The sequence below is a fragment of the Amycolatopsis sp. cmx-4-61 genome (assembly GCF_046548775.1).
In the GTDB taxonomy this organism is placed as follows: Bacteria; Actinomycetota; Actinomycetes; order Mycobacteriales; family Pseudonocardiaceae; genus Amycolatopsis.
Window position 1 is genome coordinate 1,565,311 of record NZ_JAEBEI010000001.1, and the last position, 111,643, is coordinate 1,676,953.

A 111,643-nucleotide genomic window follows, 5' to 3' on the forward strand; every position below is an offset into this window, starting at 1 on the left:
GGCTGACCAGGTCGAGGTGCTCGCCGCCCAGGCCCGGCCGGTCGGCGGGGACGACGAACGCGCTCACCCCGCGCGAGCCCGCCCCCGGCGTCGTCCGGGCGAACACCGTGTAGAAGTCCGCTTCCGGCGCGTTCGAGATCCACATCTTCGACCCCGTCAGGCGCCAGCCGTCGCCGTCGGGCTCCGCCGCCAGGGACAGCGCCGCGGCGTCCGAGCCCGCGTCCGGTTCCGTGAGCGCGAACGCCGCCACCGCGTCGCCCGCGGCCACCGCCGGCAGCCAGCGGGCCACCTGTTCGTCCCGTCCGGACTGCAGCACCGGGTAGCTGCCCAGACCCTGCAAGGCCAGCGCCGTCTCGGCTTCCGTGCTGACGGTCGCCAGGTTCTCGCGCAGAATGCACAGGTCCGTCGCGGCCGCCTGCCGCGACGGCGTGCCCGAGTCGACGCCGGGGAAGAGCCGCGCGAGCAGGCCGAGCGCACCCATCGCCTTCAGCAGCGGACGGTTCACCGCACCCTCCACACCGGACTCGGCGAGGGGGAGCAGCTGCTCGGCTGCCATCCGGCGGACGTCGGCGGCGAAGGTCTGCTGAGCGGGATCCAGTGCGAAGGTCATGACGAAGCTCCCGGTCGCCAGCGGGCGTGGGCGGTGCCGGCCGGACCGGACCGGACGAGGTCGAGGCGCGGCTCCGGCCCGTCGGAGCGGCCCGTCTGCGGCTTGCGGCTGCCCGCGGCGAACGGCTTGGGCCACGGCATCGGGTAACCCTGCTCGGCCGCCGCGTGCAGTGTCCACTGTGGATCGTAGAGGTGCGTCCGGCCCAGTGCGCAGAGGTCCGCGCGCCCGGCCAGGATCAGCGAGTTGACGTCGTCGTAGGACGAGATCGCGCCGACCGCGATCACCGCGATCCCGTACTCCTCGCCGATTTCGTTGCGGATCCGGTCGGCGTACGGCGTCTGGTAGCTGCGGCCGTACTGCGGGCGCTCCTCGCTGACGACCTGCCCGGTCGACACGTCGATGCCCGCGGCGCCGTGGGCGGCGAACGCGCGCGCGATCTCGACGGCGTCGTCCGCGTCGATGCCGCCCTCGCACCAGTCGGTCGCCGAGATCCGGACCGTCATGGGCCGGTCGGCCGGCCAGGCGGCCCGTACCGCGTCGAAGACCTCGAGGGGGAACCGCAGCCGGTTCTCCAGCGAGCCGCCGTAGGCGTCCGTGCGGTGGTTGGTCAGCGGCGAGAGGAACGACGACAGCAGGTACCCGTGCGCGCAGTGGAGCTCGAGGACGTCGAACCCGGCACGAGCGGCCGCGCGAGCGCACTCGGCGAACTGGCCTCGGATCTCCGCGAGTTCTGCTGTGGACAGTTCACGCGGCACCTGGTTCCGTTCCGAGTAAGGCAAGGCGGAAGGGGCGCAGACTTCCCAGTTTCCGGCGGGGAGCGGCTCGTCGATGCCGTCCCACATGAGCTTCGTCGAGCCCTTGCGTCCGGAGTGTCCCAATTGGACACCGATCCGCGCGGGCGTCTGTGCGTGCACGAAGTCGACGATCCGCTTCCACGCCGCTTCCTGTTCCGGCGTGTACAGCCCACCGCAGCCGGGGGTGATCCGGCCTTCGGGGGAGACGCAGACCATCTCGGTCATCACCAGCCCGGCGCCGCCGAGGGCCTTGCTGCCCAGGTGCACCAGGTGGAAGTCGCCCGGCACGCCGTCTTCCGCGGAGTACATGTCCATCGGGGACACGATGATCCGGTTCGGCAGCTCCAGTTCACCGAGCCGGAACGGCTGGAACATCGGCGGCCGCGACGTCGTCCCGAGCGACCGGGCGAACCAGTGGTCGAGCTCGGCGGCGAACTCGGGGTCGCGCAGGCGGAGGTTGTCGTAGGTGACGCGGCGGCTGCGCGTGAGGATGTTGAACGCGAACTGCGGCGGCTCCTGGTGGGCGTACTGCGCGATGTTCTCGAACCACTCCAGGCTGGCCTGGGCGGCCCGCTGCGTCGACGTGACGACCGGCCGCCGTTCCAGCTCGTACGCCTTGAGCGCCTCGGTGACGCCGTCGTTCTCGTGCAGGCACGCGGCCAGCGCGAGCGCGTCCTCCATCGCGAGCTTCGTGCCGGAGCCGATCGAGAAGTGCGCGGTGTGCGCGGCGTCGCCGAGGAGGACGACGTTCTCGTGGACCCACGTCTCGCAGCGGACCGTCCCGAACGAGACCCACTTCGAGTTGTTCGCCATGACCTGGTGACCGGCCAGTACGTCGGCGCAGAGTTCGCGAATCAGTGCGATCGACTTCTCGTCGCTCTGCCCCGGCGGCAGCGACGTCGCCGCGACGGGACCGAACGTTTGCTGCCAGACGTCTTCCTGCACCTCGAGGATGAACGTGCTGCCCTCGCGGCCGTACGGGTAGCCGTGGATCTGCATGATCCCGGCGGGCGTATCGAGGACGTAGAACTTGAAGGCGTCGAACACGAGGTCCGTGCCCAGCCAGATGTACCGGCACCGGCGCGTCTCGATACTCGGCCGGAACGTTTCGGCGTACCGCGCGCGCATCGCCGAGTTGACGCCGTCGGCCGCGACGACGAGGTCGTACCCCGCCAGGTCCGCGGGCGCCTCTTCCCGGAAGTGCAGGCCGACGCCGAGCTCGGCGCAGCGGCTCTGGAGGATGCCGAGCAGGCGCTTGCGGCTCATCGCGGCGAAGCCGTGGCCGCCCGAGGTGGTGACCGTGCCGCGGTAGTGGACGTCGATGTCGTCCCACCGCGCGAACTCGGCCTTCATGGCTTCGTGCACCGCCGCGTCGGCGTGCTCGATGCCGCCGAGCGTCTCGTCGGAGAACACGACGCCGAAACCGAAGGTGTCGTCCGGCGCGTTGCGCTCCCAGACGGTGATTTCGTGGCCGGGCCCGAGCTGCTTCGCGAGCGCGGCGAAGTACAGACCCGCCGGGCCGCCACCGATGACCGCGATTCGCACGCCGTCCAGGGTATGTCGTGATGACTACGACCGTCAATGATGCGATAGATGGCGTACCGTGTCCGGCATGGAACGCATCAACCCGCCGGAGCTGGGCCGGCCGTCCGGGTTCTCGCACGCGGTGGTGGCCGAGGGCCGGGTCGTCTTCCTCGCCGGGCAGACCGCGCTCGACGCGTCGAACCGGATCGTCGGCGACGGCGTCGTCGAGCAGTTCGAACGCGCGCTGGGCAACCTGCTGGCGTCGCTGCGCGCGGCCGGTGGGACGCCGGCGGACCTCTGCAGCGTGACGATCTACATCGTCGACATGGCCGACTACCGCGCCCACGCGCGCGAGATCGGCCGGGTCTGGAAGCGGCTCGCGGGCACGGAGTACCCGGCGATGGCGGGCATCGGCGTGTCCCGGCTGTGGGACGAAGAGGCCCTGGTCGAAGTGCAGGGCTTCGCGGTGCTCAGCCGAGGTTGATCGCCTTGGCGACGTACGCGCGGGCCGGCGTCTCCAGCTTCGCGTGCAGCGCGAAGAACAGCTCGGCCGCGCGGATCCCCGACCAGCCGCGGGGCAGGAACTCCGCCGGCAGGCCCGGGTCGAGGTAGGGCATCCGCCGCCAGCCGGTCAGCACGCGGACGTAGTCGGCGAAGGACTGCTCCTCGGTCACGGACCTGCGGCGCAGCGCCGGGCCGTGCTCGTCGAGGAACGTCGTGTACAGCTCGTCCAGCCGGTCGAGGTCCCACCAGTCGCGGACCTTCGCCGCGACGTCGCCGAAGGCCAGGTGGTCGGCGCGGAACAGGTCGGCGTACCCGGCCAGGCCCAGCCGGGTGAGCGCTTCCTCGGTCGCCGCGTGCAGGTGGGCCGGGGCGATCCAGACGCCGGAGGCGGCGGTGCCGAACCCCATCCGCGCCAGCTGGGTGCGCAGGAGGTGGCGCTTGTGGCGCTCGGTCTCGGGCACCGAGAACACCGCGAGCAGCCAGCCGTCGCCCGCGGTCGCGCGCTCGCGGCGGAAGATCCGCTCGTCGCCCTCGCGCAGGATCTCCCGGGCTTCGTCGGACAGCTCGTACCCCGCCGTCGCGTCGCGGCGGACCGCCTCGAGGATCCCGCGCCGCTTCAGCCGGGAGATCGACGAGCGCACGGCGGGCTCGTCGACGCCGACGGCGGCCAGCAGGTCGATCAGCGAGGCGACCGAGAGCCAGCCGCCTTCGGTGCGCGAGTAGAGGCCGTACACCGTCACGATGAGCTGGCGAGGCTGGGCGGACCGGCCGGAGCCGTCCAGTTCGGTTGCCTCGGGTACGGCCGTCATCGCGCCACGATAGCAACAACCGCCCGGATCGCTCCGCTACGATTTCGCCGCGATGCTGCCAGCCACCAAGGGGATCTTCGACCGGCTCACCCGCCGCGGCCGCCTGATGACCAAGCGGGCCTGCGACCGGCAGGGCCACGTGCTGCGCAGCGGCCGGTTCCTGTTCCGCACCCCGACCGCGTGGGAGTACGCCGCCGCCGTCGCCGGCGGCAGTGATCCGGCCGCGCAGCGGTGGCTGGGCTGGCAGCGCGACTCGATCGTCGCCGAGCCGGCGCGGGCCGACGCGCTGCGGGTGGTGCCCGGCACCGGCCCGGACTGGGCCGCCCCGGATCCGCAGTCGATCGACCTGGTGATGATCGACGTCGAGGTCAACCGCTGCGTCGGCCTGGTGAGCGTGCACACCGGCGAGGACGGCGGCCCGGAGACCGGCGGCTACCTCGCCCCGGCGTACCGCGGCCACGGCCACGGACGGGTGCTGTTCGCGGCGGGCCTGACCCTGGCGCACGAGCACCTCGGCCTGGCGCGGGTGCGCGCCGGCGCGGAGGTCGGCAACATCGCCAGCGCCCGGTCGCTGCAGGCCGCCGGGCTGGCCCGGGTGGCCGGCCCGCCGACGTACCGGCTGCCGGACGGCCGGGTCACCGAGGCGTGGTGGTTCCAGCACGACGTCCCCCGCGCGACGCGGTGCGGCGGCCCGCAGGCGACGTGGTTCCCGGCGACACCGGTGCTCTAAAACTTCGGTCTTCGCCGACGTTTCCGCGGCTAACTTTCCCGGATGACTTCGCTTTCCGCTCCGGTTCCGCCCGTGCCCCACGACGTCCCGCGGGGCAGCATCGCCTGGCTGCGCGCGTCCGTGGCGCGCTTCAGCAACGGCCCCGACCACGTCCGGCGGCGGGCGCTCGCCGTGGACCTGCTGGCGCCGGTCGACCCCGATTCGTTGCGGGAAAAGGCTTTCCGCCGAACCCACCGGATCGTGTCCGGTCTCGACGTCGTCGACGTGATGGTCGAGCTCGCGCGGCCGGTGCCGGTCGGGGTGCTCGCCGAAGCGCTGGGCCTGCCGGACGTTTCGGCCGACGTCGTCCCGGTGGCGGCGGCCTACCACCCGCACGTCGAGCCGGATCCGGCCGCCGAAGCGGCGTTGACGCGGCTGATCGCGGTGTGCGGCGGCCCGACGGAACTCGCGGCGGCGCGGATCGGCCTGCTCGTCCAGGCCTGCGACGCCACGGCGGGCCTCATCGGCAACGAGCTTTTCGCGGCCCTGACCGGAAAACCGGCCGGTCAGCCGGTACTCGCCACGCGTCGCCGGATCGACGGCGAAGACGTCACGGTGTCCCTCGCCGGGACGCCGTTCGGCGCCGGGCCGCGCGCGTGCCCGGGGTCGCGGCACGCGCGCGCCCTCGCCGCCGGAGTTCTGGAGGCGCTGCACGGCTTTCGCCTGACGGAAACGGAACCGAGCTGGGTTTCGTCGCCGAATCTCCGGATGCCCTCGGTGCTGCCGGTGACCCGCGGCCGAACGGCCCCGGCGGTCTGCTAAGACTTACCGCGTCATTTCTTGGGGGAAGGCGGGGAGTTGCTCTACTTCGATGGTCTGCTCGGCGTCGTCACGCTCGGACTGTGGATCTTCTGCCTGGTCGACGTGATCACGACGGACGAATCGTCCTGCCGCAACCTGCCGAAGGGGCTGTGGCTGCTGCTCGTGCTGGTGGTGCCGCTGGTCGGTTCGATCATCTGGCTGGTGGCGGGCCGGCCGCAGCAGGTGGCGCGGGCACGCGGCCCGTACGAGCGCCACGCGCCGGCGTTCCCGGAGTACGACCGGCCGGGCCGGTTCGCGGCGACGAGCCCGGAAGACGACGAGGAATTCCTCCGCAAGTGCCGGCAACGCGCGGAGGCCCAGCGCAAGCTGGCCCGCGAAAAGCGCGGCGACGCCTAGCAGGCCGGCCCGTCGCAGGTGCCGCGTTCGTAGGCCTCCAGCGTCGTGATCACGAGCTGACGTTCGGCGGGGGACAACGGCGTCAAGGCGTCGCTCCACGCCTTCGCGCCGCGGGCGAGCCAGGCGTCGACGGCCGGGCGCTTGTCCTCGGTGATGCTGACGATCGTGCGGCGGCGGTCGGCCGGGTCCTCGGCGCGGTTCAGCACGCCCTGGCGGCTGAGGTCGCCGACCATCAGGCTCGCCGTCGTCGGCGCGACCTGCAGGCGGGTGGCGAGCTCGGTGACCGTCATCGGGCCGTCGAAGAGCAGGTAGGACAGCAGCGAGAGGTGCCTCGGCGCGAGCGCGCAGCCGTTGAGCTCCGCCGGCACCGGCGTGCGCTTCGCGCGGCCGACCAGGCGTGGCATGAGCAGCAGCAGCTGCCGCACGCCGTCCTCGACACTCGGTCCGGCCTCCGTTGACACCACTCACCTCCCGTCGGTAGCTTTGTTTGCAAAGCAAACACTTACGAGCGTACTCGCGCTCGGTTGAGCCTACCGGCCAGAAACAAGGGGATCCCATGACGACACCAGCCGACATGAACGACTTCAACCAGCAGGTCGTCGACGAGTTCCGGGCCAACGGGGGCAAGGTCGGCGGCATGTTCGAGGGCAAGAACGTGCTGCTCCTCACCACGATCGGCGCGAAGAGCGGCCAGGAGCGCCTGTCCCCGCTGGTCTACACGAAGCACGGCGACCGCTACGTCATCGCCGCGTCCATGGGCGGCGCCCCGAAGAACCCGGCCTGGTACCACAACCTCGTCGCGAACCCGAAGGTCACGGTCGAGGTCGGCACGGAGAAGTTCGAGGCGACGGCCACGGTGATCGCGGACCGCGCCGAGCGCGACCGCCTGTACGCGGGCATGGTGGCGCACGCCGAGGGCTTCGCGGACTACGAGAAGAAGACCGACCGGGTCATCCCGATCGTGGTCCTGGAGCGCTGAGCCGCTAGGACGCGATGGGCGCGGGCTCGGGCTCGGCGCGCGATTCGGCGGGGCGGTCCGCTTCCCGCCGTTCCTCGCGCCGGGCCTCCTTGCGGGCGATGACCCGCTTGCCCACGTCGATCAGCGGCTTCTCGACCCAGCGGTGGATCAGGTCCGCGATCGCCAGGCCGACGATGAACACCGTCACCGCCGAGACCGTCCGGTGCGGGCCGAGGCCCGGGACCGCCTGGACGACGACGAAGTGCACCGGCCCCTGCAGCAGGTACAGCGAGTACGACCGCTCGCCGACGAACCGCAGCGGGGCCGTCCCGAGCAGCCAGCGCAGCGGGCCCGGGCTCACCAGCACGATCAGCAGCAGCATCGTCAGCGCCGCGTACGCCACCAGCAGCCACAGGTTGTTGCGGGTCTCGTGCCAGAGGTCGTCGAAGTTCGTGTGCAGCACCGCGAACGCCGCGACGATCGGGATCGCCGCCAGCGGGTGCGTCAACGGCTTCAGCAGCGCGTACCCGCGGCGGTAGTGCAGCAGGATCGCCAGCAGGCAGCCGCCCGCCAGGATGAAGTAGTGGATCGTCGAGCGGTAGATCGCCGTCTGCGAGTACTCGAGGACCCAGCCGCCGGTCGTCAGGGGGACCAGCGCCAGCAACGCGATCATCGCCACGCCGACCAGCAGGAACTTGCGCTTCGCCGCGCCGATCCCGATCGCGACCAGCAGGAACGGCCAGACCAGGTAGAACTTCTCCTCGATCCCGAGCGTCCACGAGCCGCTGAAGAAGTTGTCCGCGCCGTGCGTGGCCGCCGGCAGGAACTCGTTCGAAAACGTCAGGTAGTACTTCAGCGCCTGCGGGAAGTCGCGCGAGTAGAACTCGCCGCGCAGGATGACGAACGCGACGATCCCGCCGAGGATCACCAGGTACGGCGGCAGGATGCGGAACACGCGCCGGATGTAGAAGTTCGACAGCGAGATCCCGCCGGTCCGGTCCTGCTCGCGCAGCAGCAGCGTCGTGATCAGGAACCCGGACAGCACGAAGAAGAGGTAGACGCCGACCCAGCCCGAAAGCCACGTCCAGTTCGGTCCGCCGAAGTGGAAGAAGATGACCATCGTCGCGGCGAGCGCGCGCAGGCCGTCGAGACCGGGGAACCGCCGCATGCCGAGGTAGTCCTCGTGGCTCATCGTGCGCAAGACGGTCCCCAATCGGTGTGATCGACGGCCGAGTATATGGCCCGCGTTTTGGGCCATTCCGCTGCCTCACCCCGCGCGGAAGACGTTCCCGGCGTCGTAGCGGCGCTTCAGCTCCTGAATCCGCCGCAGGTCGGCGGCCGGAAACACGCTCTGGGCGACCTCCTCCGGCGAGTGCTCGCCGTAGACGAACGGCAGCAGCCGGCCGGTCGTCCACGGCGCCAGCGCGTCGAACAGCTTCGCGTGCGCGCGCCGGATCGCCGCCACTCCGTCGTCGCCCACCATCGACAGCGCCCGGACGACGAACTCGGCCGAGCGGTCCCAGCCCACGCCCGGGAGCTCGGGTGTCCGGGCGAGCGCGCCGCCCAGCCGGTCGATGATGAGCACCGGCGGCGTGGCCGCCCCCGGGCCGGCGTGCTCGACGACCGCTTCGAGCACGGCGTCGTTCAGCTGGGACACCGTCGCGTTGGTGCCGTGGTAGCCGTGCGGCTGCCGCGGCTCGGCCGCGATCGACCCCGACTCGGTGAACGGCAGCACCCGCAGGGTGTCCGCCAGTGCGGGGGCGACGGCCCGCAGTGGCGCCACGAGGTCGTCGCCGTCCTCGCCGAGGTAGGCGATCCGGACCTGGGCGACGTGCTTCCCGCGCACCGGCTCCGGGACCATCGGCAGGTCGGGGTACGGGATCATCGCCACCGACGTCGTGAGCGTGTCCGGTGCGGCCGCCGACCACGTCCGCCAGGCCCGCAGCACCGACGGCACGTCCGCGCTGTCGAAGGTGAGGCTGCCGCCGTAGAGCTCGGCGACCGGGACCAGGCCGAACTCGATCGCCGTCACGACGCCGAAGGCGGCCCGGCCGCCGCGCAGCGCCCAGAACAGGTCCGAGCCGGGTTCGGCGCGCCGGAGCTCACCGTCGGCGGTCACGACGTCGAGGGCGGTGACGTGGTCTGCGGCGCGGCCGTACCGGCGGGCCAGCAGCCCGAACCCGCCGCTGAGCGTGTAGCCGACGACGCCGACGTCCGGCGACGAGCCGCTGAGCGGTGCGAGGCCGTGCCGGCCGGCGGCTTCGATCACCGCCGCCCAGCGGGCCCCCGCTTCGACGCGGGCCGTGCGGGCTTCGGCGTCGATCTCGACGCCGGTCATCCGGCGGGTGCTGATCAGCACCCCGTCGGTGCCCGCGGTCAGGCCGTGCCCGGTGGCCTGCACCGCGACGGGCAGCCGGTGCTCGGCCGCGTACCGGACGGCGGCGACGACGTCTTCGGCCGTTTCGGCGGCGACGACCACCGCGGGCGAGGTGGGCACCGCCGTCTGGAACCCGGCGACTTCTTCGGGGTAACCGTCCTGACCTGGGACGAGGGTGTTCATCTCGGCTCCTTTCGTTCGCTGTGTCCAGCTTCGGACGAACGTGATCAGAAGTCCAAGATCTGGTTTGTCTACTGAGTAGAATCAATGCTTATGGAACTGCACCAGCTCGCCTACTTCGTCGCCGTCGCCGAAGAGGGCAACTTCACGCGCGCGGCGGAGCGGTTGCACGTTGCTCAGCCCGGGGTGAGCGCGCAGGTCAAGCGCCTGGAGCGGGAGCTGGGGCAGGAACTGCTGGACCGCTCCGGCCGCACGGTCCGGCTCACCGACGTCGGCGCCGCGGCCCTGCCGCACGCCCGTGCCGCGCTCGCGGCGGTGCGGGGAGTGCGCGAAGCCGTCGAGGAGCTCGCCGGGCTGGTCCGCGGGCAGGTGGCGATCGGCATGGTGACGTCGGTGGGGCCGGTCGGGCTGCCGGACCTGCTGGCCGGCTTCCACGAGCGGTACCCCGCGGTCGAGATCACGCTCTCGGAGGCCGACTCCGACACGATGCTCGCGGCGCTGCGCGAGGGGCGGCTGGACCTCGCCGTCGTCGGCATCTCGACGGCCCCGCCGCCCGGCATCGCGACGCAGGTGCTGCTCGAGGAGCCGTTCCTGGCCGTCACCGCGCCTTCGGGTCCCCTCGCCGGCCGGGACGAGGTCGACATCCCCGAGCTCGACGGCCTGCCGCTGATGGCGCTGCCGAAGGGGACGGGCCTGCGCACGGCGTTGGACGCGGCCTTCGCGCGGGCGGGGCTGACGCCGCGGATCGCGTTCGAGGCGGCCGACCCGAACGTCCTGGTGCAGCTGGCGACGCGCGGGCTCGGGGTGGCGATCGTGCCGGAGTCGCTGGCCCGGTACCACCAGGCGGAACTGCGGATCATCGGGCTCCGCGGGCCGGGACTGCGCGGCATGCTCGCCCTGGCCTGGCGGACGGAGGGGCCGCTGAGCCCGGCCGCGCGAGCGCTGATCGCCTTCGCCCGGGCGGCCTACCGTTCGTGACGGGCGTCAAAAGTCGGCTCGTTCGGAGTTGACCCCTCCGCGCGGGGGCGCGAGGGTGGGCCGATGAGCGGTGATGAAATCCGGCACGGCGTGAAGCTGAGCAGTCTCGACCAGGAGGTCTTCCCCGACGCCGGGGTCACCAAGCGGGAGATGCTCGACTACCTCGAAGCGGTGTCCGGCCGGATGCTGCCGGAGCTGCACGACCGGCTGCTGAGCGTCGTGCGGGTGCTGCGCGGCCAGGGGCCGTTCATGCAGAAGAACCTGCCGAAGTACACGCCGGAGTGGGTGGAACGCCGGTCGCTGTGGGCCGACCGCTCGCGGCGCGAAGTCGTCTACGCGCTCTGCAACGACCTGCGCACGCTTCTGTGGTTCGGCAACCAGCGCGCGATCGAGTACCACACGACGTTGTTCCGGGGCGAGCCCGCGAACGGGCCGACGCACCTGATCCTCGACCTCGACCCGCCCGCGGACGCCCCGTTCTCGCTGGCCGTGGGGGCCGCGAAGCTGGTGCGGGAGGCGTTGCGCAACGACGGCCTCGACGGCGCGGTCAAGACCAGCGGCTCCAAGGGCGTCCACGTCTTCGTGCCGCTCGCGCCGGGGCAATCCACCGAGGACATCGCGGCCGCGACCCGCGCGGTCGCCGCCCGGGCGGAGCGGATCGACCCGGCGCTGGGCACGACGGAGTTCGTGCTCGAACGCCGCGAAGGCAAGGTGTTCCTGGATTCGACGCGGGCCGGCGGCGGGACGGTCGTCTCGGTCTACAGCCCCCGCCACCGGCCGGGCGCGCCGGTGTCGTACCCGGTCCGCTGGGCCGACGTGGACAGCGTCAAGCCGGGCGACTTCACCGTCCACACGGTCCCGGACCTGCTGGCCGGGGGTGACCCCTGGACCGAGGAGATGCCGGAGCCGTTCGTGCTGCCCGCGGACCTGGTCGAGGAGGGCCACACGATCCCGATCGCCCGGGTGGCGGCGATGCACGAGGGCAAGCGCCGGGCCCGCGCGGCCCGCGAGTCCGGGTAGCGAAGCGCCTCAAGGCGGCCTTGGGTGCGTCAGACGCACCCGAAGTGGCCTTGGGGGGTGCTCGGGTCAGGCGGCCTGGTTGTGGCCGTAGCCGAGGGGACGGCGCAGGGACGCGCGGGTGAGCGTGATGATCCGGGCCGGTGCGACGCGGTGGCGGGCCAGCCAGGCGACGTCCCGCCCGAACGACCACACCAGCGAGGCCAGGGCGAGCGCGACCGCGGCGAAAGCCAGTGCGAACGGCAGCAGGTCCGAGACCGCCACCACCAGCACGACCCCCTGCACGGCCGCGACCGTCTTGCGCGCCATGCTCGGGTACAGCGGCGCGGTCAGCCACGGCATGGGCCAGGAGGCGGCGACGAACGCGTACCGCATCAGGCCGATCGCCAGCACCCACAGCCCCAGTGCGTGGGACACCTGGATGCACAGCAGCAGGATCAGGAACGCGTCGACTTCCATGTCGAACCGCGCCCCGAACTCCGACGCCGTCCCCGTGCGCCGCGCCACCTGGCCGTCGAGACCGTCCAGCAGCAACGCCACGCCGACCAGGGCGACCAGCCAGCCGAGGGAGAACCCACCCGCCGCGACCAGCGCCGCGGCGCAGCCGACCAGGACCGCGCGGGCGAAGGTGATCCAGTCCGCCGGCCCGAAGGCGCCGCGGCCGCTGCGGCGCAGCCCCCACTCGGTGAGCAGCACCAGCGCCAGCCCGTAGACGACTCCGGTCGCCCAGGCGAGCGGCGAGAAGCCGCCCGCGAAGACCCCCGCGGCGAGCACCGGCGCCGGCACCACCGCGCGCAGGAGAAGGTCCTGTTTGATCATCGTCGACTCCGCGAATTGCTCATAGGGTGGCAACACAGCCTCCGGTCGCCCGCTCGAGGAGAAACACGTGGAACAGGCTTTCTGGGTTCAACGCCCCGGCACGGGACAGCTGCGCGAAGAGCGGCTGCCCGTGCCCGGACCGGACGACGTGCTCGTGCGCACGCTGTGTTCCGGGGTGAGCCGCGGCACCGAGACCCTCGTCTTCCGCGGCGGGGTCCCGGCGAGCCAGCACGACGTCATGCGCGCCCCCTTCCAGGAGGGCGAGTTCCCCGGACCGGTCAAGTACGGCTACCTCAACGTCGGCGTCGTCGAACAGGGACCCGCGCACCTGGAGGGCAGGACCGTCTTCTGCCTCTACCCGCACCAGACCGCCTACGTCGTCCCGGCGACCGCGGTGACGCCGGTGCCGGACGCCGTCCCGCCCGGGCGCGCGATCCTCGCCGGCACGGTCGAGACCGCGGTGAACGCCGTCTGGGACGCGCGCCCGCGGCTCGGCGACCGGATCGCCGTCATCGGCGCCGGGATGGTCGGCGCGAGCGTCGCGAAAATCCTCAGTGGCTTCCCGGCCGCCAGGGTCCAGCTGGTCGACGTCGACCCGGCCAAGGGGGACATCGCCGCCGCCTTGGGAGTCGATTTCTCCACACCGGACCGGGCGCTCGGCGACTGCGACCTCGTCGTGCACGCGAGTGCGTCCGAAGATGGCCTGGCCAAAGCCCTGGAGCTGCTCGCGCCGGAAGGGGAGGTCGTGGAGATGTCGTGGTACGGCGACCGCCGGGTCAGCGTCCCGCTCGGCGAGAACTTCCATTCGCGACGCCTGGTGATCCGCAGCAGCCAGGTCGGGACGGTCGCCCGGCCGGACCGCAGCTACGCCCAGCGGCTCGCGGTCGCCCTGGACCTGCTGGCCGATCCCGCGTTCGACGCGCTGGTCAGCGGGGAATGCAGGTTTGAAGATCTCCCGTCCGTGTTACCCCGGTTGGCGGCAAATGAACTTTCCGCCTCCTGCCTGCGTGTCATGTATCAGCCAGTCATGAATCAGCCGTGACCACGTCCACCCGAACCGCATCGGAGGTCTTGGTGTTCAGCATCACCGTCCGTGACCACGTGATGGTCGCCCACAGCTTCCGCGGAGAGGTCTTCGGACCCGCGCAACGCCTGCACGGCGCGACCTTCGTGGTGGACGCGACCTTCCGCCGGGCCGAACTCGACGAGGACAACATCGTCGTCGACATCGGCAAGGCCACGGAAGAGCTCAAGGCGGTGCTGAGCGACCTCAACTACCGCAACCTCGACGACGAGCCGGAGTTCAAGGGCATCAACACCTCGACCGAGTTCCTCGCGAAGGTCATCGCCGACCGGCTGGCCGACGCCGTCCACGCCGGACGCCTCGGCGAAGGCGCGCGCGGCCTCGAAGGGATCACCGTGTCACTGCACGAATCGCACGTCGCCTGGGCGAGCTACGAGCGTGCACTGTGAACACGCTGTACGTGGTCCTCCCCGGAGACGTCGACGACTCGTCCGTGCCCAGCGGCGGCAACACCTACGACCGCCGGATGTGCGACCGGCTCGCCGCCGCCGGCTTCGACGTGCGCGAGATCGCCGTCGCCGGCAGCTGGCCGCGGCCGGACACCGAGACCCGCGCGGTCCTGGGCCACCTGCTGTCCGCGCTGCCCACCGGCTCGGCCGTGCTGCTCGACGGCCTGGTCGCCTGCGGTGTCCCGGAGGTCGTGGTCCCGCAGGCGCGGCGGCTCTCGGTGTCGGTGCTGGTGCACCTGCCGCTGGCCGACGAGACCGGCCTGCCGCCGGCGCTCGCCGCCGAACTCGACGCTCTCGAACGCGAGACGCTGCGGGCCGCCGGCTCGGTCGTCGCGACCAGCGAGTGGGCCGCGCGCCGGCTGATCGGCCACCACGGCCTGGCCCCGCACCGCGTGCACGCGGTGACGCCGGGCGTCGACCGGGCACCCCTGGCCGTCGGCACCGACGGCGTCTCCCGCCTGGTCTGCGTGGCCAACGTGACCCCCCGCAAGGGGCAGGGCGTGCTTGCCCAGGCCCTCGAGACCGTCGCCGACCTACGCTGGACTTGCGAATGCGTCGGCGGGATCCGCCGCGAGACCAAGTACGTCGAGCGGCTGCGCGAGCACCGGCTCGGCGCCCGGTTCACCCTCACCGGCCCCCGCACCGGCGCGGCGCTCGAGGCGACGTACCACACCGCCGACCTGCTCGTGCTGCCTTCGCGCGCCGAGACCTTCGGCATGGTCGTGACCGAGGCCCTCGCCCGCGGCGTGCCGGTGCTGACCACCGACGTCGACGCGCTGCCCGACACGGTCGGCGTCGCGCCGGACGGCTCGGTGCCCGGGATGCTCGTGCCCGGCGACGACGTCGAAGCGCTCGGCGCCGCCCTGCGCCGCTGGCTCACCGAGCCCGCGCTGCGGGCGCGGCTGCGCGCGTCGGCGAAGCTGCGCCGCGAGACCCTGACCGGCTGGGACGACACCGCCCGCCGGATCGCCGACATCCTCCTCCGGCAGGAGGCGGCGGCATGACCGCGTTCGCGCCGGACTGGCTCTACCTGCGCGAACCCGCCGACGCCGCGACCCGCGCCACCGAGCTGCTCGACCCGCTCCGCAGGCACCTGCCCGGGGACTTCGTCGTCCGGGACCTGGGCTGCGGCACCGGCTCGCTCGGCCGCTGGCTGGCCGGCCGCCTGCCCGGCACCCAGCACTGGATCCTGCACGACCACGACACTCACCTGCTCGACCACGCGAAGGAGAGCCTCCCGGGCACCGCGCTCGACGGCAGCCCGGTCGACGCCGTCGCCGAGCAACGGGACATCACCGCGCTGCGGGCCGCCGACCTCGCCGGGACATCGCTGGTCACCGCGTCCGCGCTGCTCGACCTGCTGACCCGCGAGGAGATCACGGCCCTGGCCACGGCGGTCGTCGAAGCCGGCTGCGCGGCGCTGCTGATGCTGTCGGTCACCGGCGAGGTGGCGCTCTCGCCCACCGACCCGCTCGACCCGGCCGTCTCCGCCGCGTTCAACGCCCACCAGCGCCGGGTCGCCGACGACGGCCGCCGGCTGCTCGGCCCGGACGCCGTCGACGTCGCCGCGGCCGAGTTCCGCAGGCTCGGGGCGACGGTCGTCCGCGCCGACAGCGCTTGGCGGCTCGGTCCGGACCAGGCCGAACTGCAGCGGCAGTGGCTCGACGGCTGGCTCGGCGCCGCCGTCGAACAGCTGCCCCGGCTGGCTCCGGCCGCCGACGGCTACCGGCAGCGGCGGCTCGAGCAGGCGGCGGCCGGCGAGCTGCACGCGGTGATCCACCACGGCGACCTGCTGGCCCTGCCGCCGGGCGCGGAGGTGGCGGCGTGAAGCGCGCACTGGCCTGGCTGCGCATCCTCGGCGCGGTCGGCATCCTCGCGGTCCTCGTCTGGCAGCTCGGCAGCGCCGCCTTCCTCGACGGCCTCGGCCGGATCAGCGTCCCCGGGGTGCTGGCCGCGCTCGCCATCGGCTTCGCGACGACGCTGTTCAGCGCGGGCCGCTGGCAGATCGTCGCCACCCGGCTCGGCCTGCGGCTTTCCCTGCGCACCGCCGTCGGCGACTACTACCGCGCGCTGTTCCTCAACGGCGTGCTGCCCGCCGGGGTCCTCGGCGACGTCCACCGCGCGGTCCAGCACGGCCGCGACAGCGGGGACGTGCCGCGTGGCGTGCGGGCCGTCGTCCTGGAACGCACCGCGGGCCAGGTCGTGCTGATCGCGTCCGCGGTCGCCGTCGTGCTCGCGTCGCCGGACGTCGTGCCCGGCGCGTTCCGCCAGGTCGTCGTGGTGGCCGGGGTGGTCGTCGTGCTGGCCGCCGTCGCGGCGCTGGTCGTGGGCCGCCTGCTCGGCGGGCGCTGGATCCACAGCTCGTCGAAGGCCCGCCGCGGCTTCGCCGCCACCCTCGCCGACGTCCGGCTCGGCCTGCTGACCCGCGAGACGTGGCCCAGCGTGGGCTTCCTGTCCGTCGCGACCCTGGCCGGGCACCTGGCGCTGTTCGTCGTCGCGGCCCGCGTCGCCGGGGTCGGTGCGCCGGTGGGGCAGCTCGTGCCCCTGATGGTCCTAGCTCTGCTGGCGATGGGCCTCCCGCTCAACGTCGGCGGGTTCGGCCCGCGCGAAGGCGTCTGCGCCCTGCTCTTCGGCGCGGCCGGCCTGGGAGCCGCCCAAGGTGTCACCGTCGCCGTCGTCTACGGCGTGCTCACGCTGGTCGCGAGCCTGCCCGGCGCCGGTGTCCTGCTCGTCCGGAGCGTCGCCGGGTTCCGCGTGACCCGCGCTCCGCACACCGGTGTCGTGCCCGCTCCGCGCGTCGCGGCCGACACGGGAACGGAAACGGAAGTGGGGTTGAAGTCATGACCGCAAGTGAGGTCGTCGGGGATCTGCCGCACCGGGCCGTGGTCGAGCGGGTGGTCGAAACCCGGCTGCCGACCCGGCACGGGACGTTCCGGGCGGTCGGTTACCTCGACCGCGCCGGCACCGAGCAGGTCGCGCTGGTCTACGGCGAGATCTCCCCGCTCGGCACCCTGACGCGGGTGCACAGCGAGTGCCTGACCGGCGACGTCTTCGGGTCGACGCACTGCGAGTGCGGCGACCAGCTGGCGGTGGCCCTGGACCGGATCGTCGAAGAGGGCTCGGGCGTGCTCGTCTACGTCCAGGGCCACGAAGGCCGCGGGATCGGCCTGCTGGCGAAGCTCGAGGCGATGCGGCTGCAGCAGGACGAGGGCCTGGACACGGTCGACGCGAACGTGGCGCAGGGCCTTCCGGTGGACGCCCGCGACTACCAAGCGGCGGCGGGCATCCTGACCGACCTCGGCGTCCGCTCGGTGCGGCTGCTGTCGAACAACCCGCAGAAGGTCGAGCAGCTCACCCGCTACGGAATCCGGATCAGTGAGCAGGTGCCGCTGCTGGTTCCGCCGAATCCGGAGAACCTGCGCTACCTGCGGACGAAGGCCGAGCGGATGGCCCACGTGCTGCCGCACCTGAACCAGGCGTTCTCAGGCGCCTAGCACCTCGAGGACGCCGGCGAAGCGCTGGACCAGCGTGTCCAGCAGGACGTGCCCCTTCGCCGCGCTCGCCAGCGAGGGACGGCCGACCACCCCCGACTCCGTGTACGCCCGCAGGCCCAGCGTCAGCAGGTGCTCCCGGTCGGTGACGTGGTCGGCCGTTTCGTACTCCGGGCGGACCAGGTGCGGGTGGGCGTGCAGCAGGATCGACGTCTCCAGCTCGCCCGCGTGCATGTCGTCGTCCAGCGACGTCCGCAGGCCGGCCGCGGTGTGGGCCGCCTGCCAGTCCGCGACGCCGGGGAACAGCGCCATCGCGCCCGCCGCCTCCTGGACCACATTGGACAGTACGTAGTTGCCGCCGTGCCCGTTGACCAGCACGAGCCGGTCGACGCCCGACGCACTGAGCGACGCGGCGACGTCGGTGACCACGGCGTGCAGCGTGCGCGCCGAGATGCTCACCGTGCCGGCCCACCCCGCGTGCTCGTGCGAGCACGAGATCGTGATCGGCGGCAGGTGGCGGACGGGGTACGCGTCGGCCACCGCGCGGGCCAGCGTCGCCGCGATCACCGTGTCGGTGGCCAGCGGCAGGTGGGCGCCGTGCTGCTCGAAGCTGCCGATCGGCAGCACCGCGACCGACGCCCGCCGCTCCTGCTCGTCGACGGTGGTGGCGAGCGGGAACAGATCGGTCATGGGCCCGGCCCTTCTCCTATGTTGGTGAGCATGACCGAGCATGCCGCACTACTGGACGTCGCGCGCGAGGCCGTGGCGAGGGCGACGGAGATCGTCAGGTCGCGCCCGAGTTTTTCGGTTTCCGCGAAAGGCGATCGCGACCTGGTGACCGACGTCGACACCGCGGTCGAGGACGCGCTGCGGGAGTTCCTCGCCGCCGAGACGCCGGAGATCGGGATCCTCGGCGAAGAGCGCGGCCGCAGCGGGGAGCGCGGTGGCCGCTGGTGGGCGCTCGACCCCATCGACGGGACCGCCAACTTCGCCCGCGGAATTCCGCTCTGCGGGATTTCCCTGGCGCTGGTGGACGGCGAACACAGCACGGTCGCCGCGATCACGCTGCCGTACCTCGGCGTCACGTACACCGCGGCCCGCGGCGAAGGTGCCTTCGCGAACGGAGAGCGCGTCAGCGCGTCCACCGCGACGGAGCTGCCCGACGCGATGATCGCCGTCGGCGACTTCGCGATCGGCGAGCTCGCCGAGGAGAAGAACCGCGCCCGGCTGACCCTGCTGGCGGACCTCGGCGCGCGGGCGCAGAAGATCCGGATGCTCGGCACGGCGGCCATCGACCTCGCCTGGGTGGCGGACGGAAAGCTCGACGCCGCACTGATCTTGTCCAACAACCCCTGGGACACCATGGCCGGCGTGCTGCTCGTGCGGGAGGCCGGCGGCGCCGTCGTCGACCGCGACGGCAGCGAGCACACGGTGGGTTCCGCGGCGACGATCGCCGTCGGCGCCGGGCTGCGCAAGGAGATCGTGGACGCACTTGATCGCGCGTACGGGGTTGTTCGTTAGGATTCCGGGGTACACGTAAGCGGCGCCACAGCGTGGGTTTGCGCTGTCCGCGCAAGGTTTTCGGTTAGGTTGTACCGGTCGGCCGCCGCGGCTGGCATGCTGACCGGATCTCGTCGGCCACTTCGGAGAATGGTGGATGCTCGTGGAAAGTCGCCGGATCCGCGATCGGTACCGGCTGCTCGAGCCGATCGGCGGCGGCGCGATGGGCACGGTGTGGCGGGCCCAGGACGAAAAGCTCGACCGCACCGTGGCGATCAAGGAACTCCTGCTGCCGCACGACCACGACGAGCAACGCACCGAAGAGGCGAAGAACCGCGCGATGCGCGAGGCGCGGATCGCCGCGCGGCTGCAGCATTCCCACGCGATCACCGTGTTCGCCGTCCTCGAGGAGGAGGACCGGCCGTGGCTGGTGATGGAGTACCTGCCGTCGAAGAGCCTCGCCCTCGTGCTCGGCGAGGAGCCGGCCACGGTGGACGACGCCATCCGCATCGGCGCGCAGATCAGCTCGGCGCTGGCCGGCGCGCACCGCGCCGGGGTCGTGCACCGCGACGTGAAGCCGGCCAACATCCTGGTCTCCGAGGACGGCACGGCGAAGATCACCGACTTCGGCATCTCGCGCGCGATCGGTGACGTCAAGCTGACGGCCACCGGCGAGATCGCCGGCACGCCCGCCTACCTCGCGCCCGAAGTGGCCCGCGGCGAGGACGCGGATTTCGCCGCCGACGTCTTCTCGCTCGGCGCCACCCTGTACGCCGCGGTCGAGGGGCAGTCGCCGTACGGGACGGCCGACAACCCGATCGCGTTGCTCTACAAGGCCTCCAGCGGCGAGATCGAGCCGCCGGAGAAGGCGGGCCGGCTGACGCCGCTGCTGCTGCGGATGCTCGCCACCGAGCCGGCCGAGCGCCCGTCGATGGACGAGGTCGAGCAGGAGCTGCTGGCGCTGCTGCAGGACGCGGAGCCGGGTGACTCGGTGCTCGCGGCGACCATCCCCGAGACCGAGGTCCCGGCGGTGGCGGCCGCGCCGGCCGCGGCCGCCGCGACCGCCGTGCCCAAGGGCGAGGTCACCGCGGTGTCGCCGGGCGCGCGCAAGGGCCTGATCGCCGTGGGCGCGGGCGCGACGCTGCTGTGCATCGCGGTCGTCGTGGCGATCCTGCTGGTCGTGCGGCAGAAGCCGCCGGAGGGCAACGTCGCCGCCCCGCCGCCGCCGCAGCCGTCGTCCACCTCGGCGTCCGCGCCGTCCTCGACCTCGACGTCGAGTACGCCGTCTTCCCCTTCGCCGACGCCGTCGACCTCGGCGCCGTCGACTTCGCCGACCGTCTCGACGGTGGCCTCGTCGAAGACCGCGGGCGAGGCACTGACCGCCTACTACTCGATGCTCCCGAGCAACCTTTCGCAGACGTGGAACCTGCTGACCGACCACTTCAAGGCGACCAAGCACCAGACCCCGGCGACCTACGAGAACTTCTGGGGCGCGTACAGCCGGGTCAGCGCCTCGATCGTCTCGCAGGACGGCAACCGGGTGACCGCCCGGATCTCCTACGTGTCGAAGAACGGCGGCACCAAGACCGAGACGAACACCTTCACCCTCGTCCAAGAGGGCGGCGTCTGGAAGATTGACTCGCAGAGCTGAACCTCCGCGGCTCGGGGTGCGTGTGACGTATGAGCCGTCACCGCCGTCGACCCACGCTGGAGGTAGCTGTGCCCGTTCCCACCGCCTTGCTCCGGCGCGCGCGATGAGGCCCGCCGACCCGATGGTGTTCATCCTCCCGGCGGCACCGCCGGGCAGCGACACCTACGACAAGCGGATGTGCCGGACCCTGCCCGCCGTCGGCCAGCCGGTGCTGGAGCTGCCGATCGCCGGTGACTGGCCGGAGCCGGACCCGGCGTCGAGACGCCGGCTGGCGCGGTCGCTGGCCGCGCTGCCGGACCGGACGGTCGTGCTGCTCGACGGCATGATCGCGTCCGGCGTCCCCGAGATCGTCGTGCCGCACGCGCGGCGGCTGCGCCTGGCCGTGCTGGTCCACCAGGCCCTGGCCGACGAGCCGGGGCTCGCCCCGGCGCACGCCGCGGAGCTGGACGCCTGTGAGCGCGAGACGCTGCGGATGGCGGGGATAATCGTGGCGACCAGCCCGTGGCTGGCCCGGCTGCTGATCGACCGCCACGACCTGGACCCGGGCCGCGTCTACGTGGCCAAGCCGGGCACGGACGCGGCCCCGCTCGCGGCGGGCGCGGACGGCGTGTCCCGGCTGCTCTGCGTCGGCGACGTGACCCGCCGCAACGGCCACGACGTGCTGGTCCAGGCCCTGGGCGAGGTCGACCACCTGGCGCTGTCGTGCGTGTTCGCGGGCTCGCTGGCGGCGGATCGCGCGTACGTCGACGAGCTCGGCTGGTCGATCGAGCGCCTGGGCCTCGGCAACCGCATCACGCTGGCGGGCGACGCGGTCGACCTGGGCGCGGCCTACAACGCGGCGGACCTGCTGGTGGTCCCGGCCCGCGCGGCGACGTCCGGCATGTTCGTCGCGCAGGCGCTGGCCCGCGGCATCCCGGTCCTGGCCACGGAGGTGGGCGGGGTGTACGACGCACTGGGCGTCGACGCGGACGGCGAGATGCCGGGCCTGCTGGTCACCCCGGACGACCCGTTCGCCCTGGCGGACGCCCTGCACAGGTGGTATGCCGACCCGGAGCTACGGCGCTCGTTGCGCACGGCGGCCCTGGGGAGGGGCAGCGCGCTGGAGGAGTGGGACGTGGCGGCCCGCCGGCTGACGCACGTACTGTCGCGGCTGGCTTCGGAGCCGCGGATCGTCGCCTGACGGCCTTGCCGGAGTGCGGAGATTCCACGACCCTGGCCCGATGCGTGTCAACCGGTCGGGGACCGACAACCGAATCGATTTCGATCGAGGCTTGCTCGAGATCGCGGGTCGTGAGGCGGACCGGCCGCTACGGGAGTCGCTGCTCGGGTTCCGTGGCCTCGTCGTGAACGCGATGGACTGGTGCAACACCCGCAAGAAGCGGTTTCGCCGCCGTGCGTCCATCGTCCGGGTAGCGGCTCTTGTGCTCACCGCGGCCTCCACCGTGGTGCTCGGGATTCAGAATATTCCTGCCCGCGCGTCGATCGCTCTGCCGATGGTCGCTCTGGTCACAGTGCTCGGCGGACTGGAGACTTTCTTCAACTGGCGATCGCGGTGGGTACTGATGGAAGAAACGCGGTACCGGCTGAACCAGCTGCGTGACGAGGTGGATTACTACATCGTGACGACACCGACGACCGAGTTGAGCCGCGAGCGACTCGATGAGTTCTTCCGCCAACACCAGGTCATCTGGGATGACTCGAGCCGTAGATGGCTCGAGTTCCGCAAGCACGACCGGCCGCCGCAGCCGGGGGTCCGGCCCTCGCCCTGACCTGGCGGAACGGTTCGCCGGGAAGCAACCCCGGCGAACCGAACCGTCACGCCAGGGTGAGCGCGTAGATCTCCACCCGCGGGTCGTTCGGCAGGCTCACCGACTGCACGGTCTTCCCGCCGTCCAACTCGCCCGAGATCCCGAACAGCCGCACCGGCGGCCCGTCGACCCCGCTCCCGGCCTTGATCCGGTGCGGCATCTCCAGCACCACCGGGCTCCCGGAGCCCGCCCAGTCACCGAACGTCAGCGCCAGGTCCGCGCTCGTCCCGTCCGTGTAGTGCGCGGTCAGCGTCGTCGACACCGGGCCGTTGTGTGACGCCCCCACGATGCGAAGCGCCGTGTGCCGGCCCGCCGGGAGCAGCAGCGACTGCCCGCGGGCCTCCACGAAGTTCGCCGCCGTCCCCGACGCGTCCGGGGCCGCGTACGTGACGCCGTCCCAGGTCACCGGGCCCGCCGGCGGGAGCAACGCCGCGTCGTAGCTCCAGCCGCTGCCGTCGAAGTTGCCTTCCGAAGACGCCGCCACGGTCGCCGTGCCGTCGTGGTTGCGGTCGTGGCCCAGGTCGACCGCGCACTGCGAGCCGGACGTCACGCACGCCGACGGCGTCCGGACCTCGATCGTCGCCGAGCGCGTCACCTTGTTCGCGCCCAGGCCCGACACCGTGACCTGCACCGGGTACGTCCCCACGGCCGCTCCGGCCGGCACGTCCACCGTGATCGGCACCGACTGCTGCACCGGCAGCCGTCCGGACCACACCAAGAGCAGCGGCTGGACCCGCGACTTCCACGAACCGGCGGTCACCGAGACCGTCACCGGTTGCAGGCCCGGGTTCTGCGCCAGGACGTCGAGGTCGAGGTGGACCTGCTGCGCCGTCCCCGAAGGGAGCACCACCGACGTCTGCCGCAGGGACGCGTCGACGTGCCGCCGCAGGTCGCCCACCGCGTTGTTCACCGACGGCGGAGCCGCGGCCACCGACGTCCCCCACGAAGACGGGCGCGACCCGAGCTTGTGCGAGAGCGTCCCGCCGTGGGCCACCGAGGACCAGTCGAGCGACGTCTGCCGGACGTCCCGGCCGTTGAGCGACACGCTCTGGATGTACCGGTTCGTGTCGCTCGCACCCGGCGCCGACACCGTGAGCGTCCCGCCCTGCGACCGGCCGTACTGTCCGATGCGGACGGTCGCCGACTCGAACTGCGGGCTCGACAGCGCCAGGAAGTTCGCCCCGCTCATCGTCGGGTACAGCCCCAGCGACGAGAAGACGTACCAGGCCGACATCGTGCCGAGGTCGTCGTTGCCGGTCATGCCGTCGGGGCCGGTGGTGAACAGCGTCATCGCCGCGCGGACCACGGTCGCCGTCTTGGCCGGCGCGCCGACCCAGTTGTACATGTACGGCGCGAGCAGGTCCGGCTCGTTGTTCGGGTTGTACGTCGCCTTGCCGTAGTAGTCGTACGGGCTGGCGATCCAGTCCTTCCGCGCGGTCCCGGCCGGGTCCTTCAGCAGATTGCCGTAGGCGAAGAAGGAGTCCAGGCGCTTCTCGGTCGACGGCCGGCCGCCCATCAGCGAGACGAGCCCGGCCGGGTCCTGCGGCACCAGCCACTGGTACTGGTAGGCGCCGCCTTCGTGGAACTGATGGTCGGCGTCGATCGGGTTGTACGGCGTGAGGAAGGTGCCTTCGGTGGTCCGCGGGCGGAACTGCTGGATCGAGGAGTCCCACAGGTTGCGGTACCACTGGCCGCGGTCGGCGAACATCCGCGCGTCGGCGCCGTGGCCCAGGCCGCGGGCCATCAGCGCCAGCGAGGCGTCCGCGGCGGCGTACTCCATGGTCGCCGACGCCGGGTGCTCGCAGTCGTTGTCGCCGCCCTTGGCCGCGCAGTCCTTGCCGAGTTCCAGCCCGCTCGGGATGTACCCGCGCTCGTTGTAGTAGTTGACGCCCGAGCGGCCGTTGTACGGTGAATCGGCGGGCGGCGTGCTCGTCGCGTTCTTCTTGAGCAGCGCGTACGCCTCTTCTTCGTGTCCAGCGAGCAGGCCCTTCGACCACGCCTCGACGAGGAACGGCGTTACCGGGTCGCCGGTCATGATGTTCGTTTCGCTCTCGGCCAGCGCCCAGCGCGGCAGCCACCCGCCGTCCCGGCCGATGGCGACGACCGACAGGGCGACGTCCCGTGCTACCTGCGGTTCCAGCATCTCCAGCAGCTGGTTCTGCGGCCGGTAGGTGTCCCACAGCGAGAAGTTCTGGTACGGCGTGTAGCCGCTCGCGGTGTGGACCTTGCCATCGAAGCCGGTGTACGCGCCGTCGGTGTCGCCGGCCAGGTTGGGGTGCAGCTGCGCGTGGTAGAGCGCGGTGTAGAACGCCGTCTGCCGCTCGGTCGTGCCGCCGCCGATCTTGATCGCGCCGAGCCGGTCGACCCACTGCTGGTGCAGCGCGGCCCGGGTGGCGTCGAAGTCGTAGTCCGACGTCTCGGCCGCGAGGTTCTTCCGGGCGCCGTCGAGGCCGGTGTAGGAGAGGCCGACCTTGAGCACGACGTCGTGGTCGGTGGTCGCGTCGAAGCTCGCCCAGGCGCCGTTGCCGCCCGTGCCCGCGGCGTCGCGGCCGCCCGGGGTGCGCGTCGAGCCGCGCCAGGTGCCGAACGAGCTGAACGGCCGGTCGAAGGTGGCGGTGAAGTAGACGGTGTGTTCGTCGTGCCCGGCGCAGAACCCGCCGGCCTTGACCCGCCCTTCGAGGGTCCGGTCGCCGACGACGTGGATCTCGGAGTCCTTGACCGACTGGTTGGCCTGGCCGGTGTTGAACAGGACGTTCGCCTGCCCGGTCGAGGGGAACGTGTAGCGCTGCCAGCCGGTGCGCGCGGTCGCCGTCAGCTCGGCGCCGATGCCGTACTTCTTCAGGCCGACGCGGTAGTAGCCGGGCTCGGCGTGCTCGTCGTCGTGGCTGTACTCGGACCGGTAGGCGTTCTTGTCAACGTTGTCCACGGCGCCGGTGGTCGGCATGACCGGCAGTTCGCCCATCACACCGCAGCCGACGCCGGACAGGTGCGTCTGGCTGAAGCCGTAGATCGTGTTCTGCAGGTAGTCGTACCCGCCCTGGCCACCGGTGTCCGGGCTGACCTGGACCATGCCGAACGGCGCACTCGCCCCGGGGAACGTGTTCCCGAAGTTCTGCGTGCCGACGAACGGGTTCACCAGGCTCACCGGATCGACCGGCGCGGCGGCGTGTGCGGTGGCTTGGCTCGTCGCGGCGACCACGAGCCCGGCGGCCGCGGCAGCGACCAGCCGTCTGCTTTGCGACCCCATGGGGCGCACCTCCCAGCTGACAACGTTGTCAAGAGCGGACCGTCCAGCAGCCTTTCACATCGGCGGCCCCGTTGGGAAGGCGGCAACCAGGTCAAGCCGTTGTCATAGCCCGCCGTAGCAGCGCCGCGGCGGCTTCGACGCCGGTGTCCGCCAGGTTGCCGTACCCGAGGACCAGCGCGGGCTCGCCGGGAGCCGTCCGGTAGCCGTCGAGGTCGGCGACCTTGACGCCGGCCGCCCGCGCCCGCCGGACGACGGCCGCGGCGTCCCCGTCGAGGTGGAGCACGAGGTGCAGCCCCGCGGCGACGCCGGAGAGCCGCGCCGGCCCCAGCGCGGCGACGAGCCGGTCCCGCCGGGCGCGGTAGCGCAGCCGGGCGCTGCGCAGGTAGCGGTCGTAGCCGCCGCTTTCGACGAACCGGGCGAGCGCGAGCTGGTCGACCACCGGCGGCGGGTGGGCGCGCACTGTCCACTGTGGAGGAAGTACGGCCCAGCCGAGCCCGAGCGCCGGGCTGAGCGTCTTGCTGACCGAGCCGAAGAGCGCGACCCGCCCCGGGTCGGTGCCCTGGACGGTGCCGACGGGCCGCCGGTCGTACCGGAACTCGGCGTCGTAGTCGTCCTCGAGGATCAGCCCGTCGACGTCCCGGGCCCAGGTCAGCAGCTCGGCTCGCCGCCGCGGCGAAAGGACGGAACCGGTGGGGAACTGGTGCGCGGGCGTGACGAGCACCGCGCGGACGCCCGCCGGGATCCGCCCGACGTCGAGGCCTTCGTCGTCGACCGGCACCGGATCGACGGTCATCCCGGCGCCTTCGGCCGCCCGCCGCAGCCGCGTCCACCCCGGGTCCTCCACGGCGAGGCGGGTGCTGCCGCGCTCCACGAGGGCGCGGCACACGCTGGTCACGCCGTCGGTGACGCCGCCGCAGACCAGCACGGTGCCGGGGGCGGCGCCGCGGACGCGCCGGAGGTAGTCGCCGAGGACCCGGCGCAGGCGGGGGTGGCCGTCCGGCTCGGGCAGCCCGAAATCCGGGTGCGGCGTCGTCGCGAGGACCTCGCGGATCGCTTCCGCCCACGGCCGCCGGGGGAAGCTCCGCAGGTCGGGCAGGCCCGGCGCGAGGTCGTACCGCGGCGGCGGGGTGGCTTCGGGCGGTGTCCTCGAGCCGGTCCCGCCCGCCACGCGGCGGACCCGGGTGGCCGACCCGGCGCGCCCGGCCAGGTACCCCTCGGCGACGAGCTGGGCGTAGGCCTGCGTGACGACCCACCGCGAGCACCCGAGGTCGGCGGCGAGCTGACGGCTCGGCGGTACCGCGACGCCGTCTTCGAGATCGCCGTCGCGGATCGCCTGCCGCAGGGCCCTGGCCAGCTGTTCGTGCTTCGGGCCCGGGCCGGTCAGGTCCAGCAGCACACCCCAATTGGTCTGTGATCCGGCCACAGAATTGGATCGTAGTACCGGACCGATCCGGGCCTAGCGTGGTCGGCATGAAGAAGGTGGAACTGGGCCGGACCGGCCAGTACGTGAGCCAGGTGTCGCTGGGCTGCATGACGATGGGTACGGCGACCGACGAACCGACGTCGGCTCGCATCCTGGACGCGTACCTCGACGCCGGCGGCGACTTCCTGGACACGGCGAACTGCTACGCGTGGTGGATGGGCGAGGAGTTCTCCGGCGGCGAAAGCGAATCCCTGCTCGGCAAGCTGCTTCGCGGCCGGCGCGACCGGGTGTTCCTGGCCACGAAGGTGGCCGCGGGCATCACGGACCTCCCCGCCGCCCGCGCGGCTTCCCGCCCCGACGGGACGACGGACTGGGAAGCGCGGGAGCGCACGTACGAAGGGGCCGGGGCCGCGGTGATCGAGCGCGAGGCGGAGGCGAGCCTGCGGCGCCTGGGCACCGACCACATCGACCTCTACTACGTCCACGTGGACGACCGCCGGGTGCCGTTGGAGGAAACACTGTCCGCGTTGGACAAGCTGGTGCGGTCGGGAAAGGTGCGGTACATCGGCTGGAGCAACGTCCGGACCTGGCGCCTGGAGCGCATCCGCGCGCTGGCCGCCGCGAACGGCTGGGCGTCGCCGGTGGCGGTCCAGGTCCAGCACTCGTACCTGCGCCCGGCCGGCGCCGACGTCCCGTCCATCGCCGGCGGTGAGCTGCTGGACTGGCTGTCGCTGCACCCGGACGTCTCGCTCGCGGCGTATTCCTCGCTGCTGCGCGGGATCTACGACGACGCCGCGTACCGGGAGTCCACGCAGATCTGGCGGTCCTACGCGGGCCCGGAGTCGGCGGCGCGCCTGGCTGCGGTCGCGAAGGTGGCGTCATCGCTGGGGGCGTCGGGCAACCAGGTGGCGCTCGCGTGGCTGCGGCACCACGGCGTCATTCCGCTGGTCGGGCCGCGCACCTGGGCGCACTACGAGTCGATCGCCCCGGCCTTCACCCTGGCGCTGCCGCCCGAACTGCTGTCCATATTGGACAACGCGTAGGCGGTGGTGAGCAGTGCGGCGACAGTCGGCTTGTGCTCGTCGCGGCGTCGCCACGTCATGGTGACGCCGGTGGTCGCGCCGGCCAGTGGCACGGCGATCGCGCCCTCGTGGTCGACGAGGGCGGGCACGATCCCGCACCCCAGGCCGGCGGCCACGCACCGCGCGAGCGCGGCGAGGCTGCCGACCTCGGCCTCGACCACCGGTCCGTCGAGCCGGTCCAGCATCTCCCGGAAGCCGCAGCCCTTCGGCGTCGCGAGGAACCCGACACCGTCGAGGTCGCCGGGCCGGACCTCGGTTTCCCGGGCCAGCGGATGTCCGGGTGGGACGATCACGACGAGCGGTTCGCTGCCCAGCGACGCACTGGCCAGCGCCGGGTCGGCGGGCGGGTCGCCGAAGGTGAAGCAAACGTCCATTTCGGACCGCCGCACGGCTTGGTAGAGCTCGCCGCGGCCGCCCTCTTCGAGCGTGAGCCGCACGCGTGGCCACCGCTTCCGGTACTCGCCGAAGAGGGCGGGAATCCGGTGTGCGCACAGCGTTTCCAGGGCGCCGATGGTCAGGTCGCCTTCGGGTTCGCCGCGCTCTTCGTCGACCGCGGCCCGGGCCTCCTCGACGAGTTCGAGCACCTGGTCCGCGTAGCCGACGAGCCGTTCCCCGGCCCCGGTGAGCCGCAGCCGCCGCCCGCGTTCGAACAGTTTCGAGCCCAGTTCCGCTTCCAGGGACTGGATCTGCTCGGTGACGCTGGACTGCGCGTAGTGCAGCTCGGCGGCAGCGTGGGTGAAGTTGAGCGTCCGCGCGACGACGCGGAAGGTGCGCAGGTGGCGCAGTTCCATGGCATCCCCCATCGGTGTGCCCGATACCCGCCATCGTAACTGCCTGCTTCCGTCGATGTCACCGAGCGTCCAGGCTTTTCGGTGTGGCAAGACTTCTCACCGGCCTTTCGCTGGGCTACTTCCTGGTCATGCTGGACACGACGATCGTGACGGTCGCGCTTCCGGCCCTTTCGCCGTCGTTGCCGGCGCAGCAGTGGATTTCCAACGGCTACACGCTGACGTTCGCGGCGTTCCTGCTCACCGCGGGAGCGTGGTCGGACCGGTTCGGCGCCCGCCGGGTGTTCGCCCTCGGCCTGGTTTCCTTCGCGGTGCTGTCCGGTTTGTCGGCGCTGTCGTTCTCGACGTCGTCGCTCATCGCACTCCGGGCGCTGCTCGGCGTCGCGGGCGCCCTGCTGGTGCCGTCCTCCCTGTCGTTGATCGCGGCCGCCTACCCGACGCCGTCCGCGCGGGCGAAAGCCATGGGGGTGTGGGCCGCGGTGAGCGGAACGGGCCTGGTGGCCGGTCCGGTGCTGGGCGGTCTCCTGACGGAGGCGTTCGGCTGGCGGGCGATCTTCCTGGTCAACGTCCCGGTGGCCGCGGCCGCTTGGGCGCTGTCCCGCTCGGCTCCGCCGACCCCGCCGAGGCCCGGCCGCATCGACGTCGTGGGTCAGGTGGCCGCGGTGGTCGCTTTGTCGACACTGACGTACGCGCTGATCGAGCGTTCGTGGACGGCCTTGCTGCTCACCGTCGTCGCGGCCACGGTGTTCGTGCGGTTCCAGCGGATGCTCCCGGCCGGCCTGTTCCGCACCCGCGCGTTCCCGCTCGGTCTGGCGGCCGGCGCGATCGTGAACTTCGGGTTGTCCGGCGTGCTGTTCGTGCTGTCGCTGTACTTCCAGGAAAGCCGCGGTTATCCGCCGTCGGCGACGGGTCTCGCCTTTCTCCCGCTGACGATCCCGACGGCGTTCAACCCGGTTTTAACGGGCCGCTTGGTGGCCCGGTTCGGTCCGCGGATCCCGGCGGTAACGGGTTTCGCCCTGATGTCCGGCGGCACGCTGCTCCAGGCGAGCACGACGTCGGCGGCCCGGTCGGTGATCGCGCTGGCCCTGCTCGGCTTCGGCGTCTCGCTGGCCATCCCATCGCTGCTGGCGATGGTGGTCGCGGCGGCCCCACCCGAGCTGACCGGCGTGGCGGGCGGCGCACTGAACGCATCCCGCCAGGTAGGAGCCGCCCTCGGCGTGGCGATCCTCGGCGCTTTGCTGACCGCGACGACAACGCCGATCGCGCTGTGCACGGCCGCGGGTGTACTCCTGGCCGGCGCGGCGATGGTCGCCGGGAGTGCCCGGAAGCCGGCGGCTGACCACGGCTCGGGCCGCGAAAGGTGACCGGGACCCTCGATCACCACAACGGCGGGTTGACCCGATCGGAATGTCCACTTTTTAGCAATTTTTTGGACATTACCAGGTTTATTGGCCACCGTATGACCTGGCGAAAGGAACTTCGGGCGTCTTATCATCGTCGGCGTGCCCGGCTATAAGTACGATCTGTTCATCAGCTACCCTCGTCGAGGAACCGCGTCCAAATGGCTGTTGACCAACTTCTATCCCTGGCTCGTCGACTTCCTCGTCGATGAAATCGGGTACGAACCGAAAATTTTTCTCGACAAGGGAATGCATCGCGGTGTGCACTGGCCGTCGCAGCTGGAGAACGCGCTCCGGCACAGCAAAATCATGGTTGCAGTTCTGTCGGCGCCTTACTTCACGTCGAAGTGGTGCATGGCCGAGTGGGACAGCATGCAAGCCCGCGAAGAACTGCTCGGTCTGGCCAGCCCGCAATGCCCGCAGGGCTTGATCTACCCCATCCGCTACTCTGATTCGCTCGCCTTCGAGGAAGAGGGACTGCGGCGATCGTGGTGGGACTTCAAAGGGCTGGACAATCCGGGCGCCGGATACCAGGACACCCGGGAGTGGCACTCCTTCCAGCAAAAGGTGAGGCAGTGTGCGCAGGACCTCGCCGACCTGCTTGAACAAGTACCGCCGTGGCAGTCGGATTGGCCGGTCATCACGCGTCCGGATCCGGTGCTGCCTCCGCCGCCGCTGTTGCCGAGGTTCGGCTCATGAGTGGAACCGTCATCACGTTCTACTCGTACAAAGGTGGAGTGGGGCGCAGCTTCACACTGGCCAACGTCGCTCTGCTGCTGGCCCGGTGGGGTTACCGCGTCCTCACGATCGACTGGGACCTCGAGGCTCCCGGGCTGGACCACTACTTCCGGCCCCTGCTGTCCAAGACACCCAGGGGTGGGGTCGTCGATCTGGCTTCCGACTTCCTCGCGGGCGCCAAACGCCCGGCCCGCCAGCCGATCCGGCTGGACTACCCGGACGGTGAAGTCGCGCTGCTGGCGGCCGGTCGCCAGGACGCCGACTACACACAAAAAGTCCAGGCCATCGACTGGGAGGATCTCTACCGTGCCGGGTTCGCGGAGTTCCTCGAACAGTACCGTGCCGAGTGGACGGAGAAATACGACTTCGTCCTGATCGACAGCCGGACGGGTATCTCGGACATCGGCGGCATCTGCACCGCCCACTTGCCTGACCGTCTGGTGGTCCTCTTCACCGCCAACCAGCAGAGCGTCGAAGGCGCTGTGAACATCGCGCAGCTGGCGAACCTCGCGCGCGACCGGATGCCCTACGACCGCCCGCCACACCTGGTGCTGCCGATCCTGTCCCGGCTGGACAACCGGGTGGAGTACGAGCGAGCCGAGGCCTGGCAGCAACGATGCGCCGAGGTGGCCTCGCCGCTGTTCCGGAACTGGCTGGCCAAGAGCGTGACGCAGGAGCAGATGCTGCGGCACACGACAGTGCCGTATGTGTCGTACTGGAGTTTCGGCGAACAGTTGCCGGTCCTGGACGAACGCATCCCGTCACCGGACCAGGTGTCGTTCGCGATGGAGACAGTCGCCGCCGTCCTCGCGCAGCAGTTCGACCGTACCGATCTGCTCGCGGACAATCGGGACGCGTACGTGGCCGCTGCGCGCACCCAGCGGCAGTCGTATGACCTGGACCTGCTGGTGTCGGTTCCCCGGCCGGAACCGAAGGCGGCCACGGACCTGATCCATGGACTTCGCGACTTCGGCCTGCGCGTGGACCGGTCACTCTCCGGTGATCCGGAGTTCCTGGAGCAGGCCAATAACCCGGCTAAGCACCTGTGTCTCGTCGTGGACGGCTGGGTGAGCCGCTGGCAGGCGATGGAGGCGGAACGGTTCCTGCGGCACGCCTTGGACGCCGACGCCGGTCGACAGCTCTTCTGCGTGCTCACGCGGACCACCGACCCCGACGGCTTGCCGGCGTTCCTCCGTAACCTGCGTCTCTTCCACCTCGACGCCGACACCCGTCCCCACCAGGTGGCGAGGCAACTGCACGACATCATCACGGATTCGACGTCGAGCCGGCCCGATTCCGACCAGGCCGCGTTGCAGGACGCGGTGTCCGCTTTGCGCAAAGTGCCTGCTGAAGCGGGGCATCGTGGACGTTGGACTCTCGTCCAGCAGACGGTGGCCGACATGACCGCGGCCCTGGACGACGGCGATATGCCGCTGCTCAAGGACCTGACCGTGGACCTCGAGCAGCTGAGCGCGGTCCGGGCGAACGGCAGCCGTATCGCGGCGCCGGAGGGGCTCCGCGCCGACATCGACGCACTGCTTGGCCGGCTCCATCGCCGGATCACCGTTCATACCCAGTGAGGAGATCAAATGGCGGAGAAGTTCGGGACCGATGAGCGAGGTGCGCTCATCGCGTTGACCTTGGCGAACGCGGAGGTGCCGAATGCGGATCTGGTGAAGGAGTACGGAGTCAAGCTGGGACCGGCCGGCCGGGAGAAGCTGGAAGAGCGGGGTTTCATAGCCGTGCGTGAGCAGAGTGGCCGCTACTACCTGCAGATCAAGGGGCCTGGTGTCGCGTGGTGCGAGAACCATCTCACCGAGGTGGAGCCTCCGCAAAGACCTGGTCCGCTGGTCCGTGCGGCCTTCGAGGTCCTCCGCCGCCTGGTGCGCAGGCTTCAGGAGCGCCGGATCCCTCTGTCGGATTTCCTCCGAGAGGAGAGTGATGACCAGGCGCGGCCCGGTGATCACCAGACGGACGCGCCGGTCGATCTCGAGACGTTGATCCGCCGGGCTTATCGCCAGCTCGCGACCAGGCCGCAGCAGTTCGTGCGCCTGGCGCACCTCCGGCCCAAGCTCGACGGAGCCGACAAAGCCGAGGTGGACGACAAGCTGATCGAGTTGCTGAAGACGAGCAAGATCCAGCTGGCTCCCGACTCGAACCGCAGAGGGCTCACCGACGACGACCGCGCGGCGGCGATCCGAGTCGGCAGGGAGGACAAGCATCTACTGTCGATCGGGGAGTCATGAACGAGGAACAGCAACGTCAAGCCCTCGCCGCGGTCCGGTTCAATTCGGCGGAAACGCCGGATGACGTCTGGGGTACCTCACCCTTCCATGTCGAAGGACTGCACACACTGGCCGAGAACCGGATTCGCGCCGGCATCCTGGACGCGAAGCACAGCCGGGGCCCGAGTCCGATCGGTCTCGCTTTGCAGGGTCAGAAGGGCGTCGGCAAGACTCATCTTCTCGGCCGGGTCCGGCGGTTCGTGCAGAAAGAGAGCGGTTACTTCTTCCTGATCGACATCTCGACCGGCAGGGCTTTCTGGGACGATGTCCTGCGTGCCATGCGAAGTGAGCTGTGGCGCAAGGGCGACGACGGTGAGCTCCAGCTGACCAAGCTGCTGCGCCGGTTGTGCGACAAGGCGGAAGTCGCCGAGGCGGTGGCCAAGGTGGTCCGTGGTGACGCGCCCCTCACGACGGCAGATCTGAACAGCTTCATCAGCACGCTGCGCAAGGCCGATGCCCAGGTCGCCGTCGAGTGTGCTGACGGGCTCCGGGCTCTCGCGCTGTACGCAGCGGCAGACGCAGATCTGTCCGCCACCGGCAAGGAATACCTGTCCAGCCTGGCGAGCGACGACCGGCGGAAAGACCGCAGGCGCTGGGGTCTTCCCGCCGAACGGAAAGAGCCGCGTGAGGTGGTCGCGGAGATCTCCCGAGTACTTGCGCTGACCGGGCCGAGTGTTGCCGCGGTCGACCAGCTGGACTCGCTGATCACGAAAGTGGCGGACGAATCCTCTGGTGAAGCGACCGGTGAACTCGCGAAAATCGCCGACGGCCTGATGCAGTTGCGGGAGAGGACTCGTCGAACCCTGTCCGTCGTTGCCTGTCTTCCGACGACGTGGAACCTCCTGCAGGAGGCGGCGACGGACTCGTTCGACGACCGGTTCACCGAGACGCCGAATCTTGGTGCCATCGTCGACTCCAGGCTGGGACGTGCGGTGGTGGAGAAGTGGCTGGACGTGGTCTACCAGGGGATCGGTTTCGATCCGCCACACGCGACCTGGCCGGTGTCCTCGGATGCGTTCGGGGCTTCGTGGACCGCCTACACGCCTCGCCAACTGCTGAGGCGAGTCCAGGAACATGCCGAAGCATGCTTGTACGGCAAGATCAGGGAACTCTCCTCGTTCGACGAAGAGCCCGTCGAAGTGGTGGTCGACGTCCCCCACGAGCTCAACGGGGAACCCCGTTACTTCGATGAGTTCGACCGTCAGTTCCACGAGCTGCGCCGGCGCGCGGACGTGGAGGCGGCGATGAGCAAGCGCCTGGTGGATGAGATCATGCCGGATCTCGTCCAGGCCGCGTTGAAGTCGTGGATCACGGAGGTGGGCAACGACGACCGGTCCTGGGAGACCGAATCCCTCGACGGTGCCGGGGAACTCCACGCCGGGTTGCGCCGCACGGTGGACGAGGAGCGGGATGTCCGAGAGCAGTGGTTGTTCCGTGCCATCGCCTCCCAGCACGGCAACATCGTCCTGCGCAAGCTGCGAGAGGCCAAGCTGGCTTCGGGAGTCCAGGAGGGAGTGCGCAACCGGCACCTGGTGCTGATCCACGACGGGGGCAAGGGCTGGGGTGGCGGCGTGACCACCGGCGAGCTCGGCAAGCTGGAGCAGCTGGGCAGTCCTCGCGTGCAGATCAGCAAGGAGGACATCCGGACGTTCTGGGCGCTCCGGCAGCTGCTCACCAAGCAGAGCTACCACCTGCTCAACTGGCTCGTCGCACGCAAGCCGGCGAGCAGGACGAGTCTCCTGCGGCAGATCCTGCCTGCCCCCGGGCAGCCGGGCGGCAACCAGCGGGAAACTCGCCCGCCGCCGTCCGAGGCCAGGCCGAAGCCGGAGGTGAACCCAGGGGAGTTCGCCCTGGGTCTGGACGGCGAGATCCGCATCGAACTCGAGTCCCTCCGCAAACACGCCGTCATCTTCGCGGGGTCGGGAACCGGGAAGACCGTTCTTCTCCGCCGGATCATCGAGGAATGTGCACTGCAGGGTGTCTCGGCCATCGTCCTGGACCCCAACAACGATCTGGCCCGGCTAGGCGATGCGTGGCCGGAACCACCGGAAGCCTGGAGGTCCGGCGACGCGGAAGCCGCCGCCGACTACCTCTCCGGGACCGAGGTTGTCGTGTGGACTCCCGGACGCGCCGCCGGACGGCCGCTGAGTTTCCACCCGCTGCCCGATTTCGCCGGTGTTCGCGACGACGAAGACGAGTTCGCCGCGGCTGTGGAAGCCGCCGTGGCCCGGCTCATTCCGCACGCAAGGGTCAGTGGTGGGGCGAAGGCCGCCGTGCGGGGGCAAGCCGTCCTGCGTGAGGCGCTCACTCACTACGCGCGGGAGGAGTCACGCAGCCTGTCCGGTTTCGTCGACGTCCTCGCCGAGTTGCCGATGGGGGTCAGCAAGCTCACCACGGGAACCAAGACCGCCGCCGACCTGGCGGAAACCCTGCGGGCCGCGATGGTCAACGATCCGCTGCTCGGCGGCTCGGGTGAGCCGGCCGATCCCGCCGTCCTGCTCACACCGTCGCCCGGTAAGCGGGCCCGGATTTCGGTGATCAGCTTCGTGGGACTGCCTTCCGACGAGCAGCGACAGGGGTTCGTCAGCCAGCTCCAGCTGGAAGTTTTCGCCTGGATCAAGCGCCACCCGGCGGCCGACCGGCCACTGGGTGGGCTGTTCGTCATGGACGAAGCCCAGACGATCGCGCCTTCCGGTGGGTGGACGGCGAGTACCCAGAGCACCATCATGCTGGCCTCTCAGGCTCGCAAGTACGGGCTCGGTCTGCTGCTCGCCACGCAGGCACCGAAGGGCTTGCACAACCAGATCACCGGGAACGCGACGACGCAGTTCTTCGGCCGCCTGAACAGTCCGGCCCAGATCGCGGCGGCGAACGATATGGCCAGGGCCAAGGGCAGCACTGTCGGGGACATCTCGCGGCTGGAACGTGGGCAGTTCTACGTCACCGGGGAGAAGTTCGGGTTCCGCCCGATGCGGGCCCCGCTGTGCCTGAGTCATCACCCACCCAGCCCACTTCGGCTGGAAGAAGTGCTCGACCGGGCCCGCGAGGGTCGCTGACACGAAGGCCGCGTTCCGAGGGGAACGCGGCCTTCGTGTGTGTTGACTGTTTCCCGCTTGAACGGGAAACGGTCAACTCCTTGTCGCTCGATCTTGCGTGACGAATCCTGATTGCAGGGCGCAGAAATTCTGTCAAGCGCCCCGAAAATCACCCTTTACCGAGGAGGATTCGTCATGTCCTTGTCTTCGAAACTGGTCAAAATCGGTGGTCCGCTGCTCGCCATCTGCATCGTCACGGCCGCGCCGCTGATCGGCTCCACGGCGGCGTTCGCCGACGGTGACGGTGGGACGCCGCCGCCGGTCACCACGACCACTCCGCCGCCGGCGGGTACGGACGGCAACCCCTGGCACGGGTGAGCTGCGCCGGGCCGGCCGCGACTCGTTCGCGGCCGGCCACGCCAATTGCGCGCGCGCAATGAAAATGGTGTACTCGAAGTCGGTGAGAATGGAGGTACGCATGCCTGAATCGTTTGGCGGGTTGTTGCGGGAATTTCGTACGGCCGCCGGGATCTCGGTGGCTGAGCTGGCCAAACGAGGCAACTACAGCAAGGGCTACATCAGCAAGATCGAGAACGACCTCAAGCCGCCGAATGCGATGCTGGCGCGCATCTGTGACGGCGTCCTCGATGCCGGCGGCGCGTTGATCGAGGCGGCACGTGAGGCGCGTGCGCGTGTCGAAGAGGCCAACACGCTGGATCGCCGCCAGATGCTGGCCGGGGCCGGGGCGGTGCTCGGCATCGCGCTGGCCGGCGGTCCGCGCCCGATCGTGGACGAGCGGGCCGTGGCCGGGCTGCGCGCCTCCTTCGAACAGTTGCGCACGCTCGGCATGCAGACCAGCCCGGCGGTGATCCTCGAACCGCTGGTTGCCCAGACGCGCACGGTGCACGCACTGGCCAGGGGCAATCCCGAACCTGTCCGGTCCCGGCTGCTGCTGCTCGCCGCCCGGATGGCCGAATACACCGGGTGGCTGAGCCAGGAGGCGGGCAATGAACACGACGCTCTGTCGTGGACGCGGCACTCTTCCGAGCTGGGTCAGGCCGCCGGTGACCTGGAGATGACGAGCTACGCCTATGTCCGGGAAGCCGGCCTGGCGCTCTACCGGCAGGATCCGATTGCGGCGATCGACCTGGCGCGGCAGGCGCAGCGGCTCGGTAGACCCGGCTCGCGAACGTTCGGCCTGGCCGCCCGACGGGAGGCACAGGGGCACGCGCTGGCCGGTGACCGAGACGCCTTCGAACGAGCGATGGACACAGCCGCGAAACCGCTGTATGGGGCCATTGTCGACAGCAGAAACTACCCGGTGCTCGGCTCGACTGCGCCGGACCCACTCGCGCTCGCCCGTGGCTGGTCGCTCACCGATCTCGGACGACCCGGTGACGCGGCGACTCTGCTGACTGCGGAACTCACGCGGGTCCCGGCGGCCAATCGCCGCACCCGGGCGCGCTTCGGCGTCCGTCGTTCACTGGCTCACGCGCTGGACGGGGAGATCGACGAGAGCTGCCGGACGCTGGCCGAGACGATCGACGACGTCGCCCACGTCGACTCGGCGACCGTGCGTACCGATCTGCGTGAGTTGGGCCGGTGCCTCAGCCGTTGGCGTGGCCATCACAGCGTCCGCGAGATCTACCCCGAGCTGAGCCGCGTGCTGCACCGGCGCTGACGTCAGCGCGGACCGCAGGCGCAGCCCAGAGCCGAGCGTTCCTTCCGCACTTCGCCGGCCTCCGGCAGGTCGAGTGCGGCGAATTCGGCCTCCGCCGCGGCCCAGTGCGCGACGGCGCCCCCGTGGTCGCCCATCGCGTGCAGCGTCTCGGCGACTCCGCGGTGGGCGCGGGCTCGGTAGGCGCGGTTGCCGCTCCCGTCGGCCATGTCCAATGCCGATTTGCAGGCGGTGAGCGCCTCGGCCCGGGCGCCGCGTGCCAGCGCCGTCGCGCCGCGATCGAGGTAGAGCTGCGTACGCAGGTCGGCGTCCGGGACGTTCGCGGCTATCTCCTTGGCCTTGTCGTGGTAGCGCTCCGCTACGGCGTAGCGGCCGCGTTGGCGGTGCACGTTTCCGATGTTGTTCAGCGCGTAGGCCTCGACGCAGTGGTCGCCGACTTCGGCGGCGCACGCGTGCGCGTCCGTGTAGCTGGCCAAAGCCTCCGTGAGCAGTCCCAGCTTTTCCTGCACCGAACCGAGGTTGTTCAGCGTGTGTGCCACGCCCTGCACGTGACCGATGTCACGCAGCATCCGCGCGGCGGCCGAGTGCTGGTTCAGTGCGATGTCGAGGTTGCCGCGCTGCTCGTTCAGGTAGCCGAGCATGCTCAGCGCATGGGCCTCGCCGCGGCGGTCTTCGCTTTGCTCGTACTTGACCAGCGCTGCGGCGAGGTGGGCCATCGCCTGGTCGTGCCGGCCCAGTTCCATCGTCGGAATGGCCAGCGCGCACAGGGTGGCTGCCTCGCCGTGTGGATCATCGAGACGGCGCCACTTGGGAAGGGCTTTGGCGGCCCACTCGAGAGCTTCGGCAAGCTGCCCGCTCCGGTCGTGCGCCGTGGCCAGCCGAAGCAGAACGTGCGCTTGGCCGTAGTCGTCGCCCTCGTCGGCGGAGACGGTCTTCCACGCGAGTTCGAGGGTACCCATCCAGTCCTCGAACTGGTTCGTCGTGTTGAAATAGCGCCAGAGCAGCACTGCGAGGCGCCAGGTGTGCCCGGGGTGGTCGTGGGTCGCTGCGTAGTGGATCGCGGCCACGAGGTTGTCCCGCTCGGCGACGATCCAGCGGAGCCCGGCGTCAGCGTCGGCGAAGACCGGCAGCACCGGTGAGGACCGATCGGACCGGGGCAGCTGCGCGCGGTCGAACGGGTATGCGACGGCGACCGCGGCGGCCAGCGTGACCAGGTAGAAGTCGAGCAGCCGGGTCAAGGCGGCCTTCCGGCCGGGAGCCTCCGCGCTCGCGAACTCCTTGAGCGGATCGAGCATGTGATAGCGCTCCGGTGCGGCCTCCTCCAGCAGGCTCACCTCGTGCAGGTCGTTGAGCAGCAGACGGGCCTCGGCAGGAGTACAGCCGGCGAGCGCCGCGCCGCCGGTGACGTCGATGTCGGGTCCTGGCAGGCTGCCCAGCAGCCGGAACATGGCACGCTGCGGTTCGCCGAGCTGCTGGTAGGACATCCGTACCGCAGCCGTGCCGACGCCGTCGTCCGCGGCCCAGGGCCCGTCCGCTTCGAGTAGGCGCAGGAGGTGCTCGAGCGGCCACCGGTCATGCCGCCGGAACAACGCGGCGGCCACACGGATGGGCATCGGCAGGAAGCCGCACCGCGTGACCACCGCGGAGACATCAGCCGAGCGGCCGCGCACGCGGGGCGAGTCCGTCAGAGCGTGGAACAGGTCGGTCGCCTCTTCGGGCGACAACGGCGAGAGCCGGATGTGCTCGCCGGTGTCCGCATCGCCCATCCGGCGGCTGGTGATGACGGCGAGGCAGCCGTCCGCCTCGGGGAGCAGCGGCCGGATTTGCTCCGGCGTCGCGGCGTTGTCGAGCACCACCAGCGTGCGTGTCCCCCACAGTGTGTCCTGGTAGAGGCGCACTTTCCGGCCGGTGGTAGCCGGGATCTGCTCGGCGGGAACGCCGAGTTCGACGAGAAGTTCGGCCAGCGCGTCGCCGACCGCGGTTTCCGGAACGCCGGGCGTGAAGCCGTTGAGACGCACCATGAGCTGGCCGTCGGGAAACCGGTCGCGAAGCCGGTGGGCCGCCTCGATGGCCAGGCCGGTCTTTCCGACGCCCGGCGCGCCACTCACCCAGACCGCACGCCGTCCTGCCGAGGCGGCCGCTTCGATCGCACCGAGCTCCGCCGCGCGGCCGGTGAACCCGCCGGGTCGCGACGGGAGCGAGCTGGGGGGATCACCCCGTTCCGCACGCGCCGCGAGCTTGCGCAGCACGGGACCGGGTTCCATGCGGTGTGCGGACAGGGCGGAGCGGGTGTTGTTGAAGACGCGCAGCGCCGCCGTCCGGTCGCCCCCTACGAGCAGCGCGCGCATCAGGAGCTCGGCGTGGCGCTGGCCGGCCGGGTCCGCCTGGACGAGCGGCCGCAGCCGGTCGCGCGCCGAGCGGTGGTCGCCGGACTCGAGTTCCAGCTCGGCCAGGTCGCCGACCGCGTCGAGGTAGCTTTCGTCCGGGGAAATCACCTCGGCGCCGCCGACCCGGTCGATGTCGATGTCTTCGAGGAACTTCCCCCGCCACAGGGCGACGGCCTCGCGCAGCAGCGCAATCGCCCGGTGGGGATCGACGGCGAGGGCGGTGGCTGCTTCGGTGCGTAGCCGGATGAACCGCGCAGTGTCGAGCTGGTCCTCGCCGATGCGCAGGAGATAGCCGGTCGGCGTCGTCTCGATGGTCACATCGCCCGCAACCTGGACGACGTCGCGCAGCCGCTTGATGTAGCTGCGCACCAGGTTGGGACGGGTTTCCCGGCCACCGGCCCAGACGATCTCGGTGAGGCGGGCGGGCGTCACCGGCTTGTTCGCGTGCAGGAGCAGCACGACGAGGACGAACCGCTGCTGCTGGTCACCCAGCGGCACCGGGGCGCCTTCGTGCCACGCCTCCAGCGGGCCGAGCATCCGAAACTCCACGCCGCCTCCCCGGCCTCAGCTTGCTGTCCGCCTTTGACATCGCGCAATCGGCCGTAAGGGTTTCGAAAATCCGCATTTCTTCCACGTTCGATACACGCGTGCTTGGCACGCTCCGCCGGTCGATCCGGGGTGTGAAGGGGAAACCGGTATGAAGTCCGAGGTGTTGCCGTGTTACCTGGCTTGCGATGTATCGCTGTCGATGGCGGACCACATCGAGGAGCTGAACGCGGGGCTGCGCGAGTTCCGGGGGGCGGTCCACGCGGACACGGCGGTCGCCGGCCGGGTCCTCTGCAGCGTGATCGGGTTCGCGGAGACACCGCAGGTGGTGCAGCCGCTGTTCCCGATGGACGACCTGACCACGATGCCGGCGCCCGGGGCGTGCGCCGGCACGAACTTCGGACCGGTGTTCACCTTCCTCCGTGGCGTCATCGAGGGCGACGTGCGCGCCTTGCAGGCACACCGGCTGCGGGTCCACCGGCCGATGGTGTTCTTCCTGTCCGACGGCCAGCCGACGGACCCGGTGACCTGGCCGGCGGCCTTCGCGTCGCTCACGGACCCGGACTGGATGTGCAGTCCCCGGATGGTGACGTTCGGCCTCGGCGACGCCGACCAGGAGGCACTGGCCCGCATCGGCACCTTCCGGTCGTATCTCGGCCGCGACGGCGTGCGCATGGGTACGGCGCTGATCGCCTCCGTGATGCACGTTCTGTCCACTTCCTGTCCACCGGCCGGTCGCACCCTGTCCGGGAAGGAGATGCCATGGAGACGCACTGAAGGAGACCGGCCGTGAGCGGGCGAGCGGAGCTGGTCCAGGAGCTGAAGTCCCTCCGCAAGGGACGTGGGCTGCTGGGCAAGGTGGATGACCGGGTCGGTCCGGGGTTGAGGTCGGCCTGCGCGATTTCGGATGAGGACGGCATGGTGGCGGTCCGGCGGAAGGTGACGACCAGGCTGACGGAACTGGCCGGCCAGCTCCCGGAGGACCTGCGGGTGGTGGTGCTGGCGGCCTTCGCGATCGGTGCGGAGGCCAGCCAGCCGCTTTACCAGGACAGGGTCAAATGGGTGGCGGAGAAACTGGACCGTGATCCGCGAACGGTCCGCCGCCGAGCGGACCAGGCGATCGACCTGCTGGCCGAGCTGGCCGCCGGAACCACGCGGCTGACGCAGTCTTCGGGCGACCGCTGGCACACAGCGTCCATGGTGGTCGCGCTGGTGCTCGACCAGCCCGAGCCGACGATCCTCGAACAGCGTCGCATCATCGCGGACGAGGACGGCCTCCGGTCGGTGGACCTGGCGGTTTCACTGCCCGCGGGCCGCTCGGGCCTCTCGGCGACGGTGCTGTACGGCGGCCGGCTGGTGGACCGTGGCATGGAGGCGAGCGACCGGTGGGGCTACGGACTGGAGTTGCCTCGCTCGTTGTCCCGTGGTGAGCCGTGGGACCTCGCGGTGCTGTTCCAGCTGCCTTCCGTGTCGGCGCTCGGGCCACACATGGCCAGTGTGCCCCGGCAGCGGTGCGACCAGTTCGACCTGCGCATCCGGTTCGGTGAAGAGCGGCCGTCGGAGGTCTGCGTCCTGGACGGGGCCTTCCAGCGGGACGTGTCGGACCCGGGCTACCGTGGGCGGCTCCTGCCGATCGATCCAGCGGGCGAAGTACACCGGCGGTTCAGCCACCTCGCCCCGGGCATGGCGTACGGGGTGCGGTGGGAACGGCCATGACCGTTCACGGAGCGAGCCGCGTGAGCTGCCAGGACTTGACCGGTTTCCCGGACTTCGTGAGGCGCAGGTCCAGACCGTCGATCTCGTACAGGTAGTTGGCGTTCCGCGCCTGGAAACCCGACGCGGTCGGTGTCGCGGTCAACGAGATGTGGGTCTCCGACGTGGCCGCTTTTCCCTTCACCTGGCCGTCGTAGTGGTACTGGCCACCGTTGTCGCGGCAGACGGTCACGACGTGCTGGCCCGTGTCGTACTGCGCGATCAGGACCGCGCTCGCACCTGACTCCGGCAGCCAGCGCGCGACCTCACCGGGACAGGCCGGGGCGGTCGCCGAGGGGGCCGTCCCGAGCGTCGACGCGTCCGGCAGCAGCGCGGTCAGCCGGGGCAGGTTCGCGGCCAGGACGAGCAGAGCGACCAGGCCGAGCGCCACTTTGGTCAGCTTCTTGGCCGTGGCTCTCGGCACCAGCGGCCGCGGCCGCGCCGGGGCGGGCCGGGGCGGTGGTGCCGCCGGACGCCGGGATGGCGGCACCGGCTTCGGCGGCACCGGCGTGAGCGTGATCGTGGGGCGAGGTGCGGGCCCGTGCCTGGAGGAGACGAACTTCGGCCGGGGCTGTGCTTCCGGTTGCTGTGGTTCGTGGACGACCACTTCGGTCGCACCGGTCGCGCTTCCCGGCTCCAGCTGGCAGACGCGGCAGAACTCGGCGTCCTCGTAGTTGTTGGTGTGGCACGAATCGCACTTCCAAGTGGCCTTATCCGCCATCGCCGACCTCGGTTTCCCGTCCCGAACGCCAGGGGAGCACTGCTTCCCCGTCATCCGCAGACCTGAAGGTGATCCAGTTGTCGTCATCGGGCGCCCTGGTCACCTTCAAGGGCGCCAACACGGTCTCCGGAGGTGGCCGGCGGGCCGTTCCACCGGACTCCGGCCCGTTGACCTCCTCGACCAGCTGCTGCAGGTAGCGGCGGCTTCGCGGGGGAAACCACAGCGGAACGGGGAAGGTGGCCTGCCGGCCCAGCCGAACCACCAGGACGAGCCGCACCAGAGCCGTTCCGGGCAGTCCCGGCTCGTCCGAGAGAGTCGCGTTCAGGCACGACGAGACGGGGACGCGGATCTCGACCCCGCGTACCCCGTTGCCCGGTCGCCGATGCTCTTCGATGACCAGCGTCGATCTGTCCCGGAACAGCCGTACGTCCGGACCGTGGAGGCCGGGTGCCCTCCCGGTACCGTGGTCCCACCCCAAGACCGCGACCAGACCGGTCGGCCGCCCGCGGTCGTACTGGCGCAGGTCGTAGCCGGGACCGGACTCCGGTCGCCATTCCGGTCTCGGGCGCCGTCGGATCGTCGCTCCCATCCGCGTCAGAGACTGTTCGCGATGGTCGCGATGATTTCGTCCATTTCCCACTCTTCCAGGCCCTCGCCCGCGGTCGACGGGAAGAACAGGGTGTTGTTCCAGTCGTCCGCGATATCGGTCCAGGGGTACTCCTCCGGCGCGAAGAGCAGCAGGCGCTTCGCGGAGTTCTCCATCAGCGCCGTCCGGCTTTGTCCGTGCCCCCACTGGGAGAACAACGCGTCCAGTGACGAGGGCATGGTCGGCGGGTAGGTGCGCGCGGCGGTCTGGCGCGGATCCCCGAGCCGGTGCGCCGGGGCATCGGTGAACATGACGATGACGTGCCTGCGCCGGTCGAGACCCGTCTCCCAGTTCGACGCCAAAGCCAACGCCAAGGCCTCCAGGCCGGATTCCGGCGCGTCACCACCGCCGCGCGGAACGAGCGCGCGCACCGAACGCTCGAATTCGCCCAGTTCGCCGGGAATGGTCATGAACTCGGTTTCGGCGAGGGCGTCGTCCGCGCGATCACCGAAATCGCGGAAAGAGATCACCTTCAGCCGGAGGCGGCTGATCCCACGTCCCTTGTTCGCCATCTCCTGGGCGAGCCGTCCCGGGAACGACAGCGCGCTGTGTTTGACGTTGTCCAACGTCGGCCCCATGCTGCCGGTGGTGTCGATGCAGAGCACGATGTCGACCGCGTATTCGAGGTTCGTGCGCTGCCGGTCCTGGATGGTCATCGGTTTCCTTCGTCGGGTAGTGGTGAACTGCTGAGGTTGATCCGGAGCCGGCCGCGCGGCCGGACGTCCGCGCGGCCGGTCAGGTTGATGCGCACGCGGCTGCGTCCCCGCGCCGGGGCCGGTCGGCCCGGCGGCCGGTCGCCGGACCGGCCGAGCAGGCCGCCGATGGTCGCTGCAGCTGCCGAGACGTCCGGACGGGCCGTCGGGACCCCGTCGGTCATCGCGTCGAGAACCTCGTGCCAGTCGCCGCCGAGGGCGTGATCCCACCGCAACCGGCTGCCGGCCAGCACCGCCGCGGCCGGCGACTCGTGCCGCGGGTCGTGCTCCGGGGGAGCACCGGTGAGGTAGGTGTGGACGAGCAGGGCGAACGCGAAGACGTCGACCGCTCCGGTCAGATCGGCCTGCCGGAAGGTGGGTTCAGACCGGACGTAGCCGAGCCATTCCGGGGCGCCGTAGAGGGGGTTGCCCGCAACCACCGTCCGAGGTGGCGGATCGCCGACGGGGTAGGCGTCGTCGAAGTCGATGAGCTTCGCGATGTGGAGCTTGCTGCCTTCGGGCTGGTGAAGCAGGACGTTTTCGGGTTTGAGGTCGCCGTGCACGATGCCGTTTTCGTGCAGCAGGCTGAGGCTGTCCGCCAGGGTGCGCACCAGCACGAGCTGCCGCGTGGCGTCCAGTTCGTGCGGCCGGACGTCGGCCGCGGCGATTCGTTCGGTCACCTTGTAGTACCGGGTGCCATCGACGAAGAAGTCCCGTGTCAGCACCAGGTTCCCGGCCTTGGGGTGATCGCCGCGCAGCGCGTCCGCCACTCGCTGCTGCCGCAGTTCGAATCGGCGGCACTCGGCGTGGCGGCGCTTCTTGTCGGCGACCGATCCCATCGAGTCGGGCCGCGGCCGCTTGGGGTCGAGGTATTCCTTGATGAAGAACTCCTCGCCGTCCTTGCGGGCGAAGGCCCAGATGCACTTCCCGGCGTCGGCGTTGGTCGGCCTCGTCACGACCTCGTAGCCGTTGAGGATCTGCCCCATTCTCATGGGCGGTCCCGGAACGCGGTGGCGAGGCGGCGTTCGTAAGAGACCCGGTATGCCTCCCACGACCGTTCTCGCGCCACGACCAGCGCCTGCCGGTCGGCAGGCGGAACGCCGTCCATCGGTACTGCGTGTGCGACTCGCAGATGTTCGAGCCGCTCGCGGAAGCTGGCGCGCAACGAGGCGAAGTCGGTGAACCCGAACGCGGTCAGCGCGAGCGACGCGTCGTCACCGGTGTAGGAGCAGACCCGTTCGGCCAGCTGGCCCATCCAGTGCAGGCAGTCCTGGGACGAAAGCAGGGTTTCCAACAGCACGAGTTCGAATCTCGCCGGGGTGTCGACGTAGCCGAAGAACCCGTCGGTGGCGCAGAGCAGAATGCACGGCAGCTGAGCCGATCCCGGGCCGGTGTTGATCGTGAACGGCCGATCGGCACAGATCACGTTCGTCATCGGCGGGTCCTGGACGAGCTGAACGAGCGCGTCGTCGATGTCGCAGTCGTCCCTGCTCAGTTGCTGCAGCCCGGCTCCCGTCTCGATGACGTAGCAGCGCGAATCGCCCGCCCACAGGGCTTCCCACCGCAAGCCGCTGCTGTCGACGTCGAACGCCAGGCCGGCGAACGTGGACGGCAGCTCGCGGTGGATGGATCCGCGTACGCGGCCCCGTCGTGGCACGCCCTCGCCGAGCCGGGCCGCGACGTGGGCGGCGAGACCTTCCGCGGAAGCGACCGAACGTTCGCTGACGAACCACTCCTCCACAAGCCCGCGCACGCGCCTGGAGGCGATCCACGCCTGGGTGCGCTCAACGTCTCCCGGCGTCCGGCCCGCGACGGCGCGTCCCGCCCCGCCGACGCCGTCGAACACCCCGAGCAGGCCCATGCCGCTGGGCCGGTGAAGGACGACCAGGGGATCGGCGTCTTCTCCTCGCCCCGTAGAACGTTCGGTCCAGATCGCCGCCGCAGTCAAACCGGGCTCGACGTGGTGCCACAGCCTGGCCTGTCCGCGCGGACCGGCTTCGACGTCCATCCGACCCTCACTGGTTTCCCGACGGGGCCGACGGCCCCATCGTTCCGCGGACACGACTGGTCCGGGGCTCGCCCGGCGCCGGCTCGCCGGTGTTGAGCGGGGCGGCCGCGGCGTCGTCTGCGGGCACGTTGCCCTCGACGACGGGTCCTTCGGGAAGAGCGCCGCGTGAGGTGGTGCCGAGGCGTTCGCGGATACTCCCACGCCGGGAGATGGACGGTGTTTCGCCGGGGAAGAACTCCTCCAGCACCTGCTTGCGCACTTCCGCGGCGTCGAAACCCTCCCGTTCCTCACCCATCAGGATGCGCAGAGCGTCGAGTTTGGCCTTCGTGTCGGCCTCGCGTTCTTGCCGTTCGCGGTCCAGGAGAGACATCGGGTTCCCGCCGTCGAGCGACATCAGGTGCGCGAGCATGTCCTCGCGGGTGCCACCCGCGATGGGCCGCATCGCTTCGTAGTTCATCTTCTGCACGCGGATCCTGCGCTGGGTGGTGACGAACTCCTCCGTGTCGACCACCGAGACCGAAACCGTGTAACCGCCGAGCTCGATGGCGGTCATCGGGTGGGCGGAGTGGAGCCGTCGCGTGATGGCGTTCTCCGCCGGCGTCGGATGCAGAGCGTCGAACTCGGCCGCGACCTCCCGCACGATCGCGCTCAACGAAGGCGCCAGCGCGGCCGTCATGTCGCGGACGCCGTCCCTCGCGATGGTCACGGGGTCGGTCACACGGCAGGCGAAGCGCACCGTGACGGTGAAGGGGAACGCGGCGTCGGCGCTGGCTGCGTTGACCGTGAAGGACAGGCCGCGCGTCGCCACGTCTACCAAGCTGACGCGGCGGTAGTGCCCCATCCTGGGGTCAGGCACCCGTTCGCCGTGTCGGACCACGAGCGGGTCGCCCGCAGCGCGTTCGAGGACCAGTGCGGTGCCGAGGCCTGGCGCGCGCAGCGGGGCCGTGAGCCGGAATCGCGGCAGCTCGGTGCGCTCGATGATCGGGTCGTACGTCTGGGTCATATCGCCTCTTCCGCCTCAATGAGCTGGTCGTGGAAAGTCATCGCCTGCCGGGACGGGTCGTCCGGGTCGAGCGCCCACCTGCGCAGCGCGTGGAGCAGGCGGTCGAAGTCGGTCGGGCTGCGGTCCGCGATGCCGGCGATCACGTCGAGCACCACAGGAGCGGTTCGCGGGTCTCGGTCGGCGAACCTGACCCATTCGCGAAGGGCGTCCACGGCCATGGCACGAGCGGAGGCGTTGCCCAGGGCCCGGCCCCACAGTTCCGGGATCGCCTCCCGGTGTCGCGCCGCGGTCCGCAGAAGCAACGGCGCTTCACGGACGGCGTCTTCCGGCATGACGGCGAAGGCGAACATCGTCAGTCCCTTGAGGACGGTCGTCTCGTCTTCGGCGGGCTGGGTCCACTCGAGCAGGGCTTCGAGCACTTCCTTGCCGCAGCCGGCCTCGAGCAGGGTCCGGGTGCTCACCGCCACCGGTTCGAGCAGGTCCCAGTCATCGTCGACGACCAGGGTGTGCAGCACGCGGAGCGCGCGGTGCGGAGCGCGTTCGCCGAGTTCGCCGCCGGCGGCCAGTCCCGCGGTCGCCACCAGGTTGCCGGTCCCCTTCCCACCGTGGCCGGCCAGTTCGGCCCACTGCTCGATGTAGGACCACGCAGCCTCCGCGTGACCTGCCAGTGCGCCCGCGGTGTTCAGGCTCTGGGCGGCACTTTGCCGAAGCCTGAGGGACTTGCCGTGGGCCCAGGGCAAGAGGTACCGGTGCACGCCGTGCTCGAAGTCGTTCGACGTCAGGATCCCCGCTGCTTGCGCTGCTCTCGCCCGCACTTCGACGTCGGTGTGCTCGGCGAGTTCCTGCAACCAGGCGAGGATCTTCGGCCGCGCGCCGTCGAGCTCGAACCAGGTCACGCTCAGGACCACCGCGCGCAATCGCGGGTACTTGAACCGGAGGGACGGCGGCCCGTCGTCCGAGCGCACCAAATCGATCCAATTCCGCTCGGCCAGCAGGCCCTGGAGGTACCGGGGGAACATGCTCGCCGTGCTGCTGGAGAGTTCTCGGAAGAGCTTGGTAGCGGCGTCCGCGACGTTCAGGTAGCTCGCTCCCTCGAGCGCCGCCGTGGCGAGGACGAGCGCCACCTCCGTCGTCTCGGGTTCGTGACCCAGCCATTCACGGACCTGGTCCTCCGGGTTGCCGAGCTTGGTCACCACCTCGGCGAGGTCCGTGCCGGCCCGCAACGCTTCGACGATGGCGGCGGCCGCGCGCTTGGCGAAGGCCGGGTCGTCCCGGTCGCGCAGCAGGTCGCCGAGACCGGCCGCGGCGAGACCGGCCAGCCGGTCGCCGGCCCAGGGCACCTCGCCGGTGACGTACCGGTCGACGATTTCCATCGGGTCCGGCAGTTCCATGTCCTCGAGCACGAATTCGGGCCGCTTGACGGCGGTCTCGAGTGAGCCGCGGACCGGCCTCGTGACCACGATCAGCCAGCTGCCCTGCTCGGCCAATTGCTGCGCAGTTTTCGACAACCAGTCGTCGGTCACCCTCTCGGCGGCCGTCTTGCCGCCGGCGTTGGGGCTGTCGACGACCAGGAAGCCGGCCCCCGGCTGGGGCACCCGCCAGTTCACGTTGCCGACGACCGAGCCGTGGAGCCGGAAGACGGGTGCGTCGGGTGCGTGTTCTCGCAGGACCTCGCCGAGCATCGCGATCGCGCAGGTGCAGCGGCCGGTGCCCGAGGGGCCGGAGAGGACGAGCAGGTTGCGCTCGGCCAGCATCTCGACCCCGGTGGCGAAGCCAGGCGGTGCGACGAAGTGCTCCGTCGCCGCGTCCATGTCCTCCGGCCGCAGCCGCGCGCGGGACGCCCGCCGGGATCCGGGACGCTTGCCCGAGCCCGCGGTGAAGTCACCTTCGACGGTGAAGTCGCCCTGGAACACGTTGACCGTGTTCACGCCGCCGAGGTTGCTGAGGCCCTCGGCGACGATCTTGCCGAAACGGACACTGGACAGGTCCGGGGTGGCTCCGCGGAGCCGGTTCAACGCCTGGTCGCGGGTCGTCGGAGCACCGGATCCCGGGTCCGCCGCTGCCTTGACGGCGTTGTCGGCCCCCGGTCCCGCTTCGTGCTGCGCGGGAGGTGGGCCTGCCGTCTGTTCGTCACTCAATGAACGTCCTCCGGAAGGGGTCGGGAACGGGTGTCTCAGCCGAAGCGTGGGCCGGCGATGAAGTCCCCGGCGATGTCGAAGCGCTCCGCCTGCGTCACGGTGCTGCCCGCATGAGCGTGAGCGACGAATTTCGGTGCGGCCTGATCCTGCGCCGGCGGTGCACCGGCGTCCGGCAGCGAAGGGATCAGCTTGCGCAGCCGTTCCGCGAGCCGGTCGATGTCGGGCTTGGTCGTCCGGCAGTGGATGTGGATGTCCTGCAGCTCGGGTAACGACGCGAGCGGTTCCGGCAGCTCCGCGGCGCTGAACCGGCGCACGTCGAGCCGGACCGGAATCACCTGCTTACCCAGCTCGAAGGCCGTGAGAATCTCGCGCCGGACGAAGTCGTCCGGATCGTCGAGCCGACGCCGGTCGGTGCCGGGAACGCGGGATTCGAGCCAGTTGCGTCCCATGATCACGAGCAGCGCGTCCGACCTGCGCACGGCGTCGAACATCTCTGGTTCCCATTTCGCGCCGAGGTCGATCGACCGGGATGCGAAAAAGATCGCGGACTCGCCGAATTCCTCCGATAAGGCGCGATCGATGAGGGCAACTCCGAACTTTTCGTCGTCGGCGCGGTAGTTCAGGAACACCTGTGTCACTCCGGTCGGCCCCTTTCGGTAGTGCGGCGCACGGGGTTGCGCACAGTGTCATCAGCGGACGGGTGGGAGACGGTGAGTAATCATTAGGGCCCGATCGGGGTCTTGACAAGGGGTTACCTATTGGTAGTTCGGAGTTTCCCGTTTCCTCTTCGGCCCTTGTCCGGATTGTGGCCAAGATTTGTCAAGTGGCATGTGTTCGGCAAGTTTTCCGAGGTGCAGCCGTCGGAAGAGTTCCAAACCCCCGGAAAATTGATCCCCGACCCTCCTGCTATCTTCGCGCGTTTGTCTTTGCCGGCAGAGTCGGCCAGAGCTTGAAGCGTCAGCGGCCGTGGTGGGTGAAGGCAGCCCAGTAACGGGGATCGCCCAACGCCGCGGAGGCTTCGGTTGCCACCAGTTCCACCGGCAGACCGTCGGTCGGAGGGCGGTCGGGATCGAGAGCCCAGAGCTGGGTGGCGTGCAGGGCTTCGGACGGGCTGCGGCCGAGGCGCAGCTCGTAGTGGAAGCGGCACATCAATACGGCGGTCTGGTGAGTGGAAACCCGCCACTTCGTGCCGATCACCGACGACGCGCCGGTGGCGAGCAGCGCGGTCGCGATGGTGAGGCCTTCGGCGGAAGCGCCGCCCAGGTCGGTCTCACAGGCCGCGGTCACCACCAGGCCGCCGGGCTTCCGATCGGTGCGCTGGGCGTCGGCGACCAGCAGCTCGAGCACCGAGATCGAGGCCGCGCCGCTACCGATGCGGGCGTTCACCGGATCGGGCGCCGCGAACGCGTGGCACGCGAGGTGAAGGACGGCCGGACGGCTGTCGTGCAGCAGGACCTCCGCCAGCGCCTGGCGCGACACCGGCTTCGTCTCCGTCCAGGAAGGATGACCGAAGAACCGTCCGCTCGGGTGGAGACCGCGGAGGTAGCCCGCTTCCTCCTCGCCGATGCCGGAGTCGACCGCGTCCGCGACGAAGGCCATGCCGGCCCCGTGGGGGAGCGCCGGACGACGGGCCAGCGCACCGAGCTGATGACCGGACGGGAAGTACGTCACCCGAAGCCGCTCGGGGAGATACCGGCTGCCGCCGGGTTCCCGAGCGGCGTGCCAGGGGACCCGGTCGAGATTCCCGCACGGGACGAGTGCGATGTGACATGCGCCGGGCAGGTGGGCACACAACGGTCCCATGGCGGTCCGCCAGGCCCACTCGCACGAAGTACCGACGTCCGTCCAATCGCCTACACCGGGCACGAGATCCGGCAACCGGATACTGCCCAGGTCGCCCGAGCGAGACAGGTGTACGGCGTATCCGTCGGCGTCTTCATCACCGGGCACGAGGTAGACGAGGAAGTCGAGTTCGAGTTCCCGCAGCGCGCCGGCCAGGTCGCCGGTATCCGGAGCCGGCGGCCATTGTTCGATCTCCCGTGGATCGACCGCGTCGAGGACACGGCGTCGCAGATCGTCCGGGATGGTGACCCGGCCGCCGGCGATGGCCGAAGCCTCGGCATCGATTGCCGCGTCCGGCCGGGAGCGCATCGCGGCCGCCTGAGGAACAACCGACGAGACCGTCTTCCGCAACACTGCGGGCATGTTCGTTGCCGCATGCAGCCGCAGCGTGCGCCCGATCTCGAGCATCGCGAACGCCGGTTCAGGCCGGTCTCGGGCGAGGCAGCGCCGGGCCCAGCCGATCGCGGTGGTGGCCGCCGTGGCGGCGAGCGAGGTGCACTCCGCCAGGTTCTCCTGGATCAGAATCTGTTTCGCGTAGCGGCGGAGGAACCGAGACCCGATGGTCACCGCGGTGTCGATGTCCTCCTCGGTCCCGCGCAGCCACCAGGCTTCTGTGAGCGATTCGCCCGAATCGAGGGAAGTCGGAAGATCGAGCAGCCCGTCCGCCACGCTTTTTTCGAGCAGCTCGATCGCGTCGTCGAGCGCGGTCTCGTCGCCGCCCAGGCGGTACGCGGTCAGGCACCCCATGGACGCCATCGCGGTCATGACGACGCCGGTCTGCCATTCGACGACGTCCTGGCGGGCCACGCCCTTGAGTTTCACCGCTGCTTTGCGGATACCCGGGATGTCCTGCGCCCTGACGCATTCGAGTAAATCCAGGAAAGTGCCGAACGCCGCCGAATACTGGCCACGCCCCGCGGTGAGCCGGCGCAACGAGACGAGCGTTCGGGTGGCCTCGGTCGAAGTGGCTGCGTCGCTCGACAGCAGTGTCGTGAGGTCGAGCTGATCGGCTGCGATCACCGCCGAGCCGGAGAGGAGACCGATCATCGTCTCGAGGTTCTGCAGGTCGTGGCGGTCGTACAAGGCGTTCGCCGTTCTCGCCCTGCTGCCCACGTCCCGCAGGTGAACTTCGGCTGCGCGGAGATCCGCCGTGTCTCCGGTGGCCAGATAGCGCATCAGGAGGCTCCACGCGAGGCCGCACACGGCGTCGTGGCGAGCGCTGTCCCCGAGCGCGAGCCGATCAAGGATTTCCTGGTGGCGGGCGACACCGCGGTTGAGCATGTCGTGGTCGCGGGTTTCCGCACCAAGCAGAACTTCGACGCGGGCGAGGGCGAAGCGGGCCAGTGCCCAGATCGGCTCGTCCAGTTGCTCGCGGGGATCGGCGGTCAGCAACAGCTCCCGCACCCCGACGAGGTCCATCGGCTGCTCGAACTGGTTGTGCCGGTGGAGCATCGCCACTCCGAGGAGGACTTTGGTGAGCGGGATCAACGGGTGCCCGGCCGGGCAGTCGGCGAGGAGCTTCTCGAGGCTTCGCAACACTCGCGCGAGCTCGAGCGGGTCGTGCAGCACGGCCGCGCGGTTCATCCGCTGCAGAGCGAGCTGAAGACGCAGCGGTGGCCGCAAGGCGTCATCCGGGCGTAGCTCCATCGCAACGCGTGACAGCTCCTCGATGGTCGCTTGTTGTTCCTCGAGCTCCTCGACCGCGTCCGGGCCGGATACCCGACCACGCAGATGTGATCGGAACAACGCGATCGTCGCCTGTAGCTCCGCCCGGCCGGTGGCTCCCGCGGGCAACGCTCGGTGCCAGCTGCGCAGCAGAACCAGCTCCCGCCCTCCGGTCACCGCGTCGAAGTCCGGCATCGCGCCCAGCGGCGACCAGTCACCGGTGTTCAGCAGGTGGCGCCGTGCAAGGACGTGAGCGCCCGCGATGAGGACGGTCAGCAGTCCCTTGTGGTCGGACACGTCGGATCGCGCAACCGCCCACAACTGTCCGGCCGCCCGGTCCAGCTCCTCTTCGGAAAGGTGCCCGGTGAGGGCCTGTTCCGCTTCGGCCAGCACGCGCCACATGCGCAGGAACGCGTCGTCGCCGGGAAGCTCGCCGAGCAGCGCGACCAGCCGTCCGAGGTCGTCCCGCTCTCCGGAGCGGCGCACGGTATACGCCTCCGCCAACGCGAGCCGCACGAGCTGGCCGTCGTCCTTCACCTGGGCCTTGAGCACCTCGAGCCGGTCGATCGCCGACGTCGCTTCCTCCGGGTCGCCGGTCCGGCAGTACGTCACGTAGAGCTCGCTCAGTTCTTCGGCGATCACTTCTGCCGCCCCGGAGCCAGGTGTTACCTCGAGCAGAAGACGTTCGAAAAGGTCTGTCGCGTCCTGCCGATCGCAGTTCTTCGCAGAGATCCCAAAGCGGCGAAGGAGCATGTGGCCGAGGTCGTAGGCCTGCTCTGGATCGTCGAGGTCACCGCTGCGGGCGTGCTCGATCGCGGTGTCGAGTTCCTTGAGTTTCGCCAGGCTCGCGGGGCTGGCGACATGCTGCGTGAAGTGCAGCCGTGACAGCCGGTGCGTCACGAGGTCGAGCAACGGATCGCCGAGTTCTTCGCTCTGCAGCACATCGCGCAGCAGGGGCAACGCCTCGCGCTCGGTTTCGTCGCGTTGTTCGAGCGCGATGCCGAGGAACGCCTGTGTTTCGTGGTCCGCATCCGGCTTGGACTGTGCGGCTCTGAGCCATCCGACCGCCGCTTGGATGTCATCTTCGGACGGTCGTGCCTCGTTTCGGACGAGCAGGAGCCGTCCGAGCATGGTGAGTGCGAACGCGGAGTCCAGGAAGCCGGCTATTTCGCCCAGATGGTCGATCGCGTGACTGAGGTCGACGGTGTCGTGCGTCGACTCCCAGCGTTCTTCGTACCGGAACGCCAACGCGAGGTGGAGATCGAAACGCAGTGCAGGATCTTCGCCGGCGCGGGTGAGCGCACTTTCGCCGTGGGCGATAGCCTCGTCGAAGGTGGTTTCCGGAAGCCGGGTGAGCAGCAGACGGACGTGCTGCCCGGTCTCGTCGGCGGGGTCGAGCGTGCCGAGCAGCCGGCTCAGTTCCGCGGCGCTCGGCAGGTGACCGAAGAATTCCGGCTCTTCGTAGTCGATCACGCGCACCTCCGCTCGCCGTCCGACCCTACGCCGGAGGACACGCCGTCGAGCTGACAACTTGTTCTCAGCCCGATGGCTGGCGGATGAGTGCGAGCACGAGTAGACATGGGCGGCGAGGAGGGCGGAAGTGGCGCACTACAACGGCATCGTGGAGATAGCACGAAATCTCGAGTACGTTCTCACCCGCCTGAGCGCGAGCGAGGCGGCGCAGCTCGTCTCGTTGCTGCGCCTGTTCTCCGCGAGTTCCGAGGCCGGCCGGGACCGGGTGGCCGCCGAGATCGCGAAACTGGTGTTGCGGTCGTTCCAGCCCGGCGAACCGGTTTACGACGCGTTGAACGAAACGCGGTACGCGCACGGAGAACAACGCCGCCAGGCTCCTCTGGCGGCGCTGTTCTCCGTGCGCCTTGCCCTGGGACTGCCGGCGGCCGACGACCCACACGAGCGTGTTCTCGGCAGCCAGCCGGTGACCGACGCCGCCGAACTCCGCAACCGGGGCGTCGACCCCGATCTGCCTGACCTGATCCGGCTGCCCCGGCGCGACGGGTCGGTGTCCGTGCCGGACTTCCAGTTCGACCGCGACGATCGCCCCCGCGCCGTGGTCCTCCGTGTGAATCGGGTCCTCGGCGCGGAGACTGACCCGTGGGCCGTCGCGGACTGGTGGGTCAGCGGAAACGTCTGGCTCGACGCAGCTCCCGTCACGTTGGTGTCCGACCAGGTCGCCGAGTCCGGTCTGGTCGCCGCCGCGGCCGCAGCTGTGGACGGGTGATCACGTGCCGCCGCGTCAGCCGCCGATCGAGCTCCCCGGAGAACCGAAGCGCCGGTACGTCCCTGCGGGGACACTGCTTTGGCGAGTGCATCCGGACCACGTCGGGGCGGCCGAGCCCGATCCGCCGGTGCAGTCGGTTTTCGGGGGCGGCCGGTTCGACGCCGTCATGCCCGCGGACCGCGGTCAGATGTATGTTTCGCCTTCCGACACCACTGCCGTGCTCGAACGGTTCCTGCCGGGACTCGTGTTCGGTGCCGACGGGCGGCGGTTCCTGCTGCGCCGCGCGGTCGAAGGAAAGCGGCTGTCGGCACTGGAAGTCACCCGCGACCTCACGCTGTTGCGGCTGGTGTCCAGCGGGGACCTCGCCGCGGTCGGCCAGGACCAGTGGCTGCTGACCGAGACGCATTACGGCGCTACGAGAGAGTGGGCTCAGTGGCTCCGGGAAAAGGTGCCGTGGGCGGACGGGATCGTCTGGCAGTCCACGGTGGACATGCCGGCCGAGACGATGGTGCTCTTCGATCGAGACGTACCTGCAGTAACGGTAGTGGACCAGCGATCCAGCGTGCTGGGGGGAACCGAGCGCTCAGGGTGGCTGGAAGACGTGCTGGACGCCCACGGTGTGCGGACGGGGCCGCCGAGCCGACCTCGGGTCAAGGCGTTCATCAACTACCGCAAGGGCGAATGCAGCGAAGCCGCGCTGCTGTTGCACAACGAACTCGCCCAGCGCTGGGGGGAACACAGGGTCTTCCGCGACAACCGGTCCATCCTGCCTGGTCAGCTGTTCCCCGGCGAGCTGCTCGACAAGGTGCGGACGTGTCGGGTGCTGTTCGTGCTGTTCAGCCTGGGCTGGGAGGAGCACCGGGGCGAGAACGGCAGAGCGCTCGACGATCCGCGGGACTGGGTCCGACGGGAAATCGAGGAAGCGACGGCGGCCGGCGCCGAGATAGTTCCGGTGCTGGTCGGCGCCCGGCGGCGGCTCCGGGGACAGAGTCTGCCGCCCGTGCTGGCACACCTCGCCGAACGGCAAACCCTGCAGCTACCGCACGGATTCCGGGAAGTGGAGGTCAAGTGCCTGGTCGACCGGCTGCTCGAGCAGCTGCCTTGGCTGGACGCCGACGAGGATGACGAAGCGGAAACGGCCTGATCGCCGGAGACGAAGTCAGAGCCAGCCCCGCTTGGCGACGGCCAGACCGGCGGCGAAGCGGTTGTCGACGCCCAGCAACGTGTAGACCGCCTTGATCCTCCGCCGGACTGTCGTGACGCTGACGCCCAGGCGACGCGCGATGACGTGATCGTCGTACCGCGCCATGAGCGCCAGGACACGACGCTGTTCTTCGTCGGGCAACTGGCTTGTTTCGGTCATCGCCGGCATCCCGTCTTGAGGTGGAGTATGCGGATCACGGCTTCACGCACTCGGCCGGACGTCAACTCGCCGGCGGCGACCGCGCGCTGCAGCCGGTCCAGTACGGGCGAAACGGGCATGGGCGACGACCAGAGGACCAGGTCCGCGCCCGCTGCCAGTGCGCGTTCCGCGGCCTCCGCCAGGTTGAAGCGGTTCGTGATCGCCCGCATCGCCCCGAGATCGTCTGTCATGGCGACTCCGTCGAACCGGTACCTACCGCGGAGCAGACGGTATGCGTCCGCGCTGAGGGACGCCGGCCAGCCGCCGGTCAGGCCGGGAACGTCAAGGTGTCCCAGCATGACGACCGGTGCGCCGGCCGGGATGAGCGTTTGGTACGGCTTGAGGTCGTGGTCTTCCAATGTGCTCAGCGGAGCTGTCCGCGGTAGTTCGCGATGGGAGTCGCCGGACGCGGAACCGTGGCCGGGATAGTGCTTGAGCACGGGGATGACGCCGGCCGCCCGTAGCCCGTCGGCGAACGCGCCGGCGTAACGGGTCACCGTCTCGGGATCGGCGCTGAACGAGCGATCCCCGATCACGCTGTTGGCCGGGGCAGCGCTGACGTCGGCGACCGGGGCCAGGTCCATGGTCACCCCGTGGGAAAGCAGTTGCCTGCCCCGCCGCTCACCCAGTTCGCGGACTCGCTCCGGAGTGGCGGTGCCGGCGAGGACGCGGGCACTCGGAACTGTCCCGTCGAGCTCGTCGATCCGCTGAACCCGGCCGCCTTCCTCGTCGACCGCGACGAGCGGTGGAATCGAAGTCATCGCGCGGATCGCGGCGAGACGTCCCTCCGTGAACAGTCTCGTCGAGCTGCCTGGGATGAAGACAGCGCCGACGTGGTCGTCCCGGACGAGGCCCGCGGCGACCTCTTCCCGCGCCGGGTCCACCCCGGCCATGACCAGCTGGGCCAGCTGGTCCCGGCCGGTCAAGCCGGCCAGTAGTGCGGCGCAAGACCCTTCATGGCGATCCGGTACACCCGAGGGGACCGGGCCGGAAACGGAAGTCGTGGTCGTCACGGGTACCGAGGGCTCGTCCGTGGGGAACCCGGCTCCCAGCAAGCAGGCCACGGCGCCAACGGACAGGGCGAGCAGCATCGCACAGGTTCGCGTGCGATCACCGGGACCGTCCACCTTGCCTCCGTCCGTATCCGCGATCGTCGCATTTTCGTGTCCAGTTTCGATTTCCGGAGGTGGAACGTTACAAGATTTTTTGACTGGCGCTCATCGCCGTTGTCCGGTTTCTGTCCAGATTTCGGCGGTTTTGTTTTTACGGGAAATGAGGCAGCACAGGCAAGATCATGGCGACCACAACGACCTGATAACGCCTTGTCGTACGGCGGGTCCGTCATCGTAACGCCGAAAGCGAGCCGACCGACATCGCTGGCGTCCCGGCCACGGAAAATCCGCATCGCCGGCTTCTTGCCTTCCCGAATGGAGTTGAGGTGGCTGTTCTCAATTCGAGTCCGCCGGTCGAGGTGCGGGAAGCCGTCGTGTCCGATTGTCCGGGTTGTGGTGCTCCCGGCCAGTCGGGTGACCGATTCTGCGCCGTGTGCGGACGCCCATGGCAGCGATCTGTCCCCGACGGCCTGGCTCAGCCTGTGGCGGATACCGCGCAGCTCACCGGCGACCGCGGCGATGCGCTTCTGGAACTGCTCGAAAGCCGCGGCGAACTCCGGCCGCAGCGAGTCGCCGCAGCCGTCGACGACCAGGCGATGTGCCTGTCCTGCGGGACGGACATGGAACCGTCGCGGTCGGTGTGCCCGGGGTGCGATGTGCCGACTGTGCTGCCCGCGCGTGCGGACCGCCCGTCCGCGCTGGGGAAGTTCCACAAGCACGGCCGTCGGCTCGTCCGGGCGAAGTTCGCCCTGTGCGTCGGCTTCGACAGTGGGGGCGTGAGACTTCTCAAGGCGAACGGGGAGGTCGATGTCGTCTCGGTGGCAGAGCTGCCTGCGGCGGATGTTCCGCTCAACGACGAGCTGGACCTCACCGGCCTGCGCGGCCCGGCCGCGGCGCTGCTGTGGTGGGCGGCGAGGCCCGCTGTTCCGGCCGGTGTGTCGTGGTGCGCGGCCGACCTGCTGAGCCACGTGCGTTCCGCCTACGGAACCGACCTGGGCGCAACGCGGCTGCACGCACTCGACCTGCTCCGCCTCGATCGGCCCGACCTGCTTGCCGGGATCGGGCTTCCCGAACCCGAAACGACTTGGCTTCGCGTCGTGCACGCCGCTCGGCGAGGGCGGTTCGACGCCTTGGTCGAGGCCGCGGCAGACCTGCCCGTCGGCCGGTACCGGCGAGTCGTGGCCGTCCTGTCCGCCTGCGTGGACGAACTCGTGCGTCGGCCGGGTGCGGCACAGCAGCTCACCCGGTGCCTTGCCGCCTTCTCGCCGGACGAGCCGCTGGCAGCGACGCTCGAACGCAGGCTGGGCATCCGGAAGGCCGAGCCGGGCGATGTCATGGGGGATGAGCGACTGCGCGCGCGGCGGCACGGTGTGCCCACGACCGTGCTGGCCATGCTCGACGCGCGTCCCGACCCCGAAGCCGGCGGCCTTCTGGGACCGGCCGGACGGCTGGCCGTGGCGCACGCCGGCGCCGACACACCCATCGGCGCTTCCGAGATCACGATCGCTCGCCTGAGCATCCTCGACGACATCGCGGAGGATGGCGGGATTGCCCCCGAGGCCGTGCGAAACGCGGGAAGACCGGCGCAGGAGCTCACCTATCTCTTCGGGCGGACTTGGCCCGGACAACTGACGGAGCCCGAGCTGGAGCGGCTGGGGCATCACCAGGAATTGGATCGCCGTGCCTTCGCCCGCACCGGCGAGATGGCCGAAGAACGACGGGGGACCCGGCTGGGCCGGCACTTCGCGGCGGTCGAGGCGTTCGAACGCAACCGGCCGCGGGACGTCGTCATCGCCGACGTCCTCGAGGATTACCGCCCGGTGGCGGAACACCTGGCCGCGTTACTGGACGAACACCCCGAGGATCCGCCTCAGCTGCCGGCGCCGGTCGTCGCGGACGTCTCTGTCTGGAACTACCTCGTCCGGGTCTACGGCGCGGTCCGGCTGCGGGCGATTCCCGGACTGGCCGGGGCCCAGCCCGGGTTTTTCGAATGGGTTTCCCTGTACGCCGCGAGAGAGCACCTGTTCCTCGCCCAGTGGCGGGAGGGGGCCGATGCCGCGCGGGAATGCCTGCGCGTCGCCGGCGACGAGGCCGTTCGAGACGAGGCCCAGAACCTGCTCGCCTGTGCCCTGCACTACCTGGGGGACCACGCGGGTGCGGTCCGCGAACTCGAGAGCGCTCTGGAGGGAGACTATTCGCCGTCCCTGCTCGCGAACATCGGCGTCGTCGCCCCGTACCTGGACACCGAACTCGCGGCGCGGCACCTTGCGCGGCTGGTCCGGGAGGCGCCGACGACGGCGATGCGGCGGGGTGCGGCGCTGCGCGCGCTCGAGATCTGGCGCGGGGAAGGCGAACGGGTCTGGGAAGGGGAGGAACCCGGACGCGAGCTTCCGACCGTCCTGCGTGAACCGTTGCGGCGCATCATCACCGAGGACATCCCGCTGGCGGACTTCCGGGAGATCAGTCTGGTGCTGGCGAAGTTCGACAGCGACTGGCTCCGGCAGCCGGCCAGCCTCGCGAGCTCTCCGCACGCGAAGAGCCTCGAGGCGGGGTACGCACGGGCCCGTGCGGAGCAGGACCTGTCGGAAGTCGTCGGCTTCTTCGCTTCGGTGCGGGACTGGGAAGGAGCGCCGGACTGGTTGCCCGCCGCCCGCGACCAGCTGATCAACGACGTGCGGGCCGCCATCGTCGAAGACATCGACGGAGCGACCGTCGCCGGGTACACGGCCTTTGCGCTGGCCACCCGATTGACCGGGCTCACTCCGTACGACCAGGTTTCGTTGAGCATGCTGTCGACCTGCACGATCAGCTACACCCTTCTTCTCGAGGAGAAGGAGATCTCCGACGCGATCGTCGCGATGCACAGGTCCGCGCTCGAGTTGTTCCCGAAGTTGAGCGAAGAGGACCGGGCCCGCATCGAGCCGTTCGTCGAGCTGGCGACCCGCCGTGCGGCGATCAACATCCAGCAGGCCCGGCTGCGCGACTTCCAGCAGGTCGTCGAGCCGTACAACGACGCATTGGACATCATCGACATGGCGCAGCGCGGAACGCCGGCGTGGTTCACCGCGCGTGGTGTCGTCGCCCGGACCGTCGACCTCTGCCGCGAGATCCGGACCCAGCTGCTGCCCTGGTCCCGAGCTGTCGAACACGCGGACACGCGAACGGACCTGCTCGACTTCCTCGATCACATCCGTGACCTCGAGTTCAAAGCCCAACGTGTCCTCGGTGGCTGAGGAGAGTCATGCGCAACCCCTATCTGCTGCTCGGTGTCGACTACGGAACCCCGCCTGACCTCGCGCGGCGCCACTTCGCCCGCGCCGCCCGGCGGATACGCCGTGCCGCGGGTGGCCCCGTGGGCATCGAAGACCTGAACTGGGCGCTGCACGAGGTGCAGAGCCGGGCGGCCACGGCCGCGGACGACGTCAGTGTCTACCGGGTGCCCGCCAACCCGGCGGTTTTCAACCCCCCTTCCCACGGGCTGTTCGCCGTGCCACCGATCAAGCTGCCGCGGACGACCGAGACCTCGGACGTCGACCGTGCGGCACTCGCCGACGGACTCGCCGAGGACGTCGGCGAACTGATCGCCGCGGTGGTCCGGGCAACAGCCACCTTCGACTACGGCTATCGCACTCCTGAAGGGAACGAGTCATGACCCGACGCAGCGACGCGCTTCTCGCGCGGCGGCTGTCCGAGGTCGAGCGGTCGCTCGACCGGATCAGCCGTTCGATCGAACGCATCGAGGTGGCGACCATCGTCCGTGAACCGTCGTCGGTGCTGTCCGTCGACGCCTACGACGGATTGCGGCGCCAGATCGTCGCGGCTGCCCAGGAACGAACGGCGCACCTGAGGCAGCTCGCAGTCTTCGCGGAAGCCGCCCAGAACCAGGCGCCGCAGCTGAGGCAGGTCGTCGAGGAGTGGCTCAGCCAGGCAGGAGTGGTCCGCTGGCCCGATCCGGCCGATTCGCGGTACTACGACGAGCTGGGAGGTGAGGGAGAGGATCTGCGGATCCTCCGCCACGCCTTCGTCGACGAGGCCACGGGGCGCCCCGTGGTGATGGGACAGACCGAGCGGGTGCCGCGCCTGCCTGTCGCGCGCCACGCCGGAGAGCGCGAGGTGCGGTCGTGAATCCCTACGGCATCGACTTCGGAACGACCAACTCCGTTCTGGCCCAGTGGAACGGCCGTGAGGTCGAGGTGCTCTCCATCGATTCGCCGCCCGGTGAATGGGAGCAGCTCGGCTTCGACAAGGTGATGCCGTCGGTGGTCGGAGTGTCTCCCGACGGACATCGGACGACGTTCGGCTGGGCGGCGAAGCGGCAGCAGGAAGGCAAACTCGAAACCGTCAAGCGGCTGTTCGCGACGGAGGAGTTCGTCGACATCGGCGGATCGCGGGTGTCGGTCGAAGAGGCCGCTGCGCTGTTGTTCGCGCACTTGCGCAACGCGTCGGCCGGGATCGAGGTCGACCGCGCGGTCGTGACGATCCCGGCGAACAGCCGCGGGCTGGCCCGGTACCGCACCAAGCTCTGCGCCGGGCTGGCGGGGATCGATGTCCAAGCGCTCGTCAACGAACCGACCGCGGCCGCCATGGCGTACGCCGTCGACGCCCGTCGTGACCAGAACATCCTGGTGTTCGACTGGGGCGGCGGGACGCTCGACGTCACCGTTCTCGAGACGATCGAAGGCGTATTCATCGAACGGGCGTCCAAGGGCATACCGCGGTCCGGCGGTATCGACCTGGACGAGGCGTTCGCGTCGGCGATCCGTGGCAGATTGCCGCGTCGTCCTTCGTGGTCGCCGGCCCAGGAGGCGCAGTTCCGGCTGGAGGTCGAGCGGGCGAAGATCCTCTTGTCGGCCCAGCAGGAAACGAACCTGCGCCTGCCGGACGGCGCCTACGTCCAGGTCGACCGCGTGCTCTTCGAGAGTTCGATCCACCAGCTCCTCGAGCAGGCGAAGCAGCCGATCCTCCAGTGCCTGCGCGACCTCCAGATCGGTCCGGAGGGCATCGACCAGCTGGTGATGGTGGGGGGCAGCAGCAAGATCCCGGCTGCCCGGCGGCTCGTGTCCGAGACCGTCGGCCGCGAACCGGCGACGGGCTGCGATCCGATGACAGCGGTGGCGCAGGGCGCCGCGATCGCGTCCGCGATCCTGCTGGGCCAGATGGACAAGGACTTCTTCGTGTCCACGGAACACGCGCTCGGCACGATCGTCCACGACGACAATCAGCGTCCGCGGTTCAGTGTGCTGATCCCGCGTAACCGCCAGCTGCCCGCGAAGGAGAGCGACAACTACATCCCGGCGGTCCCGGGTCAGCGGAGCGTGCTGGTCAGGGTGATCGAAGGCGATCCCGACAAGGACGTGTCCGACCCGGACAACGTGGTGCTGAAGGAGTGGAGCATCGACGTCGATCCGGAGCTCACCCAGCAGGAGAACGCGTTCGACATCGGTTACGAGTACAACGTGGACGGCATCCTGCACATCACGGTGACCAACACGAGGACCGGTCGGGTGTTGTTGCGCGACGACGTCTCGTTCGGCGTCACCAAGGACAAGTCGCAACTGATCGACCTCGCGAATCGCGTCCGGACGACGGTCGACTCCGGTCGCCGTCCGGCGGGGCCGGCGGCGCCGGTCCAGGTCGCTAGCCCGGCGCTGGACAGTGCGACGGTCCACCTCCTGGAACGGGCACGGAACAAGGTGGTGCCGTTCATCGGTGAGGACGAGGGGGAGCGTCTCGAAGCGTTGTGCGCAGATCTGGAGCGATCCGCCGGTGCCGCGTCCGACGAGTGCCGTGAAGCCCTGGAACGCAAGCTCCGCCAGTACGCCTACCTGTTCTGAGCCGATCGAAAGAAGGAACCATGCCCGAGGAACGCGCCAAGATCCTCCCGTTCTACCTGGTCATCGACGTGTCCTGGTCGATGGACGGAGAGCAGCTCCAGAACGCCGGCAACATCATGCCCGAGCTGTCGGACGCGCTGGCGAAGGACCCGATACTGACCGACAAGATCCGGTTCGCCCTGATCGACTTCGCCGGAGATGCCCAGGTGCGCCTGCCACTGTGCGACGTCCTCGACCCCGACGTGGTCCTGCCGGGGCTGGCTTGCCGGGGAGCGACCTCCTACGCCGCGGCTTTCCGGTTGCTCCGCAAAGAGATCGAAGCGAACGTGACCCAGCTGAAGGCCGACGGATTCAGCGTCCACCGTCCGGCGGTGTTCTTCCTGACCGATGGCGTGCCCACCGACGCCGACGACGAGTGGAACAGCGCGTTCCGGGAGCTCACGGAGTACGACCGCCAGGCGGGTGTCGGCTTCGCGATGTACCCGAACGTGATCCCGTTCGGAGTCAAGGACGCCGACCCCCAGGTCCTGCGGCGGCTCGTGCATCCGTCCACCGGCGCGAAGCAGAGCCGGATGTATCTGATGGACGAGGGGAACAATCCCGCTCAGGCCATCGCGGGCATGGCCGAGATCATGGTGTCCAGTGTGCTCAGCTCCGGGGCGAACCTGGCCGGTGGTGACTCCGGGCTCATCCACCCGGATCCCGCCGACCTGCCGGCCGGGATCACGGCGGCGAACGCGGACGGGGACTTCCTGTGACCCATCACCTCGACGAGAGCGCTGCGCAGTCCGCTCCGCCGTTCCAGCCGGTGGAGCCCGTCCGGATCGGCGAGCCGGGGCGCGCCTTCACCGCGGTGAAGCCGAAACTCGATCAGCGGTTCCCGGACGTACCCGCTTACGTCGTGGACGCGGACCAGGTGCACGACGATCGCAGTGGGGCCGGCCTCGATCTCCGGGCCGCGAGTGTCCGTGGCCTGTCGCACCGGTTCTACGGCACCGTGCGGCAAGACGCCTACGCCCGGATGCTGAGCGAGGACGGGCGTTACCTCGTGGCGTGTGTCGCCGACGGGGTGTCCGCCTGCGAGTACTCGCACGTCGCTGCCGAGATCGTCACCAGGATCGGGTGCCGGAACCTGGCGGAACAACTCGCCGCGGTGGTCCCCGACGAGCTCGACTGGTTGCAAGTGCTGGAGAAGCTCGTCGCCCAGACGGTTTCGGCCGCCCAGCGCATCGCCCATCGGAACGGCGACGATCCACCGGGTACCGACCCTCGTGAGGCGGGCCGTTACCTGGCATCCACCGCCCTCTTCGCCGTGATCGACCTGGAGCCCGGTGAAAACGGTGAGCACACCGCCCACGTGGTGGCGTTGGGGGACACTTCGGCCTGGCTGCTCACTGCGGGAGCCGAAGTCCCGTGGACCCCGTTGCAGGAGGTGAAGAACTCCGACGGTGAGGTGGCATCGAACGCGACTGCCGCCATCCCGGTGGTGCCCGCCGTCGCCCCGAAGCCGGTGGTCGTCCGCTTCGGTCCAGGCAGCGCGCTGGTCCTGATGACCGACGGTGTCGGAGACGCGCTGGGAAGCGGGACCGGTGAGGTGGGCGCCTTCTTGGCGCAGTGCTGGGCCACGCCGCCTGCGTCGCTCAACTTCGCGGCGCAGGTCGACTTCGCGCGGCGCTCCTACGACGATGACCGCACCGCGCTGGCCCTCTGGCCGTCGTCGCGGTCATGAGCAGCGACGAGCTCGATCGTGCGGAACTCGGTGACCTGGGTGATCGGCTGGGTAGGGGAGGGCAAGCGACGGTGCACCGGGTACCTTCGCTGCGGCTTCCCGACGTCGCCGGCGAGGTGGTCTACAAGCACTACCACGCCGGTCACCAGCCGCCCCACGGTCTGCGCGCGATCGTCCGCGCCCGCAGCAAGCTGGCCACACCGGTGCGCGCCCGGCTCGACGAGATCGCGGCGTGGCCGGCTCGCGTCGTCATCGACCGGGGAGCCATCTGCGGGGTGGTGATGCCGCTGATCCCCAGCTCGTTCTTCGACCAGCGGCGGCTCCCGAGCGGCAAGGTGAGCACGTTGCCGCGCGAGGCGCAGAGCCTGTTCATCGGGCCCGAGCTCGCCGCCCGCGCCGGCCTGGCCTTCCCCGGCATGGCGCAGCGGCTCGCCGTTTGCCGTGACCTGGCCGGTGCTCTGGCACTGCTCCACGAGAACGATCTCGTGTTCGGTGACATCAACGCGAAGAACGAGCTGTTTCGAACCGATTCGAAGCCCTCGGTGATGCTGGTCGACTGCGACGCGGTCCGCATCCGGGGATCCGCACCGGTCGTGCAGCAGCTCAATGCGCCGGACTGGGCACCTCCGGAGGGGGCGGTCCTGACCCAGGCGACCGATCTGTACAAGCTGGGCCTGTTCGTCCTCCGGACTCTCTCGCCAGGGCCACAGGCCAGCACGTCCCGCAGCCCCCAGCGGCTGCGGTCCGTGCTGGACGCGGAGGGACGCCGCCTGCTCGGCGCGGCGCTGGCCGACCTGGGCAGGCTGCGGCCTCAAGCCGCCGAATGGGAGGCCTACTTCGCGGACAGGACCGGCCTGAACGCGGTGCCGGCCCAGGCCGCAGGCGTCTCGGCCGCTCAGCGGATCCCGGCGACCACGACGCCGGGATGGCGCCGTGACCCGGCGACCGGGCGCTGGGTTCCGGCGCTGTGACGTTCGGGGGTTCCGCTCGCTGCACAGTCTGCGGGGTGGTGGTGAACGGCATGGCCGCTCTTGCGCTGCGGGGCGACCTCAGCTGTGCCACCCACCACCAGAGTGTCTTCTGCGCCTTCTGTGAACGCCGCGAACGGGTCAGCCCGGCGACTTGGCGCGACCTCGGAGGCGGGCTGCTCCGTTGCGGACTGTGTGCCCGTGACGCGATCGACTTCCCGCACCAGGCCGGATCAGTGCTGGTCAGGGTACGCGAGTCGCTCTCACGGCGTGGCCTGGTCCTGCGGGAACCCGCCAAGGTACGGCTCGTGCCGTTGTCCGAGTTGCTCGAGATGGGTGGCGAACGGGGCCACACCATGGGGGCGACGACCCTTCGCTACCCCCGAGACGGACCCGGGAGGGTCACCGGCGTCCGGCTCGCGGCGGGGCTGCCGCTCGAAGTCTTCTACCGTGTCGCGGCGCACGAGTTCGGGCATGCCTGGATAGCACAGCGCCGGCGGAGTCCGCTCCGGCCCGAGGTCGCGGAAGGTCTGTCCGAAGCCTTGGCGTACGGCGTCCTCCGCGATCTGGAATCGTCGTTCGCCGAGAGCATCCGGGAGCGGATGAAGCTGAACCCCGATCCGCTCTACGGAGAAGGGTTCCGAACGGTGCGCACGCATATTCTCCGGTTCGGACTGACCGCCGTCCTCGAGACACTGGTGCGTGATGGTGAACTACCCGGGTCTTCACTTGCGTAGGAGTGTGTTGCCGGAGTAGCCGCCCGTGTGCATGAGGCGTTTCGCGTAGCAGTCGTCCTTGGCGATACCATAAGAATCGCACCACGCGTTGGCCGAGGAACCGTCGCTGTATTGCTGGGGCACCACGGTGACCCAGAAGTCCGGGTAACGGAAACTCGCGTAGTCGCCGGACCACAGCAGCAGGGCCTCGGGGTGCCGCTGCCGGTTCGCGAGGAAATCGGACCAAATCGTGTCGTAGTCCTGCGTGACACCGTTGGCGACGATGCCTGGCTTCTTCGCGGACAGCTGTGGCAGCCACGAGCCGACTAATTGCTCCACCGCTGACCGGTTCTGCTCGACCTGCCGCTGCAGCAGGGTGCGAGAGTCGGCGGGGGACTCACTCGTGGATTCCGGCGTCGAAGGGAAGGGCGTCTCTGATGTCAGGGTCTGTGTAGGTGTCGCGCCGCCGGCAAAGGCGCCGCTGCCTCCGGAACCGACCGGTGTCGGATGGTTGTTGCCGCCGGCGGCCGATATCGCGACCGCCACGCCCACGACCAGGGCGCAGATGCCCACGGCGATCGCGGTCTTCGTACCCTGGCTCACCCCCGCGGGGCCGGCGGTGCGCGGCGGAGCCGGTGTGGCTGGAGGTGGGAACGACTGCACAGGCTGGAGAGTTATCGTCGGGCGGTCCGTGGCGGTTTCGGGCCGGGCATCCGAAGCTGTGGCCCGCCGCGGGACCGAAGATCCGCATCCCACACAGAATCGGGCGCTTTCGCGCAGGATTTCGCCGCATTCCCGGCACTTTTCCGTCATGCCAGACACCTCTGCCGTCGACGCTGGGCTTCTTGTTCACGAAGTCGCCGCAAGTGTCATATTGTTACGGCTTCCGCGGCGGATTCGAGGCGCCGAGTGCAACGATCCGGCGACGACGGACGACTATCCGGCAACAGCGTCGAAGCAGTCCGCGAAAGGTGACAAAAAATGGAAGTTTTCTGGGTGCTGGTCGTCCTCGCCCTCATCGGCTGGGCGATTTTCGTTCAGGTCGAGGCGCGTCGGCACGCTGTGGTCGAGGTGCCGATGTCGGAACAAGCGGCAGCCGAAGTGGTGGCAGCTTGTTTCAATATCACCTGGACGCGCATTTCGGGGAAAGGTGATCTCAACTTCCGGCCGAAACTGAGAGTCGGAGCTCCCGTCGTCTCGGTCGCGTTCGACCCGGACGGTGCGACCAAGTGCGGCGTGGAGATCTGGACGTCCCAGTTCAGCACGCGGTACGGCATGATGAACCACGCGCAGCTGGCGTGGCGGAAGAAGCGGAAGATCGCCTCAGAACTGGCCAAGAGCCTCAACGCCGCGACCAGCTGATTCGTGTGCGCTTCGCTGGGAGCGCGGGAGTGGCGATGATCGCGCCCGCGCCCCGTCGGCGAGTCCGAAGGGTGCCCCCGGCAGGATTCGAACCTGCGACACCCGCTTTAGGAGAGCGGTGCTCTATCCCCTGAGCTACGAGGGCCTGCTACTGCAGGGTCAGCTTAGCGGGCCTCACCCACGCCGGGCACCTCGGGCGACCCGACTGTCGTCGTCACCCAGGTGAGTGGTTCTCACTCGTCTCCCACATGGCGGATACACCCCAGCGCGGGCTCTACTGAACCTGACCTGGACGGACCAGCTTGTCACCTGGTCGTGTCTGGTTTCGAACTGCTGAACAACAGTAGGTAACCTTCGTTAACGGGACGCGGGGAGCCGCTCCCACCGGCTGTTGCGGAGGGCTTCGTTGATCAAGCTCATGTTCGCCGACGACGAGGAACTGGTGCGCTCGGGGCTGCGCGCGATGATGTCCGGGGCCCAGGACATCGAGATCGTGGGCGAGGCGAGCGACGGCAGATCCGCCGTGGAGGTCGCGCGGCGCTACCACCCCGATGTTGCCCTGCTCGACATCAAGATGCGGGCTCCCGACGACGGCATCCGCGCGCTGCGGGCCATCCTCGCCCTCCCCGACCCGCCCACCGTGGCCATGCTGACCACCTTCGACATCGACGAGTACGTCAGCCTCGCGCTCAGGCTCGGGGCCAACGGCTTCCTGCTCAAGGACATCGACCCCGCGGCGCTGCTCCGGGCGGTCAGGGACCTCTCGCGAGGAGGTGCGGTGCTCGACCCCGGGGTCGCCGCGCGGATGGTCCAGTCGCACCGGGACGAACAACGCGCTGCTCAGCCCGCCCGCAAGCTGCTCGCCTCGCTGTCCGAACGCGAGCGTGAGGTCGTCGCGCTCATCGGGCAGGGCCTCTCCAACGCCGAGATCGGCGGGCGGCTTCACCTCTCCGAAGCCACCGTCAAGGGGTACGTCTCCGCCGTGCTCTCCAAGATCGGTGCCGCCAACCGGGTGCAGGCCGCGCTGCTGGCTTACCGCGGTGGCCTGCTCGACCAATAAATGCTGCTCACGGCGCTGGAAGTCCTCGGGCTCGTCGCCTTCGCCGCGTCCGGGGCGCTCGCCGCGGTGCGGGCGCGGCTCGATGTCTTCGGCGTCGTCGTGGTGGGGCTGACCACCGCGCTCGGCGGCGGTGTCATCCGGGACGTCCTGCTCGGCATCCATCCGCCCACGACGCTGCGGAACTGGCCCTACCTCGCCGTCTGCGCCGGGACCGCCCTGGTCGTCTTCGTCTTCCACCCGCAGGTCGCACGGCTGCGGCGGGGCGTCCTCCTCGCCGACGCCCTGGGTCTCGGCGTCTTCGCCACCGCCGGGACGACCATCGCGCTCAACGCCGGCGCCACCGTCTACGCCGCGTGTCTGATCGGGATGACCACCGGCATCGGCGGCGGGGCCGTGCGCGATCTGCTGCTCCGGGAAATCCCGCTCGTCCTGCGGAAGGAGATCTACGCCGTGGCCGCGCTGGCCGGCTCGGCGCTCGTCGCCGCCGGTCACGCTGTGCGACTGCCGTCGGGGCCGGTGACCGTCGTCGCGGCCGCCGTGGTGGTTTCGGTCAGGATGGTCGCGCTCTGGCGGCACTGGAACGCGCCGGTCGCGCGGGGTCCCGAGTGAGAAATCCTTTGTGAGTTCTGCGTGTGTTCTTAGGCGGGTCTCAGCACGCTGCGTAAAACTGTCGCCATGCGCATCCTTGTGGTGGACGACGACCGCGCCGTCCGTGAGTCGCTCCGGCGGTCCCTGGAGTTCAACGGCTACCAGGTCCAGCTGGCCAGCGACGGTGCGCAGGCCCTGGAGGCGATCATCGCCGACCGGCCCGACGCGATGGTTCTGGACGTCATGATGCCCCGGCTCGACGGCCTGGAGGTCGCCCGCCGGCTGCGCAGCACCGGCGACGACCTGCCGATCCTCGTGCTCACCGCCCGCGACACCGTCTCCGACCGGGTGTCCGGGCTGGACGCCGGCGCCGACGACTACCTGCCGAAGCCCTTCGCCCTGGAAGAACTGCTCGCCCGGCTGCGGGCGCTGCTGCGCCGCGCCATCCCGGAGGGCCAGAACGGCCAGGCGTCGGAGGCCCTGTCCTTCGCGGACCTGACCCTCGACCCCGGCACGCGGGAGGTCCGCCGCGGGGGCCGCGAGATCAGCCTGACCCGGACCGAATTCGCCCTGCTGGAACTGTTCCTTTCCTACCCGAAGCACGTCCTGACGCGTGGCCGGATCCTGGAGGAAGTATGGGGTTACGACTTCCCGACGTCGGGCAACGCGCTGGAGGTCTACGTCGGTTACTTGCGCCGCAAGACGGAGGCCGAGGGGGAGCCGAGGCTGATCCACACGGTGCGGGGAGTGGGGTACGTCCTGAGGGAAACACCGCCGTGACCGAACCCGGCGATCCCCGTGGCACGCGCTGGGGAGCCCGCCGGTTCTCCCTGCGCGGCCGGGTGACGCTGCTCGCCGCCGCCTGTGTCGCCGGCGCCGTCGCGCTGGTCTCGATCGGCGCGTACATGGTCGTGCGAAGCAACCTGTACCAGCAGCTCGACGACAGCCTGATGGCCCGCGCGCAGGCCGCGGCCGACTCGCCGCAGGTGCAGACCCAGCTGCGGCAGGTCCCCGGCGCCTTCCTGGCCAGCGCCGACCTGCAGATCGGGCAGCTCACCGCGGCGCCCGACGTCCAGCACGCCGTGATGACGTACCCGCTCTCGAGCTCGCCGCCGCCGTTCGGGCCGAACGAGCTGGCCGTGGCGAACGGCGATTCGCCGGAGTCGCTGCGGACCGACTTCCGCACGGACAGCCGCGTGGTCGCCCTGCCGACCGGGCACGGCGAGGCCATCGTGCTGGCCCAGTCGATGGGCCCGACCAAGCGCACGCTGAACGAGCTCGCCCTGGTGCTCTTCCTGATCGGCGGCGCCGGCATCCTGGTCGCCGCCGCGGCGGGCACCGCGGTCGCGCGCGCCGGCCTGCGCCCGGTCGACCGGCTGACGTCGGCCGCCGAGCGCGTCGCCCGCACCGGCGACCTGCGGCCCATCCCGGTCAGCGGCGACGACGAGCTCGCGCGCCTCACCCAGACGTTCAACACCATGCTCGGCACGGTCGCGGACTCCCAGGAACGCCAGCGCCAGCTCGTCGCGGACGCCGGCCACGAGCTCCGGACGCCGCTGACGTCGCTGCGCACCAACCTCGAGCTGCTGCTCGCCGCGAGCAAGCCGGGGGCGCCGCCGCTGCCGGACGAGGACCGCGTCGACATCACCGCGGACATCAGCGGCCAGCTCGACGAGCTGACGCAGCTCATCGGCGACCTCGTGGAGCTCGCGCGCCAGGACGAGCCGCGCGAGCGGTTCGAGCGCGTGGAACTGCTGGAGGTCGTCGAGCGGGCCCTGGACCGGGCGCGGCGGCGCGCGGGGGAGATCAACTTCGACGTCTCGCTGCAGCCGTGGGTACTCACGGGTGACAACAGCGCGCTCGAGCGCGCGGTGCTGAACCTGCTCGACAACGCGGTGAAGTTCTCGCCGCCGGAGGCGACGGTGTGGGTGCGGCTGTACCCGCTCGGCGACGGCACCGCCGTGGTGGAGGTCGCGGACGCCGGGCCGGGCATCGCCGAGGAGGACCTGCCGAAGGTGTTCGACCGCTTCTACCGCTCGTCGGAGGCGCGGACGCTGCCGGGCTCGGGTCTCGGGCTGGCGATCGTGAAGCACGCGGCCGAGCGGCACGGCGGGACGGTGTACGCCTCGCGGGCGCCCGAAGGCGGCGCGTTGATGACGATCCGGTTGCCGGGCGCACCCGGCTGAGGCCCATCCGCTGTTGCCTGTTCGCCCGACCCGTGGTGATGTTGTTCAACTGGGTTGGCGCACGCCCGCCCTGACCTGTTGTTTCGAAGTTCACCCGTCTCCGTCCGGCGATCGCCATGTTGAATCGTGTAGGATTTTGTGTGGTTGGGGTGCGACGGACGGAGTGAACGGTGCTGGCGCGTCAGCGACAGGCGGTGATCCTGGAAGAGGCCCGCCGGACCGGTGCGGTCCGGGTCAGTGACCTCGTGACCAGGCTGGGCGTGTCCGACATGACGGTGCGCCGCGACCTCGACGTCCTCGCCGGCCGGGGCCTGGTCGAGAAGGTGTACGGCGGGGCCACGTCGGTCGTCGGCAAGAGCACCGACGAACCCGGCTTCGAGGCCAAGTCCGTGCGCCAGCGCGCGCAGAAGGAGGCCATCGCCGAGCTCGCCGCGACGCTCGTCCGGCCCGGCACCGCGATCGGCATTTCCGCCGGCACCACCACGTGGACGCTGGCGCGGGCGCTCGACGCCATCCCCGGGCTCACCATCGTGACCAACTCCATCCAGGTGGCGGACGTCCTGCGCGGGTCGACGCAGCCGGACCGCACGGTCGTGCTCACCGGGGGCGTGCGGACGCCGTCGGACGCACTGGTCGGGCCGGTCGCCGTGCACAGCCTGCGGTCGCTGCACCTGGACGCCGTCTTCCTCGGCGTGCACGGGATGGCCGACGGGCCGGGGTTCACGACGCCGAACCTGACCGAGAGCGAGACCGACCGCGCGCTGGTCGAGGCCGGGCGCAAGCTGGTCGTGCTCGCCGACCACACCAAGTGGGGCACTGTCGGGATCTCGACGATCGCCGACCTGGACGAGGCCGACGTCGTCGTCACCGATGACGGGATCCCCGACGAGGCCAAGGAAATTCTCGCCGAACGGGCGGGAGAACTCATGATCGCCGAGACGGCGGAGACGGACGAGGCCCAAGAAGCGTGAAGCGCACCGTACGACACCTGGCCGACGGCCGGGAGATCATCTACTTCGACCAGCCCGGCGCGCCCGACCGCGTCGCCGAGGACACCCGTGACCTGCCGCCGGTTTCGGCCGCGTCGGAGATCCGGCTGGACCCGCTGACCGGCGAGTGGGTCGCGATGGCCGCGCACCGGCAGACGCGGACGTACAAGCCGCCGGCCGACCTGTGCCCGCTGTGCCCGAGCAAGCCCGGCAAGCCGAGCGAGGTCCCCGAAAGCGATTACGACGTCGTCGTCTTCGAGAACCGGTTCCCGTCCTTCGCCGAGGACGTCGTCGGCGAGCCGTCCACTGTGGATGGTGCCGGGCTGGTGCCGGTGCGGCCCGGGCGTGGCCGCTGCGAGGTCGTCTGCTTCACCAGTGACCACGACGGCGCGTTCTCCCGGCTGAGCCCGGAGCAGGTGCGGGCCGTGGTGGACGTCTGGGCGGACCGGACGACCGCGCTGTCCGCGGTGGCCGGGGTCGAGCAGGTCTTCCCGTTCGAGAACCGCGGCGAGGAAATCGGCGTCACGCTGTCGCACCCGCACGGGCAGATCTACGGCTACCCCTTCGTCACCCCGAAGACCGAGCGGATGCTCGACGTCGCCCGCGCCTACCAGGCCGAACACGGCCGCCCGGTGCTGGGTGACGTGCTCGCGGCCGAGCAGAAGTCCGGCGCGCGCGTGGTCGTCTCCGGCGAGCACTGGACGGCGTACGTGCCGCCGGCGGCGCGCTGGCCGGTCCAGGTCCAGGTCGTGCCGCACCGGCAGGTCCCGGACATCCCCGCGCTGACCGACGCCGAGCGCGACGACTTCGCCGCCGTCTACCTCGACGTGCTGCGCCGCTGCGACGCGCTGTACGACCGGCCGCTGCCCTACATCGCGGCGTGGCACCAGGCGCCGGTGCACCGCGACCGGGAGCTCGGCTGGCTGCACCTGGAGCTGTTCTCCGTGCTGCGGGCGAAGGACAAGCTGAAGTACCTGGCGGGCTCGGAATCGGGCATGGCGGTGTGGATCAACGACGCGACGCCGGAGCAGATCGCCGAACGGCTCCGCGCGGCGGGCTGATCCCGGCCATACTCATCTCCGATGCACAGGTTGGGCTCAGGAAGCTCTCAGGACCATCGCGCAAGGTGAGGACATGACCGAGAACGACCCCAGCGCACACGACCCTGCGGCGCCGAGGCACCCCGAGACCGGCCAGCAGCCGGCTCAGGGCGGTTGGGCGGGGCACCCGTACGGTGAGCAGTCCCAGCCGGAGACCGGCGGTGCGCCGCAGTACTCCGAGCCGTCGTACCACGCGGTGACCGGGGCCGATCCGACGTACGGCGGGCAGCCCGCGAACCCGTGGTCGGCCCAGGGGGCGCAGATGCCCTCCGGCCAGACCCAGCAGAGCGTCTACCCGCCGCCGAATTCGTACGGGCAGCCCGGCACGGCCGGTTATCCCGTGGCCACGCCGCCGGCGCCGAAGCGGTCCGGCGGGAAGCTGCTCGCCGGCGTCGCGCTGGTCGCGCTGCTGGTCGGCGGCATCGCGGGTGGAACGGTCGGGTACTTCACCGCCGGGTCCTCCGGCCCGGCCGGCAACGCGCTCGACGCGCCGAAGCCGGCCCAGCAGACGGGCAACGCGCCCGCCGGCTCGGTCGAGGCCGTCGCGCAGAAGCTGTCGCCGAGCGTCGTCGAGCTGCAGGTCAGCGGCCAGCAGGGCGCGGGCGAGGGCTCCGGGTTCGTCATCAGCACCGACGGCTACATCCTGACCAACAACCACGTCGTCGAGGTCGCCGCGAACGGTGGTCAGATCCAGGCGGTGTTCCAGGACGGCAAGAAGGCCGCCGCCAAGGTCGTCGGCCGCGACCCGACGACCGACATCGCGGTCGTCAAGGTCAGCGGCGTCGGCAATCTGACCCCGGTCGAGCTCGGCCGGTCCGACGACCTGCGCGTCGGCCAGTCGGTGGTCGCCATCGGCTCGCCGTTCGAGCTGGCCGGCACGGTCACCTCGGGCATCGTCAGCTCGCTGCACCGGCCGGTGCGCGCCGGCGGCAGCAGCGGCGACCAGACCACGGTGATGGACGCGGTCCAGACCGACGCGGCGATCAACCCGGGCAACTCCGGCGGCCCGCTGGCGAACATGGCCGGCCAGGTCATCGGCATCAACTCGGCGATCTACAGCCCGCAGTCGGCGTCCGGCGGCGGCCAGGGCGGGTCCGAAGGCGGCAACGTCGGCATCGGCTTCGCCATCCCGATCGACCAGGCGCGGCGCACGGCGGACACGATCATCAAGACCGGCCAGGCGGTGCAGACCTACATCGGCGCCCAGGTGAAGGACGCCCCGCAGGGCGGCGCCGAGCTCGGTGCCATCACCGCGGGCAGCCCGGCGGAGAAGGCCGGCCTGAAGGCGGGCGACGTCGTCACCAAGATCGACGACCGCCCGATCGACTCGGCCGACACGCTCGTCGCGGCGGTCCGCACCCGGGCCCCGGACGAGAAGGCGACGTTCACGCTCGCCGACGGCCGCACGGTCGAGGTGACACTCGGCGGCCAGCCGGTCCAGCCCAATTGATCTAGTCCAGACGCTCGGCCGCCGTGGCGCGGCCGAGACCAGCTTCGGCTCGACCCCCGTTTCCGGGGCCGGACCCCCAAGGCCACGCGCGACCAGGCACTCGATGCCGGTCGCGCGTGGCCGCATTTGTGCGCCGGGTCAGTAACTCGGGCGGTCGGTTTGCGCGCCTGGAGGGTCGGGTGGCGTGCCGGTGCGGTCGGTTGGCGTGCGCGCCGGGGCATCACGCGTGTCTGGAGGGGCATCACGTGTGATTGGAGGGACGACACTCGTGATTGGGGGGACGACACGGGGGCGGAGCGCGGTCAGGAGGACCGCCAGCCAGACCGCGGCCAGGGTGAGGGCGAGGCCGAGGGTCGGGTTGGTGTCGTGGAGGCCGGGCATGGGTGGGGTGCCGTACGGGCGCCACAGCAGCGGGAACGCCAGGATCGCCAGCACGCCGGTGATGACCGTGCCCGTGATGACCGGAGTCTTCCAGCGGGGCGGGAGCAGGCGCGCCAGGGCGAAGCCGAGGAGCGCTGTCAGTGGCGCGATGAGGGCGTCGTTGAGGAGGGGGCCGCCGACGAGCCAGCCCACCGTCCTGAAGACCTCCGGACGCAGGGGCAGCGCGTACTCGGCGAACAGCACCGCACCCCACGCCAGCGCGGCGAGGCCGGGCAGCGCGAGGAGTGCACGGGCGATCTTCACAGCACCTCCAGCTTCGTGACCCACTTCGTCTGCAGCACGCCGGGCCGGTTCGGGGCGATGATCCGGCAGGGGAAGCCGTGGTCCGGGGCGAGGACCTCGCCGTTCAGCTCCAGGGCCAGCAGCGTCAGGTCGTCGGCCGTGTGCTCGCCGGGAAGCACGCTGACGCCGTACAGGCCGCCACGCTCCGAGGAGGACACCCGGACCGCCGTGCCCGGCGACGCGCCGACGGCTTTCAGCAGCGTGGGCAGCGAGATCCCGCGCCAGGTCGCCGACTGGCTCCAGCCCTCCACGCACGCGATCGGGAGCTCCGCGGTCGTCTGCGGCAGGGCGCGCAGCTCGTCGAGCGAGAACTTCGTCGTGCCGCGCGGGGTCACCACCGAAAGGCGCCAGGCCGGCGACCACGTGACACCCGCGGCCGCCGCCGTGCGGTTCACCGGCAGGTCCTGCGTGCCCTTGCCCGTCTTCCAGGAGAGGGCGGAGACGCCGCGCAGGAACGGAACCGTCGCGCCCGCCGTGGCCACGACCGCGACCCCGGCCGCCAGCCCGGTGGTCACCAGGAAGCCCCGCCGGGACAGCCCTTCGGCCGGCGGTTCTTCGACGGCGGCCCGGCTCAAGGCCCGGCGGATGATCGGCAGCTTCACCGCGACGTGCACCAGGATCGAGCCGATGGCCAGCCACGCGACCGCGTAGTGCACCTGCGGGAAGTAGAAGCCCCACGGGTAGTTCTGCGCGACGTTCAGCAGCCCGGTCGTGAGCTCGAAGAACGCCGCACCGGACAGCACCAGGATCGACAGCCGCTCCAGGGCGTGCGGCAGCGAGCGCACGAGCGGCCGGCCGAACAGCTTCGGGTAGACGCTCCACAGCTTCGCCAGCAGCAAGGGGATCGACGCGACACCCGAGATCACGTGCAGGCCCTGCGTGACGCGGTACAGCCCGACGGGACGGCTCGGCCACCAGAACCACCCGGGCGGGTGCTGGATCAGGTGGCTGATCAACCCCGTCACGAAGCACGCCGTGAACGTGACCGCGAGTGCCAAGCCGATCTTCGACGTCACCCGTTCGGTGTGCGCGGGGGCCCGGAACTGTTCTTCCGCCGGAATCGGGAGTTTCACGGCTGCTCCAATCGCGCGAACCAGCGGTGCCCGCGCCGGGTGGTCCAGTCGACGCGTAACCCGGCGCGCGCGGCGACTTCGGCGATCGCGTCCACCCCGACCCAGGCCCAGGTGAACCAGGCGACGTCGGCGTGGCCGGGCCGGAGCCGAACGCGCTCGTGCCGCAGGCCCTGCCCGGGTGGTTCCACCTCGACGAGGACGTCGCCGCCGGGGGCGATCAGCCGTGCCGTGCGCCGCAGCAGCGCGGCCGGGTCGCCGCCGATGCCGATGTTGCCGTCCGCGAGCAAGGCGTGCCGCCACCGCCCTTCGCCGGGCAGGCGGTCGAAGAGGTTGCGCTGCAACGCACTTCCGCCGCGCCGCCGGGTCAGCCGGACGGCCGTGCGCGAGCTGTCCACGCCCAGCGCGACGACCCCGCGACCGGCCAGCGCCGCGGTGAGCCGCCCTGGCCCGCACCCGAGGTCGATGGTGGGGCCGGCACAGGCGTCCAGCAGGACGTCGTCGCCCTCCGACGGCCCGGCCCAGCGTTCCACCGGCAGCTCGATCCGCTCGCCGTTCGCCAGCTCGAGCCAGCAGCGGTGGCCGAGCAGCCCGCGGTCGAATTCGTGCCCGGTGCTCACCGGGGCCGTCATCACGCCACCGCCTGTCCGCCGACGGCCGCGACGGCCCGGGTGAACCGGCCACGCGGGCACGCCGCCGCCACCGAGCGGGCGTCCGCCATAATGTCCACATCGGACAGAAGTGCGGCCTGCCGTGGCCGCAGCCCGCTCGCCGTGAGCGCGCGCAGCGTGCGCTCGCCGGTGTCGTCGCGGGACATCGGGACGCCCGCGAGGACCTGCGCGTACCGCGGCTCGGCGAGGCCCAGCGCCCACCACCCCCCGTCGGCGGCCGGCCCGAGCACGGAGTCGTGGCCGCCGTGCACGATCGGGGCGGCCGTGGCGGCGAGGAGCTCCGGGGTGACCTGCGGGGTGTCCATCCCGATCTGCAGGACCGGGAGCCTGGTGTGCACCGCGGCGGCGTCCGCGTGGGCGTTCGCCAGCCGCGCGCCGAAGTCCCAGCCGCGCTGCGGGATGACGGTGGAGTGCCGCAGCGCCGTGCCGATCTCGGCGCTCCGGGCGGCCGCGCCGAGGTCACCGGTCATCGCGACGACGGGCAAGGCGCCGGGCACCGCGCAGACGGCGTCGAGCGTGTCCAGCAGCGCGGCCGCGGCGATCTCCGCCGCCTGGGCCGGGGTCGCGGGCGGGCAGAGCCGGGTCTTGGCGAGGCCCGCGACCGGCGCCTTGGCCACGACCAGCAGGACGAACGGACGCGTCATCGGGCCAGCACCCGCCCGAAGTCCCGGACCGCCCGCAGGGTTCCCCGGACCGACCCGGACACCTTCGACTTCGTGCCCTTGGCGCGCTCGCCGTAGCGGACGTCGAACTCGCGGACCCGCCACCCGGCGCGCCGAGCCCGGATCAGCAGCTCCAGGGGATAGCCGAACGCCCGGTCGGCGACGCCCAGGCCGAGCAGCGCCCGCCGATCCGCGGCGCGCAGCGGCGCGATGTCCCGGACCGGCAACCCGCGGCTGCGCAACAACAGCGCCAGCACGACGTTGCCCGCTCTCGCGTGCCAGGGCCATACCCCGGGACCGGTCGGCACCCGGCGCCCGACGGCCAGGTCCGCGCCGCGCTCGACCGCGGTCACCAGCCGCGGCAGGTCCGCGAGGTCGAGGGATCCGTCGGCGTCGGCGAAGCACACGATGTCCGCGGTGGCGGCCTCCAGCCCCGCGTGCACGGCGGCGCCGTAGCCGCGGCGCGGTTCGTGGACGACCTTCGCGCCGAGCGCGGCGGCCACATCGGGTGAGCCGTCGGACGAACCGTTGTCGACCACGATCGCCCGGTAACCCGGCGGCAGCCCGGCCAGCACACCGGGGAGAGCACCCGCTTCGTCGAGGCAGGGGAGGACGACGTCCACTTCCAAGTCAGTCACGGCGCCGACCGTAAGTCCGCGCCGGGTGCCGCAGAAGCCTTGTGGCGCTTACCGAATCATGACGTCCGGGGAGTTCTTACCGCGTCGTTACGGCTCCCGTTCCGAGGGCGCGGGCCACCCGCCGCGACCCTAGGGTGGGCAGCGATGAGCGAGCCGAAATCGGCAGCCCGGCTCGCCGAGCCGCCTGCCCGCGAACCCGAAGCCCCGGTCTCCGGCCGCCGCGCCGACCTCTTCGCCGTGGCGGCCGTCGCGGTGCTCGTCGCCGCGGCCACCGCGGTCGGCCTCTACTACAACCGGCCGAACTCCGGCGTGATCATCTTCGTGTCCGCCCCGCCGTTGTTCGCCGACTGGCTGCCGCACGTGGGCCCGGGCTCGGTGTTCGCGGTGCTCGTCGCGGTCGCGGTCGTCCTTCACGGCCCGGCGCTGGCCGCCCGCCTGCCGTGGCGCCGGGCCCTCGCCGCCGGCTACTTCGCCTCGCTCGCCTGGATCTTCTCGCTGGCCATGGTCGACGGCTGGGCCCGCGGATTCGCCGGACGGCTCATCATCCCGCAGGAGTACCTCCACGAGGTCCCCGGCATCACCGACATCCCGCGGATGCTGCGCGAGTTCTCCTCCCGCATCCTCGACTTCCAGCCGCACTCGTGGACGACGCACGTCTCCGGGCACCCGCCGGGCGCGACGCTCGTCTTCGTCTGGCTGGACCGGCTCGGCCTGCACGGCGGCGGATGGGCGGCCACGGCCGTCGTGCTCGTCGGCAGCCTGGTCGCCGTGGCCGTCCCCGCCACGGTGGCCCTGCTCGGCCGGCCCGACGCGGCCCGCGCGGTGCTGCCGTTCGCCGTCCTCACGCCCGGCGCGGTGTGGCTCGGCGTGTCGGCGGACGGCCTGTTCGCCGGAGTCACCGCCACCGGGCTGGCGCTGCTCGCGCTGTCCGCGACGGGGTTCGCCCACGGCCGCCGGTACGCCGCGCCGGCCGGGCTCGCCGCCGGTGTCCTCCTCGGCTTCGGGATCTTCCTGTCGTACGGCCTGGTTCTCCTCGGCGTGCTCGCGGTGGCGGTCGCCGTGCTGGGCCGGCAGTGGCGGGCGGCGGCGCTGGCGATCGCCGCCGCCCTCGCCGTGGCCGGCGTCTTCGCCTGGGCGGGTTTCTGGTGGCTCGACGGCTACCACCTCGTCGTCGAGCGCTACTACCAGGGCGTGGCGCTGGTCCGGCCCTACTCGTACTGGGTGTGGGCCGACCTCGCGGCGGTGTCGGTCGCCCTCGGCCCCGCGGTCGTGGCCGCCGTCCGGCGAGGTCTCGGCTCTCCGCGCCGGGCGCTGCTCACCGATCCGGTGCTCCTGCTCGGCCTCGCCGCGCTGGCCGCGATCCTCTTCGCGGACGTTTCGGGCCTGTCGAAGGCCGAGACCGAACGGATCTGGCTACCGTTCGGGGTGTGGTTGCTGCCGATGACGGCGTTGCTGCCGCGGCCCGGGCGCCAGTGGTGGCTGGCCGCGCAGGCGGCGACGGCGCTGGCCGTCAACCACCTGCTGTTGACGGGCTGGTGAGGGAGACGTGATGGACGATCAGGCCGGGCGGGTGCTCGTGGTCGACGACGACGAGACGGTCCGTGACGTCGTCCGCCGCTACCTCGAGGTGGCCGGGTTCACCGTCGACATGGCCGGCGACGGCGCCGAGGGCCTGGCGAAGTTCGCCGCGCACGAGCCCGACCTGGTCGTGCTCGACGTCATGATGCCGGGGATCAACGGCCTGGAGGTGTGCCGGCGGCTGCGCCAGGTCAGCCAGGTGCCGATCGTCATGCTGACCGCGCTCGGCGAGGAGGAGAACCGCATCGCCGGGCTCCAGCTCGGCGCCGACGACTACGTGACGAAACCGTTCAGCCCCAAGGAACTCGCCCTCCGCGTGGCCTCGGTGCTCCGGCGCGCCCGGATGCCCCGTCCGGAGCCGGCCGCCGCCGAGCTCGTGGACGGCGACCTGCGCCTGCAGATGAAGGCCCGCACCGCGACCCTCGGCGGCCGTGAACTCCCGCTCACCACCCGGGAGTTCGACCTGCTGGCGTTCTTCCTGGCCCACCCCGGTGTCGCCTACTCGCGCGCGGACCTGCTCGAGAAGGTGTGGGGCTGGGACTTCGGCGATCAGTCCACAGTGACCGTCCACGTGCGACGGTTGCGCGAGAAGATCGAGCGCGACCCGGCCAAGCCGGCCCGGGTGGCGACCGTGTGGGGCGTCGGCTACCGCTACGACCGGGAGCAGCCGTGATCGGCTCGGGCGAGACCTTCGAGGAGATGCTGACGCACCTCTGGCACATCCTGCCGTTCGCGCTGCTGTTCTCGCTGCCGGTGGCGGCGCTGGGCGGGGTGGCGCTGTACGTGCTGCGCCGCGGTGCGCTGGCCACCACGCTCACGGTGCTGGTGCTGATCCCGGTGCTCGCCACGCTGGTGGGCGTCCTGGGGGTCAGCGGGTTCATGTTCACCCCGGCCCTGACGACGATGCTGCTGGTCTGCCTGCTCGTCGCCCTGGTCACCGTGCCCGCGGCGATCATCCTCGGCCGGGCCATCGCGCGCCGCAGCGTGTGGGAACGCGAGGCCCGCGAGCGGGAACGCGCCGCCGAGGCGTCCCGGCGCGAACTGGTCGCCTGGATCAGCCACGACCTGCGCAGCCCGCTGGCCGGCATCCAGGCGATGGCCGAAGCGCTGGCCGACGGCGTGGTGTCCGAACGCGACGAGGTGGCCGACTACGCCCAGCGGATCAGCGGCGAGACCAAGCGGCTGTCCGCGATGGTCGGCGACCTCTTCGAGCTGTCGCGGATCACCGCGGGCGCGCTCGAGCTCACGATGTCCGCGGTGCCGCTGCGGGACGTCGTGAGCGACGCTGTCGCCGCCCAGGCGCCGGTCGCCCAGCGCAAGCGCGTGCAGGTGCTCGCCAACGCCTCGACCTGGCCGGTGGTGACCGGCAGCGACCCGGAACTGGCCCGGATCGTGCGGAACCTGGTGTCCAACGCGATCCGCCACACCCCGCCCGACGGCACGGTCGCGGTCCAGATCGGCGTCGACGGCGACGAGGCCCTGCTCGCCGTCGACGATTCGTGCGGGGGCATCCCGGACGACGAGATCACCCGGGTGTTCGACGTCGCCTTCCGCGGGACGCAGGCCCGGACTCCTGAACGCGGGGGGACGACCAGCGGTGGCGGGCTGGGGCTGGCTATCGCCAAAGGACTGGTCGAGGCGCATCGGGGGCGGATCGGGGTGCAGAACCACGGGCCGGGGTGCCGGTTCGAGGTGCGGCTGCCGCTGGCGATGCCGTAGGCGGTGGCAGCTGGGCGGGCGGTGCCGGGTGAGCTGCGCGCCGGGTGTCTGCGGGGACAGGATCGGACGCCTGAGCGTGGCGGGACGACCAGTGGCGGGCGGGCGGGGGCTGGCGGGCCGCGGGCGCGGCCGGTATCGAAGGGCGAGGTCGGGTCGCCATGTCGCCGCGGCTTGGCATTCGCCGTTGCCCCGGCTGAGGGCGGTGGGGTGATGCTGAGCCCCGGTTTCGCGTAGCGAGGTGCCCGAAGACGTCCGTCAGGGCGAGACCGGTTCCCGCAGCTCAGCTGTCGCGAAGTCCGCGATGCCCTCCGCGAAGCCGATTTTCGCGGTGAAGCCGAGCAGCTCGCGGGCGCGGGCCGGGTCGGCGACCACGTGGCGGACGTCGGCCGGGCGGGCGCCGCCGAGTACCTCGGGTGCTGGGCCGTTGCACGCGCGGGACAGCTCCTTCGCCAGGTCGCCCACCGTGTGGGGCGTGCCCGAGCAGATGTTCAGCGGGGTGAGGTCGGCCGGGCCCGGGGTTCGGAGGGCCAGGACGTTCGCCCTAGCCACGTCGTAGACGTGGACGAAGTCGCGTTGCTGACGGCCGTCCTCCAGGACCCGGGGCGCTTCGCCGCGGGCCAGTGCCGAGCGGAAGAGGGACGCGACTCCCGCATACGGCGTGTTCTGGGGCATCCGCGGGCCGTAGACGTTGTGGTAGCGCATCGCCCACACGCTGCCGCCCGTCTGGCGGGCCCACGCGCCGGCCAGGTGCTCCTGGGCCAGCTTCGTCGCCGCGTACGTGCTGCGGGGGTTCAGCGGCGCATCCTCGGGCACCAGCTGCCAGCTCAGCTCCGCCTCGCACGCCGGGCAGCGCGGTTCGAACCGGCCCGCGTCCACATCGGACCGGCGGCGCGGCGACGGCGTCACCACGCCGTGGTCCGGGCAGGCGTACCGGCCTTCGCCGTAGACCACCATCGACGACGCCAGGACCAGCTTCCGCACGCCGGCCGCGTGCATCCCGGCCAGCAGCACCGCCGTGCCGTAGTCGTTGTGCAGGGCGTACGACGGCGCGTCCGACGGGTCGATCCCGTGGCCCACCACCGCCGCCTGGTGGCAGACCGCGTCGACGCCGTCCAGCAGCTCCGCGACGATCTCGGTGTCCGTCACGTCGCCGCGCAGGAACCGGTGCCTGCCGGTGTACGGCGGCGGCGTGCGGGAGCCGTGGGCCGTCGGCAGGAGGTTGTCCAGCACCACGACCTCGTCGCCGCCGTCGGCGAGGAGGTCGGCGATGTGGGACCCGATGAACCCGGCTCCGCCGGTGACCAGTACGCGCACAACGGCCACGCTAGGGGTCCTCGCCCGGACCCGCCGGAGCTGGCGGCGGCCCGTCACGGAATCGTCAGAACTCACCCGGCACCTCCCACCGCCCGGCCGCCGGAACCGGCTACGGTGGGCGCCATGGAACGGAGTGCACAACGGCTGGGCCGGGCCCTCGTGGTCATCGTGGACGATCGCGTGGCGCACGGCGAGCACGAGGACACCAGCGGCCCGCTGGTCACGGAGCTGCTCGAAGAAGCGGGCTTCATCGTCGACGGTGTCGTGGTCGTCGAGGCCGAGACCGCGGGTATCCGCAACGCGCTCAACACCGCCGTGATCGGCGGCGCCGACCTGGTGATCACCGTCGGCGGCACCGGCGTGCTGCCGCGTGACCGGACCCCGGACGCCACCGCCGGTGTGCTCGACCGCCCCATCCCCGGCATCAGCGAGGCCATCCGCGCCTCCGGCCTGGCCGCCGGAGCCGTCGACGCCGGCATCTCCCGCGGGCTCGCCGGCGTTTCCGGCAGCACGCTCGTGGTCAACCTCGCCGGGTCGCGCTCCGCGGTCCGGGACGGGATGGCGACCCTGACCTCGCTCGTGCCGCACGTGATCGACGAGCTCTCGGGCCTCGAAGAGGTCTGACCTGCGTTCTGCCGGGCCGGGGTGACGCAGGGCGTTGCTCCCGGCCTTCGGCGTGCTCGGGAAGCGCCGCCGAGGTTCACTCTGGAGTTGTCAAACACCGCGTCGTGGGACACTGGGGTCATGCCGGGCGAACAGCGGAAACCCCAGACCAGCGAGCAGCGCCGCCGGGTCGACGAGATCTTCGGGGACGTCCTGCCCGAGACGACCGCCGACGAGCGCGACCCCGAGCGGCGCACCGGTCTCCCGGATGACTGGTACCGGGAGAACCGGCCACCGCACCACGACCGCTGACCTCGTCAGTCGCGCTCGGTGTCGCGCCGGTACTGCGCGCGGAGCAGGTCGCGGATCTCGATCAGCAGCTCCACGTCCGTCGGCTCCGACGGGCCCGGTTCCTGGCCGCGCTTGCGGCGCTCCTGCAGCTTCTTGACCGGCATCACGATCACGAAGTAGACCACCGCCGCGACCAGCACGAAGTTGATCGCCGCGTTGATCACGGCGCCGAAGTCCAGGAACGTCGAGGGGTTGCTGGGGAAGACCTTGAACCCCAGGCCCTGCGCGGCCTCCGTGCCGCCGATGGTGTTGATCAGCGGCTTGATCAGGCCGTTGGTGAACGCCGTGACGATCGCCGTGAACGCCGAGCCGATGACCACCGCCACGGCGAGGTCGACGACGTTGCCGCGCATCAGGAAGTCCTTGAAACCTTTGAGCACCTTGCTCTCCTCACGAACCGGGACGGGGACGCCGCCGCCCGTCTCAGCGGGCGCGGGCTAGCGGAGAGTAACCGTTACCGGACGCTCCAAAGAAATCGCCGCCACTTGCGTCGCGACCGCCTCCGGTAGCCGGAGCAGCACCAGCGGCCCCTTGGGCGTGGCCGACTCCGGGTGCCCGACCGTCACGACCGTCGCCCCACCGGCGAGCACCGACGCAGGCGCTCCCGGCTCCGGCGCCGCGATGACGTCGACGCGACGGCCGGGCTGGAGCAGCTCGGCGACGGCCACGTCGGCCAGCCGGACCGGCACGGTCGCCGTGCCGGGATCGTCCGGGGCGGGGACCGTGGCCAGCCGGACGTCCGTCAGTGGCTCGCCGGCCCGGACGGCGCCCGCCAGGAGACGTCCGTCGACCGCGTCGAGGGTGCTCAGCACGCCCGCTGGACGTGCTTCACCGGGGAGCTCGGCCAGCCGGAGGTCGGCAGCGCGCAGCACCGCGCCGGAGGGAAGGTCGTGAGCCGCGAGGACGGTCGGTGCGCCTCGCGCGAAGCCGGGGTGGACGAGCAGCAGCGCGCCGAGCACGAGCAGGCCGACGGCGAGCCAACGGCGGGTGAGCCGTGTCCGCCGGCTCTGCAGCCGGTTCAGCTGGATGGAACGAAGCTTCGGTAGGACGTCCACGAGGCCCCCTCGGCCGGATCGGGTGCGGCGGTGTGCCGCACGAGATCGACGTTAGGGAAGCCGGACGGGCCGCCGGAAGGGCCACGTCCGGCATCTGTGGACAACCGGGGTGTTGTGGACAACTCGCCCGTCAGGACGCCGCGGCGGCCGTTTTCGTCGTGGTCGAGGAGGAGGATGCCGAGCTCGTGTCCGACTTCGACTCCGTCTTGCCCTCGGTCTTCGCCGGGGCCGCCGCCGTGCTCGACTTGCTCGAGTCGCGCGAGTCGGTGCGGTAGAACCCGCTCCCCTTGAAGACGACGCCGACCGAGCTGAAGACCTTGCGCAGGGCCCCGGAGCACTGCGGGCAGACGGTCAGGCTGGGGTCCGAGAACGACTGCACGGCTTCGAACCGGTGGTCGCATTCTTTGCAGGCGTACTGGTACGTAGGCACTGACGGCTCCTTTGCTGGCACTCATCCGACCTGAGTGCCAACACGATTGTGCGGGAGAACCTTCCCCGAAAGCAATTCCTGGTTGCTCACACCGGCAGTTCGACCACGCCTCGACCCGGCGTCAAGGCGCCGGTCATGCGCACGTCGTGCGGCTCGCCGGGCAGCCGCTCGACCAGCTCTTCGTCGCGGACGACGGCCAGCAGCGCGGCGCCGGCCGCGGCGAAGACCAGCGAGCGGTCGTAGTGGCCGGCCCCGCGCCCGAGCCGGACGCCCCGGCGATCCACCGCCAGCGCGGGCACCAGCACGAGCTCCGCCGCCCCCACGGCGTCGCTGCCCAGGCGTTTTCCGCCCGGCTCGCGGATGCCGCGGAACCGGCTGGGGACGAGATCGGCCTCGCCGGTGTACTCGGCCCAGTCGAGCGGATCCGTCCGCGACACGATGACGGGCAGCAGGACCCGCGCGCCGCCGGCCACCAGTGCGTCGACGAACGCCGTCGTGCCCGGTTCGGTGCCGAACGGCAGGTACGCGCACACCGTGCCGGCTGTGACCTTCGACACCGCACTGAACAGCGCCGAAGCCTCCCGGGCGTGCGATTCGGCTGCCTGCCCCGCCCGGGCGCGCGTCACCCGGTCACGCCACTCCGCCTTGCTCAGGTGCTCATTGCCCAGCGCGTGCATGACCTCACGTTAGGCTCTGCGCCCATGACGGGCGCCGCATCCACCCAGACGTTCAGAACCGCCATCGTGCCTGCCGCCGGCCTCGGGACACGGTTCCTGCCGGCGACGAAGGCCGTGCCCAAGGAGCTCCTGCCGGTGGTGGACACCCCGGGCATCGAGCTGGTCGCCGCCGAGGCCGCCGCCGCCGGCGCCGAACGCCTGGTCATCGTGACTTCGCCGGGCAAGGACGCCGTGGTCCGGTACTTCGAGAAGCAGCCCGAACTCGAGCAGAACCTCGAGGACAAGGGCAAGACCGCTCTGCTGGAGAAGGTCCGCCGCGGGCACGACCTGCTGGCCGTCGAAACGGCCATCCAGGAGCAGGCGCTGGGCCTCGGCCACGCCGTCGCGCAGGCCGAGCCGAACCTGCGCCCGGACGACGAGGCCGTCGCCGTGCTGCTGCCGGACGACCTGGTGCTCCCCACCGGCGTGCTCGAGAAGATGAGCGCGGTCCGCGCCGAGTTCGGCGGCAGCGTGCTGTGCGCGTTCGACATCCCGAAGGCCGAGATCTCGCCGTACGGCGTGTTCGACGTCAGCGACACCGGCGATGACGACGTCAAGCGCGTGCACGGGATGGTCGAGAAGCCGAAGCCGGAGGACGCGCCGTCGACCTACGCGGCGGCCGGCCGGTACCTGCTCGACCGGGCGATCTTCGACGCGCTCAAGCGGATCACCCCGGGCAGCGGCGGCGAGCTGCAGCTGACCGACGCCGTCGCGCTGCTGATCTCCGAAGGGCACCCCGTCCACGTCGTCGTGCACCGCGGCGGACGCCACGACCTGGGGAATCCGGGTGGTTTCCTGCGCGCCGCGGTCGATTTCGCGCTTGAAACGCCCGAGTACGGTCCATCTTTACGGGCGTGGCTGACGGAACGGATCGGGACAGAGCGCCCATGACGGAATCCCTCGACGCGGCGCGGCCGGAAGCGGCCGAGGACGAGGCCGAGTTTCGCTCGGTGGACGCGCAGATCGCGATGACACTGGACGCGGCCGTCCGGCCGCAGCCGGTGCGGGTGGCGATCTCCGAGGCCCAGGGCCTGCTCTGCGCCGAGGAGGTGGTCGCCGAGCACGCGCTGCCCGGCTTCGACCAGGCCGCGGTCGACGGGTACGCGGTGCGCAGCGTCGACGTCCGTGCCGCGGGCGAGGAACCCGTCCAGCTGCCGGTCGTCGGCGAGATCGCGGCGGGCTCGCGCCAACCGCGGCGCCTGCAGCCCGGCCAGGCCGTGCGGGTCGACACCGGCGCGCCGCTGCCGACACTGGCCGACGCGGTCGTGCCGCTCGCCTACACCGACGGGCACCAGGCCAAGGTCACCGTGCACCGCTCGGTGCCGTCGGCGGGGTACGTGCGGCGGGCGGGCGAGGACGTCCAGATCGGGGACGTCGCGGTGCGCCGCGGCGACACGATCGGCTCGGCCCAGGTCGGCCTGCTGGCCGCCGTGGGCCGGGCGAAGGTCCTCGTCTACCCGCGGCCGCGGGTGTCGATCGTGTCGGTCGGCGACGAGCTGGTCGACATCGACCGGACGCCGTCGGTCGGGCAGGTCTACGACGTCAACTCCTACGCGCTGGCCGCGGCCGCCCGGGACGCGGGCGCGGAGGTCAGCCGGGTCGGCATCGTGCCGAGCGAGCCGAAGCGGCTGCGTGAGGTCGTCGAGGGCCGGCTGCTGATGTCGGAGATCGTCGTGGTCGCGGGCGGCGCCGGCGGGTCCACCGGCGACGAGGTCCACGCCGCGCTGTCCGACCTCGGCCGGATCGACATGACGCGGGTGGCGATGCACCCCGGCTCGGTGCAGGGATTCGGCCGGCTCGGCCCGGACTCCGTGCCGACGTTCCTCATCCCGGGCAACCCGATGAGCGCGCTGGTCGTGTTCGAGGTGCTCGTGCGGCCGCTGATCCGGGCGGCGCGCGGCACCCGCAACCCGCACCGGCGGATCGTCGGCGCGCGGCTGCTGTCGCCGATCACGTCCACCGAGGGCAGGCGCGGCTTCCTCCGCGGGCAGCTGCTGCGCGACGAGGCCAACGGCGAATACCTGGTCCAGCCGCTCGGCCAGTCCGGGGCGCACCTGCTCGCGTCGCTGGCCGAGGCCAACTGCCTGATCAACGTGCCGGAAGAATTGACGGAGGTCGCGGCCGGCGAGCAGGTCCAGGTCACCTTCCTGGCGCAACGGGCCTGATGAACTCCGTGTCGGGCGTGTCCTATCCGGTGGAGAGCCGGCACCCGGGCTGGCAGGCACGGCTCGGCCCGCTGCGGGTGCCCGCGGGCGAGGTCGCGATCCGGCCGGTCCGGCTGCGCGACGCCGGCGAGTGGAGCCGGATCCGGCTCCGGGACCGCGCGCACCTCGAGATGTGGGAGCCCACCGGCGTCGGGCCGTGGCCGGAACGCAACGCCTTCTGGTCGTGGCCGTCGCAGTGGGCGGCGCTGCGGTCGCTCGCTCGGCGTGGTCAGTGCCTCCCGTTCACGATCACCCTGGACGGTCGTCTCGCGGGACAGATCACTGTGGGTAATGTCATCCGGGCGTCGCTCCGGTCGGCCTGGATCGGCTACTGGGTGTCGTCCGAGGTGGTCCGCGGAGGGGTCGCGACGGCCGCCGTCGCGCTCGTCACCGACCACGCCTTCGGCCCCGCCGGGCTGCACCGGCTGGAGGCCACCGTACGCCCGGAAAACACCCCCAGCCTGCGAGTTCTCACCAAGGCGGGCTACCGGCGGGAGGGGCTGTTCGAGCGCTACCTCGACGTCGCGGGCGGCTGGCGGGACCACTACTGCTACGCCGTGACGCGCGAGGAAACCGGGTCCGGGCTGGTGTCCCGGCTGGTCGCCGCGGGCCGCGCCGACTACGCCTGAACGTGATTACCCACCCGGGTCCGTAGCCGCGTTACCACATGCTGTGAGTTTCACCTAATCCGGTGAGGCTTTTCCGTGACCGAATCCGGCGAGTCTGCGCCCGATCTGTTACTCCTGTGACTAACGTGATTTCTGGTGGAAGGATCGGGGGAGGTGACGGGAGATGCCCAGCTCCGTGATCATCGTCGCGCTCGCCGCGGCATGGCTCGTCGTACTCGTGCCCATGGTCGCGCGACGGCGGCAGCAGGTCGCGAGGACGGCTGACTCGGCGCTCGCGGCCCGGGTCGTGCGCAGTGGACGCAACGAAGACCGGGAGGAATTCGCCATGTCCGACGACCACGGGAAGTCCCGGCCCTCGGTGGAGGACGACCTGGCCGAGCTGGAGGCCGAGCTCGAACTCGACGACGAGGTCGACGAACCGGAGCCCGAGCCCGATCCGCTCCCGCAGCCGGCCCGCGGCTCGCGGGCCGAACGCGACCGCCCCGGCTACCGGCCCGGCCGAGGCGGCTTCGACCCCGAAGCCGCCGAGATCGCGGCCCGCGCGAAGTACAGCTTCCGGCAGCGCATCGTCGTCATCCTGCTCGCCATCGCGGTGCTCAGCGGGCTCGTGGCCGGCTTCGTCGTCCCGCTGGCCTGGTGGGGCCACGGCGTGATCGACGTCGTGCTCGTGGGGTACCTGGTGTACCTGCGCCGCCAGGTCCGCATCGAGGAGGAGATCCGGCAGCGGCGCCTGGCCCGCTTCAACGGCACCCGCGCGCCACGGCGTCCCTCGTCGACTTCGCCGGCTTCCGTTTCGGCTTCGGGTTCGGCTTCGGCTTCGGTGGACGACGCGGAGGCCGTGGAGGTCGTCGAGCCGGTCCGCCGCGAGGTGATCGAGCGCCGCCCGTCCCCGACCTCCCGCGTCCGCCGCAGCGCGGTCGTCGTCGACCTCGACGACGAAGACCCGGCGTTCGAGGAGCTCGACGAGCCCGGGACCGGCCCTTATCGGCGCGCCGTCGGAGAGTGACCCCCCGGCGTGGGGTGCTCGTAGGGCACTGCTAAGCTCTACGAGCACAACCAAGGGGCTGTAGCGCAGTTGGTAGCGCGTCTCGTTCGCATCGAGAAGGTCAGGGGTTCGATTCCCCTCAGCTCCACGCTTTGGAGGCCCGTGCCCGCGGAGGGCGCGGGCCTTTTGCGTGGAGCTTCAGTGTCTTGTGGGGGTGCAACCCCCACACCCCGCCCGGGGGCTTCGCCCCCGGACCCCCGCTGGGTCGCCTTGTGTAGTGAACCTTCGTCGTGCTGTCCCAAGTGGACCTTGCCGGCCTGTGTGTTACTCGTTGGTAACTTGTGCTGGGTGTATTGAAAAGCTGATACCTCGTGGCAACGTTGTGGTGCCTTGAATCAGGGGCATGGACGAATCGGCGGTGGGGATCACCGTCTATGGGTGTGGGGCTGATGAGGCCGCTCTCTTCTCGGAGGTTGCGGCTCGGTTTGGGGTGACTCCGATCGTCACCGATGCGCCCTTGTCGGTGGGGAATGTGGGGCTTGCTGCCGGGACTCGGTGTGTCAGCGTTGGGCACAAGACCGGTGTCTCGCGGGAGGCTCTTGCTGCGCTCAGGCGGGTTGGGGTTCGCTATCTCTCCACCCGGAGTGTCGGGTACGACCACATCGATGTGGAGTATGCCGCCCGGGTCGGGATTTCTGTCGGGAACGTTGCCTATTCGCCCGACAGCGTTGCCGACTTCACGCTCATGGTGATGCTCATGCTGGTGCGGGAGGCCAAGGCGCTCCTGCGGCGGGCCGATGACCACGACTACCGGCTGAACGACGTTCGTGGCAAAGAACTTCGGGATCTCACCGTCGGGGTGGTCGGGACCGGGCGGATCGGGGCCGCCGTTGTCGGGCGGCTGCGGGGCTTCGGCTCCCGGGTTGTTGCCTGCGACAGCCGTCCTCGGGGCGGGATCGACTATGTCGGGCTCGATGAACTGCTGCGGGTGAGCGACATCGTCACCCTCCACACTCCACTTACCGCCGAGACGCGGCACCTGCTGGACCGGCGGCGGATCGAGCTCATGAAACCCGGCGCCTTCGTCGTCAACACCGGGCGGGGGCCGCTGCTCGACACCGCCGCCCTCGTCGAGGCCCTGGAAGACGGCCGGCTCGGGGGTGCCGCGCTGGACGTCCTCGAAGGGGAAGAAGGCGTCTTCTACGCCGACTGCCGGGGGCGGGCCGTCGACGACCTGTTGCTGCGGCTGCAGAAGCTGCCCAACGTTCTCGTCAGCCCGCACACCGCCTACTACACCGATCACGCACTCGGCGACATCGTCGAACACTCCATCGTCAACTGCCTGGAATTCGAAAGTGGGAAGCAGCATGACTAGGGTGAGGACCGGGATCATCTTCGGTGGCCCTTCCGAAGAGCACCCCGTCTCCGTCAAATCCGCGCAAGAGGTCGCGCGGCACCTCGACCACGGGAAGTACGCACCGTTCTGGATCGGGATCACCCGGGACGGCGCCTGGAAACTCTGCGACGGGCCCGAAGGCGACTGGCAGGACGGGCGGACGGTCGTCCTGTCGCCGGACCGGAGCGTTCCCGGCCTGCTCGTCCTGGACGACGGGAAGTACGAGACCGTCGGTCTCGACGTCGTGCTGCCCGTTCTGCACGGCCCGTTCGGCGAAGACGGCGTGCTGCAGGGGTTGCTGGAGCTGTCCGGGATCCCTTACGCGGGCTGTGATGTCCCGAGTTCCGCTCTGTGCATGGACAAATCCCTCGCCTACGTCGTCGCCGCGAGCGCGGGTGTCGCCACGCCGAAGTTCCGGACCGTCCGGGCCGGGGAGGACCTCGACGGGTTCACCTACCCCGTCTTCGTGAAGCCGGCCCGTTCCGGTTCGTCGTTCGGGGTCAGCAAGGTGACGAGCAAGGACGAATTGGCGGCCGCGATCGAGACCGCCGCGCAGTACGACTCGAAGGTGCTGGTCGAAGAGGCCGTCGTCGGAAGTGAGGTCGGGTGCGCCGTGCTCGGGAACGACGGGGAACTCTTCGTCGGCGAGGTCGACCGGATCGCCCTCTCGCACGGCTTTTTCCGCATCCACCAGGAAGACGCCCCCGAAAGCGGCTCCGGAAACTCGACGCCCATCGTGCCCGCCGACATCCCGGCCGGTATTCGGGAAGAAGTCCAGGAGACGGCGAAGGCCATCTACCGCGCTCTCGGGTGCCGGGGGCTGGCCCGCGTCGACATGTTCCTCACCGGAGACGGCACGGTGGTCCTCAACGAGGTCAACACCCTGCCCGGCTTGACGTCCTACAGCCGCTACCCCCGGATGATGGCCGCCGCCGGGGTGCCGCTGTCCGAACTGATCGACCGGGTGCTTTCGCTGGCCCTGGACGGGAACGACCGGTGAACGACGACTTCGCCTTCGTCGACGAGGTGGTGCCCGGCATCCGCTGGGACGCCAAGTACGCCACCTGGGACAACTTCACCGGCAAACCCGTGGACGGCTACCTCGTCAACCGGATCGTGGGCACGAAGACCTTGTGCGCCGCCTTGGCAGACGCGCAGGAAAAGGCCGCGTCCCTCGGCTTCGGCCTGCTCCTCTGGGACGGCTACCGCCCGCAGCGCGCGGTGGCCTGCTTCCTGCGCTGGGTGGACCAGCCGGAAGACGGCCGGACGAAGCTGTGGCACTACCCGAACCTCGACCGCCGCGCGATGTTCGCCAAGGGGTACGTCGCCGCCAAGTCGGGCCACAGCCGGGGCAGCACCGTCGACCTGACCCTCTACCACCTCGCCACCGGCGAGCTCGCCGCCATGGGCGGCGGCCACGACCTGATGGACCCGATCTCCCACCACGGCGCCCCGGGGATCTCGCCCCGCGAAGCCGGGAACCGCCGCTGCCTGAAGTCCATCATGGAGGACTGCGGGTTCGCCGCGTACGAACGCGAATGGTGGCACTACGGCTTGACGGACGAGCCCTACCCGGACACCTACTTCGACTTCCCCGTCGCGTAGAGCGAAATGGGCAGCCGGACGGTGACGCGCAGCCCGCCGTCCGGTCGCGGCGTGAGGGTGAGCGTCCCGTCGTGGGCCTGGGTGATGCTCTTGACGATGGCGAGGCCGAGGCCGACCCCCGCCTGGTCGGTCCGGATGCGCCCGGTACCGCGCCGGAAGGGCTCCGCGAGGGTGCTGACCAGGGCGGGAGCGAGGTGTTCGCCCGTGTTCTCGACGGTGAGCACCGCTCGCCCCGGCTCGGCACCCGTCGTGACCCACACCGCGCCCCGCTCGGGCAGGTTGTGAACGATTGCGTTGTGCACCAGGTTCGTCGTCAGCTGCAGCAGGAGCGCCGGTGAGCCGAGAGCGGCCGTCATGTCACCGGACGTCTCGACGGTGACCCCGCGCTTCTCGGCCAGGGGCAGCAACGTCTCGGCGGCTTCCTCCGCCACCAGGGACAGGTCGACGCGGTCGCGGCTGAACGACCGCTGTTCGGCCCGGCTGAGCAGCAGGAGGGCCTCGGTGAGTTCGATCGCCCGGGCGTTCACGACGCGAAGGCGTTCGTCCAGCTCGCCGGTGGCGCGCTCGGGGTCGTTGCGGGCGACGTCCAGCAGGCTCTGGGTGATCGCCAACGGCGTGCGCAGTTCGTGGGAGGCGTTGGCGGCGAACCGCCGCTGCTCGGCGACGTGCGCCTCGAGCCGGGCGAGCATGGTGTCGAAGGCGTCGGCGAGTTCGCGGAACTCGTCGGTGCGGCCGGGCAGCCGGATGCGGTGGGCGAGCGACCCGCTCGCGGCGACGCGCGTGGCGTCGGTGATGCGCGTCAGCGGCGCGAGCATCCGGCCGGCGAGGACCCACCCGCCGAGCAGCCCGAACACCAGCAGGAAGACGATCACGGCGGCCATGAACGGGACGAACGCGCGCACCAGCACACTGCGGTTGATCCAGAAGTTGCCCTCGGTGGTGATCCAGCCGTTGGGCAGGAAGTACAGGTAGAAGGCCAGCACCGCGGCCATCAGCAGGAGGCCCGCGAGCATGACGAAACCGGCGTAGCTCAGGGTCAGTTTGAGGCGGGCGCTCGGCCCGGGTTCCCTATCCACGGTGCTCTTCCCCGGTGTCGATGCGGTAGCCGACGCCCGGGACGGTGGCGATGATCCCGGGCTCGCCCAGCCGTTTGCGCAGCACGGAAACGGTGATCCGCACGGCGTTGGTGAACGGGTCCGCGTTCTCGTCCCACGCGCGCTCCAGCAGCTCTTCGGCGCTGATCACCCCGCCCTGGGCGGCGACGAGGACTTCGAGCACGGCGAACTGCTTGCGCGTCAGGGCCACGTAGCGGCCGTCGCGGTAGACCTCGCGGCGGAACGGGTCCAGGCGCAGACCGGCGATTTCCTGCACGGGCGGCCGGTTGTGCGCGCGCCGCCGGTCGAGGGCGCGCAGGCGCAGCACGAGTTCCCGGAGTTCGAACGGCTTCGTGAGGTAGTCGTCCGCGCCGAGCCCGAACCCGGTGGCCTTGTCGTCGAGCCGGTCGGCCGCGGTGAGCATGAGGATCGGCAGGCCGCTGCCGGAGGCGACGATGTGCCGGGCGATCTCGTCCCCGGACGGCCCGGGGATGTCGCGGTCGAGGACGGCGATGTCGTAGCTGTTGACGCCCAGCAGTTCCAGCGCGGTGTCGCCGTCGCCGGCGATGTCCGCCGCGATGGCCTCCAGCCGGAGGCCGTCGCGGATGGCGTCGGCCAGGTAGGGCTCGTCCTCGACGATCAAGACACGCACCCTCCCGATGCTACGAGCGGGCGCCTATCGGCTGCATATCGGAAACCGCGTACGCGACGGCAACACCGCGCGGCCTTGACTGGCCGCCATGACCTCCAGCCAACGCACGTCCCTCGGCCGGGGACACGGCGCCGTCCCGGACGGCCTGCCGGTCTTCGACGACTCACCAGCGGTGGCCAACCTCGATCCGGGCCTGCTCGACGCCCTGCGCCGGGCCGCGGCGGACGCCGCGGCCGACGGCGTGGCGTTCGTCGTCAACGGCGGCTGGCGGTCCTGGGCGTACCAGGAGCAGCTCCGGCGGGAGGGGATCGCGAAGCACGGCTCGGAAGCCGAAGCGGCCCGCTGGGTGACGACGCCGGACCGGTCGGCGCACGTGCGAGGGCAGGCGGTCGACGTCGGTCCGCCCGCCGCCCGGGCGTGGCTGGCCGAACACGGTGCCCGGTACGGGCTGTGCCAGATCTACCGCAACGAACCGTGGCACTACGAACTGCGGCCCGAAGCCGTCGAACACGGGTGCCCGCCCCGGTACGCCGATCCGTCCCAGGACCCGAGGATGCGGTAGTCGCCGGAGTTTGTACGCCTTCTGTACGGCCGTGCCCGAACATCCTCGGCATGCTGAGAACGGGCCTGTTCACGCTCATCGCCGTCCTGTGCGCCGCCCTGCTCCCGGTGACGGCGGGCGCCGCACCCGCGCCGGGGGTGCGGGCGAGCTACGCGAACCCGGTGCGGACCGACGGCCACGTCGACGCCGCCGCCACGATCGACCGGCTGCGGGCGATGAACGCCGACACCTACGCCTTCCTCGTCCAGAACGAGACCGACTGGCACGACCTCGAGGCGTTCCTGCCCGGGGCGCAGACGGCCGGGCTGACCGTCTGGGCCTACCTCGTGCCGCCGACCGAGTGCCCCGGCGGCACGACCTGCGCGGACTACCTGCCCCACCAGAAGGACTACACCGCCTGGGCGAAGGCCATCGGGGTGCTGCACCAGGCCGGTGCAGTTGCCCACCAGGTAGTCCAGCCCCAGGGTCGACAGGTAGTCCGCCTTGGCCGGCACGAGGATCCGCTCGCTCGCCACGATCGCCGTCTTGGTGACCAGGCCGAAGTTCGGGGCGCAGTCGATGAGGACCAGGTCGTACTCGGCGAAGGAGCCGTCCGCCAGGGCTTGTCGCAGGCAGCCGTGCAGGTCCAGGAACCGCCGTTTCGACCCGTCCAGGGTCGTCGTACCGCCGAGCAGCGCGGCGAGCTCGAGATCGATGTCGATGAGGCCGAGGTGGGAAGAAATCAGGTCTAGCCGCCCACCCGTGCCGTCGAGGACCTTGTTCACCCGTTCCGGCGACACGACGAGGTGGGACAGCGGGATGTCCCGGCCCGGCATTTCCGCGCCGTACCACTGCTTGATCGTGCGCTTGTCCGCCAGCCGTTCGTGCCAGTCGTCGATCGAGAAGAACGAGAACGTCAGGTTGGTCTGCGGATCGAGGTCGATGAGGAGGACCCGCAGGCCGCGGCTCGCGGCCACCGCCCCGAGGTTCGCGGTCAGCGTCGTCTTGCCCACGCCGCCCTTGTAGTTCATGACCGCCACGACCCGCATGCGCACTCCCCGGTGGTCTCGTTCCCCGCGGCCGTTTGTAGTACGCGGGTGGACGGACCGGCGGGAATCGCCCGCAACTGTCCGGGAACTGTCCACGATGTGGCCAGTGCCGCTAGCGGGGGACCACCGTCATCGGCAGGCTCTCGGGGTACGCGGCCGACGTGAACTTCACCCGGACCGGGCGGCCCGGCACCGGGACCAGCCGCCAGCGGGCCGCCACCGTGGCCAGCGTGATGACGATTTCGTTCTGGGCGAAGCGGTTTCCGATGCACTGGCGGGTGCCCGCGCCGAACGGCACGAACGCGCCCTTCGGGATTTCGGCCGCCCTCTCCGGGGTCCAGCGGCCGGGGTCGAAGCGGTCCGGGTCGGGGAACGAGGCCGGGTCGTGGTGGAGGGCGTGCGGGCTGACGATCACCTCGGCGCCCTCCGGCAGGCGGGTGCCGCCGAGGTCGACCTCGGTCAGGGTGCGGCGCATCAGCATCCACAGCGGGTACAGCCGCAGGACCTCGTCGACCACCTGCCGGACGTAGGTGAGCCGGGGGAGGTTGTCGATCGTCACCGGGCCGCCGGCCAAAACCTCGTCGACCTCGGCGTGCACGCGGGCCTCGATGTCCGGGTGCCGGCCGAGCTCGTGGAACGTCCAGGCCAGCGCCAGCGCCGTCGTCTCGATGCCGGCGGTGAGCAGCGTGAGCACCTCGTCGCGGGCCTGCTCGTCGGTCATGCCGGCCAGCAGCAACGTCGAGAGCAGGTCGCCGCGGTCGGTGCCGGCGCGCCGCCAGTCGCGGATGACCTCCATGGTGATGCCCTGCATCCGGGCGATCGCCTCGTCGAACCGGCGGTTGCCGGGCACCGGCAGCTTTTCGACGAACTTCGGCGACAACGCGCGAATCATTCCCTGCTGGATGATCACGTAAATCGACCGGCGCGCTTCGGCGATCGCGGCTTTCCCCAGTTCGGTGGAAAACAGCGCCTCGCCGACGATCGTCACCGCGAGGCTCTGCATGTCGTCGTCGACCGGCCGCACTTCGCCGGCTCGCCAGGAGCCGCTCAGGTCCGCCGCCGCGCGCCGCATGATCCCCGCGTACGCGGCCAGCCGGTCGCGGTGGAACGCCGGTTGCATCAGCCGGCGTTGCCGCAAGTGGAACTCGCCGTTCGAAAGCACCAAGCCATTTCCGACGAACGGCCGGAACTTGTCGAACATTGCGCCCTTGCGGAACTTCGGTCCCTCGTTGACCAGCACTTCGTGCGCCAATCTCGGGCTCGCAACGAAGTAGACGGGCGCCGGGCCGAGATAGAGCTTCACGATCTCGCCGTCCGCGGGCAATGCGTCGGTGAATGCGAAGCGTTGCCTCAGCAGTGCCGGAGTGTGCCCGAGAAAAGGCCACCGGCCCGGGGCAACGGGGACGCTCATGCATACTCCTCGTTGCGCCATTGTGTGGATTTTCCAACGAGACGGCTCACGGTAGGCGCGTCCGGTCGAACGGGGCAGTGCCCGATCGGGTGGTGCGGGCTCACGCGGATGGCCCAGTAGCCGAACCGTCGGGAATCGCTAAGCTCTTTCCGGTCCGATCAGATTGAGAAGGTGTTGCCCGTGACACGATCACCGGAATGGGATCCGCCGGGTATCGATTTCCCCGTGCGTGCCGTCGAGCGGGCCCACGGCGGTGTCGTCGCGGTGAACGCCGGAATCGGCCGCGAGATCTGATGCGGACGCCACCCATGCCGATGGTCGATTCCGAGCCGGACCAGCCCGCCGCACCCGGTGCGCGCCGCGGCCGGAGCGTGCTCGCCCGGAAATGGGCGTACCTGCTCAGCGGCGTGACCGTCGTGTCGCTGAGCCGGGACGAGCTCGACGTGGAGCTCCGGGGCCTGCTCGACGAGCTCTGCGAAACCCTGCACCGCGCGTCCCCGGACCTGGCCCCGGCCGAGCGGATCGGCGCGCGGCTGGTGGCGCTCGGCTACGTCGGCGAGCCCGGGCTGCGGTGCACGCTCGAAGTGCTCGGCAAGGGCCTGCCCGCGCTGCCCGAACTCCAGGTGGTGGCGGGCGCCGCGGACCGGATCGTCGCCGCACTGGGCGCGCTCTCCTGCGGCTTCCTGCTCGCGCACGAGCGCAGCGTCCTCGACCAGCAGGAGATCATGCACCTGTCGCTGCTCAAGGCGGTGCGGGACGCGCAGTGGAACCTCAAGCAGAGCGAAGCGCGCTTCGAAGAGGTGGTGGCGTCGTCCGCGAGCGGGATCGCGGTCGTCGCCCTCGACGGCCGGATCGTGCGGGCCAACGCGGCGCTGGCCGACATGCTCGGGCACCCGGTCGGCGAGCTGGCCGGCTCGGTGCTCTACGACGTCGTCCACCCCGAGTCCGTCGAAGTCCTCCGGGCCGCGATGACGGCGCTCCTGGACGGCGGCAAGGAGCGGATCCGGCAGTCGGAGCGGCTGCTGCGCAAGGACGGCGACGTCGTCCGCATCTCGCTCACCGCGTCGCTGCTGCGCGACGCCGAGGACCGGCCCGCGCACTTCGTCGTCGTGATCGAGGACGGCACCGAGCTCATGCTGCTGCAGGGCGAGCTGAGCCGCCAGGCCCTGCACGACGTCCTCACCGGCCTGCCGAACCGCCAGTATTTCGGCACCCACTTGGAGACGGCGCTGCGGCGCGCCGACCCGGCGTACGGTGTCACGCTGTTCCACGTCGACCTCGACGCGTTCGGCATGGTGTGCAACAGCCTCGGCCGCCGGGTCGGCGAACAGCTGCTGGTGCACTTCGCGCAGCGGCTCAAGGCGGTGATGGCCCGCGAGAACGCGATGATCGCGCGGTTCCACAGCGACGAGTTCGGCATCCTCGTCGAGAACACCGAGTCGACGCCCGACATCGACACCATCGTGCGCGCGATCAACGACGAGCTCGCCGAGCCGTTCTTCGTCGACGGCCACGGGCTCGCCCTGTCGGCCAGCGCCGGGGTCGTGCACCGGCCCGCGAAGGGCATCGACCCGCTGGAGCTGCTGCGCCAGGCCGACCAGACGCTGCGGCGTGCCAAGGCGCGGCGGTGCGGCCAGTGGAAGATGTTCGACCGCGAGGCCGACGCCCACGACCGGCGGACGCAGGCGGTGGCCGTCGGCATGGCCGGTGCCTGGGAGCACGGCGAAATCGGCGTGCGCTACCGGCCGATGGCCCGGCTGGCCGACGGCGAAGTCGCCGGCGTCGAGGCGCGCCTGCACTGGAACCGGCCGGACGACACCGCGCTTTCGCACGAGTGCTGCGTGGAACTCGCCGAGCCGACCGGGCTCATGCTGCCGCTCGGCGACTGGCTGCTGCGCGCCGCGAGCCGGCAGGGCGAATGGTGGCGGCAGCGCGTGGGTTTCGGCCTCCCGGTGGTCGCCGGCCTGACCGGGCACCAGGTGTCGGACGACGCGCTCGGCACGCGTGTCACGCGGCTGCTGCGGGACACCGGCCTGCCGCCCGATCAGCTGCTGGTCGGCGTCCCGGCCGGGGCGCTCCCGGTGTCCGGCGTGATCGAGAACGTCACCGCGCTGGCCGACCTCGGCGTGCACGTCATGCTCGACGAGTTCGGGCTGGGCCCCGACGACCTGCGGGCGATCGAGGACCTCCCGGTCGACATCGTGCGCGTCCACCAGCGGCTCGCCGAATGGCAGGCGTGGTCGGATTCGACGTTCCTCAGCGCGCTGGTGCCGCTGGTCCGGCAGGTCGGCGCGACGCTCGTCGTCGACGGGATCCACACCGAGGACCAGGCGGACTGGTGGCGCACGGCGGGCGCCGACCTGGCGACCGGCGACTACTTCGGCGTGGCCAGGCCGCCGGCCGAACTCGCCGCGCAGTTCGCCGGCGCCTGAGGCGGCCACCGGGTCAGGCCGACGGCGACCAGCACGACCGCCATGCCGCCGACGACCCGGGGCGTCAGCGGTTCGCTCAGGAAGATCGCCCCGAGGGCCACCGACACCACGGGCAGCAGGTAGCCGACCGTCGCCGCGGCCGTCGGGCCTTCGTCGGCGATGAGCCGGTAGTTGAGGTAGAAGGTGATCCCGGTGCCGAACACGCCCAGGATCGTCACCGCGACGACGGCGGTGAGCGTCAGCTGCGGTGCCGTGGACGCGACCGGCAGCGCGAGGGCGGTCAACGCGGTGGCGGTCATCAGCTGCGCGGCCGAGAGCGCGAGCGGAGCACCGTCGGGCGGCAGTTTCCGGGCCATGTAGGCGAATGCGATCGCGTAGCTGAGGCCGGCGCCGAGCAGGGCCAGCGCACCCGCGCTCAGCAGTCCCGCCTGCTGCCACGGCGCGAAGATCACCACGATGCCGGCGAACCCGAGGGGCAGCCCCAGCAGCCGCGCGCGGTTCAGCCGTCGTTCCGTCCCGAGCGCGACGCCGATCAGCAGCGACCACAACGGAGTGGTGGCGTTCATGACGCCGGCGACACCGGAATCGACTGTGCGTTCCCCGATGCCGAACAACGCGAACGGCAGCGCGTTGCAGAAGAACGCGGCGACGACCAGCCGCGCCCAGGTACCGCGGTCCCGTGGCAGCCGCTGCCGGGCCGCGAACGCCAGGCCCAGCAGCGTCAGCGCGCCGAGGGCGCACCGGACGAGGGTGAGGTGGACGGGGCTCAGCCCGGTCAGGGCCAGCTTGATCCAGAGGAAGCCCGAGCCCCACAGCAGGGCCAGGACCACCATGCGGGCCGAAGCGCCCCGTCCACCGTTCATGCGATCAACGGTGCCCAGAAAGATCTGTCAGGACAAGTGAAGAGTTCTGGACGGAGTCTTAAGGTCTTCTACAGCTTCGCGGCGCCAAAGCCGGTCGCCGAGCAGGGCCAGTGCGGCGGGCAGCAGCACGCCGCGGACGATCGTCGCGTCGAGCAGGATCGCGAACGCCATCCCGAGACCGAGCATCTTGTACTCGATCGCGGCGAGGCTCAGGAAGACGCTGAACACGCCGGTCATGATCAGCGCGGCGCTCGTCACCACGCCGGAACTGCTCGCGGTGCCCTCGACGATCGCCTGCCGGGCGGGCACCCCCGGCCGGCGCCGTTCGCGGATCCGGCTGAGGATGAACACGTGGTAGTCGGTGCTGAGGCCGAACAGCAGCACGAAGAGGAACAGCGGCAGCCAGCCCAGCACGCCGCCGTAGGGCGTGAAACCCAGCAGTGGCGCGAAAAAGCCGCCCTGGAACACGAGGGTGAGCACGCCGTAGGCCGCGCCGGCCGACAGCAGGTTGAGCAGGATGGACACGACCGGCACCGCGACCGAGCGGAACACCACGAGCAGCAGGACGAACGCCAGCAGCAGGATGAACCCGAACGTGTACGGCGCCCGGGCGAGCACCTGCGTGGTGAAGTCGTGCGCTTCCGCGGTCCGGCCCGCCACCGCGTAGCCGACCCCGTCGACCCGCCCGACCGTCCGCGGCAGCAGCGTTTCGCGCAACGCCGTGAGCGTGCGGCTGGCCGCTTCGTCGTTGCCGGTGCCGCCGAGCGGGATCCGGACGACCAGTGCCTGGTCCACCGGAACGACGCAGGCGGGCTGCGGGACCTGGGCGGTGAGTTCCCCGATCGCCCGGCGCAGCGCCGGCGTGTCGACCGGGCCGCCGCGGGTGTTCCAGAGGACGACGTGCGCGGGCATGGTGATCCCGGGAAACGCTTCCTGGACGCGCGCGGCCGCGTCGATCACCGGGATGCTGCGCGGCAGGCTCTCGGTCGGCGCCGGGTCCTGCAGCCGCATGCCCAGCGCGGGCACCGTCAGCAGCACCAGCAGCGCAGTGGCGGCTCCGCTCCAGAGCGCGGGCCGCCGGGTGACGACGGTGGCCACGCCGGCCCAGAACCGCGAGCGGGTCCGGCGCCGGCCCAGCCACGGGATCCGGCCGCGGTCGACGCGGGAGCCGAGCAGCGAGAGCGTCGCGGGCAGCACCGTCACCGCGGCCAGCACGGCCAGCCCGACGACGAGGACCGTGCCCACGGTCAGGCCGCGGAGGTTGTCCAGGCCGGTGCACAGCAGGCCGGTCACGCACAGCACGACGGTCAGCCCGGACACGACGATCACGTGCCCCGACGTCCGCGCGGCGATGCGGATCGACTCCTCGACGCCGTGGGCGCGTTCCTCCCGGGCGCGGCGGAGGAAGAACAGCGAGTAATCGACGCCGACCGCCATGCCGATCAGCAGCGTGATCGCGGAAGTCGCGCTGTTGACCGGGATCCAGTCGTCCACAACGGACAGGAAGCCGAACGTCGCGAACACCGCGGTGCCCGCGAGCAGGACCGGGACCGCGGCCGCGACCAGCGAGCCGAACACGACCAGCAGGATCAGCACGGTGATGGGGAGCGAACGGGCTTCCGACCGCCCGATGTCGTCCTTGATGCTCTTGTCCACCGCGCCGGCCACGCTGAGGTCGCCGGCCTGCGCGAGCCGGACACCGGGGTGCCGGGCGGCGACCGCGTCGACGGCCGCGGTCGCCGTCGCGAGGCGGGCCCGGATTTCGGCGCCGCTGCCGGTGATCCGGAAGGTGACCAGTTCCGACCGGCGGTCGGCGGAGACCTGGGAGCGGATGTCCGCGGCCGCGCCCGACGTCGTCAACGTGGTGACGAGGTCGGCGGCGGCCGGGCGGGACCGGGGCTGGACGAGGACGTTCTCCCAGAAGGGTTCGCGGGTGGACTGGCGGTCGAGGACGGCTTGGCCGGTGCCGGCGTCGCCGGCGGGGCTCGACCGCGCGTCGGTGCCGGGGACGAACGCGCCGACGGCCCAGGCCAGCGCGACGAGCGCCAGCCAGCCGAGGATCGCGGCGGCGCGGTGCCGCAGCGACCAGTTCGTGACGCGTTCGGTCACCGGCACCCGCCGGTGAGCCGGGGTGCCTGCAGGCAGCATGAACTAAGGTCCTTTTCTGAAGGAGTGATCCGAGGAGAACTCGCCCTCGGGCGAGGTGGTTGCTTCTTCCTCCTGGGCCGCCGAGTTGCCGCTCGGCGGTCCAGGGTCGTCGGTCAGTCGACCTCCTTGAGCACGTGTTCGATGGACCGCAGGCGGTCCTGGACGTCCTTGAGCTGTCGCTCGGTTTCTTCCTGCGTCCGGACGGCTTTCTCGGCCAGCACGCGGTATTCGCTCTCGCGGGTGAGTGCCGCCTTGGCGCGCCAGGTCGAGGCCAGCTGCACGATCGCGATCGACAGCACGACGGTGATCAGGACGAAGACCCCGGCCACGCCGATGATCTCCTGCCACTGGTGCCAGTTCATGTCCGTCCCTCCTCGCCGTCCCCCTGGACGGACTCCGGTGTGGTGAGCGTCGGTACGGCGGCCGCGATCGCCTCCGGCGTCAGCGCGACGGAGAACGGGGTGAGCTCGTAGAACCGCAGCGTCTTGCCGTCTTCGCCGACCTCGAAGCTGGCGGTGACCAGCCCGGCGGCTTCGAGTTTGCGCAGGTGCACCTGCAGCAGCGCACGGCTGATCCGCAGCTCGCGGGCCAGCTTGCTGACGTAGGTGCGTTCGGCGTGCAGGGCCGCGACGATCCGCAGCCGGTGCGGGTTGCCGAGGGCGCCCAGCTGCCGCAGGAGCTCGTCGCCCGTCGTCCACATGCCAACAAAAGTTAGCAGGTGGACGGCGACGAGGCCATCGGGGTGATCCCCGAGATCACTTCGGGTGCTTCGGAGGGGTCAGCGCAGGGCTTTCCGGCGCCGGGTGATCGCGGCCGGGTCGAGGTTGGCGCGGGTGCCCGCGTCGTGGCCGTCGAGATAGCCGCTGCCGGACAGCCGGCGGGGGGAGGCAGCGCGCAGGTCGCCGTACTCCGAGTCGAATGCGTGCTGGACCAGCTGCGCGCGGTCGCGGACCACCAGTTCCGCCGATCGTTCGCCCGGGACCGCCGTGCGGACCGCTTCCTGCTCGGCGTGGGAAAGCCGTTCGTGGACCGCGCGGGCGAACCCGTGCAGCCACGTGCGGCGGTACGCGGCCAGGGACTCGCCCGGGAAGAAGCCGTCCGGCCGGACGCGGGTCAGCTGCGTGCTCGCCTGCAGCAGGAGGCTGGTGAACAGCAGCTCCACCCGGCCGAGGTCGGAGCGGAACCCGAACACCGTGACGCTCTCGACCTTCTGGCCGAGGCGGTGCAGCAGCGTCCGGCAGCGCAGCGGGTACGCGACCGAGGTGAGCAGGCTCGCCTTGTCGCGGCTGTACGGGTCGTTCATCGGGATCTTCAGCGTGCCGAGCTCGTCGGCGCTCGCCCCGGACGCGGCGAGCATCGCCTGGTCGATGCCGTACCGCGCGACGAGTTCGGCGGCCTTCTGGTTGTACGCCTCGGCTTCCGCCTCGGTGACCGCCGGGTCTTCGGCCTTCGCCAGCAGCTTGCGGATGCGCTCGAGCTGCGGGTCTGACTCGGTCATGCCCGAGAGGGTATTCGATCAGGTGTTCGGGCGTGTGGACCGGGTCGGCGTGTCGAGGTAGGCGTCGAGCGTGACCGCCAACGCCGCTTCGGGGGACGGTGCGAAGCTCGCGTCCGCCAAGCCGCCCCACAGCCACAGCTGGGCGAGGCCGTGCAGGGCCGCCCACAACGATGCCGCGACCAGCCGCAGGTCGGCGCCGGACCGCGCGACCGGCGTCGGCACGGCCGCCACCAGCACGGCGAACGTGTCGAACACCGCGCTCGCCGCGGCCGAGAGCGCCGGGTCGTCCGGGTCGACCAGGTCGCGGCGGAACATCAGCTCGAACATCGCCGGGTTGGTCAGTGCGAAGTCGAGGTAGCTGTGGCAGGCCGCGGTGAGCCGCTCCCGCGGTGAGGTGCCCGGCAGCGTCTCGCGGCGGGCGAGCAGGTCGGCGTAGCCGCGGGTCGCGACGGCGGACAACAGCTCGGCCCGGCCCGAGAAGTGCCGCAGCGGCGCGCCGTGCGAAACGCCGGCCGCCTTGGCGATTCCGCGCAGCGTGACCGCGCCGACGCCCTCGCTGGCGAGCAGCTCCGACGCCGTCGTGATCAGGCGATGCCGGGTGCCCACGCCTCGTCCAGTGCCACCGGGAGCAGGTCCGGGCGCTTGGGGAGGAAGCCGTCGCCGGGCTGGCGGCCGATCAGCCGGTTGCGCGTGCGCGTCACCGCCACCGGCAGGACCTCCCGGACCAGCCACTGCAGGTCGGCGCGCCGGCTGCCGGGCGCCGCGGAGCCGGGCAGCGGCGCGAGCCAGGCGGGGTCGTGGTCCAGGCCGAGCCGGGCGAGCACGTAGGCGGCGAGCCGGCGGTGGCCGTGGGCGGACAGGTGCAGCCGGTCGGGACCGAAGTAGCGCGAATCGGTGACGGCCTGGTCCGGCCACAGGTCGATGAGCCGGGCGCCGTAGCTGACGGCCGCTTCCCGGACGGCTTCGTTGAGCGCGACGATCCGCGGCCGCATCCGGCTGCCCAGCGGCATCCGGTGGGAGACGTCGCTGAGCGTGAACGTGACGACCACGGGCGCGATCTCGGTGCACGCGCGGATGGCGGCGTCGACCCGCCGGGCCACCGTGCGCGCGTCCCAGCCGCGGCTCATGACGTCGTTGCCGCCGCCGAAGAGGGCGATCAGGTCGGGAGCCAGCCGCGTGGCCGCCGGGACCTGCTCGGGCACGATCTGGTCGAGCCGCCGCCCGCGGACCGCGAGGTTCGCGTAGCGGAAGCCCGGCTGGTCCTCCGCCAGCCGCGCGGCGACGAAGTCCGCCCAGCCGCGGTAGCGCCGCCGGTCCGGGTACGGGTCGTCGAGGCCTTCGGCGCAGCTGTCGCCGAGGACGACGAAACGGTGGTAGCTCATCCGGTCTCCGTAACCCGTGGTTCACCTTGCGGACACTGTCTATCAAACTGATGTAGACGGTGTCTACTTCGGGTTCACCCCGGGCCCCTGACAAACCGGTGCCCCGCTTCGTCATACCGGTCGAAGCCCACCGAACAGGGGAGAACGACCATGAAGATCGCCATCGTGCTCGGCAGCACCCGCCCGGGCCGCGTGGGGGACCAGGTGGCCCGATGGGTGCACGAGCGGGCCGCGCGCCGGGGTGACGCCGAGTTCGCCGTGCTCGACCTGCGCGACCACCCGCTGCCCCACCTCGAGCAGCCGCCGGGCTTTTCGGGCCGGTACCTGGACGAGCGCACCCGGGCCTTCGCCGCCGTCGTCGCCTCGTGCGACGGGTTCGTCTTCGTCACGCCGGAGTACAACCACTCGGTTCCCGGGGTGCTCAAGAACGCCCTGGACCACGTCTACGTCGAGTGGAACACCAAGGCGGCCGGGTTCGTCTCCTACGGCGGGGCCGGTGGCGCCCGGTCGGTCGAGCAGCTGCGGCTGGTCTGCGGTGCCCTGCAGCTGGCCGACGTGGCCCCGCAGGTGACGCTGCCCCTGACGACGGAATTCGAGGACGGCGTCTTCGCGCCGGGTGCGCACCAGTTCGCCGCGCTGGACACCCTGCTCGACCACGTCGTCGCCTGGAGCACCGCCTTGGCGCCGTTGCGGGCCGGTGAGGCGGAGGCGGCGGTCAGGAGCCGGCTCGACGAGGTCGTCGAAGCCCTGCGCGCCAAGGATCCGGAGGCGCTGCGCGGGGTCTACGCGCCGGACGTCGTGTCCTTCGACGTCGAGCCGCCGTTGCAGCACGTCGGGGTCGACGCGAAGCTGGAGAACTGGGCGAAGGTGTTCACCCTCTTCGAGAAGGTGGACTACGAGCTGCGCGACCTGACCGTCACGGTGAGCGCCGGCCTGGCCGTCGGCCACGGCTTCGGCCGGGTCAGCGGCACGCTGCCGACCGGGGCGGCCGTGGCCGGCATGTGGGTCCGGGTCACCTTCGTCTTCCGGCACCTCGGCGACGGCTGGGTGATCGTCCACGACCAGGCGTCCGTGCCGTTCGACCTGGCGAGCGGGCGGGGGGTGACCGACCTCGAGCCGTGACGACGGCGAACTATACGAACGGTCGTGCTACCTTCGGCTGATGAACGTCGACGGCGTGTACGTGGGGGAACCCAGCGTCCTGGGGCACCGGCGGAACCGGCAGGTGCTCAGCGCGATCACGAAAGCCCGGGTCACCGCGCCGGAGCTGACCCTGACCGAGCTGAACCTCGACGGCGACCGGCAGGCCGACCTGACCGTGCACGGCGGGGTCGACAAAGCGGTTTACGTCTACCCCGCCGAGCACTACCCGGCTTGGCGCGAGGACGGCTTCGAGGCCGCGGTGGCCGATTTCGGGGAGAACGTCTCGCTGAGCGGGGTCACCGAGGACGACGTCCGGATCGGGGACGTCTGGGCCTGGGGTGACGCGCTCGTGCAGGTCTCGCAGCCGCGGTCGCCCTGCTTCAAGCTCGCCATGAAGACCGGCCGCAAGGACGTCACGCCGCTGATGATCGACAGCGGGCGCAGCGGCTGGTACCTGCGCGTCCTGCGGCCGGGCACGGTACCGACGTCGGGTGCGGTCGAGCTGGTGGAACGCGCGGACGGGCCGACGATCGCCGAGGTCTACGTCGTGTCCTTCGCGAACTACGGGCAGCTGCCGGAGGAGCGGGTCGAAGCGGCGCTGGACTTCGCCGACCGCGTCCTCGCCACGCCGGCCCTGTCGAAGTCGTGGAGCGCCGGCGTCCAGTCCACTGTGGACCGCTGGCGGGCCCGGCGTGCCGGTTGACGGCCGCCTCGCCCGCGGCGACGCGACCCGGCGCCTGGTGCTGCGCCGGGCGGTGGACGTCGCGTCCGTCGACGGACTGGCGGGGCTTTCCCTCGGCAGGCTGGCGACGGAGCTGGAGCTGAGCAAGAGCGGCGTGTTCGCGCTGTTCGGCTCCAAGGAGGAACTGCAGCTCGCGACGATCGACGCCGCCTTGGCGATCTTCCGTTCGCACGTCGTCACGCCCGCGCTCGAGGTGCCGCCGGGGCTGCCGCGGCTGCGTGCGGTGTGCGAGAAGTGGCTGGACTACTCGGAACGGCGGGTCTTCCCGGGCGGCTGTTTCTTCTTCAACGTCGGCGCGGAGTTCGACGCGCGGCCCGGCCGGGTCCACGACGCGGTGGCTTCCGCGAGCGGCGCGTTCGCCGAGTTCGTCCGGGCGACGGCCCGCGAGGCGGTCGCCATGGGGCACGTGGCCGCCGACCCGGAAGTCCTGGCGTTCGAGCTCCACGCACTGGGCCGCGCGGCCAACGCCGACGCGGTCCTCAACGGCGGAACGCAGGCGTACGCCCTGGCCAGGCGGGCGATCCACGCCCGCCTGGCCGGCTGACGCTACTTCCAGTCCACCTGCGGGGAGCGGTAGAAGTCGATCCCCTGCAGCACCCAGCGCGGCGCCTGCTTCGCCAGCCGGAGCCGGTAAGCCGCCCAGTCGTGCGTCGACTTCGGGGACCAGCCGATCTCCGCGATGCCCGGCAGGCGCGGGAACGCCATGTACTCGATGTCGTCGCTGGTCCGGATCGTCTCCGTCCACAGCGGCGCTTCGACGCCCGCGACCTGGCTCTCGCCGACGCCGGTCACCAGCGACGCGGGATCCCAGTCGTAGCCGTCGCGGACCTCGACCAGCGCGGCCCAGTCCTGGCCGAGCGGCGTTTCCGGGTTGTACTTCATGTCCAGGTACGCGTAGTTCGCCGGCGACATCAGGATCTTGCTGCCGCGCGCCGCGGCCGCCGCGACACTCGGGTTGTCGCCGCCGAAGTCCCAGTACTGCGGGACCGCCGACGCCGGCGGGTTCGACTTCGCGATCTCGTGCCAGCCGGTCACCTTCTTGCCGTACTTGGCCACGATCGGCTGCACCTTCTGCTCGAAGGCGATGTAGTCCGCGGGCGGCGTCGAGTGGGCTTCGTCGCCGCCGATGTGCAGGTACGGGCCGGGGGTGATGGCCGCCAGCTCGCGCACGACGTCCTCGACGAACTTGTACGTGACCGGCGAGGAGATGCACAGCGAGCTGTAGCCGACCTCGGTGTCCGTGCGGACCGGGACGGCCTTGCCGTCGCAGTTCAGTTCCGCGTACGTCGACTGGGCCGCGTTCGTGTGGCCCGGCATGTCGATCTCCGGGATCACCGTGATGTGCCGCGACGCCGCGTACGCGACGATGTCCCGGTACTGCGCCTGCGTGTAGTAGCCGCCCGGGTCGCCGTCGACCGCGGTCCTGCCGCCGACGGTCGCCAGCTTCGGCCAGCTCTTGATCTCGATGCGCCAGCCCTGGTCGTCGGCCAGGTGCAGGTGCAGCGTGTTGACCTTGTACTGGGCGATCTGGTCGATGTACAGCTTCACCTGGTCGGGCCGGAAGAAGTGCCGGGCGACGTCGAGCATCGCGCCGCGCTCGGCGAACCGGGGGTAGTCGAGGATCGTGCCGCCGGCGACGGTCCACGTCCGGTGCTGCACGCGGTGCGCCTCGATCGCCGACGGCAGCAGCTGCCGCAGCGACTGGACGCCGTCGAACAGCCCGTCCGCGGTGTTCGCCTTGACCGTGACGCCGTCGCGCGCGACCTTCAGCTCGTAACCCTCGGTGCCGATCCGCGGGTCGTGCCCCAGCTTCAGCGCGATGGCCGGCAGGCCCACGGCGTGCGGGACGACCGGCAGCGGGTAGCCGGTGGCCGGGCGGAGCAGGCCGCGCAGGTAGTCCGCGACCTGGCCCGCGCCGCGGTCGGCCGCGATCACGGTGAACGGCGTGAGCCGGAAGTCGCCGCGCGGGTCGGCTTTCGCCGAGACGGGCGCCGGGACGACGTCGGTCACGCTGCGTTCGGGAACGGCCGGCGCCGCCACCGCGGAAG

107 protein-coding genes and 2 tRNA genes (2 of these 109 running past the window's edge) are annotated in these 111,643 nt (G+C 70.8%); 63 read left to right on the top strand and 46 right to left on the bottom strand.

Annotated elements, in window-relative coordinates:
* Together ACLJOU_RS07730 and ACLJOU_RS07735 are read right to left on the bottom strand one after the other, a co-directional pair.
* Positions 1-610, bottom strand: the 5' portion of a protein-coding gene (locus ACLJOU_RS07730; RefSeq protein WP_410564439.1) for an acyl-CoA dehydrogenase family protein. 551 nt of this gene lie to the left of the window's left edge; 610 of the gene's 1,161 nt are visible here — the first part of the coding sequence; it begins with the start codon at positions 608-610; the stop codon falls past the left edge of the window.
* A complete protein-coding gene (locus ACLJOU_RS07735) occupies positions 607-2,949 on the bottom strand; it encodes a bifunctional salicylyl-CoA 5-hydroxylase/oxidoreductase (protein ID WP_410564441.1) in 2,343 nt (780 codons plus the stop codon). The genes ACLJOU_RS07730 and ACLJOU_RS07735 overlap by 4 nt, the downstream gene beginning before the upstream one ends.
* Before the next feature lie 67 nt (positions 2,950-3,016).
* Here ACLJOU_RS07735 and ACLJOU_RS07740 point away from each other — a divergent pair, with 67 nt between their 5' ends.
* A complete protein-coding gene (locus ACLJOU_RS07740; RefSeq protein WP_410564442.1) occupies positions 3,017-3,412 on the top strand; it encodes a RidA family protein in 396 nt (131 codons plus the stop codon).
* Here the strand turns inward: ACLJOU_RS07740 and ACLJOU_RS07745 are convergent.
* The gene (locus ACLJOU_RS07745; protein WP_410564443.1) at positions 3,399-4,241 is read right to left on the bottom strand and encodes a PaaX family transcriptional regulator C-terminal domain-containing protein; all 843 of its coding nucleotides are present in this window, start codon (positions 4,239-4,241) and stop codon (positions 3,399-3,401) included. The two genes, ACLJOU_RS07740 and ACLJOU_RS07745, sit on opposite strands and share 14 nt — an antisense overlap.
* 52 nt (positions 4,242-4,293) lie before the next feature.
* Here ACLJOU_RS07745 and ACLJOU_RS07750 point away from each other — a divergent pair, with 52 nt between their 5' ends.
* Genes ACLJOU_RS07750 through ACLJOU_RS07760 form a run of 3 tightly spaced genes read left to right on the top strand, consistent with a single transcriptional unit; the run spans position 4,294 to position 6,168 of the window.
* Entirely contained in the window at positions 4,294-4,971 is a 678-nt protein-coding gene (locus ACLJOU_RS07750; RefSeq protein WP_410564444.1) for a GNAT family N-acetyltransferase, read from the top strand.
* A 42-nt stretch (positions 4,972-5,013) separates the two neighbouring features.
* Complete coding sequence (locus tag ACLJOU_RS07755) at positions 5,014-5,772, top strand: hypothetical protein (protein WP_410564445.1); 759 nt, start codon at positions 5,014-5,016, stop codon at positions 5,770-5,772.
* Positions 5,773-5,808: 36 nt separating this feature from the next.
* Positions 5,809-6,168, top strand: coding sequence for a PLDc N-terminal domain-containing protein (locus ACLJOU_RS07760; protein ID WP_410564446.1), 360 nt, complete (start codon positions 5,809-5,811; stop codon positions 6,166-6,168).
* On the opposite strand, the gene ACLJOU_RS07765 is transcribed toward ACLJOU_RS07760, so the two are convergent.
* Positions 6,165-6,629, bottom strand: a complete 465-nt coding sequence (locus ACLJOU_RS07765; protein ID WP_410564447.1) for a MarR family winged helix-turn-helix transcriptional regulator — start codon at positions 6,627-6,629, stop codon at positions 6,165-6,167. The two genes, ACLJOU_RS07760 and ACLJOU_RS07765, sit on opposite strands and share 4 nt — an antisense overlap.
* A gap of 95 nt (positions 6,630-6,724) precedes the next feature.
* Between ACLJOU_RS07765 and ACLJOU_RS07770 the strand changes: the two genes are divergently transcribed.
* Entirely contained in the window at positions 6,725-7,147 is a 423-nt protein-coding gene (locus ACLJOU_RS07770; protein WP_410564448.1) for a nitroreductase family deazaflavin-dependent oxidoreductase, read from the top strand.
* Between the two features lie 4 nt (positions 7,148-7,151).
* Here ACLJOU_RS07770 and ACLJOU_RS07775 read toward each other — a convergent pair whose 3' ends face one another.
* Together ACLJOU_RS07775 and ACLJOU_RS07780 are read right to left on the bottom strand one after the other, a co-directional pair.
* Positions 7,152-8,318, bottom strand: coding sequence for an acyltransferase family protein (locus tag ACLJOU_RS07775; protein WP_410564450.1), 1,167 nt, complete (start codon positions 8,316-8,318; stop codon positions 7,152-7,154).
* Between the two features lie 75 nt (positions 8,319-8,393).
* Positions 8,394-9,686, bottom strand: a complete 1,293-nt coding sequence (locus ACLJOU_RS07780; RefSeq protein ID WP_410564452.1) for an FAD-binding oxidoreductase — start codon at positions 9,684-9,686, stop codon at positions 8,394-8,396.
* Positions 9,687-9,776: 90 nt separating this feature from the next.
* Here ACLJOU_RS07780 and ACLJOU_RS07785 point away from each other — a divergent pair, with 90 nt between their 5' ends.
* Both ACLJOU_RS07785 and ACLJOU_RS07790 read left to right on the top strand, forming a co-directional pair.
* Positions 9,777-10,661: a LysR family transcriptional regulator gene (locus ACLJOU_RS07785; protein WP_410564453.1), complete on the top strand. Its 885-nt coding sequence runs from the start codon at positions 9,777-9,779 to the stop codon at positions 10,659-10,661.
* A 63-nt stretch (positions 10,662-10,724) separates the two neighbouring features.
* Positions 10,725-11,681 (top strand): DNA polymerase domain-containing protein, encoded by a 957-nt coding sequence (locus tag ACLJOU_RS07790; protein ID WP_410564455.1) that lies wholly within the window; start codon positions 10,725-10,727, stop codon positions 11,679-11,681.
* 66 nt (positions 11,682-11,747) lie between these two features.
* Here ACLJOU_RS07790 and ACLJOU_RS07795 read toward each other — a convergent pair whose 3' ends face one another.
* The gene (locus ACLJOU_RS07795) at positions 11,748-12,497 is read right to left on the bottom strand and encodes a CDP-alcohol phosphatidyltransferase family protein (protein WP_410564457.1); all 750 of its coding nucleotides are present in this window, start codon (positions 12,495-12,497) and stop codon (positions 11,748-11,750) included.
* A gap of 67 nt (positions 12,498-12,564) precedes the next feature.
* Between ACLJOU_RS07795 and ACLJOU_RS07800 the strand changes: the two genes are divergently transcribed.
* Genes ACLJOU_RS07800 through ribA form a run of 6 tightly spaced genes read left to right on the top strand, consistent with a single transcriptional unit; the run spans position 12,565 to position 17,524 of the window.
* Positions 12,565-13,539, top strand: a complete 975-nt coding sequence (locus ACLJOU_RS07800) for a zinc-dependent alcohol dehydrogenase (protein ID WP_410564459.1) — start codon at positions 12,565-12,567, stop codon at positions 13,537-13,539.
* A 32-nt stretch (positions 13,540-13,571) separates the two neighbouring features.
* Positions 13,572-13,970, top strand: coding sequence for a 6-pyruvoyl trahydropterin synthase family protein (locus ACLJOU_RS07805; protein WP_410564461.1), 399 nt, complete (start codon positions 13,572-13,574; stop codon positions 13,968-13,970).
* Complete coding sequence (locus ACLJOU_RS07810; protein WP_410564462.1) at positions 13,967-15,034, top strand: glycosyltransferase family 4 protein; 1,068 nt, start codon at positions 13,967-13,969, stop codon at positions 15,032-15,034. Before ACLJOU_RS07805 ends, ACLJOU_RS07810 begins: the two co-directional genes overlap by 4 nt.
* Complete coding sequence (locus tag ACLJOU_RS07815; RefSeq protein ID WP_410564464.1) at positions 15,031-15,858, top strand: SAM-dependent methyltransferase; 828 nt, start codon at positions 15,031-15,033, stop codon at positions 15,856-15,858. Before ACLJOU_RS07810 ends, ACLJOU_RS07815 begins: the two co-directional genes overlap by 4 nt.
* Positions 15,855-16,874: a lysylphosphatidylglycerol synthase transmembrane domain-containing protein gene (locus ACLJOU_RS07820; protein ID WP_410564466.1), complete on the top strand. Its 1,020-nt coding sequence runs from the start codon at positions 15,855-15,857 to the stop codon at positions 16,872-16,874. Before ACLJOU_RS07815 ends, ACLJOU_RS07820 begins: the two co-directional genes overlap by 4 nt.
* On the top strand, positions 16,871-17,524 hold the full coding sequence (gene ribA, locus ACLJOU_RS07825; protein ID WP_410564467.1) for a GTP cyclohydrolase II: 654 nt from the start codon (positions 16,871-16,873) through the stop codon (positions 17,522-17,524). The genes ACLJOU_RS07820 and ribA overlap by 4 nt, the downstream gene beginning before the upstream one ends.
* Here the strand turns inward: ribA and ACLJOU_RS07830 are convergent.
* Positions 17,513-18,211: a creatininase family protein gene (locus tag ACLJOU_RS07830; protein ID WP_410564468.1), complete on the bottom strand. Its 699-nt coding sequence runs from the start codon at positions 18,209-18,211 to the stop codon at positions 17,513-17,515. The two genes, ribA and ACLJOU_RS07830, sit on opposite strands and share 12 nt — an antisense overlap.
* A gap of 30 nt (positions 18,212-18,241) precedes the next feature.
* Between ACLJOU_RS07830 and ACLJOU_RS07835 the strand changes: the two genes are divergently transcribed.
* The 4 genes from ACLJOU_RS07835 (at position 18,242) to ACLJOU_RS07850 (ending at position 22,441) form a co-directional block, all read left to right on the top strand.
* Entirely contained in the window at positions 18,242-19,042 is an 801-nt protein-coding gene (locus ACLJOU_RS07835) for an inositol monophosphatase family protein (protein ID WP_410564470.1), read from the top strand.
* A 136-nt stretch (positions 19,043-19,178) separates the two neighbouring features.
* On the top strand, positions 19,179-20,672 hold the full coding sequence (locus ACLJOU_RS07840) for a serine/threonine-protein kinase (RefSeq protein ID WP_410564472.1): 1,494 nt from the start codon (positions 19,179-19,181) through the stop codon (positions 20,670-20,672).
* A gap of 121 nt (positions 20,673-20,793) precedes the next feature.
* Positions 20,794-21,852 (top strand): glycosyltransferase family 4 protein, encoded by a 1,059-nt coding sequence (locus tag ACLJOU_RS07845; RefSeq protein WP_410564795.1) that lies wholly within the window; start codon positions 20,794-20,796, stop codon positions 21,850-21,852.
* Between the two features lie 40 nt (positions 21,853-21,892).
* Positions 21,893-22,441 carry a DUF4231 domain-containing protein gene (locus ACLJOU_RS07850; RefSeq protein WP_410564473.1) on the top strand — a complete coding sequence of 183 codons (549 nt, stop codon included), beginning with the start codon at positions 21,893-21,895 and terminating at the stop codon, positions 22,439-22,441.
* A gap of 46 nt (positions 22,442-22,487) precedes the next feature.
* On the opposite strand, the gene ACLJOU_RS07855 is transcribed toward ACLJOU_RS07850, so the two are convergent.
* Both ACLJOU_RS07855 and ACLJOU_RS07860 read right to left on the bottom strand, forming a co-directional pair.
* A complete protein-coding gene (locus tag ACLJOU_RS07855) occupies positions 22,488-25,727 on the bottom strand; it encodes a GH92 family glycosyl hydrolase (RefSeq protein ID WP_410564475.1) in 3,240 nt (1,079 codons plus the stop codon).
* Between the two features lie 91 nt (positions 25,728-25,818).
* A complete protein-coding gene (locus ACLJOU_RS07860) occupies positions 25,819-27,150 on the bottom strand; it encodes a PLP-dependent aminotransferase family protein (protein ID WP_410564477.1) in 1,332 nt (443 codons plus the stop codon).
* Positions 27,151-27,197: 47 nt separating this feature from the next.
* On the opposite strand from ACLJOU_RS07860, the gene ACLJOU_RS07865 reads away from it, so the two are divergent.
* Positions 27,198-28,193 (top strand): aldo/keto reductase, encoded by a 996-nt coding sequence (locus ACLJOU_RS07865; protein WP_410564478.1) that lies wholly within the window; start codon positions 27,198-27,200, stop codon positions 28,191-28,193.
* On the opposite strand, the gene ACLJOU_RS07870 is transcribed toward ACLJOU_RS07865, so the two are convergent.
* Positions 28,121-29,023, bottom strand: a complete 903-nt coding sequence (locus ACLJOU_RS07870) for a LysR family transcriptional regulator (RefSeq protein WP_410564480.1) — start codon at positions 29,021-29,023, stop codon at positions 28,121-28,123. The genes ACLJOU_RS07865 and ACLJOU_RS07870 overlap by 73 nt on opposite strands.
* 83 nt (positions 29,024-29,106) lie before the next feature.
* Between ACLJOU_RS07870 and ACLJOU_RS07875 the strand changes: the two genes are divergently transcribed.
* The 7 genes from ACLJOU_RS07875 (at position 29,107) to ACLJOU_RS07905 (ending at position 38,159) form a co-directional block, all read left to right on the top strand.
* Positions 29,107-30,384 carry an MFS transporter gene (locus ACLJOU_RS07875; protein ID WP_410564481.1) on the top strand — a complete coding sequence of 426 codons (1,278 nt, stop codon included), beginning with the start codon at positions 29,107-29,109 and terminating at the stop codon, positions 30,382-30,384.
* A 138-nt stretch (positions 30,385-30,522) separates the two neighbouring features.
* Positions 30,523-31,119, top strand: coding sequence for a toll/interleukin-1 receptor domain-containing protein (locus tag ACLJOU_RS07880; protein WP_410564483.1), 597 nt, complete (start codon positions 30,523-30,525; stop codon positions 31,117-31,119).
* Positions 31,116-32,738 carry a CATRA system-associated protein gene (locus tag ACLJOU_RS07885; RefSeq protein ID WP_410564485.1) on the top strand — a complete coding sequence of 541 codons (1,623 nt, stop codon included), beginning with the start codon at positions 31,116-31,118 and terminating at the stop codon, positions 32,736-32,738. Before ACLJOU_RS07880 ends, ACLJOU_RS07885 begins: the two co-directional genes overlap by 4 nt.
* Positions 32,739-32,747: 9 nt before the next feature.
* Positions 32,748-33,404: a hypothetical protein gene (locus tag ACLJOU_RS07890; RefSeq protein ID WP_410564487.1), complete on the top strand. Its 657-nt coding sequence runs from the start codon at positions 32,748-32,750 to the stop codon at positions 33,402-33,404.
* Positions 33,401-36,499 (top strand): helicase HerA domain-containing protein, encoded by a 3,099-nt coding sequence (locus tag ACLJOU_RS07895; RefSeq protein WP_410564489.1) that lies wholly within the window; start codon positions 33,401-33,403, stop codon positions 36,497-36,499. Before ACLJOU_RS07890 ends, ACLJOU_RS07895 begins: the two co-directional genes overlap by 4 nt.
* 174 nt (positions 36,500-36,673) lie before the next feature.
* Positions 36,674-36,856, top strand: a complete 183-nt coding sequence (locus ACLJOU_RS07900; RefSeq protein WP_410564490.1) for a hypothetical protein — start codon at positions 36,674-36,676, stop codon at positions 36,854-36,856.
* 100 nt (positions 36,857-36,956) lie between these two features.
* A complete protein-coding gene (locus tag ACLJOU_RS07905) occupies positions 36,957-38,159 on the top strand; it encodes a helix-turn-helix domain-containing protein (RefSeq protein WP_410564492.1) in 1,203 nt (400 codons plus the stop codon).
* 2 nt (positions 38,160-38,161) lie between these two features.
* On the opposite strand, the gene ACLJOU_RS07910 is transcribed toward ACLJOU_RS07905, so the two are convergent.
* Positions 38,162-41,092: a tetratricopeptide repeat protein gene (locus tag ACLJOU_RS07910; protein WP_410564494.1), complete on the bottom strand. Its 2,931-nt coding sequence runs from the start codon at positions 41,090-41,092 to the stop codon at positions 38,162-38,164.
* A 148-nt stretch (positions 41,093-41,240) separates the two neighbouring features.
* Between ACLJOU_RS07910 and ACLJOU_RS07915 the strand changes: the two genes are divergently transcribed.
* The gene (locus ACLJOU_RS07915) at positions 41,241-41,882 is read left to right on the top strand and encodes a vWA domain-containing protein (RefSeq protein ID WP_410564496.1); all 642 of its coding nucleotides are present in this window, start codon (positions 41,241-41,243) and stop codon (positions 41,880-41,882) included.
* Positions 41,879-42,805 (top strand): hypothetical protein, encoded by a 927-nt coding sequence (locus ACLJOU_RS07920; protein ID WP_410564498.1) that lies wholly within the window; start codon positions 41,879-41,881, stop codon positions 42,803-42,805. The genes ACLJOU_RS07915 and ACLJOU_RS07920 overlap by 4 nt, the downstream gene beginning before the upstream one ends.
* Positions 42,806-42,809: 4 nt before the next feature.
* Here the strand turns inward: ACLJOU_RS07920 and ACLJOU_RS07925 are convergent, their stop codons facing one another.
* From ACLJOU_RS07925 to ACLJOU_RS07960, 8 genes are all read right to left on the bottom strand, one after another.
* Positions 42,810-43,562: a hypothetical protein gene (locus ACLJOU_RS07925; RefSeq protein WP_410564499.1), complete on the bottom strand. Its 753-nt coding sequence runs from the start codon at positions 43,560-43,562 to the stop codon at positions 42,810-42,812.
* 594 nt (positions 43,563-44,156) lie between these two features.
* Positions 44,157-44,864: a vWA domain-containing protein gene (locus ACLJOU_RS07930; protein ID WP_410564500.1), complete on the bottom strand. Its 708-nt coding sequence runs from the start codon at positions 44,862-44,864 to the stop codon at positions 44,157-44,159.
* Positions 44,861-45,892, bottom strand: coding sequence for a protein kinase domain-containing protein (locus tag ACLJOU_RS07935; protein ID WP_410564501.1), 1,032 nt, complete (start codon positions 45,890-45,892; stop codon positions 44,861-44,863). The genes ACLJOU_RS07930 and ACLJOU_RS07935 overlap by 4 nt, the downstream gene beginning before the upstream one ends.
* Positions 45,889-46,908, bottom strand: a complete 1,020-nt coding sequence (locus ACLJOU_RS07940; RefSeq protein WP_410564502.1) for a serine/threonine protein phosphatase — start codon at positions 46,906-46,908, stop codon at positions 45,889-45,891. The genes ACLJOU_RS07935 and ACLJOU_RS07940 overlap by 4 nt, the downstream gene beginning before the upstream one ends.
* A 7-nt stretch (positions 46,909-46,915) precedes the next feature.
* Complete coding sequence (locus ACLJOU_RS07945) at positions 46,916-47,911, bottom strand: hypothetical protein (RefSeq protein ID WP_410564503.1); 996 nt, start codon at positions 47,909-47,911, stop codon at positions 46,916-46,918.
* Positions 47,908-50,049 carry a hypothetical protein gene (locus ACLJOU_RS07950; RefSeq protein WP_410564504.1) on the bottom strand — a complete coding sequence of 714 codons (2,142 nt, stop codon included), beginning with the start codon at positions 50,047-50,049 and terminating at the stop codon, positions 47,908-47,910. Before ACLJOU_RS07950 ends, ACLJOU_RS07945 begins: the two co-directional genes overlap by 4 nt.
* A gap of 35 nt (positions 50,050-50,084) precedes the next feature.
* Positions 50,085-50,678: a toll/interleukin-1 receptor domain-containing protein gene (locus tag ACLJOU_RS07955; RefSeq protein WP_410564505.1), complete on the bottom strand. Its 594-nt coding sequence runs from the start codon at positions 50,676-50,678 to the stop codon at positions 50,085-50,087.
* A 328-nt stretch (positions 50,679-51,006) separates the two neighbouring features.
* Positions 51,007-55,029 (bottom strand): CHAT domain-containing protein, encoded by a 4,023-nt coding sequence (locus ACLJOU_RS07960; RefSeq protein ID WP_410564506.1) that lies wholly within the window; start codon positions 55,027-55,029, stop codon positions 51,007-51,009.
* 127 nt (positions 55,030-55,156) lie between these two features.
* Here ACLJOU_RS07960 and ACLJOU_RS07965 point away from each other — a divergent pair, with 127 nt between their 5' ends.
* Positions 55,157-55,795, top strand: coding sequence for a hypothetical protein (locus ACLJOU_RS07965; RefSeq protein ID WP_410564508.1), 639 nt, complete (start codon positions 55,157-55,159; stop codon positions 55,793-55,795).
* Positions 55,796-55,880: 85 nt separating this feature from the next.
* Positions 55,881-56,939, top strand: a complete 1,059-nt coding sequence (locus ACLJOU_RS07970) for an RES domain-containing protein (protein ID WP_410564510.1) — start codon at positions 55,881-55,883, stop codon at positions 56,937-56,939.
* Between the two features lie 15 nt (positions 56,940-56,954).
* Here the strand turns inward: ACLJOU_RS07970 and ACLJOU_RS07975 are convergent, their stop codons facing one another.
* Together ACLJOU_RS07975 and ACLJOU_RS07980 are read right to left on the bottom strand one after the other, a co-directional pair.
* Complete coding sequence (locus ACLJOU_RS07975) at positions 56,955-57,158, bottom strand: hypothetical protein (protein WP_410564512.1); 204 nt, start codon at positions 57,156-57,158, stop codon at positions 56,955-56,957.
* Positions 57,155-58,123, bottom strand: a complete 969-nt coding sequence (locus ACLJOU_RS07980) for a glycoside hydrolase family 3 N-terminal domain-containing protein (RefSeq protein WP_410564514.1) — start codon at positions 58,121-58,123, stop codon at positions 57,155-57,157. The genes ACLJOU_RS07975 and ACLJOU_RS07980 overlap by 4 nt, the downstream gene beginning before the upstream one ends.
* 668 nt (positions 58,124-58,791) lie before the next feature.
* Between ACLJOU_RS07980 and ACLJOU_RS07985 the strand changes: the two genes are divergently transcribed.
* The 8 genes from ACLJOU_RS07985 to ACLJOU_RS08020 are packed head-to-tail and all read left to right on the top strand — an operon-like array spanning position 58,792 to position 67,577.
* Complete coding sequence (locus tag ACLJOU_RS07985) at positions 58,792-61,542, top strand: hypothetical protein (protein WP_410564515.1); 2,751 nt, start codon at positions 58,792-58,794, stop codon at positions 61,540-61,542.
* Positions 61,543-61,550: 8 nt separating this feature from the next.
* On the top strand, positions 61,551-61,961 hold the full coding sequence (locus ACLJOU_RS07990) for a hypothetical protein (protein ID WP_410564517.1): 411 nt from the start codon (positions 61,551-61,553) through the stop codon (positions 61,959-61,961).
* Positions 61,958-62,434, top strand: a complete 477-nt coding sequence (locus ACLJOU_RS07995; RefSeq protein ID WP_410564518.1) for a hypothetical protein — start codon at positions 61,958-61,960, stop codon at positions 62,432-62,434. Before ACLJOU_RS07990 ends, ACLJOU_RS07995 begins: the two co-directional genes overlap by 4 nt.
* A complete protein-coding gene (locus tag ACLJOU_RS08000) occupies positions 62,431-64,143 on the top strand; it encodes an Hsp70 family protein (RefSeq protein ID WP_410564520.1) in 1,713 nt (570 codons plus the stop codon). The genes ACLJOU_RS07995 and ACLJOU_RS08000 overlap by 4 nt, the downstream gene beginning before the upstream one ends.
* 20 nt (positions 64,144-64,163) lie before the next feature.
* Positions 64,164-64,901, top strand: coding sequence for a vWA domain-containing protein (locus ACLJOU_RS08005; protein WP_410564522.1), 738 nt, complete (start codon positions 64,164-64,166; stop codon positions 64,899-64,901).
* On the top strand, positions 64,898-65,872 hold the full coding sequence (locus ACLJOU_RS08010; protein ID WP_410564523.1) for a protein phosphatase 2C domain-containing protein: 975 nt from the start codon (positions 64,898-64,900) through the stop codon (positions 65,870-65,872). The genes ACLJOU_RS08005 and ACLJOU_RS08010 overlap by 4 nt, the downstream gene beginning before the upstream one ends.
* Positions 65,869-66,843 carry a hypothetical protein gene (locus ACLJOU_RS08015; RefSeq protein ID WP_410564524.1) on the top strand — a complete coding sequence of 325 codons (975 nt, stop codon included), beginning with the start codon at positions 65,869-65,871 and terminating at the stop codon, positions 66,841-66,843. The genes ACLJOU_RS08010 and ACLJOU_RS08015 overlap by 4 nt, the downstream gene beginning before the upstream one ends.
* Before the next feature lie 35 nt (positions 66,844-66,878).
* Positions 66,879-67,577 (top strand): protein DA1, encoded by a 699-nt coding sequence (locus ACLJOU_RS08020; protein WP_410564525.1) that lies wholly within the window; start codon positions 66,879-66,881, stop codon positions 67,575-67,577.
* Here the strand turns inward: ACLJOU_RS08020 and ACLJOU_RS08025 are convergent.
* Positions 67,566-68,369, bottom strand: coding sequence for a zinc ribbon domain-containing protein (locus ACLJOU_RS08025; RefSeq protein WP_410564527.1), 804 nt, complete (start codon positions 68,367-68,369; stop codon positions 67,566-67,568). The genes ACLJOU_RS08020 and ACLJOU_RS08025 overlap by 12 nt on opposite strands.
* A 168-nt stretch (positions 68,370-68,537) precedes the next feature.
* Here ACLJOU_RS08025 and ACLJOU_RS08030 point away from each other — a divergent pair, with 168 nt between their 5' ends.
* Positions 68,538-68,918, top strand: coding sequence for a hypothetical protein (locus tag ACLJOU_RS08030; RefSeq protein WP_410564528.1), 381 nt, complete (start codon positions 68,538-68,540; stop codon positions 68,916-68,918).
* A 72-nt stretch (positions 68,919-68,990) separates the two neighbouring features.
* Here ACLJOU_RS08030 and ACLJOU_RS08035 read toward each other — a convergent pair.
* A tRNA-Arg gene (locus tag ACLJOU_RS08035) sits at positions 68,991-69,063 on the bottom strand.
* 261 nt (positions 69,064-69,324) lie between these two features.
* Here ACLJOU_RS08035 and ACLJOU_RS08040 point away from each other — a divergent pair.
* The 7 genes from ACLJOU_RS08040 to ACLJOU_RS08070 all read left to right on the top strand — a co-directional run bounded on the left by ACLJOU_RS08040 (position 69,325) and on the right by ACLJOU_RS08070 (position 76,291).
* A complete protein-coding gene (locus ACLJOU_RS08040; RefSeq protein WP_013230063.1) occupies positions 69,325-69,978 on the top strand; it encodes a response regulator in 654 nt (217 codons plus the stop codon).
* Entirely contained in the window at positions 69,979-70,587 is a 609-nt protein-coding gene (locus tag ACLJOU_RS08045; RefSeq protein WP_410564530.1) for a trimeric intracellular cation channel family protein, read from the top strand. It abuts the gene before it with no gap.
* A 66-nt stretch (positions 70,588-70,653) separates the two neighbouring features.
* A complete protein-coding gene (locus tag ACLJOU_RS08050; protein ID WP_410564532.1) occupies positions 70,654-71,346 on the top strand; it encodes a response regulator transcription factor in 693 nt (230 codons plus the stop codon).
* Positions 71,343-72,752 (top strand): sensor histidine kinase, encoded by a 1,410-nt coding sequence (locus tag ACLJOU_RS08055; RefSeq protein ID WP_410564534.1) that lies wholly within the window; start codon positions 71,343-71,345, stop codon positions 72,750-72,752. Before ACLJOU_RS08050 ends, ACLJOU_RS08055 begins: the two co-directional genes overlap by 4 nt.
* A gap of 170 nt (positions 72,753-72,922) precedes the next feature.
* Entirely contained in the window at positions 72,923-73,723 is an 801-nt protein-coding gene (locus ACLJOU_RS08060) for a DeoR/GlpR family DNA-binding transcription regulator (RefSeq protein ID WP_410564535.1), read from the top strand.
* Positions 73,720-74,802, top strand: a complete 1,083-nt coding sequence (galT, locus tag ACLJOU_RS08065; RefSeq protein WP_410564537.1) for a galactose-1-phosphate uridylyltransferase — start codon at positions 73,720-73,722, stop codon at positions 74,800-74,802. The genes ACLJOU_RS08060 and galT overlap by 4 nt, the downstream gene beginning before the upstream one ends.
* A 73-nt stretch (positions 74,803-74,875) precedes the next feature.
* The gene (locus tag ACLJOU_RS08070) at positions 74,876-76,291 is read left to right on the top strand and encodes a trypsin-like peptidase domain-containing protein (RefSeq protein WP_410564538.1); all 1,416 of its coding nucleotides are present in this window, start codon (positions 74,876-74,878) and stop codon (positions 76,289-76,291) included.
* 138 nt (positions 76,292-76,429) lie between these two features.
* Here ACLJOU_RS08070 and ACLJOU_RS08075 read toward each other — a convergent pair whose 3' ends face one another.
* From ACLJOU_RS08075 to ACLJOU_RS08095, 5 genes are read right to left on the bottom strand one after another with little or no spacing between them, the layout of a single operon-like run.
* Positions 76,430-76,975, bottom strand: a complete 546-nt coding sequence (locus tag ACLJOU_RS08075; RefSeq protein ID WP_410564540.1) for a hypothetical protein — start codon at positions 76,973-76,975, stop codon at positions 76,430-76,432.
* Complete coding sequence (locus ACLJOU_RS08080) at positions 76,972-78,087, bottom strand: molybdopterin-dependent oxidoreductase (protein WP_410564541.1); 1,116 nt, start codon at positions 78,085-78,087, stop codon at positions 76,972-76,974. The genes ACLJOU_RS08075 and ACLJOU_RS08080 overlap by 4 nt, the downstream gene beginning before the upstream one ends.
* On the bottom strand, positions 78,084-78,716 hold the full coding sequence (locus ACLJOU_RS08085) for a methyltransferase domain-containing protein (protein WP_410564542.1): 633 nt from the start codon (positions 78,714-78,716) through the stop codon (positions 78,084-78,086). Before ACLJOU_RS08085 ends, ACLJOU_RS08080 begins: the two co-directional genes overlap by 4 nt.
* Complete coding sequence (locus ACLJOU_RS08090; RefSeq protein ID WP_410564543.1) at positions 78,716-79,399, bottom strand: DUF2064 domain-containing protein; 684 nt, start codon at positions 79,397-79,399, stop codon at positions 78,716-78,718. Before ACLJOU_RS08090 ends, ACLJOU_RS08085 begins: the two co-directional genes overlap by 1 nt.
* Positions 79,396-80,040: a glycosyltransferase family 2 protein gene (locus tag ACLJOU_RS08095; protein WP_410564796.1), complete on the bottom strand. Its 645-nt coding sequence runs from the start codon at positions 80,038-80,040 to the stop codon at positions 79,396-79,398. The genes ACLJOU_RS08090 and ACLJOU_RS08095 overlap by 4 nt, the downstream gene beginning before the upstream one ends.
* 159 nt (positions 80,041-80,199) lie before the next feature.
* Here ACLJOU_RS08095 and ACLJOU_RS08100 point away from each other — a divergent pair, with 159 nt between their 5' ends.
* From ACLJOU_RS08100 to ACLJOU_RS08110, 3 genes are read left to right on the top strand one after another with little or no spacing between them, the layout of a single operon-like run.
* Entirely contained in the window at positions 80,200-81,594 is a 1,395-nt protein-coding gene (locus tag ACLJOU_RS08100) for a hypothetical protein (RefSeq protein WP_410564544.1), read from the top strand.
* A gap of 10 nt (positions 81,595-81,604) precedes the next feature.
* On the top strand, positions 81,605-82,306 hold the full coding sequence (locus tag ACLJOU_RS08105; RefSeq protein WP_410564545.1) for a response regulator transcription factor: 702 nt from the start codon (positions 81,605-81,607) through the stop codon (positions 82,304-82,306).
* Complete coding sequence (locus tag ACLJOU_RS08110) at positions 82,303-83,352, top strand: sensor histidine kinase (protein ID WP_410564547.1); 1,050 nt, start codon at positions 82,303-82,305, stop codon at positions 83,350-83,352. The genes ACLJOU_RS08105 and ACLJOU_RS08110 overlap by 4 nt, the downstream gene beginning before the upstream one ends.
* Before the next feature lie 255 nt (positions 83,353-83,607).
* Here ACLJOU_RS08110 and ACLJOU_RS08115 read toward each other — a convergent pair whose 3' ends face one another.
* Entirely contained in the window at positions 83,608-84,666 is a 1,059-nt protein-coding gene (locus ACLJOU_RS08115) for an NAD-dependent epimerase/dehydratase family protein (protein WP_410564797.1), read from the bottom strand.
* Positions 84,667-84,789: 123 nt separating this feature from the next.
* Here ACLJOU_RS08115 and ACLJOU_RS08120 point away from each other — a divergent pair, with 123 nt between their 5' ends.
* Entirely contained in the window at positions 84,790-85,290 is a 501-nt protein-coding gene (locus ACLJOU_RS08120; RefSeq protein WP_072476233.1) for a molybdenum cofactor biosynthesis protein B, read from the top strand.
* Positions 85,291-85,410: 120 nt separating this feature from the next.
* Positions 85,411-85,581 (top strand): hypothetical protein, encoded by a 171-nt coding sequence (locus tag ACLJOU_RS08125; protein ID WP_410564548.1) that lies wholly within the window; start codon positions 85,411-85,413, stop codon positions 85,579-85,581.
* A gap of 5 nt (positions 85,582-85,586) precedes the next feature.
* On the opposite strand, the gene mscL is transcribed toward ACLJOU_RS08125, so the two are convergent.
* From mscL to ACLJOU_RS08145, 4 genes are all read right to left on the bottom strand, one after another.
* A complete protein-coding gene (gene mscL, locus ACLJOU_RS08130; protein ID WP_410564550.1) occupies positions 85,587-86,000 on the bottom strand; it encodes a large-conductance mechanosensitive channel protein MscL in 414 nt (137 codons plus the stop codon).
* Positions 86,001-86,057: 57 nt separating this feature from the next.
* Entirely contained in the window at positions 86,058-86,675 is a 618-nt protein-coding gene (locus tag ACLJOU_RS08135) for an SAF domain-containing protein (protein ID WP_410564552.1), read from the bottom strand.
* A gap of 130 nt (positions 86,676-86,805) precedes the next feature.
* Positions 86,806-87,105, bottom strand: coding sequence for an FmdB family zinc ribbon protein (locus tag ACLJOU_RS08140; RefSeq protein ID WP_410564553.1), 300 nt, complete (start codon positions 87,103-87,105; stop codon positions 86,806-86,808).
* 86 nt (positions 87,106-87,191) lie between these two features.
* Entirely contained in the window at positions 87,192-87,782 is a 591-nt protein-coding gene (locus tag ACLJOU_RS08145; protein ID WP_410564554.1) for a 5-formyltetrahydrofolate cyclo-ligase, read from the bottom strand.
* A 24-nt stretch (positions 87,783-87,806) separates the two neighbouring features.
* Here ACLJOU_RS08145 and ACLJOU_RS08150 point away from each other — a divergent pair, with 24 nt between their 5' ends.
* The 8 genes from ACLJOU_RS08150 (at position 87,807) to vanX (ending at position 94,640) form a co-directional block, all read left to right on the top strand.
* Entirely contained in the window at positions 87,807-88,712 is a 906-nt protein-coding gene (locus ACLJOU_RS08150) for a UTP--glucose-1-phosphate uridylyltransferase (protein WP_410564555.1), read from the top strand.
* Positions 88,709-89,986: a gephyrin-like molybdotransferase Glp gene (glp, locus tag ACLJOU_RS08155; protein ID WP_410564556.1), complete on the top strand. Its 1,278-nt coding sequence runs from the start codon at positions 88,709-88,711 to the stop codon at positions 89,984-89,986. Before ACLJOU_RS08150 ends, glp begins: the two co-directional genes overlap by 4 nt.
* Complete coding sequence (locus ACLJOU_RS08160) at positions 89,986-90,654, top strand: GNAT family N-acetyltransferase (RefSeq protein ID WP_410564557.1); 669 nt, start codon at positions 89,986-89,988, stop codon at positions 90,652-90,654. Before glp ends, ACLJOU_RS08160 begins: the two co-directional genes overlap by 1 nt.
* Positions 90,655-90,817: 163 nt before the next feature.
* Positions 90,818-91,660, top strand: a complete 843-nt coding sequence (gene glpR, locus ACLJOU_RS08165; protein WP_410564559.1) for a gephyrin-like molybdotransferase receptor GlpR — start codon at positions 90,818-90,820, stop codon at positions 91,658-91,660.
* A gap of 54 nt (positions 91,661-91,714) precedes the next feature.
* Positions 91,715-91,787: transfer RNA gene (locus ACLJOU_RS08170), tRNA-Ala, on the top strand.
* Between the two features lie 255 nt (positions 91,788-92,042).
* Positions 92,043-93,014 carry a D-isomer specific 2-hydroxyacid dehydrogenase family protein gene (locus ACLJOU_RS08175; protein ID WP_410564561.1) on the top strand — a complete coding sequence of 324 codons (972 nt, stop codon included), beginning with the start codon at positions 92,043-92,045 and terminating at the stop codon, positions 93,012-93,014.
* Positions 93,007-94,035: a D-alanine--(R)-lactate ligase gene (gene vanA / locus ACLJOU_RS08180; protein ID WP_410564562.1), complete on the top strand. Its 1,029-nt coding sequence runs from the start codon at positions 93,007-93,009 to the stop codon at positions 94,033-94,035. Before ACLJOU_RS08175 ends, vanA begins: the two co-directional genes overlap by 8 nt.
* Positions 94,032-94,640 carry a D-Ala-D-Ala dipeptidase VanX gene (vanX, locus tag ACLJOU_RS08185; protein WP_410564564.1) on the top strand — a complete coding sequence of 203 codons (609 nt, stop codon included), beginning with the start codon at positions 94,032-94,034 and terminating at the stop codon, positions 94,638-94,640. The genes vanA and vanX overlap by 4 nt, the downstream gene beginning before the upstream one ends.
* Here the strand turns inward: vanX and ACLJOU_RS08190 are convergent.
* On the bottom strand, positions 94,616-95,716 hold the full coding sequence (locus ACLJOU_RS08190; protein ID WP_410564566.1) for a sensor histidine kinase: 1,101 nt from the start codon (positions 95,714-95,716) through the stop codon (positions 94,616-94,618). The two genes, vanX and ACLJOU_RS08190, sit on opposite strands and share 25 nt — an antisense overlap.
* On the bottom strand, positions 95,709-96,386 hold the full coding sequence (locus ACLJOU_RS08195) for a response regulator transcription factor (RefSeq protein WP_410564568.1): 678 nt from the start codon (positions 96,384-96,386) through the stop codon (positions 95,709-95,711). Before ACLJOU_RS08195 ends, ACLJOU_RS08190 begins: the two co-directional genes overlap by 8 nt.
* Positions 96,387-96,474: 88 nt before the next feature.
* Between ACLJOU_RS08195 and ACLJOU_RS08200 the strand changes: the two genes are divergently transcribed.
* Positions 96,475-96,948, top strand: coding sequence for a D-alanyl-D-alanine carboxypeptidase family protein (locus tag ACLJOU_RS08200; RefSeq protein WP_410564569.1), 474 nt, complete (start codon positions 96,475-96,477; stop codon positions 96,946-96,948).
* Here ACLJOU_RS08200 and ACLJOU_RS08205 read toward each other — a convergent pair.
* Positions 96,867-97,976 (bottom strand): ParA family protein, encoded by a 1,110-nt coding sequence (locus ACLJOU_RS08205; protein WP_410564570.1) that lies wholly within the window; start codon positions 97,974-97,976, stop codon positions 96,867-96,869. The genes ACLJOU_RS08200 and ACLJOU_RS08205 overlap by 82 nt on opposite strands.
* Positions 97,977-98,088: 112 nt before the next feature.
* On the bottom strand, positions 98,089-99,387 hold the full coding sequence (locus tag ACLJOU_RS08210; RefSeq protein WP_410564572.1) for a cytochrome P450: 1,299 nt from the start codon (positions 99,385-99,387) through the stop codon (positions 98,089-98,091).
* A 308-nt stretch (positions 99,388-99,695) separates the two neighbouring features.
* Here ACLJOU_RS08210 and ACLJOU_RS08215 point away from each other — a divergent pair, with 308 nt between their 5' ends.
* Positions 99,696-101,819: a putative bifunctional diguanylate cyclase/phosphodiesterase gene (locus tag ACLJOU_RS08215; RefSeq protein ID WP_410564574.1), complete on the top strand. Its 2,124-nt coding sequence runs from the start codon at positions 99,696-99,698 to the stop codon at positions 101,817-101,819.
* On the opposite strand, the gene ACLJOU_RS08220 is transcribed toward ACLJOU_RS08215, so the two are convergent.
* The 7 genes from ACLJOU_RS08220 to ACLJOU_RS08250 all read right to left on the bottom strand — a co-directional run bounded on the left by ACLJOU_RS08220 (position 101,762) and on the right by ACLJOU_RS08250 (position 107,710).
* Positions 101,762-102,682, bottom strand: a complete 921-nt coding sequence (locus ACLJOU_RS08220; RefSeq protein ID WP_410564576.1) for a DMT family transporter — start codon at positions 102,680-102,682, stop codon at positions 101,762-101,764. The genes ACLJOU_RS08215 and ACLJOU_RS08220 overlap by 58 nt on opposite strands.
* A 27-nt stretch (positions 102,683-102,709) precedes the next feature.
* Positions 102,710-104,830, bottom strand: a complete 2,121-nt coding sequence (locus ACLJOU_RS08225; RefSeq protein WP_410564577.1) for an MMPL family transporter — start codon at positions 104,828-104,830, stop codon at positions 102,710-102,712.
* A 113-nt stretch (positions 104,831-104,943) separates the two neighbouring features.
* Complete coding sequence (locus ACLJOU_RS08230; protein WP_410564579.1) at positions 104,944-105,192, bottom strand: hypothetical protein; 249 nt, start codon at positions 105,190-105,192, stop codon at positions 104,944-104,946.
* Complete coding sequence (locus ACLJOU_RS08235) at positions 105,189-105,530, bottom strand: ArsR/SmtB family transcription factor (RefSeq protein WP_410564580.1); 342 nt, start codon at positions 105,528-105,530, stop codon at positions 105,189-105,191. The genes ACLJOU_RS08230 and ACLJOU_RS08235 overlap by 4 nt, the downstream gene beginning before the upstream one ends.
* 78 nt (positions 105,531-105,608) lie before the next feature.
* The gene (locus tag ACLJOU_RS08240; protein WP_410564581.1) at positions 105,609-106,328 is read right to left on the bottom strand and encodes a DUF2786 domain-containing protein; all 720 of its coding nucleotides are present in this window, start codon (positions 106,326-106,328) and stop codon (positions 105,609-105,611) included.
* Between the two features lie 18 nt (positions 106,329-106,346).
* Entirely contained in the window at positions 106,347-106,934 is a 588-nt protein-coding gene (locus ACLJOU_RS08245) for a TetR/AcrR family transcriptional regulator (RefSeq protein ID WP_410564582.1), read from the bottom strand.
* The gene (locus ACLJOU_RS08250; RefSeq protein ID WP_410564584.1) at positions 106,913-107,710 is read right to left on the bottom strand and encodes an SGNH/GDSL hydrolase family protein; all 798 of its coding nucleotides are present in this window, start codon (positions 107,708-107,710) and stop codon (positions 106,913-106,915) included. The genes ACLJOU_RS08245 and ACLJOU_RS08250 overlap by 22 nt, the downstream gene beginning before the upstream one ends.
* A gap of 150 nt (positions 107,711-107,860) precedes the next feature.
* Between ACLJOU_RS08250 and ACLJOU_RS08255 the strand changes: the two genes are divergently transcribed.
* From ACLJOU_RS08255 to ACLJOU_RS08265, 3 genes are read left to right on the top strand one after another with little or no spacing between them, the layout of a single operon-like run.
* The gene (locus ACLJOU_RS08255) at positions 107,861-108,832 is read left to right on the top strand and encodes an NAD(P)H-dependent oxidoreductase (protein ID WP_410564585.1); all 972 of its coding nucleotides are present in this window, start codon (positions 107,861-107,863) and stop codon (positions 108,830-108,832) included.
* A 40-nt stretch (positions 108,833-108,872) separates the two neighbouring features.
* Complete coding sequence (locus ACLJOU_RS08260; protein ID WP_410564586.1) at positions 108,873-109,556, top strand: MOSC domain-containing protein; 684 nt, start codon at positions 108,873-108,875, stop codon at positions 109,554-109,556.
* On the top strand, positions 109,546-110,139 hold the full coding sequence (locus ACLJOU_RS08265) for a TetR/AcrR family transcriptional regulator (RefSeq protein ID WP_410564588.1): 594 nt from the start codon (positions 109,546-109,548) through the stop codon (positions 110,137-110,139). Before ACLJOU_RS08260 ends, ACLJOU_RS08265 begins: the two co-directional genes overlap by 11 nt.
* A 2-nt stretch (positions 110,140-110,141) precedes the next feature.
* On the opposite strand, the gene ACLJOU_RS08270 is transcribed toward ACLJOU_RS08265, so the two are convergent.
* Positions 110,142-111,643, bottom strand: partial view of a beta-N-acetylhexosaminidase gene (locus tag ACLJOU_RS08270; protein WP_410564590.1) — the 3' portion only. The gene runs 64 nt beyond the window's last position; 1,502 of the gene's 1,566 nt are visible here — the last part of the coding sequence; its start codon lies off the right edge, out of view; it ends in the stop codon at positions 110,142-110,144.

Excerpts from the sequence above, each read along its gene's own strand:
- ACLJOU_RS07775 (WP_410564450.1), bottom strand. The coding sequence starts at position 8,318 with ATGAGCCACGAGGACTACCTCGGCATGCGGCGGTTCCCCGGTCTCGAC.
- ACLJOU_RS08210 (WP_410564572.1), bottom strand. The coding sequence starts at position 99,387 with ATGAGCGTCCCCGTTGCCCCGGGCCGGTGGCCTTTTCTCGGGCACACT.
- ACLJOU_RS08200 (WP_410564569.1), top strand. The coding sequence starts at position 96,475 with ATGACCTCCAGCCAACGCACGTCCCTCGGCCGGGGACACGGCGCCGTC.
- ACLJOU_RS07755 (WP_410564445.1), top strand. The coding sequence starts at position 5,014 with ATGACTTCGCTTTCCGCTCCGGTTCCGCCCGTGCCCCACGACGTCCCG.
- ACLJOU_RS07770 (WP_410564448.1), top strand. The coding sequence starts at position 6,725 with ATGACGACACCAGCCGACATGAACGACTTCAACCAGCAGGTCGTCGAC.
- ACLJOU_RS08015 (WP_410564524.1), top strand. The coding sequence starts at position 65,869 with ATGAGCAGCGACGAGCTCGATCGTGCGGAACTCGGTGACCTGGGTGAT.
- ACLJOU_RS08090 (WP_410564543.1), bottom strand. The coding sequence starts at position 79,399 with ATGACGCGTCCGTTCGTCCTGCTGGTCGTGGCCAAGGCGCCGGTCGCG.
- ACLJOU_RS08230 (WP_410564579.1), bottom strand. The coding sequence starts at position 105,192 with ATGAACTGGCACCAGTGGCAGGAGATCATCGGCGTGGCCGGGGTCTTC.
- ACLJOU_RS07885 (WP_410564485.1), top strand. The coding sequence starts at position 31,116 with ATGAGTGGAACCGTCATCACGTTCTACTCGTACAAAGGTGGAGTGGGG.
- ACLJOU_RS08145 (WP_410564554.1), bottom strand. The coding sequence starts at position 87,782 with ATGCACGCGCTGGGCAATGAGCACCTGAGCAAGGCGGAGTGGCGTGAC.
- ACLJOU_RS07790 (WP_410564455.1), top strand. The coding sequence starts at position 10,725 with ATGAGCGGTGATGAAATCCGGCACGGCGTGAAGCTGAGCAGTCTCGAC.
- ACLJOU_RS08005 (WP_410564522.1), top strand. The coding sequence starts at position 64,164 with ATGCCCGAGGAACGCGCCAAGATCCTCCCGTTCTACCTGGTCATCGAC.
- ACLJOU_RS07780 (WP_410564452.1), bottom strand. The coding sequence starts at position 9,686 with ATGAACACCCTCGTCCCAGGTCAGGACGGTTACCCCGAAGAAGTCGCC.
- ACLJOU_RS08160 (WP_410564557.1), top strand. The coding sequence starts at position 89,986 with ATGAACTCCGTGTCGGGCGTGTCCTATCCGGTGGAGAGCCGGCACCCG.
- ACLJOU_RS08050 (WP_410564532.1), top strand. The coding sequence starts at position 70,654 with ATGCGCATCCTTGTGGTGGACGACGACCGCGCCGTCCGTGAGTCGCTC.
- ACLJOU_RS07865 (WP_410564478.1), top strand. The coding sequence starts at position 27,198 with ATGAAGAAGGTGGAACTGGGCCGGACCGGCCAGTACGTGAGCCAGGTG.
- ACLJOU_RS08235 (WP_410564580.1), bottom strand. The coding sequence starts at position 105,530 with ATGTGGACGACGGGCGACGAGCTCCTGCGGCAGCTGGGCGCCCTCGGC.
- ACLJOU_RS07905 (WP_410564492.1), top strand. The coding sequence starts at position 36,957 with ATGCCTGAATCGTTTGGCGGGTTGTTGCGGGAATTTCGTACGGCCGCC.
- ACLJOU_RS07815 (WP_410564464.1), top strand. The coding sequence starts at position 15,031 with ATGACCGCGTTCGCGCCGGACTGGCTCTACCTGCGCGAACCCGCCGAC.
- ACLJOU_RS08250 (WP_410564584.1), bottom strand. The coding sequence starts at position 107,710 with ATGAGCTACCACCGTTTCGTCGTCCTCGGCGACAGCTGCGCCGAAGGC.
- ACLJOU_RS07855 (WP_410564475.1), bottom strand. The coding sequence starts at position 25,727 with ATGGGGTCGCAAAGCAGACGGCTGGTCGCTGCCGCGGCCGCCGGGCTC.
- ACLJOU_RS07900 (WP_410564490.1), top strand. The coding sequence starts at position 36,674 with ATGTCCTTGTCTTCGAAACTGGTCAAAATCGGTGGTCCGCTGCTCGCC.
- ACLJOU_RS08030 (WP_410564528.1), top strand. The coding sequence starts at position 68,538 with ATGGAAGTTTTCTGGGTGCTGGTCGTCCTCGCCCTCATCGGCTGGGCG.
- ACLJOU_RS07870 (WP_410564480.1), bottom strand. The coding sequence starts at position 29,023 with ATGGAACTGCGCCACCTGCGCACCTTCCGCGTCGTCGCGCGGACGCTC.
- ribA (WP_410564467.1), top strand. The coding sequence starts at position 16,871 with ATGACCGCAAGTGAGGTCGTCGGGGATCTGCCGCACCGGGCCGTGGTC.
- ACLJOU_RS07840 (WP_410564472.1), top strand. The coding sequence starts at position 19,179 with ATGCTCGTGGAAAGTCGCCGGATCCGCGATCGGTACCGGCTGCTCGAG.
- ACLJOU_RS08225 (WP_410564577.1), bottom strand. The coding sequence starts at position 104,830 with ATGCTGCCTGCAGGCACCCCGGCTCACCGGCGGGTGCCGGTGACCGAA.
- ACLJOU_RS07915 (WP_410564496.1), top strand. The coding sequence starts at position 41,241 with ATGAAGTCCGAGGTGTTGCCGTGTTACCTGGCTTGCGATGTATCGCTG.
- ACLJOU_RS08125 (WP_410564548.1), top strand. The coding sequence starts at position 85,411 with ATGCCGGGCGAACAGCGGAAACCCCAGACCAGCGAGCAGCGCCGCCGG.
- ACLJOU_RS07945 (WP_410564503.1), bottom strand. The coding sequence starts at position 47,911 with ATGACCCAGACGTACGACCCGATCATCGAGCGCACCGAGCTGCCGCGA.
- ACLJOU_RS08240 (WP_410564581.1), bottom strand. The coding sequence starts at position 106,328 with ATGACCGAGTCAGACCCGCAGCTCGAGCGCATCCGCAAGCTGCTGGCG.
- glpR (WP_410564559.1), top strand. The coding sequence starts at position 90,818 with ATGCCCAGCTCCGTGATCATCGTCGCGCTCGCCGCGGCATGGCTCGTC.
- ACLJOU_RS08120 (WP_072476233.1), top strand. The coding sequence starts at position 84,790 with ATGGAACGGAGTGCACAACGGCTGGGCCGGGCCCTCGTGGTCATCGTG.
- ACLJOU_RS08105 (WP_410564545.1), top strand. The coding sequence starts at position 81,605 with ATGGACGATCAGGCCGGGCGGGTGCTCGTGGTCGACGACGACGAGACG.
- ACLJOU_RS08085 (WP_410564542.1), bottom strand. The coding sequence starts at position 78,716 with ATGACGGCCCCGGTGAGCACCGGGCACGAATTCGACCGCGGGCTGCTC.
- glp (WP_410564556.1), top strand. The coding sequence starts at position 88,709 with ATGACGGAATCCCTCGACGCGGCGCGGCCGGAAGCGGCCGAGGACGAG.
- ACLJOU_RS07740 (WP_410564442.1), top strand. The coding sequence starts at position 3,017 with ATGGAACGCATCAACCCGCCGGAGCTGGGCCGGCCGTCCGGGTTCTCG.
- ACLJOU_RS08045 (WP_410564530.1), top strand. The coding sequence starts at position 69,979 with ATGCTGCTCACGGCGCTGGAAGTCCTCGGGCTCGTCGCCTTCGCCGCG.
- vanA (WP_410564562.1), top strand. The coding sequence starts at position 93,007 with ATGACTAGGGTGAGGACCGGGATCATCTTCGGTGGCCCTTCCGAAGAG.
- ACLJOU_RS08215 (WP_410564574.1), top strand. The coding sequence starts at position 99,696 with ATGCCGATGGTCGATTCCGAGCCGGACCAGCCCGCCGCACCCGGTGCG.
- ACLJOU_RS07935 (WP_410564501.1), bottom strand. The coding sequence starts at position 45,892 with ATGAGAATGGGGCAGATCCTCAACGGCTACGAGGTCGTGACGAGGCCG.
- ACLJOU_RS07750 (WP_410564444.1), top strand. The coding sequence starts at position 4,294 with ATGCTGCCAGCCACCAAGGGGATCTTCGACCGGCTCACCCGCCGCGGC.
- ACLJOU_RS08205 (WP_410564570.1), bottom strand. The coding sequence starts at position 97,976 with ATGCGGGTCGTGGCGGTCATGAACTACAAGGGCGGCGTGGGCAAGACG.
- ACLJOU_RS07895 (WP_410564489.1), top strand. The coding sequence starts at position 33,401 with ATGAACGAGGAACAGCAACGTCAAGCCCTCGCCGCGGTCCGGTTCAAT.
- ACLJOU_RS07845 (WP_410564795.1), top strand. The coding sequence starts at position 20,794 with ATGGTGTTCATCCTCCCGGCGGCACCGCCGGGCAGCGACACCTACGAC.
- ACLJOU_RS07925 (WP_410564499.1), bottom strand. The coding sequence starts at position 43,562 with ATGGCGGATAAGGCCACTTGGAAGTGCGATTCGTGCCACACCAACAAC.
- ACLJOU_RS07930 (WP_410564500.1), bottom strand. The coding sequence starts at position 44,864 with ATGACCATCCAGGACCGGCAGCGCACGAACCTCGAATACGCGGTCGAC.
- ACLJOU_RS07990 (WP_410564517.1), top strand. The coding sequence starts at position 61,551 with ATGCGCAACCCCTATCTGCTGCTCGGTGTCGACTACGGAACCCCGCCT.
- ACLJOU_RS08220 (WP_410564576.1), bottom strand. The coding sequence starts at position 102,682 with ATGAACGGTGGACGGGGCGCTTCGGCCCGCATGGTGGTCCTGGCCCTG.
- ACLJOU_RS07890 (WP_410564487.1), top strand. The coding sequence starts at position 32,748 with ATGGCGGAGAAGTTCGGGACCGATGAGCGAGGTGCGCTCATCGCGTTG.
- ACLJOU_RS08025 (WP_410564527.1), bottom strand. The coding sequence starts at position 68,369 with ATGACGGAAAAGTGCCGGGAATGCGGCGAAATCCTGCGCGAAAGCGCC.
- ACLJOU_RS08070 (WP_410564538.1), top strand. The coding sequence starts at position 74,876 with ATGACCGAGAACGACCCCAGCGCACACGACCCTGCGGCGCCGAGGCAC.
- ACLJOU_RS07795 (WP_410564457.1), bottom strand. The coding sequence starts at position 12,497 with ATGATCAAACAGGACCTTCTCCTGCGCGCGGTGGTGCCGGCGCCGGTG.
- ACLJOU_RS08260 (WP_410564586.1), top strand. The coding sequence starts at position 108,873 with ATGAACGTCGACGGCGTGTACGTGGGGGAACCCAGCGTCCTGGGGCAC.
- ACLJOU_RS07975 (WP_410564512.1), bottom strand. The coding sequence starts at position 57,158 with ATGACCGAAACAAGCCAGTTGCCCGACGAAGAACAGCGTCGTGTCCTG.
- ACLJOU_RS07835 (WP_410564470.1), top strand. The coding sequence starts at position 18,242 with ATGACCGAGCATGCCGCACTACTGGACGTCGCGCGCGAGGCCGTGGCG.
- ACLJOU_RS08255 (WP_410564585.1), top strand. The coding sequence starts at position 107,861 with ATGAAGATCGCCATCGTGCTCGGCAGCACCCGCCCGGGCCGCGTGGGG.
- ACLJOU_RS08150 (WP_410564555.1), top strand. The coding sequence starts at position 87,807 with ATGACGGGCGCCGCATCCACCCAGACGTTCAGAACCGCCATCGTGCCT.
- ACLJOU_RS08100 (WP_410564544.1), top strand. The coding sequence starts at position 80,200 with ATGAGCGAGCCGAAATCGGCAGCCCGGCTCGCCGAGCCGCCTGCCCGC.
- ACLJOU_RS07830 (WP_410564468.1), bottom strand. The coding sequence starts at position 18,211 with ATGACCGATCTGTTCCCGCTCGCCACCACCGTCGACGAGCAGGAGCGG.
- ACLJOU_RS07940 (WP_410564502.1), bottom strand. The coding sequence starts at position 46,908 with ATGGACGTCGAAGCCGGTCCGCGCGGACAGGCCAGGCTGTGGCACCAC.
- ACLJOU_RS07850 (WP_410564473.1), top strand. The coding sequence starts at position 21,893 with ATGCGTGTCAACCGGTCGGGGACCGACAACCGAATCGATTTCGATCGA.
- ACLJOU_RS07785 (WP_410564453.1), top strand. The coding sequence starts at position 9,777 with ATGGAACTGCACCAGCTCGCCTACTTCGTCGCCGTCGCCGAAGAGGGC.
- ACLJOU_RS08175 (WP_410564561.1), top strand. The coding sequence starts at position 92,043 with ATGGACGAATCGGCGGTGGGGATCACCGTCTATGGGTGTGGGGCTGAT.
- ACLJOU_RS07995 (WP_410564518.1), top strand. The coding sequence starts at position 61,958 with ATGACCCGACGCAGCGACGCGCTTCTCGCGCGGCGGCTGTCCGAGGTC.
- ACLJOU_RS07745 (WP_410564443.1), bottom strand. The coding sequence starts at position 4,241 with ATGACGGCCGTACCCGAGGCAACCGAACTGGACGGCTCCGGCCGGTCC.